We start from the raw sequence: 115,343 nt of genomic DNA on the forward strand, positions 1-115,343 counted from the left end.
CACGCGACCGCCCGGCGTGACGTCGCGGATCAGGCGCACAGTCGTGGGCGTACGCGCCAGTTCATAGGCGCGGGCATCCGGTTCGCTGGGCGCTTCCAGTGTCACCACATGCTCGGCTTTACCGCTGCGGATAAAGGCGCTGACGCATTTCCAGTTACGCGCATCGACGCGCATGCAGAACGGGATTTCGCGCTGTGCGAGCGCCGCCACCATCGCGTTGCCGATATAGCCGCGATCGAGCAGCAGCAGGTCGGTATGCGGTTGCAGTACATCGAGGGCTTCGAACAGCATCTGCCGCTCGCCGCCGTCGGCGGGATGAAGTGCAGCGTGCAGGGTCAGTTCGGAACCCGGCAGGAACAGCGCAAACGCGTAGTGATCGGCGCGCAGTTCATGGCCGCGACGCGTGCCCACACGCAGGCGGCTACCGTCAGCGGCGACCAGCCTCAGGCCGTGCCAGCGCATCGAATCGATATGGGGTTGGGCCAGCGAGATCAGGCGGGCGCGGGCCAGTTCGAACAGTTCGGCAGACACTCCCCGTCGCGCCTTGCTGAAGGCCTGTGCGCTGACAGCGCGGGTGCGCCCGCCGCTGCTTCCCAGTGCGCCGAATAGCGCGTCAAGTTCGGCCTGCACACTGGCGCACATGCCGGACATCATCAGCGCGGCCATGCGCGGCAAGGTCAGTGTGCGATTGCGGGTAAAGGCAGTGGGAGAACGACGCACGCGATCGGCGAGCGCCGGATCGAGCAGGAAATCGGAGAACTCAGCCAGAAGCCGCGAGGACGCTGGTATTTGAGTTCATATCGTTGATTTATCAGTGAGTTATGCGATGAAGTTTACAGGGGCAATGCCTCGTTTACAAGCTCTTTGAGGCTTAAGTTGAGAGCATTGCCCCGCACAGGGGCAACGCCAATAGACCACTAACAAATCAAGCAAAGGCCAAAAAACCAACCCCAAAACCAAAACCAAACCCGCCGACCAGGCAAAAAAACCTCAATCGGGCAATTCCGCCGCCCCCATCCTCCGAGCAATGACCCTCGCGCGTTGCGCCAAATACCCAGACCCGCGATGCTCATCAAAATACCTGGGCTGCGGCAGCATCACCGCCAACCGCGCCGACTGCCCCGCGCTCAACTTACTAGCGGACGTCTTGTAGTAATAGCGCGCCGCCGCCTCAGCCCCATAAACCCCATTCCCCCATTCAACCGAGTTGAGATAGATCTCAAAGATGCGCTCCTTGTCCATCAGGCTCTCGAGCATCCACGTAATGATCAACTCCTGTCCCTTGCGGATATAACTCTTCTCCCGAGACAAAAACAGATTCCGCGCCAATTGCTGCGTGATAGTCGACCCGCCGCGAACGATCTTGCCCTTGGCCTTATTCCGCTCCCAAGCCTGCAAGATGGCGTCCGTTTCATAGCCGTTGTTGCTGGCGAAATTCGCGTCCTCCGAAGCGATGATCGCGCGCTTCAGATTGCGCGAAATCTGGTCGTACGGCACCCACGTACGCTGCATCGAAAGATCCGGCCGTTCCCGCGACAACCGCCACGCGTCCGAGCGCATGAAAGCCGTCGAGCGCGGATTAACGTAATTCCACACCGCGATCTGCGCGAAGTAAAACGCCTGCGTCACGAACCACGCAATCGCCAGCACGGCGCCCAGATAAAACATCCATCGCACCGGACCTGGCCGGCTCGCGCGCCGCGTTGCTGTCATCGGGGTCTCAGTCCTGGAGTCGGTGAATGCCGCGAGATGAAGCGCGCTCTACGCGTGCGACGGCGCCGTCAACAGCGCACGCAATTCGGCCAGCACCGGCGCGCCGTCGGGCCGCACGCCGCGCCATACGTAAAACGATTCGGCAGCCTGCTCGACCAGCATGCCGAGACCGTCGGCGCCGCGCGCGCCAAGTTTGCGCGCGTGTTCGATGAACACCGTCGGATGCGCGCCGTACATCATGTCGTAGGCGAGCGTGCCGCTGCCGAACGCGCGGTCGTCGCACTCGGGCAACGACGCCTCCAGACTGCCCGCCGTCGCGTTGACGATCACGTCATACGCGCCGGCTTCGATCGCCCGCGCGCTGCCGCCGCTCAAACGGCACGCGGCGTCGCGCGCGGCTTGCGCGAACTGATCGACGAGCGCCTCGGCCTTCTCCGCCGTGCGATTGACGATGGTCAGCGTGTGCGGCGCGCGCTCCAGCATCGGCAGCACCACGCCGCGCGCGGCGCCGCCCGCGCCCAGCAACAGGATGCGCGCGCCCTTCAACGGCACGCCGAGATTCACCTCGATGTCGCGAACCAGTCCAAAACCGTCCGTGTTGTCGCCGTAAATACCGCTCGAATCGACGCGCAAGGTGTTCACCGCGCCCGCCGCCGCCGCGCGCGGCGACAACACATCGGCGAACGCATGCGCGTCGAGCTTGAACGGCACGGTCACGTTCAGGCCGCGTCCGCCTGCGTCGATAAACGCGCGCACATGCGGCACGAAGGCATCCACCGGCGCGAGCAAATGGCTGTATTCGATCAGCTCGCCGGTCTGCGCGGCAAACCGGCCATGAATGAACGGCGATTTGCTGTGAGCGACCGGATTGCCGATCACCGCATAACGGTCGCGCGACGGGTTGGCGTTCATCGTCCCGGCTCCGTCACGTGCTGCTGGTCGGCTGACGCGTCGCTTGCGCCATCGCCGTTCCCGGCGTCGCCCTGCGCGGCCGCGTCGCCGTCGAGGTTGGCTTCGGCTTGCGCCTCGGCTTCGCCTTCGGCGCTTGCATCGGCGGCGTCGATGATTTCGTCCTCGCCGTCATCCGCTTCCTCGACCTCGCCACCGCTCGTCACGGTCGGCGCGTCGAGCACATGCAGCAGACGCACGGACGCTTCGACGGTCAGTTCGTCGAGCGACATCACTTCCATCAGCAAGCGCGTGCCGCGTGCGTGCACGCCGAGGCCCGGCACGTGCAGCAGCAGCGGAATTTCCTCGAGGCGCACCAGATCGCCCTTCACCACCGACGCCACTACCTGCTTCCTGTTCTCCTGCTTCAGCCAGCGCAGGCACCAGAAGTACTCCATGCGGCGCTGGTGATCGGCGTACGCGGTGTAGGTGTCGTCGAAACCTTGCACGACCGCGAACAGATCGGCGTCTTTCGGCTTGAACGGCGCGGCCAGCTTCGCGGTCACGCCATGCTGCACGCAGGCGATCAGTTGCCACTGATTCACCAGGTCGACGTAGCGGCGCAGCGGCGAGGTGCTCCACGCGTATTGCGTGACGCCGAGGCCCTCGTGCGGCGCGGCCGAGGTCTGCATGCGGGTGCGCTTGGGGCCGGTCGGCGCGCCGAATGCGCGCTGCGTGCGATAGATGCCGGGCACGCCGTGATCGTGCAAAAACGCGCCCCATGACGAGTTGGCGAGAATCGCCAGTTCCGCGACGATCGTGTCGAGCGGCGAACCGCGCCGGCGCGGCGTGATCGTGATGTGCTCGCCTTCCACGTAGAAGTTGAAGTCGGTATTGCGCTGCACTTCGCGGCGCAGGCCGTAACCGGCGCGCGCGGTCTGTCGTTTCTCGAACAGCGCCTGCGCGAACGGCCACAGCACGGCGATGTCTTCCTTGTGCGGATAGTCGCCGGTGCCGGCGGCAAGCGCCTCTTCGGTGACGAGTTCGTCGAGCGTGTTGTGACGCAAGTTGTTCTTCACGAACACGCGCTCGGCGCGCGTTTCGCTCGCGACGATTTCCTGCGTCTCGCGATTGACGATCACATACAGCGAAAGCGCCGGCCGCAAGCCGCCTTCGGCGAGCGTAAACGCTTCGACGACGCTGTCGGGCAGCATCGTGATCTTGTCGCCCGGCATGTAGACGGTGGACAAGCGCGTGCGCGCGATCGCATCGACCTCGTCGCCGCGCTGAATGCCGAGCGCCGGCGCGGCGATGTGCACGCCGATCCGCACGCGGCCGTCCGCCAGATGCTCGACGGAGAATGCGTCGTCGATTTCCGTGGTGGTGATGTCGTCGATCGAGAACGCCTCGACGTCGGCTTCCGGCAAATCCTCCGGCAACGCGCCGACCTGGACCGGCGGGAAACCGGTGCCGTGCGGGAAAAACTCCGATAGAAATTTGGCCTCGTGCAGCGCGCGCGCCGACGCAATGCCGCCGCATTCGAGCATCAGGCGCGCCTGCGAAATACCGCGCGCCGCCGCGGCGCCCTCGAGCGCCTTGTATTCGATCGTGTTCTTGTCGGGCCGCGTAAGCAACGCGAGCGCCTTGCTGCCGGTGAACGCTTCGGGCAGACGGCCGGCCTTCAGTTCTTCCTCGTAGCCCGCCTGCACGAGCGCCTGCTGACGCTTGCGCTCAAGGCCGGCGAGCGCCATTTTCAGTTGCTCCTCGGGCGCGCGCTGATACATGCCGCGGCCCTTGCGGCGGAAGTACACGGGCGCGCCGTGCATGCGCAGCACCAGCGCCGCGCGCTCGATCGGGCCGAAGCTTTCGCCGAAATACTCCGCGCCGAGCGCGGCGAACGGGAATTCGTCGTCAGGCGCGCATTCCCACAGGAAATCCAGATCGATGTCCTGCGCGGCGGCGTCGGCCTGCTGCATCAGTTCGGCCGCGCTCGGCTTGTCGAATTCGATCAACACGTCTTTCGCGCGCACCTTGGCGCGCCGGCCGCCCGGCAACTCGACCTGAAACGCATCGCCCTGGCGCGACAGCACGCTGCCCGCCTTGAAACTGCCCGATTCCTCGAAGAAAACGTTCACTCAATACTCTCGTTCTGACTTGCATCTGCCGGCGCATCCGATCTGATTTCAGCGATCGGTCGACTGCGTGCGCGGCGCGGCAACGTGTTCGTGGTAGTGGATCCGCGGCGCGATACGCGCGCGCCGGCGGGTTGAATCCGATATTCGGCGGCCCGATCGCCGGATCGCCGGATTTGCGTGACTTCAGGCGGCTTCGCGCGGCGCCGGCGGCTCGACGTCTTCGGCGTCGCAAAAGGCCAGCACGTCGTCGACATATTGCGCAAACTCGCTGATCGCGTGGTCGCTTCCTTCGATCAGCGTAGTGCGTGCGCCGGGATAGTGCGCGAGCATTTCGCGGTAATCGAGCACCTCGTCGCCGGTGGCGGCCAGCAAATAATAGCGTTCGGGCCGCGTGATCGACGCCACGCCGAGCGCGCGCAACTCATCCAGATGATGCGGCTCGACAACGATGCTGCCGCCGCCGTGCCACAACGGCTGCTCGCCGAGATAGGCGCTCAGATCGCGCTGCGGCACGACCGCGGGGTTCAGCAAGACGGCGGGCCAGCCGTGCTTCTCCGCGAGATACGTGGCGAAATAGCCGCCGAGCGAACTGCCGATCAGCGTGACATGGTCGGGTTTCGCGGCAGCCACCAGCGATTCGGCGAGCGCGACCGTCTCGAGCGGCGAGACCGGCAGCATGGGGCAGCACCATTCGTCGCCGCGGCCCAGTTCGACGAGGCGCGCCGCCAGCACGCGCGCCTTGAACGAATTGGGCGACGAGCGGAAACCGTGCAGATAAAGGATCACGAAGCGCCTCGCGCTGAAAGTGCGTCGAGCAGCTTCTGATGCACGCCGCCGAAGCCGCCGTTGCTCATCACCAGAATCTGGTCGCCGGGGCGCGCCGCGCGGACCACCGCTTTCACCAGCGCGTCGAGATCGTCGAAGGCCTGCGCCTTGCCGCCGAGCGGCGCGAGCGCTTCGCCGAGGTTCCAGCCGAGCGCGTCGCGGCCGGACGGCGCGCCGTAGCCGAATACGAGGTCGGCGTCGGCAAGACTGGCCGGCAACTGCGCTTTCATCACGCCGAGCTTCATGGTGTTCGAGCGCGGCTCCAGCACCGCGAGAATCCGCGTGTTGTCGCGGCCGACGCGGGCGCGCAGACCGGCCACCGTGGTGTCGATCGCGGTGGGGTGATGCGCGAAGTCGTCGTAGACGGTCACGCCGTCGACGCTGCCGCGCACTTCCATGCGGCGCTTCACATTCCGAAAACTCGCCAGCGATTTCGCGGCTTGCGCCGGCGGCACGCCGACATGGCGCGCGGCGGCGATCGCGGCCAGCGCGTTCATGCGGTTGTGCTCGCCCTGCACCTGCCACTCGACCACGCCGACGCGCTCGCCGTTGTGATACACGGCGAAACGCTCGTCGACGGGCACGCCGTCTTCCGCAGGCAGGGTTTCCCAGCCGCCCTGCACGCCGAAACGCTCCACCTCGCTCCAGCAACCGCGGGTCAGCACCCGTTCGAGCGCGTCCTCGCGACCGTTCGTCACGACGCGGCCGATGCCCGGCACCGTGCGGATCAGGTGGTGGAACTGCGTTTCGATCGCCGCCAGATCCGGGAAGATGTCGGCATGATCGAATTCGAGGTTGTTCAGGATCGCGGTTTTCGGCCGGTAGTGAACAAACTTCGAGCGTTTGTCGAAGAACGCGGTGTCGTACTCGTCGGCTTCGATCACGAAGAAGCTCGAATCGGTCAAGCGCGCCGACACGCCGAAGTTGAGCGGCACGCCGCCGATCAGGAAACCGGGATTGAGGCCCGCGTCTTCGAGCAGCCAGGTCAGCATCGAGCTGGTGGTGGTCTTGCCATGCGTGCCGGCCACCGCCAGCACCCACTTGCCGTTCAGCACGTGCTCGCCGAGCCACTGCGGACCGGACACGTACGGCAGGCCGCGGTCGAGGATCGCTTCCATCAGCGGGTTGCCGCGCGAGACCACATTGCCGATCACGAACAGATCGGCGTTCAGGCCGTTCAATTGTTCCGCGTCGTAACCTTCGATCAGCCGAATGCCTTGCGCCTCGAGCTGCGTGCTCATGGGCGGATAGACGCCGGCGTCGCAGCCCGTCACGGTGTGACCCGCGCCGCGCGCGAGAACCGCGAGACCGCCCATGAACGTGCCGCAGATGCCGAGGATGTGGATGTGCATAAGCCTGTCGTGCCGCGCGGGCGTTTTTGCGAGGGATGGGATGCAGCGAAGCGGCCGGAACGACCGTCCGCAAAGGACGGTATTGTAACCGACCGCTTCCCTCCGCCCCACGGGCGCGCGCCCGCGCCGCCCGTCCAAAGGCCGGCGGCGGCTAGCCGGAAAGGCCTGTAATCAATCTCTAGTATGATTCAGAGATGGTCCGCAAATCACACTTCGATCCGCAGCGCGTGCGCGAGGAAATCGCCATCGCGGCTGCCCGGCTGATCGCCGAAGACGGTCTCGACTACGCCACGGCCAAGCGTAAGGCGGCGCGCCAAGTGGTCGGAGAGAGCCGTGTTGCCGGCGAATGGCTGCCGGATAACGACCAGATCGAGGAAGAAATCCGCGAATACCAGGCGCTCTTCCAGGGCGACAGCCAGCCGGCCCTACTGAGGCGGCTGCGCCATATCGCGGTGGACTGGATGGAGCGGCTTGCGCCGTTCAACCCTTATCTGACTGGCGCCGTACTCGGCGGCACGGCCGGCGAGCACTCGGATATCCACCTTCAGGTGTTCTGCGACAACCCGAAGGAAGTCGCGATCTACTTTTTGAACGCCAACATTCAGTACGACGTCTCGGAAACGCGGCATTTCGCCGGACGCGGCTACGTCGAAACATTGAGCTTCATGTGGCGCCCACCCGATGAAGGGCGCGACGCGGAGCCGGTCGGCATCCACGTCGCCTTATACGAAACCGACGATCTGCGCGGCGCCGTGCGCGCCGACGCGCGTGGCCGCACCGCCCGCGCCAATCTGCAAGCGGTCCAGACACTGCTCCAGAGCAGCGACATCCCTTCCTGACCCAAGACAGACGCAACATGAACATAAGACGTATCGTGGCCGGCGCGCTAGTCGCTATCGTGGCGGCCGGAGGCGGTGTGCTCGCCAATCATTGGCTGAACGGCAACGATGCCCAACTTTCGCAGTCTGCGCAGTCGAAACCCGGCGAGAGCGCCGTCACCCAGTTATGGAGCGCGCCCGTGACCGACGCGACGGGCAAGCCGCAATCGCTGGCCTTGTTCAAAGGGCAGCCGATCGTCGTCAACTTCTGGGCTTCCTGGTGCGGACCCTGCGTCGAGGAAATGCCGGCTCTTTCGCAGCTTCAGCGCGAATATGCGAAGAAAGGGATCCGCTTCGTCGGACTTGGCGTGGATTCGGAGAAGAACGTCCAGGCGTTCTTGCAGAAGGTCCAGGTCGCCTACCCCGTCTATGTGACGGGGTTCGGCGGCGCCGATCTCGCCCGCGCGTTCGGCAACACGGCGGGAGGCCTGCCCTTCACCGTCGTCATCGACGCGCAGGGCAACGTGCGGTCGTCAAAATTAGGACAAATCGACCCGCAGGCGCTGAAACAGACGCTTGACGCCCTCTAAAACTTACATTCCTTTAACACTCGGATAATCGCTGAAGGCACTCGTTTCGCCGAAAATCCCGCATTTTTGGCGGAAGTTGGCAGGCCCGCGCGATGATACGGCCGCTTGGCGACCGTGGCGTATATCGGCGAAACTAGACAAGTTTCTCTAATCAGCGCTAAAGTGCGCCCAATTCCACGGAAAAAGAAGCGACCATGACGCGACTGTTGGTACTGCACGGACCGAACCTCAACCTTCTCGGCACCCGGGAACCCGAGGTCTATGGTCGCGTGACCCTGCCGCAGATCGATCAGGCGCTGGCGGACCGCGCAGCGGACGCCGGCGTCGAACTGGCCTCATTCCAGAGCAATCACGAAGGCGCGCTGGTCGACCGCATCCAATCCGCCCGGACTGAACACACCGATTTCATCCTGATCAATCCCGCCGCGTACACGCATACGAGCGTGGCCATTCGGGACGCACTGGCGGGGGTCGGCATCCCGTTCGTCGAGATTCACCTGTCGAACGTGCATCGCCGAGAACCGTTCCGGCATCACTCGTATTTCTCCGACCAGGCTGAGGGCGTGATTTGCGGCCTCGGCTGGAAGGGATATCTATACGGGCTCGAATTCGCGCTCGACCGGCTCGCCGCCGGTTCATCGCGCGGCTGATTTCCAAACACATCTAATTTGCGCCGGCCGCACACGCGCCCGGCACTTCACGTATTAAAAGGGGCTCCTGATGGATCTACGTAAACTAAAAACTCTGATCGACCTCGTCTCGGAGTCCGGTATCTCCGAACTCGAAGTGACCGAGGGCGAAGGCAAGGTGCGCATCGTCAAGAATGCGCCGCCGGTTTACGTGCAGCCGTCCGCCTCGTACGCACCGCAATACGCACAGCCCGCGCCGCCCGCCGGCGAAGCGCCCGCCGCGACGGCTCCGGCCATTCCCGCAGCGGCCGCGCCGCAAGGCCACGTGGTGACCTCGCCGATGGTCGGCACGTTCTACCGCGCGCCGTCGCCGGGCGCCGATCCGTTCGTCCAGGTGGGCGACACGGTCAAGGAAGGCCAGACGATCTGCATCATCGAAGCGATGAAGCTGCTCAACGAAATCGAGTCGGACGCGTCCGGCGTGGTCAAGGAAATCCTCGTCGAAAACGGCCAGGCGGTCGAATACGGCCAACCGCTGTTCGTGGTCGGCTGACGCGGCACGCACTGCGCTCGCCGCCCGCGCGCCCGCTGTTCGAGGCGCGCGACCGATCCTCTGAGGCAGCCTGTGTCGTGAACGACCGGGCGCCCATTGATGAGTCGAAAACCCGCTATGTTTGAAAAAATCCTCATTGCCAACCGTGGCGAGATCGCGCTTCGTATCCAGCGCGCCTGCCGCGAACTCGGCGTCAAGACGGTCGTCGTCTATTCGGAAGCCGACAAGGAAGCCAAGTACGTGAAGCTCGCCGACGAGGCGGTCTGTATCGGCCCGGCGCCTTCGAATCTCAGCTACCTGAACATGCCGGCGCTGATCAGCGCAGCCGAAGTCACCGACGCCGAAGCGATTCACCCCGGCTACGGCTTCCTGTCGGAGAACGCCGACTTCGCCGAGCGTGTCGAGCAGTCCGGTTTCACCTTCATCGGCCCGCGCCCGGAAACCATCCGCATGATGGGCGACAAGGTCACGGCGAAGCAAACCATGATCAAGACCGGCGTGCCCTGCGTGCCGGGTTCTGAAGGCGCGTTGCCGGAAGATCCGAAAGAGATCGTGAAAATTGCCCGCCAGGTCGGCTATCCGGTCATCATCAAGGCCGCCGGCGGCGGCGGTGGCCGCGGCATGCGCGTGGTCCACACGGAAGCGGCGCTCGTCAACGCGGTCAACATGACGCGCGAGGAAGCCGGCCGTGCGTTCGGCAACCCGCAGGTCTACATGGAGAAATTCCTGGAGAACCCGCGGCACATCGAAATCCAGGTGTTGTCGGATTCGTTCAAGAACGCCGTATGGCTAGGCGAGCGCGATTGCTCGATGCAGCGCCGTCACCAGAAGGTGATCGAGGAAGCGCCGGCGCCGGGCATCGCGCGGCGCCTGATCGACCGCATCGGCGATCGTTGCGCGGACGCCTGCAAGAAGATGGGCTATCTTGGCGCGGGTACGTTCGAGTTCCTGTACGAAAACGGCGAGTTCTACTTCATCGAAATGAACACGCGGGTGCAGGTCGAGCATCCGGTGACCGAACTGATCACCGGCGTGGACATCGTGCAGGAACAGATCCGTATCGCGGCGGGCGAAAAACTCGCGTTCCGTCAGCGCGACATCGTGTTCAAGGGTCACGCGATCGAATGCCGGATCAACGCGGAAGATCCGTTCAAGTTCATTCCGTCGCCGGGACGTTTGACGTCGTGGCACATGCCGGGCGGTCCCGGCATCCGCGTCGATTCGCATGCGTACAACGGCTATTTCGTGCCGCCGAACTATGATTCGATGATCGGCAAGCTGATCGCTTACGGCGCGACGCGCGAGCAGGCGATCAAGCGGATGCGCATCGCGTTGTCGGAAATGGTGGTGGAAGGCATTCAGACCAACATCCCCCTGCACCGCGAGTTGATGCTGGATGCGAAGTTCGTCGAGGGCGGCACCAGCATCCATTACCTCGAAAACCGCCTGGCCGCGAAGCTGCAAGCCGCGCCGGAAGAAGCATAAGCCATGAGCTACCGGGAACTGATCGCCGAGCTGCCACGCGAGCACGCGGAGGAATTCTCCGACGCGCTGCTCGAGTTGGGCGCGCTGTCCGTATCGGTCGAGGACGCGGACGCCGACACGCCCGACGAACAGCCGCTGTTCGGCGAACCCGGTCTCACGCCGGATCGCTCGGCATGGCAGCGTTCGCGCGTGATCGCGCTGCTCGCGCCGGAACACGAGCCGGCGGTGCTGCTCACCGCCGCGGCGAACCAGTTGGGTTTGTCCCCGGCGCCGGCGTTCACCGTGCGCGAGGTCGAGGAACAGGATTGGGTGCGGCTCACACAGTCGCAATTCGATCCGATTCCGATCGGCCAACGTATCTGGGTCGTGCCGTCGTGGCACGACGCGCCGGACCCCGAAGCACTCGTGCTGGAACTCGATCCGGGCCTCGCGTTCGGCACGGGCAGCCATCCCACCACGCGTCTGTGCATGGAGTGGCTGGAGCAGTCGGTCGAGCCGGGGCAGTCCGTGCTCGACTACGGCTGCGGCTCGGGCATCCTCGCGATTCTCGCGAAGAAGTGCGGCGCCGATCCGGTGTACGGCATCGACATCGATCCGCAAGCGGTCGAGTCGGCCCGTCACAACAGCGAACGCAACCGCGCGGACGTCACCTACGGCCTGCCTGACGAATGTCCCACCGGCGAGTTCGATATCGTGGTCGCCAATATCCTGTCGAATCCGCTCAAGCTGATGGCCTCGATGCTCTCGTCGAAGGTCAAGCCGGGTGGCCGGATCGCGCTGTCGGGCATCCTCGCGCGGCAAGCGGACGAAGTGGCGCAGGTCTACGCGCGATGGATCGACATCGGCGTATGGCGCGAGCACGAAGGCTGGGTATGCCTAACGGGAACGCGCCGCGAAAGCCTTTAGAATAAGGGGTATTGTCCAACCAACGGCCTCCCCGGCTTATCGGCCCAATATGCTCCTGGCAACGCGCTGTCCCTTCTGCGAAACCGTTTTCCGCCTGCAACCGGCGCAGCTCGCGCTGCGTCGCGGCCTCGTGCGTTGCGGCAATTGCAATGAAGTCTTCGACGCGTCCAGCAGTCTGTTCGACATCACCGAAGGCGGGGACTTTTCCTCTGCCAAGCCGGTCGCCGCCGCCGCGGCGATCGAGGCGCTCTCCGGCGTGCGCCCCGAGCGGCTCGATTTCCGCGCGAGCAACTGGGACCCTCACGCGCCCTTTCTGGACGCCAAGGTCAACAACGGCCTGCCGTATGACGGGGGCAACGTGCCGCGTATGGCGGCTCTCGCCGGCGCGGCCGCGCCGCATCGTCACGTCACGGATGAACCGGAATTTCCGGCCGGCGCTTTCACCGCGCCGACGGCCGCCGACGACGAACCTATCCTCGCCGACGCGCCACTCGACCCCTTCGCGTACCCGGCCGAGCCGCCGGCGGCAGATGCGCCGCGCGTCTGGCACAAGACCGAGCGCGCGCCTGAACCTCCCGTCGAAGAACCGCTTGCCGGAGAGCCGGCTTTCTTTCGCGGCATCCCCGACAACGAGCCGCGTTTCGGCGCGAGCGGTGCCGGCGCGGCCGGCTTCGGTGCCGCCGACCCCGGAGCGGCGAGCGGCTTCGGCACAGCCGGTACAGCGCCGAGGGGGCCCGCCGCTGCTGCCAGCGGCGAACCGTTCTCCGTCCATCCGGTGAACGACGGCGTCGATCCGTTCCCCGTGGTGCGTGAAACGCGTCCCGCCGAACCGCGCCGTGTCGGCTGGATCATCGTCGGGTCGGTGCTGGCGGTGCTGTTGATCGTCGCGCTCCTCGCGCAACTCGCCTGGTGGCAGCGCGAAACCGTGCAGGTCTATTTCCCGAGTTCGCAAGCGCTCTACGTGAAGGCCTGCGCGCAACTCGGCTGCCAGGTGACGCCGCCGCACGACATCGACGGCTTGCAGGTCGAGCCGTCCGATCTTCGGCAGATCGACGGTCCGCACAAGCTCGAACTGAAGATGCCGCTGCGCAACCGCTTCAATGTCGCGTTGGCCTACCCGGCCATCGAACTCACGCTGCTCGACGATCAGAACAACGTGGCCATGCGCCGCGTACTGTGGCCGCAAGATTACGTCGCGCCCGGCACGCCGATCGCGGCCGGTCTGCCCGCGCACACCACGCAAACCATGATCGTGCGCCTCGACACGGGCAATGCGGTCGCTTCCAATTTCCGCGTACAGATTTTTTATCCGTAACGCATCCTCGCGCGCCCGGCTTCGACCGGGCGCGTTCACCGTCATTCCTGACGACTTTTCGGAGCACGACAACATGAGTCAAGTTACGCTGGGCGGCAACCCGATCGAAGTGGCCGGTACCTTTCCGTCGGTGGGCCAGAACGCCCCCGCCTTCTCGCTGGTCGGCAAGGATCTGAAGCCTGTGTCGCTCGCCGATTTCGCCGGCAAGCGCAAGGTGCTGAACATCGTGCCGAGCCTCGACACGCCGACCTGCGCCACCTCCACCCGCAAGTTCAACGAAGCGGCCGCCAAGCTGAGCAACACGGCGGTGATCGTGGTGTCGGGCGACCTGCCGTTCGCCGCATCGCGCTTCTGCACGACGGAAGGCATCGAGAACGTCGTCACGGCCTCCACGTTCCGCGGCCATGAGTTCGCGCAAGCCTATGGCGTCGACGTGACGAGCGGCCCGCTCGCGGGTCTGACGGCGCGCGCCGTGGTGGTGATCGACGAGAACGACAAGGTCGTGCACGCCGAATTGGTCGGCGAGATCAAGAACGAGCCGAACTACGATGCAGCACTCGCCGCGCTGAAGTAAAAACCTTCGCGCACGCACTCCGGCGCCGCGCTTCATGCGCGGCGCTGTCACATCGTCGCGCCTTTCTCTTCGTTGATTTTTACAGGAACGCTCGCCTTGGCTACGCTGATTTGCGGCTCGCTCGCCTACGACAACATCATGACCTTCGAGGGCCGTTTCCGGGAGCACATCCTGCCGGAGCAGGTCCACATCCTGAACGTGAGTTTTCTCGTGCCGACGATGCGCCGCGAGTTCGGCGGCTGCGCGGGCAACATCGCCTACTCGCTGAATCTGCTGGGCGGCGACGCGCGCATCATGGGCACGCTCGGCTCGGTGGATGGGCAACTCTACATGGACCGTTTCACGCAACTCGGCCTGTCGACGGAACACGTGCTGATGGTGCCCGACACCTATTCGGCGCAGGCGATGATCACCACCGACCTGGAAAACAATCAGATCACCGCGTTCCATCCCGGCGCGATGATGCAGTCGCATCTGAATCGCGCCGGCGAAGCGCCGGGCATCACGCTCGCCATCGTCGCGCCCGATGGCTACGACGGCATGGTCCAGCACTCGGAGCATCTGGCCGCGGCTGGCGTGCCGTTCATCTTCGATCCGGGCCAAGGTTTGCCGCTGTTCGACGGCCCGTCGCTGCGGCGCATGATTGAACTTGCTACTTATGTAGCTGTCAACGATTACGAAGCCAAACTGGTGAGCAACAAGACGAGCTGGTCGATCGAAGAAATGGCCGGCAAGGTCGAGGCGCTGATCGTCACGCTCGGCGAACACGGTGCGCAGATTCATCACGCCGGCGGCGTCGAAGAGATTCCGGCGGTCAAGGCACGGCAAGTGCTCGATCCCACAGGGTGCGGAGACGCATTCCGCGGCGGGTTGCTGTACGGCATCGAGAACAAGCTTGGCTGGGCCACCACCGGCCGTCTCGCGAGCCTGATGGGCGCGCTGAAGATCGAACACCAGGGCCCGCAAAACTACGCGCCCACTCGGGCGGAGATCAACGAACGGTTCGAGCAGGCGTTCGGATACGGCCTGCGGTAATACCGAGAGCTATTGGAGTTAGGGAATGAAAACAATGAGTCGCCTGGTGGTGGTCGCCTTGATCGCCGGTTCACTGGCCATGTCGGGGTGCGCATACAACAGCAGTTCCGCCGACGTCTACACCGCGTCGCAAGCGCAGCGTGAGGAAACGGTTCGCATGGGCACGGTCGACAGCGTCCGCGCGGTGAAGATCAGCTCGAACAACGGCCAGCCGAGCGGCTTGGGCGCGATCGGCGGCGGTGCCTTGGGCGCGGTGGCCGGCAGCGCGCTCGGCGGCGGCCGCGGCTCGATCGTGACGGGCATCATCGGCGGGCTGGCCGGTGCGGTGGCGGGCAATTCGGTCGAGAACGGCGTTGCCGTGCGCGACGGTCTCGAGATCACCGTGCGGCTCGACAACGGCGACATGCGCGCGATCACGCAAAGCGCCACCGGCGAAATCTTCCGCGCCGGCGACCGCGTGCGACTCCTCTCCAGCGGCGGCGTCACGCGCGTCACGCACTAGTTTCCCCTCTCGCGCGGCAGCGCTTTACGCGCCGCCGCGGCGACCTCACACGCATGCCCTCCCCTGTGCATGCGTTTTTTTTCGCCTGTCGATTGCATGCGGCATGAGATCCGCGAGCGAATCCTGGCATTGCTCGCACGCGGCGCAAAAAAAATCCCGTCGCCGGAAACCCGGCAACGGGACCCTGACCGAGTAGCGCTCGATCACACTGCGTTAAGCGCTACTCGATCATCGGACACATCATGCGACGTGTCGAAGTGCTTCTGCTCCTACCGCTTACGGACGGCTGCCCGTCGGGAACGGCCATGCCGCTGCCGGGTTCAGCGCGGTCTTCACCGTCGCCGCCGGTGCGCTCGAGACAGTAGTCGCAGCGGGTGCAGGCGCAGCCTTCTTGGCGACAGCCTTCTTCGCAGGCGCAGCCTTCTTGGCAGGAGCAGCGGCCTTCTTCGCGGCAGCCTTCTTGGCAGGCGCAGCCTTTTTAGCAGGCGCGGCCTTCTTGGCAGCAGCCTTCTTGGCGGGCGCAGCCTTCTTGGCAGCAGCCTTCTTAGCCGGTGCGGCCTTCTTTGCCGCAGCCTTCTTCGCCGGCGCCTTCTTTGCCGCAACCTTCTTTGCTGCAACCTTCTTCACAGCGGCCTTCTTCGCCGGCGCTGCCTTCTTGGCCGGCGCCTTCTTCGCTGCAACCTTCTTCACAGCGGCTTTCTTGGCGGCAACCTTCTTGGCCGGAGCAGCTTTCTTCGCTGCAACCTTCTTAGCCGGTGCCTTCTTCGCTGCAACCTTCTTCACAGCGACTTTCTTCGCCGCTACTTTCTTTGCCGGTGCGGCCTTCTTAGCCGGAGCAGCTTTCTTTGCTGCGACCTTCTTCGCTGCGGGCTTCTTAGCTGCGGCTTTTTTTGCAGTTGCCATCATTTTCTCCTTCAGGTTTTCAGATGAGAGTCAGTTCAAACTACACCCTTCGTCAAAACCCGCTTCCCGCGGACGCTTCTCAAGGCGCGCGCTACGAAGCGGGCTATTCATCGGCGTACGCAGGTGCTGCGCGCTTACGCTAATGAATGCGGTAAGGCGCGCCGTGCCCTTGGGCACCGCGCGCCAAATCTGGTCGGCACTGGATTCCAGCGCCGGCAATTGCTTGATCGAGCCGCCGGCGATCACGCCAACGGCTTTTTCCGGGGGGAAGTTTGCCCATCCCACTGAAGGGTTCGCAAAGTGCCGGTCATGTTCGTGGGCCGCGAAGGCACGCGGCGCACTGGGCACGCTTTGCATCAGGCGATTAAGCTCCTAAACATAAGTGCCGCGGCCTTGGGCCCACGGCATCCCCATCGATGAATACATCTGCGGCTCGAACCCGGATCACTCCCAGGTCAGCGCGCCGCCTGTTTGATATTCGATCACTCGCGTCTCGAAGAAGTTGCGTTCCTTCTTCAGGTCGATCATCTCGCTCATCCACGGGAACGGGTTTTCCTCGTTCGGGTACAGCGGATCGAGACCGATCTGCTGGCAACGACGGTTGCAGATGAAGCGCAGATAGCTCTTGAACATCGACGCATTGAGGCCGAGCACCCCGCGCGGCATCGTGTCTTCCGCGTAACGATATTCAAGTTCGACCGCTTGCTGGAAGATCTCGCGGATTTCCGCGCGGAACGCAGCCGTCCAGAGTTGCGGGTTTTCGAGTTTGATCTGGTTGATCAGGTCGATGCCGAAGTTGCAGTGCATCGACTCGTCGCGCAGGATGTATTGGTACTGTTCCGCCGCGCCGGTCATCTTGTTCTGGCGGCCGAGCGCCAGGATTTGCGTAAAGCCGACGTAGAAGAACAGACCTTCCATCACACAGGCGAACACGATCAGCGAGCGCAGCAGCGTCTGGTCCGCTTCGAGCGTGCCGGTCTTGAAGGCCGGGTCGGTCAGCGTGTGGATGAACGGAATCAGGAATTCGTCTTTCGCGCGGATCGAGGCAACCTCGTGATACGCGTTGAAGATTTCGCCCTCGTCGAGGCCCAGCGATTCGACGATGTACTGGTAAGCGTGCGTGTGGATCGCCTCTTCGAACGCCTGGCGCAGCAGGAACTGGCGGCATTCGGGCGCCGTGATGTGGCGGTAGGTGCCCAGCACGATGTTGTTGGCGGCGAGGGAATCCGCCGTCACGAAGAAGCCCAGGTTGCGCTTGACGATGCGGCGCTCGTCTTCGGTCAGCCCGTTCGGGTCTTTCCAGAGGGCGATGTCGCGCGACATGTTCACTTCTTGCGGCATCCAGTGGTTGGCGCAACCAGCCAGATACTTTTCCCAGGCCCACTTGTATTTGAACGGCACCAACTGATTGACGTCGGTCTGGCCGTTGATGATGCGCTTGTCGGCGACATTGACCCGCGCTTCGGAAGCGGCAGCCGTTCCGGCGGCGCGAGGAGCGGAAGCAACGGGAGCGACAGCGATGTCGTTCGCGAAGATGTCTTGAGCCGAGGGAGCGTGAGGAGCGGAACGCGTTCCGACTTGCGAACCGACAGCCGATCCCGCAGCGTTGCGCAACACGTTCTGTTGCGTAGCGCTCGAGGGAGTTACGGCAGTGATCTCGTCATCCCAGTTGAGCATAAATGTCACCATCAATTTAGAACGGTTTGTACCATCTTTTCACGAGCGATAAAAGCCTTCGCCGATGAAAAATCCTGTTTTCGATTCGCGTTGCTACGTTCATACAACACTTTGTTCGACACTGTGTGTGCGTCGCCTCATGTGAAGCGTGTTGAACGTGTGTCGTCGAGGTGCTTCGCGAGCTCGAAGAGCAACGTATCGAAGCCTCGTTTCGCTGCTCTATCTATCTGTATCGCGGAGTGTGCGTGGAGCATGTTGCGTTGCCGACTGCTGCCTCGCTCGCGGCTTCTGCATTTACCCGCGTTTGCCATTTCGTCAGTGGCGGCGAGGTGAAGTTCAATGCAAGGTCGAGCGATGCATCTGGCCGGCTGCGTTGCCTTGGCCTCATCGATCGAAGCGTTTGCCGAGCGCACTGTGCCGCGCGCTTCGTTGGTGCCGCCGACTGCCGACTGCTGATCTACCGCTTCACGGCCTCAGTCGCTTGCCGTGCTTCGCTGCTTTCGATGAACGACGCAGCTTCGATCTCAACCACCGCGCCGCTCATCTCATTCGCTTCTGCTTCACTTCCACCAGGTTCGCTGCTCGCTGCATGCGGGTCTGCATGCGGGTCATTACCTACACCCGTCAGCAAACAACGATCCTGCTATCCGCTTCGTGCTCGCCGGGTTGTTACTGGCAAGCCTCGCACTCGTCGAAGCCGGGGTCGCCCGGACGCATCATGCACACCGGACCATCCGCTTCCGGCGCGGCTTCAACCGCGACTGCCGGCACTGCGGGCGCGGCCGCTGCCGCCGCCTGGATGCCGCCGCCAGCAACGCCGCCGCTCACGCCGAAGCCACCCGCCGCGCCGCCGCCGATACCGCCCGTGCCTTCACCGCCACCCGAGGACACCGCGTTCAGCGCGCCGTGCGCCACCGTCGATTTTTCGACGTGCGTCGCCGCCATCGTGCGGAGGTAGTAGGTGGTCTTGAGACCGCGCACCCAGGCGAGCTTGTAGATCTCGTCGAGCTTCTTACCCGACGCGCCACCCATGTAGATGTTCAGCGACTGCGCCTGGTCGATCCACTTCTGACGACGCGAGGCCGCTTCGACCAGCCACACCGGATCGAGCTCGAACGCGGTCGCGTAGATCGCGCGCAGGTCGGCCGGGATACGGTCGATGCGCGAGAGCGTGCCGTCGAAATACTTCAGGTCGGCGACCATCACTTCGTCCCACAGGCCGCGTGCCTTCAGGTCGCGCACCAGGTAGTCGTTGACCACCGTGAATTCGCCTGACAGATTCGACTTCACGTACAGGTTCTGGAAAGTCGGCTCGATGCAAGCCGACACGCCGATGATGTTCGAGATCGTCGCCGTCGGGGCGATCGCGACGCAGTTCGAATTGCGCATGCCGTAGTTGGCGATGCGCTGGCGCAGTTCGGTCCAGTCCATCGACTCGCTCGAGTCGACTTCGACGTAGCCGCCGCGCGCTTCGGCCAACAGCTTGAGCGAGTCTTGCGGGAGGATGCCGCGATCCCACAGCGAGCCGCGGTAGCTGGAGTAACGGCCGCGCTCCTGCGCCAGTTCGGTCGACGCGTAGTAAGCGTAGTAGCAGACCGCTTCCATCGAGGTGTCGGCGAACTTGACCGCCTCGTCCGACGCGTACGGCGTGCGCAGCAGGTGCAGGCAGTCCTGGAAGCCCATGATGCCCAGGCCGACCGGGCGGTGCTTCAGGTTCGAGTTACGCGCCTTGGCGACCGCGTAGTAATTGATGTCGATCACGTTGTCGAGCATGCGCATCGCCACGCTGACGGTGCGCTTGAGCTTGTCGTGGTCGAGCGCGAGCGTGCCGTCGGCTTGCTCCTTCAGGTGAGCGACGAGGTTCACCGAGCCCAGGTTGCAGACGGCGATTTCGGCGTCGCTGGTGTTGAGCGTGATTTCCGTGCACAGGTTCGACGAGTGGACCACGCCGACGTGCTGTTGCGGCGAGCGCACATTGCACGGATCCTTGAACGTGATCCACGGGTGGCCGGTCTCGAACAGCATGCCCAGCATCTTGCGCCACAGTTGCGCCGCCGGCAGCTTCTTGAACAGCTTGATCTCGCCGCGTGCGACCTTGTCTTCGTAAGCCGTGTAAGCCGTTTCGAATTCGGCGCCGAACTTGTCGTGCAGGTCCGGACAGGTGGACGGCGAGAACAGCGTCCAGTCGCCGCCTTCCATCACGCGCTTCATGAACAGGTCGGGAATCCAGTTCGCCGTGTTCATGTCGTGGGTGCGGCGGCGGTCGTCGCCGGTGTTCTTGCGCAGCTCGAGGAATTCCTCGATGTCCAGGTGCCACGTTTCCAGGTACGCGCACACCGCGCCCTTGCGCTTGCCGCCCTGGTTCACGGCCACCGCCGTGTCGTTGACCACCTTCAGGAAGGGAACCACGCCTTGCGACTTGCCGTTGGTGCCCTTGATGTGCGAGCCGAGCGCACGCACGCGCGTCCAGTCGTTGCCGAGGCCGCCGGCGAACTTCGAGAGCAGCGCGTTTTCCTTCAGCGCTTCGTAGATGCCGTCGAGGTCATCGTCCACCGTGGTGAGATAGCACGACGACAGTTGCGAGCGGCGGGTGCCCGAGTTGAACAAGGTCGGCGTGGACGACATGAAGTCGAAGCTCGACAGCACGTTGTAAAACTCGATCGCGCGCGCTTCGCGGTCGATCTCGTTCAGCGACAGCCCCATCGCGACACGCATAAAGAATGCCTGGGGCATTTCGATCCGCACGCCGTCGTGATGCAGGAAGTAGCGGTCGTACAGCGTCTGCAGACCGAGGTAGCCGAATTGCAGGTCGCGGTTGTTGTCGAGCGCGGCGCCGAGGCGCTTCAGATCGAACTGCAGCAGCTTGTCGTCGAGCAACTCGGCTTGCACGCCGCGCTTGATGAACTGCGGGAAGTACTCGGCGTAGCGCTCGCCCATTTCGGCTTGCGTGACTTCTTCCTCGAGGATCTCGCGGCGGATGGTGTGCAGCAGGATGCGAGCGGTGACCTGGCTGTAAGCCGGGTCTTTTTCGATCATCGTGCGCGCGGCCAGGATCGCCGAGTCGTACACCTGGCTCATCGGCACGCCGTCGTACAGATTCTTGACCGTCTCCGCGACGATCGGCTCGGCGCTCACGGCGTCGCCCAGATTCGCGCAAGCCGATTCGATGATGCCGCGCAGCGCAGCCATGTCGAGCGGATGCGTCACGCCGTTATCGGTGACGTTCAGACCCGGCGCGCCGCCGGCCACCTGTTCGTCATGACCGCGCGCCTGGGTGCGCTTCTCGCGATACAGCACGTAAGCACGCGCGACGTTGTGTTCGCCGCCGCGCATCAGCGCGAGTTCGACCTGATCCTGGATGTCCTCGATATGGAAGGTGCCGCCGTTCGGGCGGCTGCGCAGCAAGGCGCGCACGACGTTCTGCGTGAGCTGCTCGACCAGTTCGCGCACACGCGCCGACGCGGCGCCTTGACCACCGTTGACAGCCAGAAATGCCTTCGTCACGGCGATGGCGATTTTCGACGGCTCGAACGACACCACGCTGCCATTGCGGCGGATCACCTTGTAGTCGGCGTAGGTCGCTTGCGGCGCGAGCCCCTGGGCGCCTTGTGCCTGGCCGAATGCCTGGCCAGTCGGTGAACCCTCGTACCGGGTCGTCACGTTGTCGGTGGTTTGCATGTGCAAAGCTCCTGGTCCTGGAAATGTTGCGGCGAATGCCGCGGATTAAAACGAACGCTGCGCCGCCGCGTGCGCAAGCGATGGGGTGCAGGAAAAAGGCCGGCTGAGCCGGGTGGCGGGATGCGACAGCGATGAAGCCTGGTTCGAATTCGTAACGGTCTTCATCATGTGTGTCGCGATCACTTGCCACGCCCCTTTCCTGAGTGCTTCTGGATGCCGCCGGTGGTCTCTTCCGGCCGCGCCGCAGGAATTTTTATCGCTGCCTGGAATGCTTGCGGCGCCATGCTCGAAGAGCGGGGCGCCGCTGACTTATGCACCAGTTGTGCACCCGTTGTGCACTCGGTTATTCACATGGTTATGCACAAGAAAGCACAAGATATAGTGCAAAACCGAATTTCTGGCACCAAGTATAGTGGAGTTTCGGGACAGGTCAAATCGATTTATTTGCTCTCGAAGGGTTGACTTTCGCCTCGTCCGGCGCAAAGCCGTCTCCCCGGAGAACAAGGCGGCGCCTTGCTCTCGTCGCATCACGCGGTATCGCGCGAAGGGCCGTTACGGCGTTTTGGAAAACTTGAGATAGGGGAAATACTGAGCGGGAAGCGAAGTGTCGCGTTGCAGACGCCGCCAGTCGAAATGAGGACCTGGATCCGTCTTGCGGCCGGGGGCGATATCCGAGTGACCGGCAAGCGCCTCGATCGGATAGCGCGCCTTGAGCGCCTTCACAAGGGCGCCGAGCGTGCGGTATTGCGCCGCTTCGAAAGCAGTGGTGTCGCTGCCCTCGAGCTCGATGCCGATCGAGAAATCATTGCAACGCTCGCGGCCGAAAAAATTCGACGGCCCCGCGTGCCATGCACGCTCATTGCAAGAAACGTATTGCTCCAGCACCCCGTCGCGATGAATCACGAAATGCGCCGACACTCGCACGCCGCGCAGGTGCGTGTCGTAGTACGGATGGGCATCGCAGTCGAGCGTGTTCTGGAACAGTTCGGCGATCGCCGTCCCGCCGAACTCATTGGGCGGCAGGCTGATGTTGTGGACGACGATCAGCGTCGGCAACGCGCCTTCGGGCCGCGCTTCGAAATTCGGCGAGGGGCGTTTGCGTGCGGCGGCGACCCAACCGTCGGCGTCGACGGTGAACCCGACGCTCATCGAGCGTCGCGGCCCGTGGGTCGCGCGCCGTGGCGCCGCGCATGGGCGGCGCTGCAGAACGGCTGCCCCGCCACCACCACGGAATCGCTCTTCGGCGCATGCACGCCGCACTCGACACAGCGGATCATCGGCTCGGCGAGTTGGGGCTGAGCTTGCGCTTGCGCGGAGCCGGCCGAGCGCGCGCCGCCATGCGGACCCTTGGCGCCCGCGGCGCCGTTCGCGCCCGCGCGTTGCGATGTCTGCGCGTCATGACGGCGCAGCGCCTTCACCAGCCACTGGCCGACGATGAACAACATGATCAGCAGAAATATTTGTCGCATGGCACACGCTCACACTACGGCTCGGTGCAACAGCACCTCGAAAACAAAACGGCTGCCGACGTACGCCAGCAGCAGCGCGACGAACGAAGCCAGCACCCAGCGCAATGCCGCACGGCCGCGCCAGCCGGATACCTTGCGCGCGGTCAGCAGCGCGCCGAACATCACCCAGGAAAGAATCGCGAACACGGTTTTATGATCGAGGCTCAACGCGCGGTCGACCAGTTGCTCACTGAACACGATGCCCGAAATCAGCGTGAGTGTGAGCAGCACGAAGCCGGCGCCGATCAGGCGGAACAGCAGTTTTTCCAGCGTGAGCAGCGGCGGCAAGGTATCGAGCCAGCTCGACAACCAGCCGTTGCCGGCCGCGGCCCCATGCCGTTGCGATACGCCGCCGCGCATGGCGTGCAAACGCCGCTCCACCAGCAGCATCAGAATCGCGTGCAGCGCCGCGATCACGAACAATCCGTACGCGATGTTCGCGATCAGAAAGTGCAGCTTGAACATGGGCGCCGCGGAATACGGCAGCACGCGCACGCCGTTGAACGCCAGCGGCAACAACGACGCCACGCAGGCGAGCGGCAACACCAGCAGGCGCAAGCCGTCGAGCGGAAAGAAGAAACTCTCGATCCAGTAGATGCCGGCGCCGAGCCAGAACATCGCCGAAAGCGCGAACGCGAAACCGAACACCATCGCGTTCTGGGGAAAGATGGTGGTATGCAGCAACACGCCGTGCGCGAGCAGCGCGAGGAAAAGCAGCGCACGGCCCGGCGTGCTCATGCCCGAAGCGGCCGACACGCCCGCGGCAGCCGGCGCGCGTGGCACGGGCGGCACGCTCTCGAGCATGGGGCGCACGGCGGCGTGCCGGTGCGAGCGCCAGCCGGCCACGGCAAGGCCGCCGTAGAGAAGCGCAGTGAGGGCATACAGTACAATATCCATATTCGAAGTTTACACTAGGCCCCTACTCCGCGACGTCTTCCACTTCGCGCGCTGCGCGGGCCGCACTGCTCATCGCTCCCCATGCTCGACAATCTGACACAACGGATGGCGCGCGTCGTCAAGACGCTGCGCGGCGAAGCCCGGCTCACCGAGGCGAACACCCAGGAAATGCTGCGCGAAGTGCGCCTCGCGCTTCTCGAGGCGGACGTCGCGCTACCCGTCGTGCGCGAATTCATCGCCAAGGTGAAGGAGAAGGCGCTCGGCGAGGAAGTCATCAGCAGTCTGTCGCCGGGCCAGGCGCTCGTCGGCGTCGTGCAGCGCGAACTCACCGCGATCATCGGCGGCGACTATGAAGGCAAGGCGGTCGAACTGAACCTCGCCGTCACGCCGCCGGCCGTCATTTTGATGGCGGGTTTGCAAGGCGCCGGCAAGACGACCACGGTCGGCAAGCTCGCCAAACTGCTGCGCGAAAAGTACAAAAAGAAGGTGCTGACGGTTTCGTGCGACGTCTACCGTCCCGCTGCTATCGCGCAGTTGAAGACGGTGACCGAGCAGGTCGGTGCGGACTTCTTCCCGTCCGAACCGGATCAGAAACCGGTCGATATCGCGCGCGCCGCAGTGGACTGGGCCAAGCGCCACTATCACGACGTGCTGCTGGTCGACACGGCCGGCCGTCTCGGTATCGACGAAGCGATGATGCAGGAAATCACCGCGCTGCACAGCACGCTGAAACCCGCGGAAACACTGTTCGTGGTCGACGCGATGCTGGGTCAGGATGCGGTGAACACCGCCAAGGCCTTCAGCGATGCGCTGCCGCTCACCGGCGTCGTGCTCACCAAGCTCGACGGCGACTCGCGCGGCGGCGCGGCGCTCTCGGTGCGTCACGTCACGGGCAAGCCGATCAAGTTCGTCGGCGTCGCGGAGAAGCTCGACGGCCTCGAAATCTTCTACCCGGACCGCATGGCAAACCGGATTCTCGGCATGGGCGACATTCTCGCCCTCGTCGAGGAAGCGCAACGCGGCGTGGACGTGCAGGCCGCGCAAAAGCTCGCGGACAAGGTCAAGAAAGGCGGCGACTTCGACCTCAACGACTTCCGCGCGCAGCTCACGCAAATGAAGGGCATGGGCGGCCTGTCGTCGCTGATGGACAAACTGCCCGCGCAGTTCCAGCAAGCCGCCGCCGGCGCCGACATGAGCCAGGCCGAAAAGCAGATGCGCCGCATGGAAGGCATCATCAATTCCATGACGCCGCTGGAGCGCGCCAAACCCGATCTGATCAAGGCCACCCGCAAGCGCCGCATTGCCGCCGGCGCGGGCGTGCAGGTGCAGGAAGTCAACCGCATGCTGAACCAGTACGACCAGATGCGCACGATGATGAAGAAACTGAAGGGCGGCAACATGCAGAAGATGATGCGCGGCATGAAGGGCATGTTGCCCGGCATGCGCTAAGCTTTAGCAAGACGGCGGGCGCGCATGGCTCGGCGCATGAACAAGGGCACGCGCGGCCGACTCCGGTCCTTGCGGGTTTATTCCGTACCGCACGCCGCCGTCGCCCAAGGGGACATCCTTCGGGGCGTTCTCACCCACACTATGTATACAGTTACCGCCTGTCAGACGTCATGAACCGCGAAGAAGCTCTCCACATTTTCAGCCACTCCGAAGAAATCGTTTCGGCCGACGACGTCAACGCGTCGATCAGCGGCATGGCGGCCGCCATCCGCGACGAGATGAGCGAGGACTTTCCGCTCGTGCTGTCGGTGATGGGCGGCGCGGCGGTGTTCACCGGCATGCTGCTGCCGCACCTCGATTTCCCGCTCGAGTTCGACTACATCCACCTCACCCGCTACCGCAATACCACCAAAGGCGGCAGCGAGATGCAGTGGCGCGTGGCGCCGGCCGAGTCGGTGAAGGATCGCGTGGTGCTGGTGCTCGACGACATCCTCGACGAAGGCGAGACGATGGCCGCGATCCGCGACCGCATCCTCGAGATGGGCGCGAAGCGCTTCCTGAGCGCGGTGCTGTGCGAGAAGATCATTCCGAAGGCGAAGCCGCTGCGCCCGGATTACTGCGGTTTCGAAGTGCCGGACCGCTATGTGTTCGGCTGCGGGATGGACGCGAGAGGTTACTGGCGCAACCTGCCGACGATTCGAGCGCTGACCGACGGGGCTTGAGCCGTTGAACCGCCTTTGAGCGCGGGTGCGAAGCGATGTGAAAAAGCGGCCGACTGGCCGCTTTTTCTTTGCCGTGATTGGCCGAAGCGCCGTTCCGCTGCGTGCGGCCAATCTCCGCGCCGGGCCCGACTCATAAGTGATTCACGAAAGACCGGATGCCGCCGAGCATCATCTCGACCGAGATCGCCACCAGCACCAGGCCCATCAGGCGTTCGAAAGCCATCATTGCGCGCTCCCCAAGCCATGCCTCGATGCGCTCGGAGAGCATCAGCACGATCGCGCAGACGATCATCGTGACAGTCAGCGCACCGATCCACTCGAGCATCTTGCCGGGCGCCTGCGACGTCAGCAGCATCACGGTCGCCAGCGCCGAGGGGCCCGCCAGCGCCGGAATGGCAAGCGGCACGATCAACGGCTCGCCGCCGCGCACGTCGCCACCGAATGGGCCGTCCGGATGCGGAAACACCATTCTCAGCGCGATCAGGAACAACACGATGCCGCCGCCGATGCGCAGCGACTGGTCGGTCAGACTCATCATGCGCAGGAAGCGATCGCCGAGCACCATGAACACCAGCAGGATCGCGAAGGCGATCGCCACTTCACGGAGAACGACGATCGCGCGCCGCCTGGGCGCCACACCGCGCAGGCAACTGATGAAGATCGGAATGTTGCCGAGTGGATCGGTAATCAGGATGAGCAGGACGGTGGCGGACAGGAAGGTGTACTCCACTGTCCGCTCCGCTTAGCGCGCCAGGGCCGCGCGGACCTTCGCGATCACCGTTTGCGCGGCATCTTCGAGCGGCAACAGCGTCGCTTCGGCGTCGCGGCGGCCCTGGTATTCGAGCTTGCCGTCCTTCAGGCCACGGTCGCCGATCACCAGACGATGCGGCACGCCGATCAATTCCCAGTCGGCGAACATCACGCCGGGCCGCTCGCCGCGATCGTCGAGGATTACGTCGATGCTCGCTTCGACCAGCGTTGCATACAGCTTGTCGGCCTGCTCGCGCACGGCTTCGCTGCGGTCGTAGCCCATCGGGCACAGCACGACTTCGAACGGCGCGATCGATTCCGGCCAGATGATGCCCTTGTCGTCGAAATTCTGCTCGATCGCGGCGCCCAGGATACGCGTGATGCCGATACCGTAGCAGCCCATTTCCATCGGCTGCGGCTTGCCGGTTTCGTCGAGGCAGTTCGCGTTCATCGCTTCCGAATACTTCGTGCCGAGCTGGAACACGTGGCCGACTTCGATGCCGCGGCAAATGTCGAGCACGCCCTTGCCGTCCGGCGACGGGTCGCCCCTCTTGACGTTGCGAATGTCGGCGACGACCGGTTCCGGCAGATCGCGGCCCCAGTTCACGCCGGTGATGTGGTAGTCCACCTCGTTCGCGCCGACCACGAAGTCGCTCATGTTCGCCACGGTGCGATCCGCGACGACCTTGACCGGCTTCTTCGGATTGATCGGACCGAGGTAACCCGGCGGCGTGCCGAAGGTCGCGATGATCTCGGCTTCGGTCGCCATGCGGAACTCGGACAGACCCGGCAGGTTGCCCACCTTGATCTCGTTCAGATCGTGATCGCCGCGCAGCATCAGCAACCAGATGGTCGGCTCGGCGCCTTCGTTTTCGGTAGCGAGGACGATCGACTTGATCGTGCGTTCGAGCGGAATGTCCAGCAGTTCGGCGACGGCTTCGCACTTGGCTTTGCCCGGCGTCGCGGTCTTTTTCATCGCCTCGGCGGGCGCCGCGCGTTCGGCGTAGAGCGGCAATGCTTCGGCCGCTTCGACGTTCGCGGCGAACTCGGAGGTCGGGCAATAGGCGATCGCGTCTTCGCCGGTTTCCGCGATCACGTGGAATTCATGCGAGCCGCTGCCGCCGATCGAACCGTTGTCCGCCGCCACCGCGCGGAAATCCAGACCGAGACGCGTGAAGATGCGCACGTACGCGTCGTACATCTTGCGATACGTCTCACGCAGACCTGCCGCGTCCTTGTCGAACGAGTACGCGTCTTTCATGATGAATTCGCGGCCTCGCATCACGCCGAAACGCGGACGGATTTCGTCGCGGAACTTCGTTTGGATCTGATAGAAATTCACCGGCAACTGGCGATAGCTCTTGATCTGATTGCGCGCGATGTCGGTGATCACTTCCTCGTGCGTCGGTCCGAGCACGAAATCGGATTGCTTGCGGTCCTTGAAGCGCAGCAGCTCGGGGCCGTACTTTTCCCAGCGGCCCGATTCCTGCCAGAGTTCGGCCGGCTGCACCGAAGGCATCAGCAATTCGATCGCGTCCGCCCGGTTCATTTCTTCGCGCACGATGGCTTCCACCTTGCGGATCGAACGCAGGCCGACCGGCAGGTAGTTATAGATGCCGCCGGCGACGCGGCGGATCATGCCGGCGCGCACCATGAGCTTGTGGCTGACGATTTCGGCGTCGGCAGGCGCTTCTTTCAGGGTGCCGATAAAGAAACGGGAAGCTTTCATTCAGATTATCCAAAAGCGGCGGCTCCGGAGGGACCGCCCGAAAGGTGAAAACGGTGGGAAATCGACACTGATCCGGCGCCTGGCCGGTACGGATTCGCCCGCTATCGGCACGCACTGGCCGATCCCGGCGCAGAAGCCGCCGCGCAAAGCCTTTACACGTGGGATAAGGCGCGGAAAGACTGACAGGCTACCGCAAACAGGCCCTTTTGCGGCGAATCGTTCCATTCTGGTGCGAATCGGTGCGGCGGGACCGTTATCTGTTTATAATCAAAGCAATTTTAAAGGATTCGAAGGTGGTTGTATGCTGGATCGTGAAGGCTTTCGCCCGAACGTCGGCATCATCCTCTTGAACGCGCACAACGAGGTGTTTTGGGGCAAACGGCTCCGTGAACATTCCTGGCAGTTTCCGCAAGGGGGCATCAAGTACGGAGAGACCCCCGTGCAAGCGATGTATCGGGAGTTACACGAAGAAACCGGGCTGCTTCCTGAGCACGTCAAGGTGATCGGTCGCACACGCGACTGGTTGCGTTACGAGGTGCCTGACAAGTTCATCAAGCGCGAAGTACGCGGTCATTACCGCGGCCAGAAGCAAATCTGGTTTTTGCTCAGAATGGTTGGACGCGATTGCGATATCTGCTTGCGCGCCACCGACCACCCTGAGTTCGATGCGTGGCGCTGGAACGAGTACTGGGTGCCGCTCGACTGTGTGATCGAGTTCAAGCGGGATGTGTATCAGTTGGCGCTGACGGAGCTATCCCGTTTCATGCGCCGGGCTGCGCCGCGTGCGGAAAAACCTGGCGGGCACCACGGACCGCGTTATCCCCGGATAGCGTCGTCAATGGAAAGTCCGCCGGATTCCACGGTGATGACGGTGACCACTGTCAGCATCGAAACATCGATTCGCACGGCGGCCGAGTCCGATTGCGGTTCGGGCGCCAGATCGGCGGACGAGGTTGGCGCTGCTCCCGAACGCGAAGACGAATCGGCTCATGAAACCGCCGGCTCGCTGTTCCGCCCGGGCGTGCGCAATTAACAACGCAGTGCGGCTGTCCATGCCGTCTCTCTCTGGCGCGGCTCCTCGAGTCGCGCCAGTGTTTCGAGGAAACCATATTGAAAGCACTTGCTCTCGTCGTGGCGTGCGTCGCCACCGGCGCCCTGCTGGCTGGCTGTTCGAGCGCCGGCAAACCCACCAACAAGGACGACAGCGCATTTACCTACCTGCTGGACCGACAAGGCACCTGGGTTGAGAACAAGGTGGACACCTTGCCGCCGCTACCGCAAGAATCGAATCTGCTGCCCTTCGAAGTCTCCGGCAATACGCCGCTGCACTTTTCGATCGACCGGAATTCGCTCAGCGTCGGCTCCGACGGTGTGGTGCGCTATACCGTGGTTGTGACGAGCCCAGCCGGCGCGCGCAACGTGAACTACGAAGGGATTCGCTGCGATACGTATGAATGGCGCCTGTATGCGGGCCTGAACGCGGATCACGACGGTTGGGACCGGACGGTGGCGAACGATTTCACCCGTATCGAGAATGGCGCGCTGAACGCGTATCACGCCGCGTTGTACCAGGATTATCTGTGCGCGAACAAGATACCCACGGGTAACGCGAAGCAGATTGTCGAGAATATTCGCTATAAGCGCACCGCGGCTTCCATGGTTCGCTAAAGCGCTGTTCGCGAGCGTACTTCGGGTCTGTAGGCGTCGGCGGATGTGAAAAAGCCGTTCCAGCTTTCGCTGGAACGGCTTTTTTTCTGTCTCGTTGCACTTGGCAGTGAATCAGACCAACACCAGGTTGTCGCGATGAATCAGCTCCGGCTCCAGCATATAGCCGAGCACCGATTCGATTTCACCGCTCGGACGCCGTTGAATCAACTTGGTTTCCGCGCTGCTGTAATTCGTCAGTCCACGCGCCACTTCGCGCCCTGCGGCGCTCAGACAAGCGATTACTTCACCGCGCGCAAACGCGCCTTGCACGCCGACGATGCCGATCGGCAGCAAGCTCTTGCCGCCTTCGGTGAGCTTCTCGACTGCGCCGTCGTCGATCACCACATGGCCGCGCACCTGCAGATGATCGGCCATCCACTGTTTGCGCGCCGCCATGCGCGCCGTGCGCGCGATCAACTGCGTGCCGATCGCCTCGCCCGAGGCCAGTCGCGACAACACGTCCGCCTCGCGCCCACTAGCGATCACCGTGTTCGCGCCGCTGTGAGCCGCGCGCTTGGCGGCAAGAATCTTGGTCAGCATGCCGCCGCGCCCCAGGCTCGAACCCGCACCGCCCGCCATCGCTTCGAGGTCCGGGGCACCGGCGTCGGCCTGCTGGACAAGCGTGGCATTCGGGTCCTTGCGAGGGTCGGCGGTGAAAAGCCCTTGTTGATCGGTGAGGATGACAAGCGCATCGCCTTCGATCAGGTTGGCGACCAGCGCGCCGAGGGTGTCGTTGTCGCCGAACTTGATTTCGTCGGTGACGACCGTGTCGTTCTCGTTGATGATCGGCACCACGCCCAGACGCAGCAGCGTGAGCAGCGTGGAGCGCGCGTTCAGATAGCGCTCGCGATCGGCCAGATCGGCGTGGGTCAACAGAATTTGCGCGGTCTGGATCGAATGCTCGGCAAAACGGCTTTCATACACCTGCGCAAGGCCCATTTGCCCGACGGCCGCAGCCGCCTGCAATTCGTCGATTTCGCGTGGCCTCTTAGTCCAGCCGAGCCGCTGCATGCCTTCGGCAATGGCGCCCGAACTCACGAGCACCACTTCCTTGCCTTGCGCTCGCAGCGCCGCAATCTGCGCGGCCCAGCGGCCGATCGCAGCATGATCGAGGCCGCGGCCGTCGTTGGTGACGAGGCTCGAACCGACTTTCACTACCAATCGCCGTGAGTCTGCGATGACGGAACGCATTGTGCGCGGTCTCCAAGATGACGCTTGATGCATGCCGGCAGCCCGCGAGGGCGCCGACGCTCGCGCTTGTTATTCCTGCGGATCGGCGCTGGATCCGTCCGCGGCGGCCGGTGCTTGCGGTTTCTCGCGAAAGCGCACGTCGGCGGCGAGATCTTCGGCTTCGGCCGCGCGTTGCGCGTCCGAATGTGCGGCGATGTAATCGAACACCGCATAGCAGAGGTTCTCGCAACCCTGGCCGGTCAGCGCCGAGATTTCGAATACCGGGCCGTCCCAGCCAAAGCCCTCGATGAAGGCCGAAACACGCGCTTCGCGCTCGTCTTCCGGCACCATGTCGAGCTTATTGAGCACCAGCCAGCGCGGCTTTTCATACAGCAACTCGTCGTACTTGCGCAGTTCGTTGACGATCGCCTTGGCTTCCGCCACAGGATCGACCGCGTCGTCGAACGGTGCGAGGTCGACGATGTGCAGCAAGAGTCCTGTGCGCTGCAAGTGACGCAGGAACTGGTGACCGAGGCCGGCGCCTTCGGCCGCGCCCTCGATCAAGCCGGGAATATCGGCGATCACGAAACTGCGGCTCGGCCCCACACGCACCACGCCGAGATTCGGCGCGAGCGTCGTGAACGGATAGTCGGCAATTTTCGGTCGTGCGTTCGACACCGACGAGATGAAGGTCGACTTGCCCGCATTCGGCATGCCGAGCAAACCGACGTCCGCCAGCACCTTCAGTTCGAGGCGCACCATGCGGCGCTCGCCAGGCTTGCCGTCGGTTTTCTGACGCGGCGCGCGGTTCGTGCTGGACTTGAAATGCAGGTTGCCGAGACCGCCCGCGCCGCCTTGCGCGATCTGCACGGTCTGGTTGTGCTCGGTCAGATCGGCGATCAACTCGCCGGTCTCCATGTCGGTGATGGTGGTGCCCACCGGCATGCGCAGCGTGATATCGTCGCCGCCCTTGCCGTAGCAGTCCGCGCCGCGGCCGTTTTCGCCGTTGCGCGCCATGTGTTTTTTCGCGTAGCGGTAGTCGATCAGCGTGTTGATGTTGCGGTCCGCGATCGCGATCACGCTGCCGCCCCGGCCGCCGTCGCCGCCATCCGGGCCGCCGAACGGAACGAATTTCTCGCGGCGCATCGACGCGCTGCCATCCCCTCCGTCGCCGGCGATGACTTCAATCCTCGCTTCGTCAATGAACTTCATGCGTAACTCCGTCCCGTGGTGTACTGCTCAATGGTGCTGCCAGATTTGATGCTGCCGCATGCTTCTATTTTGCCGCGCTCGCCGCGCGATGATCAATCGGCCGAACGACATAGGCATGCCGGCATGAAGGATTCATTCCCGCCCATGCCTGCGGCGGAAAACACCGCAAATAAAAAAAGCCCCGCTAACTTCGCGGGGCCTTTTCCGGTCCTGAAGCCCGTGCCTGGGTAAAACTCAGACTGCTGCCGGGACGACGTTGACCATGTGCTTCTTCGCTGCGCCTTTGGTCGAAAACGTGACGTGGCCGTCTGTCAGCGCGAACAAGGTGTGATCCTTGCCGATACCAACGTTTTCGCCCGGGTGCATGCGCGTGCCACGTTGACGCACGATGATGCCGCCCGCGTTGATGGCTTGACCGCCGTACACCTTCACGCCGAGACGCTTCGACTCGGAGTCGCGGCCGTTTCGTGACGATCCGCCTGCCTTTTTGTGTGCCATTTGATTTGCTCCTTAACCGGTGCGCTTACGCGTTGATCGCGTCGATGCGCAGTTCGGTATAGTTCTGGCGGTGGCCGCCATGCTTCTGGTAGTGCTTCCGGCGACGCATCTTGAAGATGGTCACTTTTGCGTGACGACCTTGCGACACGACGGTAGCCTTGACGGAAGCCCCACTGACCAGCGGCGTACCGAACTTAATCGATTCGCCTTCGCCCACTGCGAGAACCTGGTCGAGCGTGATTTCAGCGTCAATGTCTGCCGGTATCTGTTCTACTTTAAGTTTTTCGCCGACGGCAACTTTATACTGCTTGCCACCGGTTTTTATGACCGCGTACATTGAGAACCTCACTCTGTGTTCATTTTTCCCACGCACCGCGCGCGGAAACCCGTGATTATACATAGAGTTAGCTGCTCGGTCAAAACTCGTTGAGAGCCGCCATGCGCACCGTCCGGCGCCTTGCCCGCCCAGCGTAGCCGCGCCGCCCGCCGTGGCGCAGATCGCCCCCGCGCCGTAGCCTGCGGCCCGGAACTGCCGCGATTCGCCTTATAATTCGCGGCACTACCCAATTCAGCCATCATGTCGTCGACCGCCACCCCCTCCCCCAACGCCGCCAGCCTGCTCGCCCCGATCGCCGAAGACATGGAGCAGGTCAATCGCGTCATCCGGCACCGCCTCGCGTCCGACGTGATGCTGATCAACCAGATCTCCGAATACATCATCAGCGCCGGCGGCAAGCGGCTGCGGCCCGCGCTGCTGCTGCTGGTGGCGGGCGCACTGGGCGAGACCACAGGGCACCGGCACGTACTGGCGGCGGTCGTCGAGTTCATCCACACGGCGACGCTGCTGCACGACGACGTAGTCGACGAATCGGACTTGCGGCGCGGCCGTCAGACCGCCAATGCGCTGTTCGGCAACGCCGCGAGCGTGCTGGTGGGCGACTTTCTGTACTCGCGCTCGTTCCAGATGATGGTCGGCGTGGGCAAGATGCGCGTAATGGAAATCCTGTCGGAGGCGACCAACATCATCTCCGAAGGGGAAGTGCTGCAACTGCTCAACATGCACGACGCCGACGTAGACCAGTCGCGCTACATGCAAGTGATCCGCTACAAGACCGCCAAACTGTTCGAAGCCGCCGCCCAACTGGGCGCGGTGCTGGCCGGCGCGGACGCGAAAACGGAAGCCGCCGCGGCGGAGTTCGGCCGGCGCATCGGCACGGCGTTCCAGATCATGGACGACTGGCTCGACTACACGGGCACGGCGCAATCCATGGGCAAGAATGCCGGCGACGATCTGCGCGAAGGCAAACCCACGCTGCCGCTAATCTATCTGATCGAGCGCGGCACGCCTGAGCAGTCGGCGCTCGCACGTGAAGCGATCGAGCAAGGCGGCACCGATCGCTTCGACACGATTTTCGAGGCGATCACGCGTTCGGGCGCGCTGGACCACACGCTCGAATGCGCGAAACAGGAAGCACAGGCCGCAGCCGCAGCAATTTCGTCGTTCCCTGATTCCATTTACAAAGAAAGCCTGCTAGAATTATGTTCTTACTCGACGGCGAGACAGTCTTGAATGAGACTGAAACGCCGGGTTTGTCTGAATTGAGTCCGCAGTACCAAATTCGGGGTGTAGCTTAGCCTGGTAGAGCGCTACGTTCGGGACGTAGAGGCCGGAGGTTCGAATCCTCTCACCCCGACCAGATTTTCCTTGTTAATTCAAGGTTCGAAAAACCGCCCAGCTTGCTCGGCGGTTTTTTTGTTTGCGTCTCGCTTTTCGCTTCCCATGCGTGAGCTGCGCCGATGTGCCGATCGTCCCGGGCCATCCGAACGGGCGGCTCGCATAATCCCCTCTGCTATATTCACTCCATCCTGTCCCTATCCGTCACTACGCGTGGAACAACTTCCCTTATGGGCGCAGATCGGCGCCGTCTTTCTGCTGCTCATCTGCTCCAGCTTCTTTTCGATCTCTGAAACGGCGATGATGGCGCTCAACCGCCATCGCCTGAAACATCTTGCCAATCAGAACGCGTTCGGCGCGAAGACCACGCAAGGCCTGCTCGGGCACACCGATCAATTGCTGAGCGTGATCCTGATCGGCAACAATCTGTTCAACACGATCATCCCGGTGCTCACCACGTCGATTGCACTGCACACGTTCGGCCGCAACAACGTGGTGCTGTCGATCGCGACCGGCATCGTCGCGTTCCTGATCATCGTGTTCGCGGAAATCACACCGAAAATCGTCGGCGCCACGTTTCCCGAAAAAATCGCGTTGCCGGCCAGTCTGCTAATCGCGCCGATGATGCGCGTCGCCAAGCCGCTCCTGTGGTTCGTCAATCTGTTCGCGAACGGCATCTTGCGCGTGCTGCACATCAATACGAAAGACGTGCGCGACCAACGCCTGTCCACCGAGGAACTGCGCACCATCGTGCTCGAATCCGGCAGCTTCATGCCGACCAAGCACCGCAGCATTCTGCTGAACCTGTTCGACCTCGAGAATATTTCCGTGGACGACGTGATGATCCCGCGCCGCCGCATCGAATCGCTCGATTTCGACGCGCCGTTCGAACAGATCCTGCATCAACTGGAAACCTGCTACCACAACAAGCTGATCGTCTATCAAGGCGACATCGACCGCGTGCTCGGCGTGCTGCATGTTCGCAAGACGCTCGCCGCCCTGCACAACCAGGAACTGGAGCGTGAGACGCTGCGCGAGCTGCTGGCCGAGCCGTATTTCGTGCCGACCGGTACGCCAGTGTTCCAGCAACTGCAATACTTTCAGGAGAGCCGTCACCGCACGGCGCTGGTGGTCAACGAATACGGCGAACTGCAAGGACTCGTGACGCCGGAAGACATCATCGAAGAGCTGATCGGTGAGTTCACCACGTCGATTCCGCGTAGCGCCAGTTCGCGCGGCGGCTGGAACGAAAATGGCGAATGCATCGTGGCGGGCAGTATGCCGCTGCGCGAACTGAACCGCTGGCTGCATCTCACGCTGCCCACCGACGGACCCAAAACGCTCAATGGACTGATCCTCGAAATCCTCGAGGACATTCCCGATGGCGACGTCTGCGTGCAGATTGGCGAACTCAAACTCGAGGTATTGCGCAGCGACGATCAGGCGATCCGCACCGTCAAGCTGTTCAAACCGCCGGTACGCGCCAAAACCGGCAAAGCGTCGCGCGGCTGACCCGGCGCACGCCAGCATCGCACACGAGCGCAGCGCGCGCCATTAGCCGAATGGCTGAATGGCGACGGCCGCCGCCATACCGGATGATGAAGCCGTCACGTTCCACAGGCGGCTCATCACCGAATCTCATGCAAGCTTCTTTTCAACCCGCAGCGGCATCGTTGCGCCCCGTCGCGTTCAATAGCGAAAGCGCCGCCAAGGCGAAGCCCAAGGCATTCACGCCCGACGCCAGCGCCAATCTCACCGATCCGGACAACGCCCCCGCCGTGCGGCTGTTGACCGACACGCTGCAGGAAGCCACCCGCCGCAACGCGTCGGACCTGCACATCGAGCCGGCCGAACACGGCTGGCGCATGCGTCTGCGAATCGACGGCGTGCTGCATGCAATACCACAGCCGCCCGCGCATCTGCGCGACGCCTTCATCACGCGCGTGAAGGTGCTGGCGCGCATGGACATCGCCGAGCGCCGGGTGCCGCAAGACGGCCGACTACGCATCGCCACGTCGCCGGGACGGGTCGAGGACTATCGCGTCAACTCGCTGCCGACCCTGTTCGGGGAAAAGCTGGTGTTGCGTCGGCTCGACGCGCTGCCCGCCGATCTTTCCCTCGACTCGCTCGGCCTCGATCCGCGGCAACGTGAAACCGTCGATGCCGCGATTCGCGCGCCGCATGGCCTCGTGCTCGTCACCGGGCCCACCGGCAGCGGCAAAACGCTGTCGCTGTATTGCTTCCTGAATCTGCTCAACGGCGAGGCACGCAATCTCTGTTCAGTGGAAGACCCGGCGGAGATTCAATTGGCCGGCATCAATCAGGTCAGCGTGCGCGAAAAAGCCGGGCTGACTTTCGCGGTGGCGTTGCGCGCGTTTCTTCGGCAGGACCCGGACGTGATCATGGTCGGCGAGATCCGCGACGAGGAAACGGCCGACGTCGCGGTAAAAGCCGCGCAGACCGGCCATCTCGTCCTGTCCACCTTGCATACGAACGACGCGCCCGCCGCCATCGCGCGCCTGATCGACATCGGCGTCGAGCCGTACAACCTGGCAGCGGCGCTGCGGCTGGTGACCGCGCAGCGGCTGGTGCGGCGACTCTGCGCTGCTTGCCGCGCGCCCGCGCCGCAATCGGCAGCGGCGCTTCGGGCAGCCGGCTTCACCGACGACCAACTCGACGGCTGGGAACCCTACGCCGCCACGGGATGCGCGGGATGCCACGGTATCGGCTACCGCGGCCGTGTCGGCGTGCATCAGGTGATGCCCGTCTCCGATGCGATGCGTGAAATGATCGTGGCGAGCGCGGGCACGCATGAACTCGCTCGGCTCGCGCAAACCGAGCAGGTGGCCACCTTGCGCGACGCGGCGCTGGCCCGTGTACGCGACGGCACCACGAGTCTCGCCGAAGCGCTCGCGGCCACCGAGGTTGCATGAGCGCCGTCACGCCCCGTCCGCCGCTAGCGGCCGACGTGCGCTTCAAATGGCGCGGCGTCGACGGCAACGGTGCAAGGAAAAACGGCGCGCTCATCGCGCCGGACGCCGGTTCCGCGCGCGCGATGCTCAAGCGCGACAACCTGTTCGTCGTCGAACTCACGGCGCAGGGGCCGGCGCCGCGCGCGAAAGCCCGCGCCGCGGACGTCACGCTCTTCACCCGGCAGCTCGCCAGCCTGCTGCGCGCCGGTCTGCCGCTCGCGTCCGCGCTGGAGCTGCTGGCGCAAGCGCAGACTTCGCGGCGGCAAGGCATGCCGCGCATCATCGGCGCACTGGCGCGCGACATCACCGGCGGCTTGCGTTTCTCGGCGGCATTGCAGCGGCATCCGGCGCAATTCAATGCGCTGTACTGTCAGCTCGTCGAAGTGGGCGAAGCAGCGGGCGCGCTCGCCGCCGTCCTCGCCCGCATCGCCGATGACCGGGAACGCGCCGCCGCGCAACGCGCGAAGGTGCGCGCCGCCCTGACCTATCCGCTTGCGATTCTGTTGCTGGCGTTGGCGATTACCGCGGCGTTGCTGATATGGGTCGTGCCGACCTTCAAGCAGATCTTCGACGGCTTCGGCGCCAAACTGCCCGCGCCGACGCAGTTCGTGCTGGCGCTATCGGCCGGCGCGGCGCGCTGGAGCATACCGGTGATCGCCATGCTCTTCGCGGCAAGCTCGGCTATGACCTTTCTGCTACGAACCTCTGAAGCGGCGCGCCTGCGCTTCGCGCGCTCGTCGCTGAAAATACCGGTCGCCGGTCCGTTGCTCGGCACGTTGTGCGCGGCGCGCTGGAGCCGCGCGCTCGGCACCTTGCTGTCGGCCGGCACGCCGCTCGCCGACGCGTTCGATTCCCTGACGCACGCCACCGGCAACGCGTTCTTCGACCGCGCCACCGTCGAGATCGCCGCGCGGCTGCGGCGCGGCGAACGGCTCGCAGCGGCAATGCGCGCGGCGCATTGCTTTCCGCCGGAGATCGTGCAGCCGGTTGCGGTTGCCGAGGAATCCGGCGCCCTCGACACCATGCTGCTCGACGTGGCCGCGCTCGCCGATCGTCAGGTAGACGAAAAGATCGGCACACTGGCAAGCCTGTGCGAGCCGCTTGTGATCATCGTGCTGGGTGCGCTGGTCGGCGGCCTCGTGATCGCGATGTATCTTCCCATTATTCAACTCGGCAACGTGGTGTAGCATCGCAGCCGAATCCCCCCCTTTACCTATGCAGGCGACTCTTCCACTCGTGCCAGAAACCTCTTCCAGCCTGCTTTCGAGTCTACTGCCCGGTCATGTCGCAACGGGTCTCGGCCTCGCGTTCGGCAGCTTGCCGGCCGGCGTTCAGTTCACGTTCGCGATCGTGTTCGGCCTCGTGATCGGCAGCTTCCTGAACGTCGTCGTGCATCGGGTGCCGATCATGCTCGAACGCGCATGGCGCGAGGAAATCAGCGAGGCCACCGATAAGCCGGTGGAACAAGACGGCCTGCCGGCGCGCTACAACCTGTGGGTGCCGCGCAGCGCGTGCCCACACTGCGGTCATGTCCTCAGCGCATGGGAGAACCTGCCGGTGCTGAGCTACGTGCTGCTGCGCGGGCGCTGCTCGGCATGCAAGGCGCGCGTGAGCCTGCGCTATCCGGCCATCGAAATCGCCAGCGCCGCGCTCGCGGCAGGCGCGCTCGCGCTGTTCGGCCCGACCGGCACGGCGCTCGCCGCGTTCGGACTCTGCGCGGCGCTGCTCGCGATGAGCGCGATCGACATCGACACGCATCTACTGCCTGACTCGATGACGCTGCCGCTCTTGTGGGCGGGTCTCATCGTCAACTTCAACGGCATGTTCGCGAGCCTCCATGACGCGGTGCTCGGCGCGATTTTCGGCTACCTGGTGCTGTGGGCCGTGCATTGGTTATTCCGGCTGGTGCGCGGCGTCGAAGGCATGGGTTATGGCGATTTCAAACTGCTGGCGGCGCTCGGTGCGTGGCTCGGCTGGGCCGCGCTGCTGCAGATCGTGCTGATCGCCGCGCTGACCGGCGCGGTGGTCGGTCTCGCGGCCACATGGCGCGGCCGCATGCGCTTCGCGGAACCATTGCCGTTTGGGCCTTTTCTCGCGGCCGGCGGCGCTGTTACGCTGTTCGTCGGCACACCGCTTTTCATGGTTCTGGGAGGCTGAAGCATGTTCGTTGTGGGACTGACCGGCGGCATCGGCAGCGGCAAATCCACCGTGGCCGATCTATTCGCCGCGCATGGCGTACCGCTTGTCGACACGGATCGGATCGCGCACCGCATCACCGCGCCGCATGGCATGGCGATGCCGCAAATCGCCGCCGAGTTCGGCAATGTGTTCGTCGCGGCGGACGGCTCGCTCGACCGCGCCCGCATGCGCGCCCTGGTGTTCAGCGACGAAGGCGCGCGCAAGCGGCTCGAAGCCATCACGCATCCGTTGATTCGCGCGGAAACCGAACGGGAGCAGCGGGACGCACAGGGACCGTACGTCATCGTAGTCGTGCCGCTGCTCGTGGAGTCCGGCAACTGGAAAACGCGCGTGAACCGCGTTTTGACTGTGGATTGCAGCGTCGACACGCAAATCTCGCGCGTGATGCTTCGCAATGGTTTCAGCCGCGAACAGGTGCTGGCGATCATCGGCCGCCAGGCGACGCGCGAAGCGCGCCTCGCCGCAGCCGACGACGTGATCGACAACGACAACGTGCCGTTCGATGCACTCAAGGCGCAAGTCGACGCTCAGCATTGCGTGTACCTGTCGCTCGCGGGCGCGTGAGCGGCACGCGCCCACATCTCCGCTCCTGCGTTGAACTTTGCCGCGTCACGCGAGCCGAAGCACGCAGAAAACTGCCCGAAACACGTGAAGGAAGTTGCGAAAACGTGCCAAGAAAGTGCGTGATTGCTAGGGTAGTCCCACGGCATTAGAATGTCCTGCATTCCCGTCACCGACCACGCCCGAGGCGAGCCCGCTTGATCCTTTACGAGTATCCCTTCAACGAGCGAATCCGGACGCTATTGCGCCTCGAAGATCTGTTCGAGCGCTTCACGTTCTTTCTGACGCAGGAAGACGCCAGGGAACATCACGTTGCACTGACAACGCTGTTCGAAATCTCAGAGGTAGCGGGTCGCGCGGATCTGAAGTCGGATCTGATGAAGGAACTCGAGCGTCAACGGCAAACGCTCGCGCCGTTTCGGGGCAATCCGGGAATCGAGCAGAACGCGCTCGAAGCGGTGCTCGGCGAAATCGAGCAAACCTTGTCGGGCCTTTCGCAAATGCAAGGGAAAACCGGCCAGCATCTTGCAGACAACGAGTGGCTCGCCAGCATCCGCAGCCGAGCGATCATCCCTGGCGGCACGTGCAAGTTCGATCTGCCTTCGTACTACGCCTGGCAGCAAACTCATCCCGATCAGCGCCGGCAAGACATTGCCAAATGGGTGACGCCCTTGCTGCCGCTGCGCGATGCCGCCACGATCGTCTTGCGTCTCGCGCGCGAATCCGGCCAGGCGTCCAAGGTCATGGCGATGCAGGGCAGCTATCAGCAAATGCTGTCCGGCCGTTCGTATCAATTGATGCAGGTACGCGTGGCACCTGAATTGCGTGTGATCCCAGAAGCAAGCGCCAACAAGTACATGCTGTGGGTGCGTTTCACCGTGCAGGACGGCGATCTGCGTCCGCGCGCCGTCGATATCGACGTGCCGTTCCAGCTCACCTTGTGCAGCCTGTAACGTTCGCCCCGTAAAACCGGATCGCGGGGTCGCGCCTTTAAAGCGGCGGGAAGCACCCTATATTCGACCTATATTCCATTCGCGATTGACTGCCTGACCGTATGCCCACTGTCGTCAAATGCCCTACTTGCGGAAAGGATGTCCGCTGGACCCCTGAAAACCGCTTTCGCCCGTTCTGCTCCGATCGTTGCAAGCAGATCGACCTCGGCGCCTGGGCCGCCGAGAAGTACAAGATCGGCGCCTCGGACCAGGACGCGCAGTCCGACGAGTCGCCGGGCGGGGACTACAACCCGCACTGAATGCAGCGCCGCGCGCACTGTTCCACGCACGCGGACGCTGCGTCGCACAGCGCTCGCGACCTCACGTCGTTCCGCTAGTTTTTCTCAGCCGCGAGCCATTCCAACACGGGAATCGTCGCCGGCAACAGAGGCGAGACATCCGCGGGCAGTGCCTGCCAGACAAACGCCTGACCCTCGCGCCCGTGCGGCTCGCCGGCCCAGTCCGTCACCTTGCAGAAGAACAGCCGCACATACGCATGCGGGTAATCGTGTTCGAGCGTATGCCAAAGGTGGCTTGCCTTGACGTCGATGCCCAACTCTTCGTGCAGTTCGCGAGCCAGCGCCGCTTCGACCGACTCGCCCGCCTCCAGCTTGCCGCCCGGAAACTCCCAATAACCCTCGTACGGCTTGCCGGCCGGACGCTGCGCCAGCAGATACCGGCCGTCGGGCTGAATCAGCACGCCGACGGCGACTTCCGTCACCGGACGGCCCGCGGCGTTGTTCCGCGCGCCGCTCATGCCTCGTTCTTCCGGCCGGACCAGTCGCGCGCGAATTGCCATGCAACGCGCCCCGAGCGCGACCCGCGTTCGAGCGCCCACACCAGCGCATCGCCGCGCGCCGCCTCGACTTCCGCGTCGTCGCAACCGAAATGGCGCAGCCAGTGGCCGATGATCGACAGGTAGTCGTCCTGCTTGAACGGATAGAAGCTGACCCACAGCCCGAAGCGCTCGGACAGCGAGATCTTTTCCTCGACCAGTTCGCCGGGATGGATTTCGCCGTCGGACGTGTGCTTGTACGTCTCGTTGTCGCTCATGTACTCGGGCAGCAAATGACGGCGGTTCGAGGTCGCGTAGATCAGCACGTTGTCCGATTGCGCGGCGATCGAGCCGTCCAGCGCGACCTTCAGCGCCTTATAGCCCGACTCGCCGTCCTCGAACGAGAGATCGTCGCAGAACACCACGAAGCGCTCCGGCCGCTGCGCGATCAGCTCGACGATATCGCCGAGATCGTGCAAGTCGTCCTTGTCCACTTCGATCAGACGCAAACCGTCTTTCGCATACGCGTTCAGGCAGGCCTTGATCAGCGACGACTTGCCCGTGCCGCGCGCGCCCGTCAGCAGCACGTTGTTGGCCGGCTGCTTGTGCACGAATTGACGCGTGTTCTGCTCGATCAAGCCTTTCTGGCGATCGATGTTTTGCAGGTCCTCGAGCGTGATGGTCGAAATCGCCGGCACCGGCTGCAAGTAGCCGCGCCCCTGGCGCTTGCGCCAGCGAAAAGCGACCGCCGACGACCAGTCGATCTGCGGTGCGGCGGGCGGAAGCATTGCTTCGAGGCGAACGAGCACGGCTTCGGCTCGGGTCAGAAACTGTTCGAGTTTGTCCATGGCTGTGAGTGAGCGGCCGTCAGCCGCGTGATGAACCTGGTTACGAACGATAGTCGGCGTTGATGCTCACGTAGTCGTGCGACAGATCGCAAGTCCAGATCGTGGCTTGCGCGTTGCCGCGGCCGAGCACGACGCGAATGCCGATCTCGCTCTTTTTCATGACGCGCTGGCCGTCTTCCTCGCGGTAGGCCGGATTGCGGCCGCCGGCAGTCGCGACCAGCACGTCGTCCAGATACAGATCGATCTTGCCGACGTCGAGATCGTCCACGCCGGCATAGCCGATGGCCGCGAGAATGCGGCCGAGATTTGGATCCGATGCGTAAAAAGCCGTTTTCACGAGCGGCGAATGGCCGATCGCGTACGCGATCTGGCGGCATTCGCCGACGCTCGAACCGCCTTCGACATGCACCGTCATGAATTTGGTCGCGCCTTCGCCGTCGCGCACGATCAGTTGCGCAAGCGTTTGTGCGACTTCGGTCACCGCGTCGCGCAGCGCTGCGTAGGCGGGCGAATCGGTGGAGGTGATCGCCGGCAGGCTCGATTTGCCCGACGCGATCAGGATGAAGGAATCGTTGGTCGACGTATCGCCGTCGATCGTGATGCAGTTGAACGAGCGGTCCGCCACGTGCTTGACCAGCGCGTCGAGCACCGGCTGCGCAACCGCGGCGTCGAACGCGAGGAAGCCGAGCATGGTCGCCATGTTCGGCTTGATCATGCCGGCGCCCTTGCTGATGCCGGTTAGCGTGACCGTGTGGCCTTCGATCGTGACCTGGCGCGACGTGGCCTTCGGCAGCGTGTCCGTGGTCATGATCGCCTGCGCCGCGTCATACCAGTTCGCTTCCTTGCGGTTCGCCAGCGCGGCCGGCAGGCCCGCCTTCAAACGATCGACCGGCAGCGGCTCCAGAATCACGCCCGTCGAAAACGGCAGCACCTGTTCCGGCGCGATGTCGGCCAAACGCGCGAGTTCGGCACAGGTTTCGCGCGCATGCGCGAGACCCGGTTCGCCCGTACCCGCATTGGCGTTGCCGGTGTTGATCACCAGCGCGCGAATCGGCTTGCCGCCCGCACGCACGCGCTCCAGATTTTCGCGGCACACCGTGACCGGCGCGGCGCAAAAACGGTTCCGCGTAAACACGCCGCCTACTGTCGCGCCTTCGTCGACGGAAATGACGAGCACGTCCTTGCGGTTCGGCTTGCGGATATTCGCCTCCGCCCAGCCGAGCGTGACGCCGGCGACGGGATGGAGTTGAGCGGGATCGATCGAGGGGAAATTGACAGCCATGGTCGCGACCTGTCGAAGAAAATGCCGGCGGACGCCGGCATCGAGGGATCGGAAACTGATGGCTCGGGTGTGTTGCCGAACCACCGCGAAATCAACAGCAAGCAGCGTACAAAACGACGCGGCGCGCTCGGAAGCGCGCTGCCTTCGGCATTACGCGATCTTGCCGTGGCACTGCTTGTACTTCTTGCCGCTGCCGCACGGGCACGGGTCGTTGCGGCCGACCTTCGGCACCTCGTCTGCGCTGACACGCGAGCCCGCCGCGTGCGACGACGAGCCGTGGCTCATCGCCTCGCCGATCATGGCGGCGGTGGCCGCCTCGGCGGCAACGGGCGCCGCGGCGGCGGCCTCGGCGAATTCGGCGTGACGGAACTCGACGTTTTCGAGGTGGCTGCCCTGCTCCTCGAACTGCTCGGCCGCCTGTTCCAGTTGCTCCGGCGACTGGATCTGCACGTTCATCACCACGCGGGTGACTTCGAGTTTGACGGCGTCGAGCATGGCGGCGAACAGTTCGAACGCCTCGCGCTTGTATTCCTGCTTCGGATTCTTCTGCGCATAGCCGCGCAGGTGAATGCCCTGGCGCAGATGATCGAGCGCGGCCAGATGTTCGCGCCAACTGCGATCCAGCGTTTGCAACATGATGGAGCGTTCGAACGCGCTGAACGATTCGCGGCCGACCAGTTCGACCTTCGCTTCGTACGCTTCGTCCGCGGCGCCTTCGACCGCTTCGAGAATCTCGTCCACGCTGATCGAGTTCGACTCGTTGATCATTTCCTGGATCGCGAGGTCGAGTTGCCATTCGTTGCGCAGCACTTCCTCCAGTTCAGGCACGTCCCACTGCTCCTCGATGCTGCCGGCCGGCACGAACTGATGAACGATGTCGGCGATCACGCCATGGCGCATGGCGCCGATGGTTTCCGTGATGTCGTTCGCTTCGAGCAATTCATTGCGTTGCTGGTAGATCACCTTGCGCTGATCGTTCGACACGTCGTCGTATTCGAGCAATTGCTTGCGAATGTCGAAGTTGCGCGCTTCCACCTTGCGTTGCGCCGATTCGATCGAGCGCGACACGATGCCCGCCTCGATCGCTTCACCTTCCGGCATCTTCAGGCGATCCATGATCGCGCGCACGCGGTCGCCCGCGAAAATGCGCAGCAGCGGATCTTCCAGCGACAGATAGAAGCGCGACGAACCGGGGTCGCCCTGACGGCCCGCACGGCCGCGCAACTGATTGTCGATCCGGCGCGACTCGTGACGCTCGGTGCCGATGATGTGCAGACCGCCCGCGGCCTTCACCTGATCGTGCAGCGCCTGCCATTCGTCGTGCAGCTTCTGGATGCGGCGCTGCTTTTCGTCGGCCGGAATCGTTTCGTCCTGTTCGATGAACGACGCCTGCTTTTCCGCGTTGCCGCCGAGCACGATGTCGGTGCCGCGGCCGGCCATGTTGGTGGCGATCGTGATGCGCTTCGGACGGCCCGCTTCGGCGACGATCTCCGCTTCACGCGCGTGCTGCTTCGCGTTCAGCACCTCGTGCGACAAGCCGGCCTGCTTCAACAGATGCGACAGCAGTTCCGAGTTTTCGATCGACGTCGTGCCGACCAGCACCGGCTGCCCGCGCTCATAGCAATCGCGGATGTCGCGGATCACCGCGTCGTAGCGTTCCTTCGCGGTCTTGTAGATCTGATCCTGCTTGTCGATCCGCTTGGGCGGACGGTTGGTCGGGATCACGACCGTCTCGAGCCCGTAGATCTCGTTGAATTCGTACGCTTCGGTATCGGCCGTGCCGGTCATGCCGGCCAGCTTCGCGTACATGCGGAAGTAGTTCTGGAACGTAATCGACGCGAGCGTCTGGTTCTCGCTCTGGATCTTGACGTGTTCCTTCGCCTCGACGGCCTGGTGCAAGCCGTCCGACCAGCGGCGGCCCGACATCAGACGGCCGGTGAATTCGTCGACGATGACCACCTCGCCGTTCTGCACCACGTAGTGCTGATCCTTGAAGAACAGCGTGTGCGCGCGCAGCGCCGCGTACACGTGGTGCATCAGCGTGATGTTCTGCGGCGCATACAGGCTTTCGCCCTCGCCGATCAAGCCCCACTCGGCGAGCAGACGCTCCGCCTTTTCGTGGCCCGATTCCGTCAGGAACACCTGACGGCCTTTCTCGTCCAGCGTGTAGTCGCCCGGCTTCTCGACGCCGGTGCCGTCCGCCTTCTCTTCGCCGATCTGGCGTTCGAGCAGCGGCGGCAGCGCGTTCATGCGCACGTAGAGTTCGGTGTGATCCTCGGCCTGGCCGGAGATGATCAGCGGCGTGCGGGCTTCGTCGATCAGGATCGAGTCGACCTCGTCGACCACCGCGAAATTGAGGGCTCGCTGCACGCGTGCGTCGGTCTCGTAGACCATGTTGTCGCGCAGGTAGTCGAAGCCGAATTCGTTGTTGGTGCCGTAGGTAATGTCGGCGGCGTAGGCCTGTTGCTTGGCCGCGTGATCCATCTGCGACAGATTGATGCCGACCGACATGCCGAGGAAGTTGTACAGCCGCGCCATCCATTCGGCATCGCGCTGCGCGAGATAGTCGTTGACCGTGACGACGTGCACGCCGCGGCCCGACAGCGCGTTCAGGTAGACCGGCAGCGTGGCGACGAGCGTCTTGCCTTCGCCGGTGCGCATTTCGCCGATCTTGCCGTAGTGCAAGACCATGCCGCCGATCAGTTGCACGTCGAAGTGGCGCATTTTCAGCGTCCGCTTGCTCGCCTCGCGACACACCGCGAAGGCTTCCGGCAGGAGCTTGTCGAGCGATTCGCCGCTCGCGACGCGCTGGCGGAATTCACCCGTTTTGGCGCGCAGTTGATCGTCCGCCAATTGCTCGATCTGCGGCTCGAGCGCATTGATCGCCGCGACGGTCTTTTGGTATTGCTTGACTAACCGCTGATTGCGGCTGCCAAAAATCTTCTGTAGAAAGCCGGTGGTCATCGGATCGGTGTCTGCGTCGCGGCTTCGGCTGGTTCGCGGCGTGCGGTTCATGCACGTGCGCTCCCGGGTCGGAAGGGCCTCGGCGGCTTAGTCCAAGAGTGAATTCGAATCGCGCATTTTAGCACGCGCCCCCGCCCGCGCCTGTGTCAGCGGTGCGACGGCGGCAAGGCGTCCGAAGCCCGTCGCAGCGAGCTCCGGCGGCGCCGTTCGAGGCGGACCGCGACGTGTCTCGCGCGGTACAATCGCGGCGTGAACGCGCATGGGGCGCGAACACGCCGTCACGATCGAACATGAGCCGTTCTCCGTCCTTTTCAAGGCCGCCGCCCAAGCAGTTCAACGCGCGCCGCCCGCAGCCCGTCGCCGAGGTGCTCAAGCGCACCGACGCGTTCGCGGCCCTGCGCGCGGGCGTCGAGCAGATCGCCGCGCTGGAGAAGGATTTGCGGGAACTGCTGCCCGACTATCTGGCAACCAGCGTGGAGCCCAGCTTCATCAAGGAAGGCGTGCTGGCGCTGTTTGCCGCGCACAACGCTTTGGCGGCGCGTTTGCGGCACATCGAGCCGCGCTTGCTATCCGATTTGCAGCAGCGCGGCTGGCCGGTGAATGCGCTGCGAATCCGCGTGCGGCCGCAGCCTGTCAAGGAACCGCCGCCGGCCAAGCAGGCGCGCATGACGCCGGTCGGCGCCGACGCGCTGCACGCGTTGAGCGAATCGCTCGCGCCGTCGCCGCTACAGGAAGCGCTGGCGAAAATGGCGGCACGGCATCGGAGAAATCGCTGAGCAAAAAAAAGCGGCCCGTTTGGGCCGCTTGTTTATCATCCGTTCGCTTCGAGGTTTTCAACCGCAGAGCTTATGCAAAAGCCGTCTGCGTCTCGTAGGCGAAGCCGCGCGGCGCTTTTTGCTGGTCGTCGAAGGTGACGATTTCGTACGCATCTTCATGCGCCAGCAGTTCGCGCAGCAGCGCATTGTTCAGGCCGTGACCCGACTTGTACGCGTTGTACGAAGCCAGCAGCGGATGACCGATCACATACAGGTCGCCGATCGCGTCGAGCATCTTGTGCTTCACGAATTCGTCGTCGTAACGCAGGCCGTCGTTGTTCAGAATGCGGTATTCGTCGAGCACGATCGCGTTGTCCATGCTGCCGCCGCGCGCCAGGCCGAGTTCGCGCATCATTTCGACTTCATGCGCGAAACCGAAAGTACGGGCGCGGGCGATTTCCCGCACGTATGACGTATTGGCGAAATCCACTTCCAGCGCCTGACCGGTTTTATCCACAGCCGGATGACGAAAATCGATTGTGAATTTGAGCTTGAAACCGAAATACGGATCGAGACGCGCGAATTTATCGCCGTCGCGAATTTCGACTGGCTTGGTGACCTTGATAAATTTCTTCGCCGCGTTCTGTTCTTCAATACCGGCCGATTGAATCAGAAACACGAAAGAACCCGCGCTGCCGTCCATGATCGGGATTTCCTCGGCGGTGACGTCGACGTAAAGATTGTCGATGCCGAGACCGGCGCAGGCGGACATCAAATGCTCGACCGTCGACACGCGCGCGCCGTCTTTCTGCAGCACCGAAGCGAGGCGCGTATCGCCAATCGACATTGCCGATGCGGGAATATCCACCGGCGTGGGCAAATCCACGCGCGAAAACACGATGCCGGTATCCGGCGCCGCCGGACGGAGCGTCAAGTCGACTTTACGGCCGGAATGCAGGCCGATGCCGACTGTCTTGACGATCGATTTGATAGTGCGCTGCTTCAACATGGTGATCTTCTATTCGATTGAAAATCCCAATCGGGACTTTTTGTTCCATAGCACGAATTATACTCCATTACCCTAAGGAGCGTCGTCGCATGGAACGTATCAATCTGTTTCGCTCCATTACCCGCTGGGCGGCTGCCAGGGAAAGCGTGACGGGCCGATGTCCGGAACGGAGGCGTTTCCGGTCATCGGCCCGCGTAACGGCATGTCACAAAAGCGTCTTATCCGTCGTTGCCCTTGCACAACACGCTCGCGGCGTACCGCTGTGTGACCGGGGGCGAAGGATTCGACGTCGAGTGACTAGCTCAACGTAGCCAGAATACTCCCTGCATCGCTGACTTCGAATTTGCCGGCAGCCTCGACGTTCAACGTCTTGACCACGCCGTCGTCGACCACCATTGCGTAGCGCTGGGAACGGATTCCCATGCCGCGCGCCGACAAATCCTGCTCCAAACCGAGTGCCCGCGTGAAAGCCGCGCTGCCGTCCGCCATCATGCGCACCTTGCCCGAGGCGTGCTGATCGCGTCCCCACGCGCCCATTACGAACGCGTCGTTGACGGACACGCACCAGATCTCGTCGACGCCAAGCGCGCGAAACTGCTCGGCATGCTCGACATAACCCGGTACATGTTTGGCCGAACAGGTCGGCGTGAACGCGCCCGGCAATCCGAAGATCACCACGCGCTTGCCCGCCGTCTGCTCGCGCACGTCGAAGCTGTTAGGCCCGATCGTGCAGCCCGCCCGCTCGTCTTCGACGAATTCGAAGAGTGTCGCGTCGGGCAGCTTGTCACCTGCCTGAATCATGCTCAGTCCTTTGCATCGATGCGGAGCATGCTCGCACGTCGTCGTGTCGCAGTGATTTCAGCGTCAGCCCAATCACAGGCTGCGCCGTCCGGCGACAGTCGCCCCATCCGCTTCGCGAATCCGAAGAGGGCACTTGTCCTTGCCGCGAATCCGACGATACGCGGCCTGATCGCCGTTCACCCGCCACGCTCGTGCAGTCGTCCGCCAACGCTTTTAAAACAGAGCGGCGACGAAAGCCTGCTCGTGCGCTCAGTCCGCCTGCTTGCGCAGGAACGCCGGAATGTCGTACGTGTCGACGCCCTTTTCCTGCAACGCCTGCACATGCGACGCCGCCGTATCGCGCGACGTGCGCCATACAGCCGGCGTATCCAGCGCGCCGTAATCGGCGGTGCTCGCGTGCGACGGCGTATAGCCGGCGTGGTGCGCGTTGACCGGCTGGTTGTCGGTGCCGGTGCGCAGCAGCGTCATCGGTGCCGATTGCTGCTTCTTCGCCGCGCGACCCAAGCCCGTTGCCACGACCGTCACGCGCAGCGCGTCGCCCATTGCATCGTCGTACACCGCGCCGAAGATCACCGTGGCGTCTTCCGCCGCATAGCTCTTGATGGTGTTCATCACTTCGCGCGTTTCCGACAGACGCAGCGAACGGCTCGACGTGATGTTCACCAGCACGCCACGCGCGCCCGACAGATCCACGCCTTCCAGCAGCGGGCTGGCGACAGCCTGCTCGGCGGCCAGACGCGCGCGATCGACACCGGCGACCGTCGCCGTGCCCATCATCGCCTTGCCCTGCTCGCCCATCACCGTCTTCACGTCCTCGAAGTCGACGTTCACCAGACCGTCGACGTTGATGATTTCCGCGATGCCGGCAACCGCGTTGTTCAGAACGTCGTCTGCGCACTGGAAGCACTTGTCCATCTCGGCGTCATCGCCCATCACCTCGAACAGCTTGTCGTTCAGAACGACGATCAGCGAGTCGACGTGATCCTCCAGTTGCTGCGAACCGGCTTCCGCGACGCGCATCCGCTTGCCGCCTTCGAATTCGAACGGCTTGCTGACCACGCCGACGGTCAAGATGCCCATTTCCTTGGCGATCTGCGCGACCACCGGCGCCGCGCCCGTGCCCGTGCCGCCGCCCATGCCGGCGGTGATGAACACCATGTGCGCGCCGCGCAGCGAATCCGCGATGCGTTCACGCGCTTCTTCCGCTGCCGCGCGGCCCATTTCCGGCTTGGCGCCAGCGCCAAGCCCCGTATTGCCGAGCTGGATCACCGCGGTGGCGCGCGAGCGCGACAGCGCCTGCGCATCCGTGTTCATCACGATGAAGTCGACGCCTTGCACGCCTTTGTTGATCATGTGCTGAACGGCATTGCCGCCAGCGCCACCGACTCCGATCACCTTGATGATGGTGCCGTTCGTTTCGGTTTCCAGCATCTGGAATTCCATGTTGCCTCCGTCAAGATAAAAAATTGCAGCCACTCGGCCGTTATTCGGCAGGAGATCGGGCAACCCCCTGTCGCGCGCCGGCCGCCGGCACCAGCGCGTATTTTTTAAAGCCCGTTCTTTAAAGCCAATTCGTTAGAAGTTGCCGAGGAACCAGTCCTTCATTCGCGTGAACACCTGCCCCATCGACCCCGACTGCACCGCGACCTTGCGGCCGCGCATGCGTTGCGAGCGTCCTTCGACGAGCAGGCCCATCGCCGTCGAATAACGCGGGTTGCGCACCACGTCGGCGAGACCGCCCGCGTATTCCGGCACGCCGATGCGCACCGGCTTCAGGAAAATGTCCTCGCCCAGTTCGACCATGCCGAGCATCATCGACGCGCCGCCGGTCAGCACCACGCCGGAGCTCAGCAGTTCCTCGTAACCCGACTCGCGCACCACCTGCTGCACGAGCGAAAATAGTTCCTCGACACGCGGCTCGACCACCGCCGCCAGCGCCTGGCGCGACAGCGTGCGCGGACCGCGCTCGCCGAGACCCGGCACTTCGATCATTTCGTCGGGATCGGCCAGCGCCTGCTTGGCGATGCCGTAATCCACCTTGATGTCTTCCGCGTCCGGCGTCGGCGTGCGCAAGGCCATCGCGATATCGCTCGTGATCTGGTCGCCGGCGATCGGAATCACCGCCGTATGGCGGATCGCGCCTTCGCTGAAAATCGCGATATCCGTCGTGCCGCCGCCGATATCGACCAGCACCACGCCGAGCTCCTTTTCGTCCTCGGTCAGCACCGCCAGCGACGACGCCAGCGGCTGCAAGATCAGATCGTTCACTTCGAGCCCGCAACGGCGCACGCACTTGACGATGTTCTGCGCCGCGCTCACCGCGCCGGTGACGATATGCACCTTCACTTCGAGACGAATGCCGCTCATGCCGATCGGCTCGCGCACATCTTCCTGGCCGTCGATGATGAATTCCTGCGTGAGGATGTGCAGCACCTGCTGATCGGTCGGGATGTTGATCGCCTTCGCCGTCTCGATCACGCGCGCCACATCCGTCTGCGTGACTTCCTTTTCCTTGATCGCCACCATGCCGCTCGAATTGAAGCTGCGGATATGGCTGCCGGCGATGCCGGTGAATACGTTCGTGATCTTGCAGTCGGCCATCAACTCCGCTTCTTCGAGCGCACGTTGAATGGACTGCACGGTGGCCTCAATGTTCACCACCACGCCCTTTTTGAGCCCCTTCGATTCGCTCTGGCCGAGACCGATCACCTCGTAGTGACCCTCGCCCTTCAACTCGGCGACGATGGCCACCACCTTCGACGTCCCGATGTCGAGGGCGACCAGCAGATCTTTATAGTCTTTACTCATAGCGTGCTCATTGCGTGTGATGTCCGTTTACTTCTTGCCCTTGTCGGGTTCGCTGATGAAGCGCATGCCAGCGGCACGAATCGCGAAACCGTTCGGATAGCGCAAGTCCGCATACTCAATGTCCTTCCCCCAACGTTGCGTCACCGCGTTCCAGGCCGCGGTCAGGCGCTTGCTGCGATCGAGCAGCGTGTCCTGATTGCGTTCGCGTCCAAGTTCCACCTGCATGCCGTTCGACAGCTTCACCGTCCACGCGTAGCGCGGCGACAGCGTCACTTCCTCGGGCGTCGCGCCTAACGGCGCAAACCATTTCTGGAAGTCGTGATACCGCGCGACGACTTCCTTCGCTGTTCCGTCCGGGCCGTCGAATGCAGGCAGCTCCTCTTCGAGTTCGCCCTGGTTCGCGGTGAACAGTTCGCCGTCCACGCTCACCAGTTGATCGCTGCCCCACGTCCCCAGCGGTTTGTACTCTTCGAGCGTGACAGCCAGCGCATTCGGCCAGACGCGCCGCACGCTCGCGTGACGCACCCACGGCATCTGCTCGAACGCCTGACGCGCGACGTCGAGATCGACCGTGAAAAAGTTGCCCTTCAGACGCCCGACCACACCGGCGCGCACCGTCGGCGAATTGATGTGCTCGGTATCGCCGTCGATCTGAATCTCGTGCAGCGCGAAGTTCGGGCGCTGGATCAGCCAGTAACCGCCTGCCGCCAGCAGCACGAGCACCAGCAACGCATGCAATGCGTTGGCGGCGAGATTGAGCTGGCGAACGTTGTTCCACATGGTGTTGCTTTCGAGTTGCCCCGTTTAGTCCTTCTCAGTCCTTCAAGGTCAGCGCCAACACGCCGACGACCAGTTCCTGATAGCTGATGCCCACCGCGCGCGCCGCTTTCGGCGGCAGCGAGTGATCGGTCATGCCGGGCGCCGTGTTCACTTCCAGGAAGTACGGGTTGCCGTCGGCGTCGAGCATGAAATCGGCGCGGCCCCAATCGGTGCAGCCGAGCACGTCGAACGCGCGGCGCGCCAGCACTTTCAGACGCGCTTCCTCATCCGCCGTCAGGCCGCACGGAATCAGGTATTGCGTGTCGTTGGCGATGTACTTCGCGTGATAGTCGTAGAATTCGCCGGCCGGCACGATGCGGATCACCGGCAGGTCGAGATCGCCGGCGATGCACGCGGTGTACTCGCCGCCGCCCTCGATGCTCTTTTCGACCACCACGATCCTGTCGTACTTGACCGCTTCGATCAGCGCCGCCGGCAATGCGTCGGCGCTCTTCACCTTGATCACCGCGACGCTCGACCCTTCGCTCGCCGGCTTCACGAAGAGCGGCAAGCCGAGCTTCGCGACGATCTCGTGGGAGCGCGCTTCGTAGTCGTCGCCGCGCAGCACGGCTTCGAACGGCGGCGTCGGAATGCCCAGTTGCTGCCACACGAGCTTGGTGCGGAACTTGTCGAGACCGAGCGCCGAGCCGAGCACGCCGCTTCCCGTGTAGCGGATGCCGTAAAAATCGAGTGCGCCCTGGATCTGGCCGTTCTCGCCGTAGCCGCCGTGCAGCGCGTTGAACGCGCGCACGAAGCCTTCATCCTTCAACGCGGCGAGCGGACGCTCGGCCGGATCGAACGGATGCGCGTCGATACCGGCGTCGCGCAGACCTTGCAGCACGAGGCGGCCGGAATTGAGCGACACCTCGCGCTCGGCGGAATCGCCACCGAGCAGCACTGCCACCTTGCCGAATTGTTTAGGGTCGATACTGCTCATCTCACACCTTCGTTTCCTGCGCGAGACGACCCGGCACACCGCCGATCGAACCCGCGCCCATCGTGATCACCACATCGCCGTCGCGCACCAATGCAGCGAGCGCGTCCGGCACTTCATCCACCGTATCGACGAACACCGGCTCGACCTTGCCCGCCACCCGCAGCGCCCGCGCCAACGCGCGGCCGTCCGCGGCGACGATCGGCGCTTCGCCGGCCGCATAGACTTCGGTGAGCACCAACGCGTCGACGGTCGACAGCACCTTCACGAAGTCCTCGAAGCAATCGCGCGTGCGCGTGAAGCGGTGCGGCTGAAACGCCAGCACCAGACGCCGGCCGGGGAACGCACCGCGCGCCGCCGCCACCGTGGCCGCCATTTCAACCGGGTGATGCCCGTAGTCGTCGACCAGCGTGTACGCGCCGGTTTTACCGTCGGCCACGATCGGCACCTCGCCGTAGCGCTGGAAGCGCCGGCCCACGCCGTTGAAATCCGCCAGCGCTCGCTGGATATCGGCATCTTTCACTTCGAGTTCAGTCGCAATCGCAATCGCGGCCAACGCGTTCTGCACGTTATGCTCGCCCGGCAGGTTCAACACGATGTCGAGCGGCGGCGCGTCTTCGCGCATCGCGGTGAAATGCATCTTGCCGCCGCGCGCTTCGACGTTGACCGCGCGCACTTGCGCATCGGGCGCCAGGCCGTAGCGGATGATCGGCTTCGACACGAACGGCAGGATTTCCTTCACGCTCGGATCGTCGACGCACAGCACGGCAATGCCGTAGAACGGCAGACGATGCGTGAACTCGATGAACGCCTGCTTGAGCCGCGCGAAGTCGTGGCCGTAGGTGTCCATGTGATCCGCGTCGATGTTCGTGATGACCTCGATCACCGGGAACAGGTTCAGGAACGACGCGTCCGATTCGTCCGCCTCGGCGACGATGAAGTCGCCCGTGCCCAGCCGCGCATTCGCGCCCGCGCTGATCAGCCGTCCGCCGATCACGAAGGTCGGATCGAGCCCGCCCGCGGCCAGCACGCTCGCCACCAGCGACGTGGTAGTGGTCTTGCCGTGCGTGCCGGCAATCGCGATGCCCTGCTTCAGGCGCATCAACTCCGCGAGCATCACCGCGCGCGGCACGATCGGAATACGGCGATGGCGCGCGGCCAGCACTTCGGGGTTGTCGCTGCGCACCGCCGTGGAGACGACCACCGCGTTCGCGTCCTCGATGTTCTCCGCCGCGTGGCCGATCGCGATGCGCGCGCCGAGCGCCGCCAGCCGATCTGTCACGGCGTTCTTCGACAGATCCGAGCCGCTCACCTGATAGCCGAGATTGAGCAGCACCTCCGCGATGCCGCTCATGCCGACACCGCCGATGCCGACAAAATGAATGTGTTTGACGATGTGTTTCATTGCTTTCCTTCTGGGCTCGCGCCCGAAATCGAACCCGCCACGGTCGCGCAAATCTGCGCGACCTGTTCCGTGGCGTCGGGTTTCGCGAGCGAGCGCGAACGCTCCGCCATTTCCGCGAGGGTCTCGCGCGTCTGGCTGCGCAACCATTCGGCGAGCGTTTCCGCCGACAGGTCGCGTTGCTGCACGACAAGCGCCGCGCCGTTGTCGGCGAGGAACGCTGCATTGGTTGTCTGGTGATCGTCCACCGCATACGGAAACGGCACGAAAAACGCCGCCACGCCGACCGCTGAAATCTCCGCGACCGTCATCGCGCCCGCGCGGCAAATCACGAGGTCCGCGTTCGCGTAGGCGCTCGTCATGTCGTCGATGAAGGCGACGAGTTCGACGCCGGCTTGCTCGCCGTCGGCGGTTTGCAATCCCGCTTCCGCGTAGTTCTCGCGCAGCGCGTCGATATGCTTCGCGCCCGCCTGATGCACGATGCGCGGACGTTCGTTCGGCGCCAGCAGCGCGACCGCGCGCGGCACCACTTCGTTCAACGCGGCCGCGCCGAGACTGCCGCCCACCACGAGCACATTCAACGGGCCCTTGCGTTGCGCGTAGCGTGCTTTGGGTGCGATTGCGCGTGCAAGTTCCGCGCGAATCGGGTTGCCGGTCCATTCGCCGTGCGGCAGCGTATTCGGGAACGCGACCAGCACACGTTTCGCGAGCTTCGCGAGCACTTTGTTCGCGAGGCCCGCGATCGAATTCTGTTCATGCAAGACCAGCGGACGGCCGCTCAATACTGTCATCAAGCCGGCCGGGAACGTGATGTACCCGCCCATGCCGAGCACGACATCCGGCTTCACGCGACGCAGCACGCTCAGGCTTTGCGCGCAGGCGCGCAGCAGATTCACGGGCAGCATCAGCTTGGTTTTGAGGCCCTTGCCGCGCAGGCCGCCAAAGCGCACGTATTCCAACGCGATGCCGTGCTTCGGCACCAGCGTCGCTTCCATGCCGGCAGGGTTGCCGAGCCAGACGACCTTCCAGCCCCACGTCTGCATCAGATGAGCGACCGCGAGACCAGGGAACACGTGTCCCCCGGTGCCGCCGGCCATCACCATCAGCGTGCGTTGCGGCAGGGAGGTCATACTTTTCCTCCGCGCATGAGAACCCGGTTCTCGTAATCCACCCGCATCAACACGGCAACCGCCACGCAGTTCAGCACGATGCCCGAACCGCCGTAGCTCACGAGCGGCAGCGTGAGCCCCTTGGTCGGCAGCAAGCCGAGGTTCACGCCCATGTTGATGAACGTCTGCGCGCCGAACCAGATGCCGACGCCCTTCGCCACCAGGCCCGCGAACGTGCGGTCGAGCGCGAGCGCCTGACGGCCGATCTCGAACGAGCGGCGCACGATCCAGTAGAACATCAGGATCACCATCAGCACGCCGATAAAGCCGAGCTCCTCGCCGATCACCGCGAGGATGAAGTCGGTATGCGCTTCCGGCAGATAGTTGAGCTTCTCGACGCTGCCGCCCAGGCCCACGCCGAACCACTCGCCGCGCCCGAACGCGATCAGCGAGTGCGTCAATTGATAAGCCTTGCCTTGCGCGTAGCGGTCGTCCCACGGATCGAGGTACGCGAAGATCCGCTCGCGACGCCACGGCGACGCCCACACCAGCAAGCTGAACGTGCCAACCGCGGTGGCCACGAGGCCGCCGAACAGCTTGCCGTTCACGCCGCCGAGAAACAGCACGCCCATCGCGATCGCCGCGATCACCATGAACGCGCCCATATCCGGTTCGAGCAGCAGCAACGCGCCGACGAGCCCGACCGCCACCGCCATCGGCAAGAAGCCCTTGGCGAAGCTGTGCATGTATTCCTGCTTGCGCACCGTGTAGTTCGCCGCGTAAATCGTCACCGCGAGCTTCATGATTTCCGACGGCTGCATGTTCGTGATGCCGAGCGGAATCCAGCGGCGCGCGCCGTTCACGCCCTTGCCGACGTGCGGAATCAGCACGATCACGAGCGCAAGCAACGCGAGCAGGAAGAGTTTGGGCGCGTACTTGTCCCACGTCGAAATCGGAATGCGGAACGACACGATGCCGATCACCGAGCCCATCACCACGAAAATGATCTGGCGCACGAGGAACGCATAGTCGCGATACGACGCGTATTTCGGCGAATCGGGCATCGCGATCGACGCCGAATACACCATCACGACGCCAAGACCCAGCAGCGCGACGACCACCCACAGCAGCGAGTGGTCGTAGTCGAGCATGCGCGAGCGCAGCGGACGCACGCCGTTGACAGCGCTCGCGAGGCCGCTGCCGTCCGCGCGGCCGGCTGCGCGAGCCGCGCCGCCCACGGCGCCGGCGCTTTCGCGCGAGCCGCCAGTGCGCGAGCCGAATCGTTCGGACCAGCTCATATCATCGTCCCCCGTTCGGCAGCGATGTCTTCCACGGTGCCGCGGAACACCGCGGCGCGGTGCGCGTAACTCTTGAACATGTCGAAGCTCGCGCACGCCGGCGACAGCAGCACGGCGTCGCCGGGCTGCGCCAGCGCGGTGGCCGCGCGCGTCGCTTCCTCGAGCGTGGCCTGATCGGTCAGCGCGATGCCGGTGTGTTCCAGCGCGGCGCGGATCAGCGGCGCATCGCGGCCGATCAGCATCACGGCGCGGCACCAGCGCGTCACCGGCTCGGCGAGCGGTTCGAAATCCTGGCCCTTGCCGTCGCCGCCGGCGATCAGCACGACGCGCTGCGCGAGGCCGTCGAGCGCGGCGACCGTCGCGCCGACGTTGGTGCCCTTGCTGTCGTCGACGTAATCGATGCCGTCGATCGACGCGATCAGTTCCACGCGATGCGGCTCGCCGCGATATTCACGCAGACCGTGCAACAGCGGCGCGCCGGGCAAGCCGATCGCGCGCGCGAGCGCATAGGCGGCGAGCGCGTTCGCGGCATTGTGCAGGCCGCGGATGCGCAAGGCGTCCGCGGGCATGAGGCGCTTGAGCGCGATGTTCGGCGGCGCGACCACTTCGTTCTTGCGGCGACGCTTCGGCGCGGCGGACTCGTCGCTCGCGTCGAGATCGTGCGCCTGAACCAGCCACACCATGCCGTTATCGCGCAGCAAGCCGTAATCGCCGTCGTTCTTCGGCTCGGTGACGCCGAAGGTGATGATCGCCGCGTCGCTCTCTTCGGAGGGCGCGAGCGCCATGACGCGCGAGTCGTCGCGGTTCAGCACGCGCACGGTCTGTGTACCGAAGATGCGGCCCTTCGCGGCGGCGTAGGCATCGAGGCCGCCGTGCCAGTCCAGGTGGTCTTGCGTGATGTTCAGCACCACCGCCGCGTCAGGGCTGAACGTGTGCGCGGTTTCAAGCTGGAAGCTCGATAGTTCCAGTACCCACACGTCGGGCAGCGCGGTGTTGTCGATCGCCTCGGTGAGCTTGTCGAGCAGAGCCGGGCTGATGTTGCCGGCGACCGCGACCTTCTTGCCGGCGCGTTCGCACAACAGGCCCGTGAGGCTCGTGGTCGTGGTCTTGCCGTTGGTGCCGGTGATCGCGACGACCTTCGGCGCGTAGCCGCTTTCGCCGAGCGTCCGCAGCGCCTGCGAGAAGAATTCGAGTTCGCCCCACACCGGAATGTCCTGCTCGCGCGCCGCCGTGATCAACGGCAGCAGGTCGGCCGCGAGCGGCGACAAGCCGGGGCTGATCGCCACGAGTTCGACGCCTTCGAGCAACACGGGAGAAAACGGCCCGCCGACGAATGCGGCGTCGACGGCATGCGCTTCGAGGGCGGACAGGTTCGGCGGCACCTCGCGCGTATCGGCCACACGCAGCCGACAGCCGTGCCGCGCGCACCAGCGCGCCATCGCGAGACCGGATTCACCCAGTCCCAGCACGAGCACCATCGGCTTTTGCCGATCCCGAAACTTCTCGCCGAACATCGCCTGCTTCCCCTAATACCTGCTGCTTAACGCAGTTTGAGCGTGGACAAACCGAACAGACACAACATGAGCGTGATGATCCAGAAACGCACCACCACTTGCGTTTCCTTCCACCCCGACAGCTCGAAATGGTGATGCAGCGGCGCCATCTTGAAGAGACGCCGGCCTTCGCCGAAACGGCGCTTGGTGAATTTGAACCACGCAACCTGCAGCATCACGGAGAGCGTCTCCGCGACGAAAATGCCGCCCATGATGAAGAGCACGATTTCCTGGCGCACGATCACCGCCACCGTGCCGAGCGCGCCGCCGAGCGCGAGCGCGCCGACGTCGCCCATGAACATCTGGGCGGGGTGCGTGTTGAACCAGAGGAACGCGAGCCCCGCCCCGCCCATCGCCGAGCAGAAGATCAGCAGTTCGCCCGCGCCGGGGATATGCGGAAACAGCAGGTATTTCGAGAAGACCGAGCTGCCCATCACGTAGGCGAACACGCCGAGCGACGCGCCGACCAGCACGACGGGCATGATCACGAGACCATCGAGACCGTCGGTGAGATTCACCGCGTTGCTGGAGCCGACGATCACCAGATACGTCAGCACGATGAAGCCCCACACGCCGAGCGGATAGCTGATCGACTTGACGAACGGCAGCATCAGGTCGGCGCGCGCGGGCAAGCCCATCGACAAGCCGCTTCGCACCCATGCCATGAACAGGTCGAACACGCGCACGTTGTTCGCTTCCGACACGCTGAACGCGAGATACACGGCCGCGAACAGACCGATCACCGATTGCCAGAAATACTTCTCGCGCGACGACATGCCGCGCGGATCCTTGTAGACCACCTTGCGGTAATCGTCGACCCAACCAATCACGCCGAAGCCGAACGTGACGAGCATCACGATCCAGATGAAGCGGTTGGTCAGATCGGCCCACAGCAGCGTGGCCACGGCGATGCCGAGCAGGATCAGCACGCCGCCCATGGTCGGCGTGCCGGATTTGACGAGGTGCGTTTGCGGACCGTCCTTGCGGACGGCCTGGCCGACCTTCATCGCGGTCAGCTTGCGGATCACCGCCGGGCCGCAGACGAGCCCGATCAGCAGCGCGGTGATGGTTGCCGCCACCGCACGGAAAGTCAGATAACTGAACACGCGCAAGAAGCTTGCGTCATTCTGCAGCCATTGCGCCAGCGCCAGTAGCATGCTTCGGTCCTTCTATTTCAGTGTGCGGCGGGCGCATTGCCCGCCGGGTTGGGTTGTGGACTCGTTACGGCGTCCACCACGCGCTCCATTTGCATGAAGCGCGAGCCTTTCACGAGAAACGTTGCGGCAGCGCCGAAACCGGCCTGCTGCAATTGCGCGACCAGCGTGCCGATATCGGCGACGTGATGCGCGTCGGCGCCATACGCGGCGCAGGCGTCGCGCGAGGCGTCGCCCATTGCGTACAGCGCGTCGATGCCGCGTTCCCTGGCGTACGCACCGATTTCGCGGTGAAACGCCGGACCGTTGTCGCCGACTTCGCCCATGTCGCCCATCACCAGCACCCGCGGCGCGGCACACGAGGCGAGTACGTCGATCGCGGCGCGCATCGAATCGGGGTTCGCGTTGTAGGTGTCGTCGATCACGGTGGCGCCGGCGAGCGCGCCGAGCGCGGCACGCTTCACCTGCAAGCGGCCCTTCACCGCGCCGAACGCTTCGAGACCGCGCTTGATCGCGTCGAGCGACACGCCCGCGGCCAAGGCGGCGGCCGTCGCGGCCAGTGCGTTGTGCGCGTTGTGGTTGCCGAGCACTTGCAGCGTGACTTCGACGTGGCCTTGCGGCGTGTCGATGCTCAGCACGTTGCCCACGAAGCTGCCTTTCACGGCCGCTTCGGTGACATGCTCGGCGTCGTTCAAAGCGAAGTCGACGATGCGGTTGCCGGTTGCCGCGACGCGCCAGATGCTCGCGTAGGCGTCATTGGCCGGAAACACCGCGACGCCGTCCGGGGCGAGCGCGTGAATCACGCTCGCATGTTCGAGCGCGACCGCTTCGACGGTCGCCATGAATTCCTGGTGCTCGCGCTGCGCGTTGTTCACCACCGCCACCGTGGGCTCGGCGATCTTCGCGAGCAGCGAGGTTTCGCCCGGATGGTTCATGCCGAGCTCGACCACCGCCAGTTGATGCGCGGCGTGCAGGCGGAACAGCGTGAGCGGCAAACCGATGTCGTTGTTGAAATTGCCGGCGGTCGCAAGGCGGGCATCCGCGCCCACCGCGGCGGCGAAGATCGACGCGATCATTTCCTTGACCGTGGTCTTGCCGTTGCTGCCCGTCACCGCGACGAGCGGCATGCCGAACCGGCGGCGCCAGCCGCGCGCGAGCGCGCCGAGCGCCACGCGCGTATCGGCCACGCGCAAGGCGGGCACACGCCAGTCGTCGGGTGTATGCGCGACCAGGACCGCCGTGACGTTGCGCGACGCGACTTCCGCAAGGAAGTCGTGCGCGTCGAAACGCTCGCCCTTGATCGCGACGAACAGATCGCCCGGACCGGCGCTGCGGCTGTCGGTCGACACGCGTTCGAACGCGACGCTGTCGTCGCCGATCACGGTGGCGCCGGGAATCAGCGCGGCGGCTTCACGCAGCGAGAACATCGTCATTCGCCACCTCCGCGTGCATGCGTCGCCCGCGCGGCGAGTGCGAGACGAGCGTGATCCTGATCGGAGAAAGCGCGCTTCTTGCCCATGATTTCCTGGGTTGCCTCGTGCCCCTTGCCGGCCAGCACGATGACGTCTTCGCGCGCGGCGCCGCGGATCGCTTGCAGAATCGCGCTCGCGCGGTCCTCGATGCGGCGCGCTTTGGACGCGTCTTTCATTCCCGCGACGATCTGCTCGATGATCGATTGCGGATCTTCGCCGCGCGGGTTGTCGCTCGTCACCACCACGCCGTCGGCGGTTTTCTCGGCAATCGAGCCCATCAGCGGACGCTTGGTGGCGTCGCGGTCGCCGCCGCAGCCGAACATGCAGATCAGTTGACCGCCGCGAGCTGCCGCCATCGGGCGCAGTGCTTCGAGGGTTTTTTCCAGCGCGTCGGGCGTGTGCGCATAGTCGATCACGACGAGCGGTTCGTCGTTCTGCAAGCGGCCGCCGAGGCGCTGCATGCGGCCGTTCACCGGCTGGAGCTTCGCCAGTTCGGCAAGCGCGGCGTCGAACGGCACGTCCGCAGCGAGCAACGCGCCCAACACGCCAAGCAGATTCGCAACGTTGAATCCGCCGAGCGTTTGCACTTCGGCTTCGGCGTTGCCCCAGTCGGACGTAGCCAGATGAAACGCGGTGCCCGTGGCGGTGGCGCGAACCTTCGATGCAAGGAGCCAGGCATCGGCTTGCGGCGCGTCTTGTTGGGACGTGCCGGTTTCATCGAGCCCGTAGGCGATCGTGCGCGCGTGCCCTTGCGTGCTTGCCAGCAGGCGCCGGCCAGCGGGGTCGTCGCGGTTGATCACCGCCGCGCGCAGTTCGGGCCACGCGAAAAGACGCGCCTTGGCCGCTTCGTAGGCTTCGAAGGTGCCGTGGTAGTCGAGATGGTCTTGCGTGAGATTCGTGAACACGGCGATGTCGAACGCCGTGCCGTTCACGCGCCCCTGATGCAATGCATGCGACGACACTTCCATCGCGACCGCCTGCGCGCCCACGTCGCGCAATCGCGCGAGGCTGCGTTGCAGTTGCGGCGCGTCGGGCGTGGTGAAACCGGTGTGCACGAGCTGACCCGGCAACCCGGTGCCAAGCGTGCCGATGATCGCGCAGCGCGTGCCGAGCGCGGTCAACGCCGCCGAGATCCACTGGCTGCAGGAAGTCTTGCCGTTCGTACCGGTGATGCCGATCGCGAGCATCGTGTCGCTCGGATCGCCATACCAAACGCTCGCGATCGAGCCGGCGAGTTCGTTCAGCGCCGGCACGGCCAGTGTCGTGGCCGGATCGACGGTGCCGCCGTAGCCCTCGGGCTGAACCAGCACCGCGGCCGCGCCGCGTTTGAGCGCGCCGTCGATGAACGGGCGGTTGTCCGCGCCGTCGACCGCATAGGCGAAAAACGCATCGCCTGCCGCGAGCGAGCGTGTGTCCGCGTGCAGATGCGCGCCTGGCTGCACGCGCGCGCGCAGCCAGGCCAAGGCGTCGGCGATCTGCCGGTGCGCCGGATGTCTGTTACGGAGCACGCTCATCGCACGACTCCGGGATGGCTTTTCGCGCTGGCGGAGATCGTCATCTTCTTCGCGCCGGCGTTAGTGGAGAGCTTCCTGGCCGTTGCGGCCGTGGCCGGCGTGTTCGGCGCGGCGGGCGCCGCGTCGTCCGACACCACCATCTGCTTGACGGGCATGTCGGGCGGCACGTTCAGCGAGCGCAGCGTATCGCCGACGATGCCGGAGAACACCGGTCCCGAGACCTGGCCGCCGAAGTGGCTGCCCGCCGTGGGTTCGTCGACCGACACGGCCACCACGATGCGCGGATTCGGCATCGGCGCCATGCCGACGAACGACGCGCGGTACTTCGAGTGGTCGTAGCCGTGCGGGCCGTGCTTGTAGGCGGTGCCGCTCTTGCCGCCGACGCGATAACCCGGCACGGCGGCGTCCGGCGAGGTGCCGCCCGGCGCCGTCACCGTTTCGAGCATCGCGCGCACCTGGCGAGCAGTGGTCGGCGAGAAGATTTGCGGGCCCGCAGCCGGCTGGTCGCCCGGTGCGCGGAAAATCGACACCGGCATGATCTCGCCGTCGTGCGCGATCGCGGTGTATGCGCGGCCCAACTGGAACAGCGACACGGACAGGCCGTAGCCGTAAGACATGGTCGCCTGTTCGATGCGGCGCCAGTTCTTCCACGAACGCAGACGGCCAGCCGCCGCGCCGGGGAAGCCGACCTTCGGCGCCTGGCCGAGACCGATGCTGGTGTACATATTCCACATCTCTTCGGGCTTGAGCTGCATGGCGATCTTCGTTGCGCCGATGTTGCTCGATTTCTGGATCACGCCGCCCACGGTCAGCACGCCGAAGGCGCTGTCGTCGGTAATCGGCGCACCGTCGAGCACGAAGCGGCCCGAACCCGTATCCACCAGTGTAGTCGGCGTCACGCGGTGCAGATCCAGCGCGAGCGACACGGTGAACGGCTTCATGATCGAGCCGGGCTCGAAGGTGTCGGTCAGGATGCGGTTGCGCAACTGATCGCCGGTGAGGTGTGAACGGTCGTTCGGGTTGTACGTGGGGTAATTGACGAGCGCCAGCACTTCGCCGGTGCGTACGTCGATCACCATCGCGGCGCCGGCCTTCGCCTTGAATTTCTGCACGGCCGCTTTCAGGTTCGTGTACGCGATGTACTGGATCTTGCTGTCGATCGACAGATCCACGTCCTTGCCGTTATGGGGCACGACCTGCTCGTCCACGTCCTCGATGATGTGGCCGATGCGGTCCTTGATCACGCGGCGGCTGCCCGACACGCCGGCGAGCAGCTTCTGGTCGCCGAGTTCGACGCCTTCCTGACCTTCGTCTTCCACATTGGTGAAGCCGATCAGGTGCGCCGTGATCTCGCCTTCCGGATAGAAACGCTTGTACTCGTCGCGCGCGTAAATGCCGGGAATCCCGAGCGCGGCGACCTTCGCGGCGACGTCGACCGGCACCTGGCGCTTCACGTAGACGAACGTCTTGTCTTCCGACAGCTTGGTGCGCAACTCCTTGCTCGTCATGTCGAGCAGCTTGCCGAGCGCGGTGAGCTTGTCGGCGCCGAGATCGTCCGGCACGGATTCGGGAATCGCCCAGATGGCGCGCACCGGCAGACTCGTGGCGAGCACGAGACCGTTGCGGTCGAGAATCTTGCCGCGCGTGGCCGGCAGTTCGAGGCGGCGCTGATAGCGGATTTCGCCCTGCTTCTGATAGAACGCGTTGCCCGGCCCCTGGATCCAGAACGCGCGCCCGGCCAGCGCGACAAACGCCATGAACAGCAGGAACACGACGAGCTTGGAGCGCCACATCGGCAGACGCACCGAGAGGATCGGGTTCGCCGAGAAAGCCACGCTTTTGCGAGCCGACGATTTTTTCATCGCACGCCTCCGCGGGCGGTCGCGGACGCCGCCGACGCCGGACCGGAAGTCGGGATGGGCGCGTCTTCGGCCTTGGCGGCGTGCGGGTCGAGCGTCAGATATTGCGTGCGGCCGGTGCTGACCGCCTGCATTTTCAGCGAGGCCGTGGCGAGCTGCTCGATACGCGACGTTTTCGACAGCGCGCTCTGCTGATATTGAAGCTGCGAATAATCCTGCTGCAGTTGACGCTCCTGCGATTGCGCGCGCTGCAACTGAATGAAGATCTGACGCTGCTGATTGGTGGCGTTGACGACCGACAAGGCGCAGCCCATCACGATCATCAGCAGGAAGATATTGAGGCGATTCATGGTGCGATCCGCTCCGCCACCCGCATCACGGCAGAACGGGCCCGCGGATTCGCGGCGACTTCAGCGTCGCTCGCGAACACGCGGCCGATGATTTTGAGCGGAGGGCTCGGCAGATCGACGGCGCGAATCGGCAGGCGGCGATCCACCGCCGGCGTACTGGCGTGCGCCTGCATGAATCGCTTGACGATCCGGTCCTCGAGCGAATGAAAGCTGATGACCACCAGCCGCCCCCCTTGCTCCAACAGCGACAACGCTGCTTCTAAAACGACTTGCAGCTCCGCAAGCTCTTGATTGATGTGAATCCGTATAGCCTGAAAGGTGCGGGTTGCCGGATCCTTGCCCTTCTCACGGGTTTTGACGACGTTAGCCACGATTTGGGCAAGCTCGCCCGTGCTGACGAGAGGCCCAAGACGGTCGGACTCTGCCCGGCGAGCAACAAGCGCCTTTGCAATCTGAAAAGCAAACCGTTCTTCCCCATAATCTCGTATCACCTCCGTCAATTCCTGCACCGTGGCCCGCGCCAGCCAGTCAGCGGCAGACTCGCCGCGCGTCGGGTCCATGCGCATGTCGAGCGGGCCGTCGGCGCGAAAGCTGAAGCCCCGCTCCGGGTCGTCGACTTGCGGCGACGACACGCCCAGATCCAGTAAAACACCCGACACCCGCCCTACTCCGCGCTCCGCGATTGCGCTGCGCAGTGAAGCAAAACTCTCGTGCACGATCTCAAAGCGCGGATCCTCGATCTGCTGCGCGGTGGCGATGGCGAGCGGGTCTTTGTCGAACGCGATCAGACGCCCGGCTTCCCCCAACCTCTCCAGCACCAGCCGGCTATGACCGCCGCGCCCGAAGGTGCCGTCCACATACACGCCGTCCGCGCGCGTGACCAGCGCATTGACCGCTTCTTCCAGCAGCACCGTGCGATGCTGCAATTCGTTTCCCATCGCAGGTGCCATATATGTATGCCGCGATCAGAACGTGAAATTCTTTAACGCTTCGGGCATGCCCTCGGCGATCGCCGCCTGTTCCTTCGCGGCGTAGGTTTGTGCGTCCCACAGCTCGAAGTGCCGGCCCATGCCGAGCAGCGTTACTTCCTTTTCCAGCGAGCCGGCCATGCGCAATTCCGGCGACACGAGCACGCGGCCCGCGCCGTCCATATCGACGTCCATTGCATTGCCGAGAAAAATGCGGCGCCACCAAGTCGCGTTCATGGGCAGATTGCCGACCTTCTCGCGGAAGATCTCCCATTCAGGGCGCGGAAAGAGCAACAGGCAGCCATCCGGGTGCTTGGTGATCGTCACCCGGCCCTCTGCCTGTGTCTGCAGCGCATCCCGATAGCGAGAAGGGATCGACATCCGCCCTTTCGCATCGAGTGTCAGCGCCGACGCCCCTTGGAACACTTCGCTCTCCCGTCTTGCGGCGCTTTTTGCGCCGGCTGCCCGTTTCGTGAAAATCTACCCCAAACCACCCGTGAGATCACACAAAAATACACTTTCTCACACTGTCTCCCACTTTAGAGGAACGCTAAACAGGGGTCAAGGGAGAAACACGCTTTTCGGACGAATTTTGTTTGTTAGAACAAGGACTTAGCGCCACTCCTTCATGTCAGACATAAAACGGAAAACCGTTATAAATGAATGAGCTAGTGCAACTTGTGAAGGTGATACGTGAAAAGCGCGGGGGAAAGGCGCGCGACGTAAGAGATCGTCAAGCGAAGCGGGGAGGTGTTGGCGGGCGTTCGGAGGAGTTTCAGGGACGACGGGTGACGGGCCGTCCCACTTTCGGGCGATGCCTGGGGCAACCCGCTCGGGCTTTATATGTAATAGGCGGTGCGCGTCATGACTTTCGATACCGCGCGCATCATGGCGCGCGCCGGGAACGGCAACTCGACGCCGCCCGCATCCATGGCGGCCTTACCGTGCCGTACTTCGTCCGCGCGCATCTGCTCGACGATCGCGCGCGACTCGCGGTCGGCCGCGGGCAGCTTGTCCAGATGGCTATCGAGGTGTTGCTCCACCTGGCGCTCGGTTTCGGCCATGAAGCCGAGACTCACCCGGTCGCCGAGGCGCCCCGCCGCGAGTCCAATCGCCAGCGCGCCGGTGTACCAAAGGGGGTTCAACAGGCTGGGGCGCGAGTCGAGCGCCTCGAGGCGTTTGGCGGTCCACGCGAGATGATCCTCCTCCTCGATTGCAGCGTGATTGAACACGGCGCGCAACGACGGAGACCGGGTAGCCAGTTTCTGCGCCTGGTAAAGCGCTTGGGCACATACCTCGCCAACATGGTTCACGCGCATTAAACCGGCCGAGTGCGCGCGTTCCGCCGGTGACAATTCGATCGGCTCCGCCACCGATTCTTGCGGAACCGGCAACGGACGACTCATCCGCGATACACCGGTCATTGAGCGTAAACCCCGATCAAACTCGCTAATCAACTCGTCCAGAAACATTAAGCGCTCCCTGATTCGACAACCGCTTGCCGCTCCGACAGGCCCGCGCGACAAGCATTTGCGGGATCAAACCGGTTCTGCGGAAACCTCCAATTCGCATGAATCGGGCGGCCAGTTTCGAATTTTAGACCATGTTGCGTAAACGAAACAGGAGCGTTCCCGGCTATCTCCTTTTTCTTTGTGCCATGTATGCCTTTTGTTACATTACGTGCAACTTCTCGCGAAGTTGGACAAGCAAGGCCTCAACGCTACATAAATATTCGCCTTGTACAAAAGATTCGTAATTCTTGGAGATCATTCGATGAAAAAGTCGCTTCTCGCTCTTGCAGCACTGGGCGCATTCGCAGGCGTCGCTCATGCTCAGAGCAGCGTGACCCTGTACGGTATCATTGACGAAGGCTTCAACATCAACACCAATTCGGGTGGCAAGCACCTGTACAACCTGTCCAGCGGCGTCATGCAAGGCTCGCGTTTCGGCCTGCGCGGTGCGGAAGATCTGGGCGGCGGTCTGAAGGCGATCTTCGTGTTGGAAAACGGCTTTGACGTGAACAACGGCAAGCTGGGTCAAGGCGGTCTGATGTTCGGCCGTCAAGCTTATGTGGGTCTGTCGAGCCAGTTCGGCACGGTCACGCTGGGTCGTCAGTACGACTCCGTCGTCGACTACGTCGGTCCGCTGGAAGCGGGCGACCAGTGGGGCGGCTACATCGCTGCTCACCCGGGCGACATCGACAACTTCAACAACGCATACCGCACGAACAACACGGTCAAGTTCACGAGCGCCGACTACGCCGGCCTCAAGTTCGGCGGCACGTACAGCTTCGGCGGTATTGCTGGCGACGTCACGAAGAACCAGATCTGGTCGTTGGGCGCGGGCTACAACAACGGTCCCCTCGTTCTCGGCGTTGGTTACTTGAACGCACGTACGCCGGCAGCTTCGGGCGGCCTGTTCAACAACGGCGGCCAGTCGCCGCTGCCGGCTGCTAGCGCAGCTGTGTCGTCGCCGGTTTATGGCGCGTACACGTCGGCGAACACGTACCAGGTAATTGGTGCCGGTGGCGCGTACACGTTCGGCGCCGCAACGGTCGGCCTGACGTACTCGAACATCCGCTTCTCGAACCTGGGCGTGGCGTTCGCGCAGCCGGCGGTCCGCGGCCAATCGGTTACGTTTAACAACGCGGAAATCAACTTCAAGTATCAGTTGACCCCGGCATTGCTGGTCGGCGCTGCATACGACTACACGCGCGGCGCGACCATCGAAGGCGCATCGCGTGCGCAGTACCACCAAGGCTCGCTCGGCGTGGATTACTTCCTCTCCAAGCGCACCGACGTGTACGTGATTGGTGTGTACCAACACGCCTCGGGTGACGTGCTGAATGCAGCAGGCACCGGCACGGTCGCTGCAACGGCTGGCATCAACGGCCTGTCGGGTTCGTCGAACCAGAACCAACTCGCGGCTCGCGTTGGTATCCGCCACAAGTTCTAATAAGTCGTAAAAAAGCAGTTTGCCTCAAGGCGCCTTCGGGCGCCTTTTTTTGTGACCGTCGCCGCTGCACTGGCTTTGCCGGCCTTGTGGCGACAGCGCGAAAAAAGCCCGGCCGACTTTCGTCGTGCCGGGCTTTTTCGTTTTCGCCCTACCGTGCGTGAGTTGCGGCGCAGCTTCGCGCTGCGGCCCAAGCGTATGCGGGTCCGGCCTACGCCCGGCCGTCGCGCAATTCCCGGCGCAGAATCTTGCCCACGTTGCTCTTCGGCAGTTCCGCGCGAAATTCGACGATCTTCGGCCGCTTATAGCCGGTCAATTGCTGCTTGCAGTAGGCGAAGACATCGGCGTCGGTGAGCGCAGGATCTTTCTTCACGACGAACAGCTTCACCGCTTCGCCGGAATGCTGGTCCGGCACGCCGACCGCGGCGACTTCGAATACGCCCGGCAGCTTGGCGACCACGTCCTCGACTTCATTCGGATAGACGTTGAAACCGGACACCAGGATCATGTCCTTCTTACGATCGACGATCTTGACGAAGCCGCCCTCGTTCATGACGCCGACGTCGCCGGATTTGAAGAAGCCGTCCTGGGTCATCACCTTGGCGGTTTCGTCCGGCCGGTTCCAATAACCCGCCATGACCTGCGGCCCGCGGATGCAGATTTCGCCCGGCTGGCCGAGCGGAACTTCGTTGTTTTCGTCGTCGCGGATCGAGATTTCCGTCGACGGCAGCGGCAGACCGATCGTCCCACTGTATTCAGTGACGGTCACCGGATTGCAGGTGACGCAGGGCGACGTCTCCGACAAACCATAGCCTTCGATGATCGGTGTATGCGTATGCTCGTACCAGCGTTTGGCGACCGCTTCCTGGACCGCCATACCGCCTCCATTCGCCGCAATCAGCTTCGAAAAATCGAGCTTATGAAAATCCGGACTATTCAGAAGCGCGTTGTACAGCGTGTTGACGGCGGGAATCGTCGTGATCGGATAGCCTTCCAGCGCCTTGATCATGCCGGGAATGTCGCGCGGGTTCGGAATCAGCACGCCGAGGCCGCCGGTGCGAATCGTCAACAGGCCGCACACCGTCAGCGCGAACACGTGATAGAGCGGCAACGCGACAACAGTGATGAACTGGTCGATGTCCGCACGGTTCGCGCGAACCGGATCGAGCCAGACTTCCGACTGCAGCACGTTGGCGATCAGATTGCGATGCAGAAGCGTCGCGCCCTTGGCCACGCCGGTGGTGCCGCCTGTGTACTGCAGAAACGCGACGTCGTCGGGACGTTGCTGGACTGGCTTGAAGCTTTGGCGGGCGCCTTGCGCGACTGCGGTGTTGAATTTGACGTGGCCCGGCAGGCTCCAGGCCGGCACCATCTTCTTCACGCGGCGCACGACGAAGTTGACCAGCGCGCCCTTGATACCCATCAGGTCACCCATCGCCGCCACGACGATATGCTTGATCGACGTGTTGCGAACGATTGCCTGCACGGTGACCGCGAAGTTTTCGAGCAGGACGATCGCTTCCGCTCCGCTGTCCTTCAATTGATGTTCGAGTTCACGCGGGGTGTAAAGCGGGTTCACGTTGACAACCACGTAACCCGCGCGAAGGATCGCGGCAATCGCCACCGGGTATTGCAGCACGTTCGGCATCATGATTGCGATGCGCGCGCCGCGAGCAAGACCCTTGGACTGGAACCATGCGGCGAGTTTATGCGAGAGCGCGTCGAGTTCGCCGTAGCTGATCTCCTGCCCCATGCAGACGAATGCCGGTTTGGCGCGATGATCGCGGAAGGCTTCTTCAAGCAATTCCGAGACTGACGAATAGCGGCTCGGATCGATCTCTGCGGGTACGCCGGGCGGATAGGATTTCAGCCAGATTTTGTTCATGCAGCGTCTCCTTCTTTATTTTCGAATGGTCGTGCTAAAAACGCATCGTAGCATGGGCACCTCGGTACTATTCGCGAAAAGCGGCATAGTAGACGGCAGCCTCGAACCAGTTCAGGACGAGGCTCGCGCAATCATTTGAATGTATTTCAGGCCCGCTCGACTTCGACGAGACAGTCGTAAAAGGTTGCCGACCCACCCAGATCGGTGAGCGCCTGACTGGTCACCTGGTTGGCGTTCCGACCGTCCGGCGCGAGTTTCTTCCACCAGATCGACAGGCCGACGACGAGCCCTTCGCGCGCCTTGTCGGTGACACGGGCGCGCGCTTGCATCGAGCCGCGGTCGTTGAAAATGCGTACCTGATCACCATCGACGATTTTTCGCTGTCGAGCGTCAACCGGATGAATATCCAGGTGCGGCACGCCTTCCGTCGAGCGCAAACTTTCAATGTTCACGAAGGTGCTGTTCAGAAAATTGCGGGCGGGCGGTGAGATCATCGCAAGCGGATAGCGGGCGGCCAGTTCGGGCGCCCCGTCGGCCGATTCGTAGGGCGGCAAGTAATCCGGAAGCGGGTCGAGCCCTTGCTGCGCGAGGCGCTCACTGTAGAACTCGCATTTGCCGGACGGCGTGCGAAAGCCGCCTTCGGCGAACGGCGCGTCGGGCAAGTTCAGCTTCGCCCAACCGGTCTGCTTCAGCGTATTCCAGTCGACGCCTTCGAGCGTTTTGTCTTGCCAACGGAATGCAGCTTGCGCGACCGTTTCGTCGCTTTCATACAGCGCCGGCTCCTCGATGCCCATGCGACGCGCGAGGTCACGGAAAATCTCGGTGTTCGGCCGAGCATCGCCAACCGCAGCGATCGCCGGCAAATTGACCATCACGTGGGTATGCCCATACGACTTGTGCACGTCGAGGTGTTCGAGCTGCGTCGTGGCGGGCAGCAGTAAATCGGCGTAGTCGGCGGTGTCGGTCTGGAAATGCTCCAGCACGATCGTGAACAGGTCCTCGCGCGCAAAGCCCGCCGCGACTCGCTCCGAGTCGGGAGCAACGGCAACTGGATTCGAGTTGTAGACGATCAGTGCCTCGACTTTAGGCCCGAACGCGGCGCCGCCCGGGTGCAGCAAGGCGTCGCCGATCGCATTCATATTGATGACGCGAGACGGCTTGGTCGGCCAACCCGGCATCAGGTCCGGGCGCTGCAACGCGTGCGAGTCGACAGGCGCCCATCCGGACGACGACAGCAGCGCACCACCCGCTCGTTCCCGCCATGCGCCTGTCAACGAAGGCAGGCTGGCGATGGCGCGCACGGCGTTGCCGCCGCCGCGGACCCTTTGCAAGCCGTAGTTCATTCGGATCGCGGACTTCCTCGTGCTGCCGTAAAGGCGCGCGAGGTCGACGACCACTTGTTCGTCGATGCCGCAAATGTCGGCAACTCGTGCCGGGGAATAGCTGAGCGCGCGAACCTTCAGTTCGGCAAAACCTAGCGTATGGGCCGCGATGTACGCGTGGTCGAGCCGGTTTTCCGTGATCAGCACGTTCATCATGCCGAGCGCCAAGGCGGCGTCGGTGCCGGGTTTCAGCGCGATGTGCTGGTGACATTTCTCCGCCGTCAGCGAGCGATACGGATCTATCGCGATCAGGCGCGCGCCGCGGCGTTTGGCTTCCTGGGCACGCGTCCAGAAATGCAGGTTCGAAGCGATCGGATTGGAGCCCCAAATCAGAATAACCTCGCTCTCGGAGAAGAACTCGGTGAGCATGCCGAGGCTCGCGCCATAGGTGTATTTCAAGCCTGCGGCGCCGGCTGCCGCGCAGATGGTGCGGTCCAGCTGCGATGCGCCCAGCTTGTGGAAAAATCGCTGCGCGATGCTATCGCCCTGAACGAGGCCCATCGTGCCGGCATAGCTGTACGGCAGGATTGCTTCCGGTGCGCGGCTCGCGATTTCGGAGAGACGCGCGGCGGCCAATTCCAACGCTTCGTCCCAACTGATCGGCTCAAAGCGACCCTCGCCTTTTCGGCCGACGCGCTTCATTGGGGTCGTTAGCCGATTCGGATGGTGCACCCGCTCCGCATAGCGGCTGACTTTGGTACACAGCGCGCCTTGAGTCGGCGGATGCTCCGGGTCGCCGACGACTTTGATCGCCCGCCCACCCTCGACGGTCACGCGCATCGCGCAGGTATCGGGGCAATCGTGTGGACACACGGCGCGAGCGAATTCGGTCGGAGCATTCATCGGGCGACCCGTCCAACGTAATGGTGAATGGAGGCAATCTCGAATTTTAGCGTCCATTGCGGTTTAGCCTCGCGATGCCTCCAAAAATGCCTTCGGCGTAGAATCGGTTATCACCGTGCCCGGGCCACATGGCCCCGAGCGATTCCACGCAAGCCCAAGCACAGGCGCAACATCACTTCCATCATGAAACTAATCCCCGAAATTCAAGCCGCTCATGGAGAAATCCAAACCCTTCGACGAACGATTCATGCTCATCCGGAACTGCGCTATGAAGAGACAGCAACAGCAGACCTGGTTGCGAGGAATCTTGAGTCCTGGGGCATCGAAACTCACCGTGGCTTAGGCAAAACAGGCGTAGTCGGCGTACTGAAGCGCGGCAACAGTGCGCGCTCGATTGGACTGCGCGCAGACATGGACGCTTTGCCCATTCAGGAACTGAATGCCTTCGATCATCGCTCGCAACACGATGGAAAAATGCATGCATGCGGCCACGATGGGCATACTGCGATGCTCCTCGGCGCAGCGCGGCATCTGGCAAGTCACGGCGAGTTCGACGGCACGATCGTGTTCATTTTCCAGCCAGCCGAAGAGGGCGGCGCTGGCGCCCAAGCAATGATCGACGATGGCCTGTTCGTTAAATTCCCGGTAGACGCGGTGTTCGGCATCCATAACTGGCCAGGCATGCCGGCGGGCCACTTTGGTGTGACCGAGGGCCCCATCATGGCGTCGAGTAACGAATTTCGAATTGAAATCAAGGGCGTAGGATCCCATGCGGCGCTACCGCACAACGGACACGACCCGGTGTTTACTGCGGTGCAGATTGCGAGTGGCCTGCAGAGCATCATTACGCGGAACAAGAAGCCAATTGACACCGCGGTGTTGTCGATTACCCAGGTTCACGCCGGGGATGCCGTCAACGTTGTCCCGAATGTTGCGTGGATCGCCGGAACGGTACGCACTTTTACCACCGAAACACTGGATCTGATTGAAGCGCGTATGCGCAAAATCGCGGAAAGCACTGCGGAAGCCTATGATTGTTCCGTCGAAATCCAGTTTCACCGAAACTATCCGCCGACAATCAACAGCGGCGAAGCGACGCGTTTTGCGGCAGCGGTCATGAAAGAGGTTGTGGGGCCAGAAAATGTCGACGATGCCGTCGAACCGACGATGGGCGCCGAGGACTTTTCCTTCATGTTGCTGGCGAAACCGGGCTGTTACGCATTTCTGGGCAACGGCGAGGGTGGCCACCGGGATTCGGGGCATGGTGCTGGCCCTTGCATGCTGCACAACGCGAGCTATGACTTCAACGACGAGCTATTGCCAATCGGTTCAACGTACTGGGTGCGATTGGCGCAACGGTTTCTTGCGCAAGAAAAATGAGGTAATTATGCGGGCGTGAGGCAGTTTCTTGTCGCCGCCTCCTCGCTCTTGCGAAGGCGTGAGGCGGTGAGCGGGGCTTTGTGTGGACCTTTCTGGTTTTGCACCGCTTTTGCAGGACATGGCGATTTTTCGGGGCCGTAAACGCACAAACCCCACCGGTGTGGGGTGGGGTCTGTGTTTCTGCATGGGAGCCTGACGATTACCTACTTTCACACGGGCAATCCGCACTATCATCGGCGTGGAGTCGTTTCACGGTCCTGTTCGGGATGGGAAGGGGTGGTACCGACTCGCTATGGTCATCAGGCATGACTTGTTGTCAGGTTGACGCGGGGGTCAACACGACCAATCTGGAAGAAGTAGTGTCTGGTGCATCGCACCAGGGGCAATGGGGTGGTGAGTGTATCGGGCACAACGCGGATCTCAACCGTGCGGGGCGACGCGGGGAGGCGCCACCGGAAACACACTGGTTATAGGATCAAGCCTTACGGGCAATTAGTATCAGTTAGCTCAACGCATTACTGCGCTTACACACCTGACCTATCAACGTCCTGGTCTTGAACGACCCTTCAAGGGGCTCGAAGCCCCGGGGATATCTCATCTTAAGGCGAGTTTCCCGCTTAGATGCTTTCAGCGGTTATCTCTTCCGAACATAGCTACCCGGCGATGCCACTGGCGTGACAACCGGTACACCAGAGGTTCGTCCACTCCGGTCCTCTCGTACTAGGAGCAGCCCCCTTCAAATATCCAGCGCCCACGGCAGATAGGGACCAAACTGTCTCACGACGTTTTAAACCCAGCTCACGTACCTCTTTAAATGGCGAACAGCCATACCCTTGGGACCGGCTACAGCCCCAGGATGAGATGAGCCGACATCGAGGTGCCAAACACCGCCGTCGATATGAACTCTTGGGCGGTATCAGCCTGTTATCCCCAGAGTACCTTTTATCCGTTGAGCGATGGCCCTTCCATACAGAACCACCGGATCACTATGACCTGCTTTCGCACCTGCTCGACTTGTCGGTCTCGCAGTCAAGCACGCTTATGCCATTGCACTATCAGCACGATTTCCGACCGTACCTAGCGTACCTTCGTACTCCTCCGTTACACTTTGGGAGGAGACCGCCCCAGTCAAACTGCCTACCATGCACTGTCCCCGGTCCGGATTCACGGACCAGGGTTAGAACCTCAAACAGATCAGGGTGGTATTTCAAGGATGGCTCCACGCAAACTGGCGTTCACGCTTCAAAGCCTCCCACCTATCCTACACAGACCGGTTCAAAGTCCAATGCAAAGCTACAGTAAAGGTTCATGGGGTCTTTCCGTCTAGCCGCGGGGAGATTGCATCATCACAAACACTTCAACTTCGCTGAGTCTCGGGAGGAGACAGTGTGGCCATCGTTACGCCATTCGTGCAGGTCGGAACTTACCCGACAAGGAATTTCGCTACCTTAGGACCGTTATAGTTACGGCCGCCGTTTACCGGGACTTCAATCAGGAGCTTGCACCCCATCATTTAATCTTCCGGCACCGGGCAGGCGTCACACCCTATACGTCCACTTTCGTGTTTGCAGAGTGCTGTGTTTTTATTAAACAGTCGCAGCCACCAGTTTATTGCAACCCCTTCACCCTTTGCGCGCAGGCGCATCAAGCTACAGGGGCGTACCTTATCCCGAAGTTACGGTACCAATTTGCCGAGTTCCTTCTCCCGAGTTCTCTCAAGCGCCTTAGAATACTCATCTCGCCCACCTGTGTCGGTTTGCGGTACGGTCTTGTTGAACTGAAGCTTAGAGGCTTTTCCTGGAACCACTTCCGATTGCTTCGTCACCGAAGTGACTGGCCTCACACCCTTGAATTACGCGCCCGGATTTGCCAAAGCGCCTTCTCCAATGCAAGGACCGGGACTTCCAACACCCGGACAACCTTCCGCGATCCGTCCCCCCATCGCATTCAACAATGGTGCAGGAATATTAACCTGCTTCCCATCAGCTACGCATTTCTGCCTCGCCTTAGGGGCCGACTCACCCTACGCCGATGAACGTTGCGTAGGAAACCTTGGGCTTACGGCGAGGGGGCCTTTCACCCCCTTTATCGCTACTCATGTCAGCATTCGCACTTCCGATACCTCCAGCACACTTTCCAGTGCACCTTCGCAGGCTTACGGAACGCTCTCCTACCATGCATATAAATATGCATCCGCAGCTTCGGTATATTGCTTAGCCCCGTTACATCTTCCGCGCAGGACGACTCGATCAGTGAGCTATTACGCTTTCTTTAAAGGATGGCTGCTTCTAAGCCAACCTCCTGACTGTTTTAGCCTTCCCACTTCGTTTCCCACTTAGCAATATTTGGGGACCTTAGCTGGCGGTCTGGGTTGTTTCCCTCTTGACACCGGACGTTAGCACCCGATGTCTGTCTCCCGTGATTGCACTCTTCGGTATTCGGAGTTTGCTATGGCGTAGTAATCCGCAATGGACCCCACAACCATGACAGTGCTCTACCCCCGAAGGTGATACACGAGGCACTACCTAAATAGTTTTCGGAGAGAACCAGCTATTTCCAGGTTTGTTTAGCCTTTCACCCCTATCCACAGCTCATCCCCTAACTTTTCAACGTTAGTGGGTTCGGACCTCCAGTACGTGTTACCGCACCTTCATCCTGGCCATGGATAGATCACCTGGTTTCGGGTCTACACCCAGCGACTGAATCGCCCTGTTCGGACTCGCTTTCGCTACGCCTGCCCTAATCGGTTAAGCTTGCCACTGAATGTAAGTCGCTGACCCATTATACAAAAGGTACGCCGTCACCCCTTGCGAGGCTCCGACTGTTTGTATGCATGCGGTTTCAGGATCTGTTTCACTCCCCTCCCGGGGTTCTTTTCGCCTTTCCCTCACGGTACTGGTTCACTATCGGTCGATCACGAGTATTTAGCCTTGGAGGATGGTCCCCCCATCTTCAGACAGGATTTCACGTGTCCCGCCCTACTTGTCGTACACCTAGTTCTTCCTCGCTGTTTTCGTCTACAGGGCTATCACCTGCTATGGCCGCACTTTCCAGAGCGTTCGACTAACAATGAAGATAAAGAGTACAGGCTGCTCCCATTTCGCTCGCCACTACTCTGGGAATCTCGGTTGATTTCTTTTCCTGCGGTTACTTAGATGTTTCAGTTCACCGCGTTCGCTTCACGTAGCCTATGTATTCAGCTACGGATACTCCATAAGGAGTGGGTTTCCCCATTCGGATATCGGTGGATCAAAGCTCGTTTGCCAGCTCCCCACCGCTTTTCGCAGGCTACCGCGTCCTTCATCGCCTGTGATCGCCAAGGCATCCACCACATGCACTTGTTCGCTTGACCCTATAACGAGTGTGTCTCCCGGTCCTTGCGGATCCGTTGAGCTCGCTACAGGTTGAGTATTCGTGTTGCGCCGTATTCCAGGGCAATCTTCCGATTCCCCTTTCATACATTGATACAATCACAACCCTGATTCACCTACTCGGACACCCATCTCGAGGTACCCTTTCGTGAATCTCTTTACTACTTCTTCCTGATTGTTAAAGAACGACAGCCGATATCGCAGTTGCCATAACCGCGTATCACTCTGACTGGCTCAATCGCCAATGCAAAACGCTCTGTGCCGTACACAGAACACTGCGCATTGAGGATTGGTGGAGGATGACGGGATCGAACCGACGACCCCCTGCTTGCAAAGCAGGTGCTCTCCCAGCTGAGCTAATCCCCCGGGATCATGCAGATGCGCCAGAGGGGTTGCATTCAGCACACCAGACAAGACAATGGTGGGTCTGGATGGGTTCGAACCATCGACCCCCGCCTTATCAAGACGGTGCTCTAACCAGCTGAGCTACAGACCCCTGAGTCTGCCTGATTTCACAGCCGATAAGCGTGAGCGCTCAACACTTGGACGCGTTAGCTCGAGAAAGGAGGTGATCCAGCCGCACCTTCCGATACGGCTACCTTGTTACGACTTCACCCCAGTCATGAATCCTACCGTGGTGACCGTCCTCCTTGCGGTTAGACTAGCCACTTCTGGTAAAACCCACTCCCATGGTGTGACGGGCGGTGTGTACAAGACCCGGGAACGTATTCACCGCGGCATGCTGATCCGCGATTACTAGCGATTCCAGCTTCACGCACTCGAGTTGCAGAGTGCGATCCGGACTACGATCGGTTTTCTGGGATTGGCTCCACCTCGCGGCTTGGCGACCCTCTGTTCCGACCATTGTATGACGTGTGAAGCCCTACCCATAAGGGCCATGAGGACTTGACGTCATCCCCACCTTCCTCCGGTTTGTCACCGGCAGTCTCCCTGGAGTGCTCTTGCGTAGCAACTAGGGACAAGGGTTGCGCTCGTTGCGGGACTTAACCCAACATCTCACGACACGAGCTGACGACAGCCATGCAGCACCTGTGTTACGGCTCCCTTTCGGGCACTCCCACCTCTCAGCAGGATTCCGTACATGTCAAGGGTAGGTAAGGTTTTTCGCGTTGCATCGAATTAATCCACATCATCCACCGCTTGTGCGGGTCCCCGTCAATTCCTTTGAGTTTTAATCTTGCGACCGTACTCCCCAGGCGGTCAACTTCACGCGTTAGCTACGTTACCAAGCCAATGAAGGCCCGACAACTAGTTGACATCGTTTAGGGCGTGGACTACCAGGGTATCTAATCCTGTTTGCTCCCCACGCTTTCGTGCATGAGCGTCAGTATTGGCCCAGGGGGCTGCCTTCGCCATCGGTATTCCTCCACATCTCTACGCATTTCACTGCTACACGTGGAATTCTACCCCCCTCTGCCATACTCTAGCCCGCCAGTCACAAATGCAGTTCCCAGGTTAAGCCCGGGGATTTCACATCTGTCTTAGCGGACCGCCTGCGCACGCTTTACGCCCAGTAATTCCGATTAACGCTTGCACCCTACGTATTACCGCGGCTGCTGGCACGTAGTTAGCCGGTGCTTATTCTTCCGGTACCGTCATCCCCCCGCCGTATTAGGGCAGAGGTTTTCTTTCCGGACAAAAGTGCTTTACAACCCGAAGGCCTTCTTCACACACGCGGCATTGCTGGATCAGGCTTGCGCCCATTGTCCAAAATTCCCCACTGCTGCCTCCCGTAGGAGTCTGGGCCGTGTCTCAGTCCCAGTGTGGCTGGTCGTCCTCTCAGACCAGCTACAGATCGTCGCCTTGGTAGGCCTTTACCCCACCAACTAGCTAATCTGCCATCGGCCGCCCCTGTAGCGCGAGGTCCCGAAGGAGCCCCCGCTTTCCTCCGCAGAGCGTATGCGGTATTAATCCGGCTTTCGCCGGGCTATCCCCCACTACAGGACACGTTCCGATGTATTACTCACCCGTTCGCCACTCGCCACCAGGGTTGCCCCCGTGCTGCCGTTCGACTTGCATGTGTAAGGCATGCCGCCAGCGTTCAATCTGAGCCAGGATCAAACTCTTCAGTTCAATGCCTGTTACTGTTTTTCGGTTGTTTTACCAACCGGTCGCTCACTCAACGTACTGACGAATGATCATCCTGTCTTTCAACAGGAAAACCTTCCTTTCATTACTGTGTGAGACTTGATACTTTCGCTTCCGGCAGACCCCGAAGAATCCACCGCGCGCCGCGCATCAAGCGCCCACACTTATCGGCTGTTAGTTTTTAAAGATCGCTTACGCATTCACCACCGTCACGACGCCCACTTCAACCACCCGGCACCGCTTCGTTCTGCGTCGCTGCATCTGCAGCAGAGAAACGAGATTATGGAGAACTTCCGTCACGCCGTCAACAGGTTTTTCCAACTTTCTAACCCGTCCGACCTGCCGCAAACCCCCGCCATTGCTGGCTCTCCCGCTTCCCGCGCCCCGCTGTCCGGGGCACGAAAGAGCGAGATTCTAGCGACCCCGAACGGGCCTTGCAAGCGTTATTTTGACAAACGTATTAACGATGTTTGAAAACCGGTTTGCGCTTCTCCACGAAAGCGGCCATCCCTTCTTTCTGGTCTTCCGTCGCGAAGAGCGAATGGAATAGGCGGCGCTCAAAATGCACGCCTTCCGCAAGCGTCGTTTCATATGCGCGGTTGACCGACTCCTTCACCATCATCACTGCCGGCAGCGGAAATTCAGCGATGGTCGCAGCTGCGGCGATGGACTCCTCGACCAGAGATGCGGCAGGAATGACGCGCGAAACGAGTCCGGCACGCTCGGCTTCCGCGGCATCCATAAAACGCGCGGTCAGGCAGAGGTCCATTGCCTTCGCCTTTGAGACGGCGCGCGGTAGCCGCTGGGTGCCGCCGGCACCCGGCATGATGCCGAGCTTGATTTCCGGTTGACCGAACTTTGCTGAATCGGCGGCAAAAATGATGTCGCACATCATCGCCAATTCGCAGCCACCGCCGAGGGCGAAGCCTGCCACCGCTGCAATGATCGGCTTGCGGATGGAGCGCACCGCTTCCCAGTTGCGCGTGATGTAGTCGCCTTTATAGACGTCCATATACGTATAGGTCGACATCATGCCGATGTCGGCGCCCGCCGCGAACGCCTTCTCGCTGCCGGTAATCACGATCGCACCGATGGCGTCATCATCATCGAACTCGCGCAGTGCCTTTCCCAACTCGTCCATCAGCGCATCGTTCAAGGCGTTCAGCGCCTTCGGACGATTCAACGTGACCAAACCGACCCGCCCTCGCGTCTCAACCAGAATATTTTCGTAAGCCATGCCCGCCTCCTAATCGATTAGTTCACGCGCGAAAACGCTTCGCGCCGTCGTTCCAGTAATGCTACCATTCACAAACCAACCGGTCGGTCAATTATTCGACAGGGTTTTCTCAACGCACAGCCAAAGCCCTCTGCCATGACACACCCCCTATTCGCGAAGCACGAAGACACGTTGCAAAAGGCCCTCACCGCCATCGAGACGCGTGGCTACTGGAGTCCGTTCGTCGAGATGCCCAGTCCGAAAGTGTACGGGGAAACAGCTAATGCGGACGGCGAAGCCGCCTTCAAAGCACATCTGAACAAAGTCTTCGAGCTGGACCAACCGTCCACCGGAGAAACCGTCGGCGCGGAGGTCTCGCCGTTCGGGTTTCCGCTCGGCGTGCGCTATCCGAAGGCGGATCCCGACGCACTCATTGCCGCAGCCGCCGAGGCGCAGCGCGACTGGCGTGGAGCCGGTCCGCAGGCATGGGTCGGCGTATGCCTGGAAATTCTGGCGCGCGTGAATCGCTCCAGCTTTGAAATCGGCTATAGCGTGATGCACACAACCGGCCAGGCATTCATGATGTCCTTTCAGGCCGGCGGCCCGCACGCACAAGACCGAGCGCTCGAGGCGGTCGTGTATGCGTGGGACCAACTACGCAGTATTCCGGCCGACGCCCACTGGGAAAAACCGCAAGGCAAGAACCCGCCGCTCTCCATGCACAAGCGTTACACCGTCGTACCGCGCGGCACGGGCCTCGTACTCGGCTGCTGCACGTTCCCGACATGGAACGGCTATCCGGGCCTTTTCGCCGATCTCGCCACCGGCAACACGGTCATCGTCAAGCCGCACCCCGGCGCGATCCTGCCTCTCGCGCTGACTGTACGAATCGCGCGTGACGTGTTGCGCGAAGCCGGTTTCGATCCGAACGTCGTCACGTTGCTGGCCACCGAGCCGAACGACGGTGCGCTCGTCCAGGATCTGGCCGTGCGTCCGGAAATCAAGCTCATCGACTTCACGGGTAGCACGCAGAACGGCACGTGGCTCGAGCGCCATGCGCACCAGGCGCAGGTCTATACCGAGAAAGCCGGCGTCAACCAGATCGTGATCGATTCGGTCGACGACATCAAAGCCGTTGCCCGCAACATCTCCTTCTCACTCGCGCTGTATTCGGGCCAGATGTGCACGGCGCCGCAAAACATCTATGTGCCGCGCGGCGGCATTCGCGCCGCTCATGGCACGCTGAGCTTCGACGAGGTCGCGCAGGCCATTGCCGGCGCGGTGCAAAAACTGGTGGCCGACCCGGCCCGCGCAGTCGACCTGCTTGGGGCGATTCAAAACGACGGCGTCATCCGGCGCATCGAGGAAGCGGACCAGCTCGGCCGCGTTCTGGTCGAAAGCCAAGCGCTCGAACATCCGACTTTTGCCGGCGCGCGCGTGCGTACCCCGCTCGTGCTGCAACTGGATGCCGCCCATGATCACGCCAGCTTCACGAAGGAATGGTTCGGCCCGATTTCGTTCGTGATCGCCACGGATTCGACCGCACAATCTCTCGACCTGGCCGGCGCAATCGCCGCCGAGCACGGCGCGCTGACACTGTCGGTCTATAGCACCGACGAAGCCGTGCTCGAAGCTGCTCACGAGGCATCGATCCGCGGCGGCGTCGCACTGTCGATCAATCTGACGGGCGGCGTATTCGTCAACCAGTCGGCGGCCTTTTCCGACTTCCACGGCACCGGCGCAAACCCGGCGGCCAATGCCGCGCTGACCGACGCCGCCTTCGTCGCCAACCGCTTCCGCGTGGTTCAAAGCCGCGTTCATGTTGAACCCAAAGCAGCGCCTGCGGTAGCTGGCTGAACGACATAAGACGGAAGCACAGCGTTTGTCTTATGCCGTTTGGCCGAATGGACCGCGCTGTACGCCCCAACTAACATGAGACATCGAATCGGCATCTCGCGCCGATTCCTTTCGGCAGGAACCCATATGAACGACGCTTTCATTTGCGACGCGATTCGCACCCCAATCGGCCGCTACGGCGGCGCCCTGAAGGATGTCCGCGCCGACGACCTCGGCGCGGTGCCGATCAAGGCGCTGATCGAGCGCAATCCGGGCGTCGACTGGCGAATGCTCGACGACGTGATCTACGGTTGCGCCAATCAGGCCGGCGAAGACAACCGCAACGTCGCGCGCATGTCTGCGTTGCTGGCCGGTTTGCCCACGGAGGCGCCCGGCGCAACCATCAATCGCCTGTGCGGCTCGGGCATGGATGCGGTCGGCACCGCCGCTCGCGCGATCAAGGCGGGCGAGGCGCGTCTGATGATCGCCGGCGGCGTCGAAAGCATGACGCGCGCGCCGTTCGTCATGGGCAAGGCCGGCAGCGCGTTTTCGCGGCAAGCCGGGATCCACGACACCACCATCGGCTGGCGCTTCATCAATCCGCTGATGAAACGCCAGTACGGCGTGGACTCGATGCCTGAAACCGCGGAAAACGTCGCTGTCGAATTCGGTATCAGCCGCGCGGACCAGGACGCGTTTGCCCTGGCAAGTCAACAAAAGGCGGCCCGCGCGCAGCGCGACGGCACGTTGGCCCAGGAAATCGTCGGCGTTGAAATTGCACAGAAGAAAGGCGATCCCGTGCGCGTGACGCTCGACGAACATCCACGGGAAACTTCGCTCGAAAGCCTGGGCAAGCTCAAGGGCGTGGTTCGTCCGGACGGTAGCGTGACCGCCGGCAATGCGTCAGGCGTAAACGACGGCGCATGCGCACTGCTGCTCGCGAACCAGCAAGCTGCCGATCAATACGGCCTGCATCGCCGCGCCCGCGTGGTGGGCATGGCAACGGCGGGCGTGGAGCCGCGCGTCATGGGCATCGGGCCGGCGCCGGCTACGCAAAAGCTCATCAGGCAACTCGGCATGACGCTCGACCAGTTCGACGTGATCGAACTCAATGAGGCCTTCGCATCACAGGGCCTAGCCGTTCTTCGCACGCTCGGTCTGCGCGATGACGATCCGCGCGTCAATCCGAACGGCGGAGCGATTGCGCTTGGCCACCCGCTTGGCGCATCGGGCGCGCGTCTGATCACGACCGCGCTGTATCAACTCGAACGAAGCAATGGCCGCTTTGCACTTTGCACGATGTGTATCGGCGTGGGCCAAGGCATTGCGTTGGTGATCGAGCGGCTCTGACGGCGGCACCGCAGCGCCCATCGATCAAAGACACTTTGAGAGGAGACACCCAATGTCGTATGAAGCGATCCGCGTGCACATCGACGCATCCAATCATGTTGCGACCATCACGCTAAACCGCCCGGACAAGCTCAATAGCTTCACGCGCGCAATGCATCAGGAACTGAGCGCGGCACTCGACGAGGTCGAAGCCTCCGGCGCGCGCGCCCTCGTCCTGACCGGCGCGGGACGCGGCTTCTGCGCGGGCCAGGACCTGGCGGACCTCGACTTCACGCCCGGCGCGATGACCGATCTGGGGGCACTGATCGATGAATATTTCAATCCGCTGATTCGCCGCCTGCAAGCGCTGCCGCTGCCAGTGATCGCGGCAGTCAACGGCACGGCTGCCGGCGCCGGCGCCAACCTCGCGCTGGCTTGCGACCTTGTGCTCGCGGCCCGGTCCGCAAGCTTCATTCAGGCTTTCGTGAAGATCGGCCTCGTGCCGGACTCCGGCGGCACCTGGTTTCTGCCGCGACGTGTCGGCATGGCGCGCGCCTTGGGGCTCGCCATCACCGGCGACAAACTGGGGGCGGAGAAAGCCGAAAGTTGGGGCTTGATCTGGCAAGCCGTCGACGACGCGGAGCTCGCCTCCAGCGCGGCGCAACTCGCCGCAACACTCGCACAGCAACCAACGCGCGCGATGGCCGCGATCAAACAGGCGATGCGCGCCGGCGCGACGCAAACGCTCGATCAGCAACTCGATCTGGAACGCGATCTGCAACGCCAACTCGGGGCGTCCCACGATTACGCGGAAGGCGTGCAAGCCTTCGTCGAAAAACGCGCGCCGCGTTTCGAGGGCCGCTGACATGTCCACGCAACCAAACCGTCCCGAGCAGATGACGCCGGACGAGCTCGCCCGCGCAACCGCCGCCGCCATGTACGAGAACGACGCATGCAGCCGGGCGCTCGGCCTCGAGATCGTCGAGGTGCGCCAAGGCTATGCGCGTCTGCGCATGGTCGTGCGCGACGATTTTCTGAACGGCCATCAGATTTGCCACGGTGGCCTGATTTTCACGCTCGCCGATTCGGCGTTCGCGTTCGCCTGCAACACGTACAACATCAACACGGTCGCATCCGGCTGCTCGATCGAGTTTTTGCGGCCGGTTGAAGGCGGCGACGTGCTGATAGCGGAGGCCATCGAGCAAACGCTGAGCGGCCGAACCGGCATCTACGATATTCGCGTCACGAACCGCGCGGAGGAAACCGTCGCAATGTTCCGCGGTAAGTCCGCGCAAATAAAAGGCAAGCTGATTCCCACGGGCGATTAATCGGCCGAGGGCGCGGCAATCAGGAGGCAACCGTACGCCAACCACCCGGCCGCCCCGCAGCAAATCCACAAGAGATTGCGCGGCACCGCGCCGGCTCATTGGCACCACGTCCATAAATAGCAGACAGTCCCCGGTTTTTTGCGCGAGCGCGCCGCACACCAGACTCAAGCATTGAGGCAGCAAGGAGACATTCGATGACTACCGCCCTTCCGCTCGATCCGATCGAGACCGCCAGCCGCGACGAACTTGCCGCGCTTCAACTCGAACGGCTCAAATGGTCGCTGAACCATGCGTATGAAAATTCGCCGGTGTATCAGCGCAAATTCGATGAAGCCGGCGTTCATCCAAGCGACGTGAAAACGCTTGCGGACCTGGCCCGCTTTCCCTTCACCACGAAGAAGGATCTGCGCGACAACTACCCGTTCGGCATGTTCGCGGTGCCGCAGGAACAGATCTCACGAATCCACGCGTCGTCCGGTACGACCGGCAAGCCGACCGTGGTCGGCTACACGGCGCGCGATATCGATACGTGGGCGAATCTCGTCGCGCGTTCGATCCGCGCCGCCGGCGCGAAGCGCGGCGACAAGGTTCACGTGAGCTACGGCTACGGCCTCTTCACGGGCGGCCTCGGCGCGCACTACGGCGCGGAGCGCGCAGGGCTCACCGTCATCCCGTTCGGCGGCGGTCAGACCGAAAAGCAGGTGCAGCTGATTCAGGATTTTCGGCCCGACATCATCATGGTCACGCCGAGCTACATGCTTTCGATTGCCGACGAGCTCGAGCGGCAAGGCATCGATCCGGCGACTTGCTCGCTGCGTCTCGGCATCTTCGGCGCGGAACCGTGGACCAACGACATGCGCCATGCGATCGAAAAGCGCATGGGCATCGACGCTGTCGATATCTACGGCTTATCCGAAGTGATGGGGCCCGGCGTGGCGTCGGAGTGTGTGGAAACGAAAGACGGCCCGACCATCTGGGAAGACCATTTCTATCCCGAGATCATCGACCCTGAAACCGGCCAGGTGTTGCCGGACGGCGAACTCGGCGAACTGGTGTTCACGTCGTTGACCAAGGAAGCGCTGCCGATCATTCGCTACCGGACTCGCGATCTTACGCGCCTCCTGCCGGGCAGCGCCCGCACCATGCGTCGAATGGAAAAAATCACCGGGCGCTCGGACGACATGATGATCGTGCGCGGCGTGAACGTGTTCCCGACACAGATCGAGGAATTGCTGCTCAAGCAGCACGCTCTCGCGCCGCACTACCAGATCGTGCTCACCAAGGAAGGTCCGCTCGACGTGCTGACGTTAAACGTGGAGCCCTGCCCGGAAACGGCGCCTGACACCGTCGCGTTGAACACGGCAAGGCAGGCGCTGGCGTACGACATCAAGGCGCTGATCGGCGTAAGCGCCGTGGTGAATGTGCTGGCGGTGAACGGGATCGAGCGCTCGGTGGGAAAGGCTCGCCGGGTAGTGGACAAGCGTAAGTCGGGGCTTTAGGCCAGGCGGCCGGCGCCGCACCCGATTGCGGCGCCGGGACTGCAACGTTAGCCAACGTTAGGCACTTCAATGCCCACGCGACACGCGGCGGCCTTGCCTCTGGGGAAAACCGCCGCGCTCGCCACCGTTAGCTCATCACGAATTCGGCAGCAACAACCACATCCGGCCGCCCTGCTTCATCTTGCCGGCCAAATCGCCGGCGTCGTCGCCCAGCCCCCAGAAGTAATCGGCGCGCACGCCGCCCCTGATCGCGGAACCCGTGTCTTGCGCGAAGACGAGGCGATTCATCGGCGAGTTCGTCAGCGGACGCGTGGTCTGCAAGAACACCGGCGTACCGAGCGGAATGGACGCCGGATCGACCGCGATCGACCGCTCCGGCGTCAGCGGCACACCGAGCGCGCCGATCGGACCGTCCGCGCCGCCGCCAGGCACGCTCTCGCCGGACGGCATCTCCCGGAAAAACACGAAGCGCGGATTGGTATCGAGCAGCGCATCGACCCGCGCCGGATTCGCGCGCGCCCATGCCTTGATTCCCTGCATGGTGGCCTGCGAAGGCGTGAGTTCGCCACGATCCAGCAGCCACCGCCCGATCGACTTGTACGGCTGATTGTTGGTGCCGCCAAAGCCGACCCGCATCACGCTGCCGTCTTCCATCACGATGCGCCCCGAGCCCTGCACTTGCAGGAAAAACGCTTCGATCGGGTCGTCGACCCACACCAGTTCGTTGCCGTTGAGCACGCCGGAGCGCTCGAGTTGCGCACGCGCCGGCAGCGGCGCGCCCGCACGATAACCGGACGGCCAGCGATACAGCGCCGTTTGATACACGCCGTGCCGCGTACGCGAACCGCGCAGCAACGGCTCGTAGTAACCGGTCACGAGACCGTCGAGCGTGCCGTCGTTATTCGCTAGCTGGAATGGCGTGAAATAGGCTTCAAAAAACGCCCGCGCACTGGTGACGTCGAGGTCGTCGATTTGCGACGCCGCGGCACAAGCACGAGCCCAGTTCGATTGACGCGCCAGCCTCACGCAGTTTTGCCGCAAAGCGGCCGTCGCGCCGATCAGCGAATCATCCTGCCATCCCGGCACTTGCTGCCAGGCCACCGCCGTGAGCCGCGCCGGGGCAATCTGCCCGGGTATGATCGCGGCGCCCGTGGGCGGCGAGACCGAAGGCCGTACCGCGCCGCCGCCGCCGCAGGACGCCAGCATCACCGCAACCGAAAGCGCCCCGAGCCACGCTCCGGCCGTGCGGACAAAACGCATACAATGTTCGTTCTTGATGGAAACCGCCATGTCTGATCTGTTCGACGAATACCCAATGCTCATCTTCGCGCTGGAATCGCTTCTCGCGCTCTTCCTGCTCGTCTTTATCGTTGTGTGGACGTCGTCAGGCAAGAAGAAAGCCGCACGCGCCAACGATAACCAACAGTCCAAGCAGCAAAAAACGCGGTAAAGCTGGGCGCTCAACCGCGCAATGGACTGTTTAAAGACCGCGGGCCACGCCCCCGGTTCAATGCAACGTGCGCGGCATGCGCAAGATGAACTCCGGCACCGGCGCATCGAAACGCTCACCGTCTTCCGCCACGCAAAAATACTCGCCGCGCATCGTGCCGACCGGCGTGGCGATAACCGCCCAACTCGTATATTCGAAGTGCTCGCCCGGTTTGAGCAGCGGCTGATGGCCGACCACGCCCAGGCCCTTCACTTCCTGCACGTTATTGTCGCTGTCGGTAATCACCCAATGACGCGCAATCAACTGCGCGGGCACCTGGCCGCTGTTACGGATAGTCAGCGTGTATGCGAACGCATACTGGCGGCGCTCCGGGTCCGACTCTTCGGGCAGATATTGCACCCGCGCCGAGACGCTGAATTCGTACTGGCTCATCGTGATTCCGATCTGGTGAAACAGGTGTGAAAAATCGCGGAAAGCCCTAGCGCCAATGGTTTGCGGGCGCATCGGCGAAGCGGCGCTTGATGGATTGGCATTCTGCTTCATGCGCGGCACGCCCGCAACCGGACAAATCCTCTGGCCAAGGGCGACTCAGGCGTTTTGTCACCTGGTGTATCACCCACGCGGTTCGAACCGCAGCCGGCCTTGAACCGCCCGTCAGCCATGCGCGAACCATACGCGCGCCACGCGCAAGCCGCCTGCAAGCCGGTTCAGAACCGCACAAAACGGTAAAATAGCGCTTTCCCGCTTGCCTCCGCCCCCCGCCATGACGCAATTCCGCATCGCACCCAGCATTCTGTCCGCCGACTTCGCGCGCCTCGGCGAGGAAGTGCGCAACGTCGTCGCCGCCGGCGCCGACTGGATTCACTTCGACGTGATGGATAACCACTACGTGCCGAACCTGACCATCGGTCCGCTCGTCTGCGAGGCGATCCGCCCGCACGTGGACGTGCCGATCGACGTGCATCTGATGGTGCGCCCGGTCGACCGGATCGTGCCGGACTTCGCGAAAGCCGGCGCGAACCTGATCAGCTTTCATCCGGAAGGCTCCGATCACATAGACCGCACGCTTTCGCTGATTCGCGACCACGGCTGCAAGGCCGGCCTGGTGTTCAACCCCGCCACGTCGCTGAATTATCTGGACCATGTGATGGACAAGCTCGATCTCGTGCTGATCATGTCGGTGAATCCGGGCTTTGGCGGTCAATCGTTCATTCCCGAGGCGCTCAACAAGCTGCGTGAAGCACGCAAGCGGATCGACGCCTATAAGGAAAAGACCGGCCGCGAGATCCATCTGGAAGTGGACGGCGGCGTGAAGGTCGACAACATCGCCGAAATCGCGGCAGCCGGCGCCGACACGTTCGTGGCCGGTTCGGCCATCTTCGGCGCGCCGGATCACAAGGTCGTGATCGACAAGATGCGCGCCGCGCTTGCCGGCATCGAGCACTGAAACCCGGCGCCATGACCGCTCCGCTCACTGCTCCGTTTAGTGCTCCGTTTCCCGCCCCGGCGTTCACCGGCCCGCGCCTGCAAGCCGCGATCATCGACCTCGACGGCACGATGATCGACACCGCGGACGATTTCACCGCCGGCCTGAACGGCATGCTCGCGCAACTCGACGCACTCGAAACCTCGCGCGAGGAAGTGGTCGGTTATGTCGGCAAGGGTTCGGAGCATCTGATCCGCAGCGTGCTCGCGCCGCGTTTCGAAACGGCCCACGCACAGGATCGCTTCGACGAGGCGCTCGCGCTCTATCAGGCGGAGTACGCGAAGATCAACGGCCTGCATACGCGCTTGTATCCCGACGTCGAAGCCGGCCTGATCGCCATGCGCGACGCCGGCCTCAAACTCGCCTGCGTGACCAACAAGCCGCACCGGTTCGCGGTCGACTTGCTGCGGCAGTACGGGCTCAGCCAGTATTTCAGCGTCGTGCTGGGCGGCGACAGCTTGCCGAAAAAGAAGCCGGACCCGCTACCCATGCTCACGGCCGCGGCGCAACTCGGCGTCGAACCGCAAGCCACGGTCGCGATCGGCGACTCCGAAAACGATGCGCTCGCGGGCCGCGCGGCGGGCATGGCAACGCTTACCGTGCCATACGGCTACAACCACGGCCAAGCTATACAAACAATAAAATCCGATGGTATAGTTGCCTCGCTGCTGGAGGCCGCCAAGGCAATCGCAGCGCACCAATCCACGACTTGAAAAGTCCCTCATCCTCATGTTTCTGAATAAAAAACGGAGTCTGATTAGCATCGACCGGGGAGCCTGGCCCTGGCGTCGCTGGTCGCGCTAACCTCCTCTGAGGTACGCTGAAGTTCGTCTTCGGCAACCGTTTTTTACTTCGCTGCGCTCACGCGTTTTTTTCCATCGTCTTGTTTCGCTGCACCGGTTGATTCAGCCCGCGTGTACCCGCAAAGTACATCTGTGCGCTGACATTCGCTGCACGCGTCGATGGGAAACTCGCGCCGGTCGGTATCATCGTATCGAAACGTCGAACGAACGGCTGGCCGGCCGCGCAATGCCCCGCTTTGTCCGACGCACGCTGCCGCCGGACCTACGAACAGGATCGGAACATGACCGAACTCGAATTCCAGTCCCTCGCCAACGAGGGCTTCAACCGCATTCCGCTGATCGCCGAGGCGCTCGCCGACCTCGAAACGCCGCTTTCGCTGTACCTGAAGCTCGCGCAGAGCGAGCGCAACGGCGCCAACTCGTTTCTGCTGGAATCGGTGGTGGGCGGCGAGCGCTTCGGCCGCTATTCGTTCATCGGATTGCCGGCGCGCACGCTACTGCGCACCCGCAACGGCGTGTCGGAAGTGGTGCGCGACGGCAAGGTGGTCGAAACGCACGAGGGCGATCCGCTCGAATTCATCCAGCAATTCCAGGGGCGCTTCAAGGTGGCGCAGCGCCCGGGGCTGCCGCGTTTCGCGGGCGGCCTCGCGGGTTACTTCGGCTATGACGCGGTGCGCTACATCGAGAAGAAGCTTGCGCATACCGCGCCGAAAGACGATCTGAACCTGCCCGACATCCAGTTGCTGCTCACCGAGGAAGTCGCGGTGATCGACAACCTCGCGGGCAAGCTGTACCTCGTGGTCTACGCCGACCCGACGCAGCCCGAGGCATACACGAAGGCCAGGCAGCGTCTGCGTGAATTGCGCCAGCGTCTGCGCACGACCGTGCAGCCGCCGGTCACGTCGGCGAGCGTGCGCACCGACACCTACCGCGAATTCGCGAAAGACGACTATCTGACCGCCGTGCGCAAGGCGAAGGAATACATCGCCGCGGGCGAGTTGATGCAGGTGCAGGTCGGCCAACGTCTGACCAAACCGTACCGCGACAATCCGCTCTCGCTGTATCGCGCGCTGCGCTCGCTGAATCCGTCGCCGTATATGTACTTCTACAACTTCGGCGACTTCCATGTGGTCGGCGCGTCGCCGGAAATCCTGGTGCGCCAGGAAAAGCGCGGCGAGGACCGCATCGTCACGATCCGGCCGCTCGCCGGCACGCGTCCGCGCGGCAACACGCCGGAACGCGACGCCGAGCTCGCCACCGAACTCCTGAACGATCCGAAGGAAATCGCCGAGCACGTCATGCTGATCGACCTCGCGCGCAACGACGTGGGCCGCATCGCGCAGATCGGCTCGGTGGTCGTCACCGACAAGATGGTGATCGAAAAGTACTCGCACGTGCAGCACATCGTAAGCTCGGTGGAAGGCAAGCTGAAACCCGGCACCACCAATTTCGACGTGCTGCGCGCCACCTTCCCGGCCGGCACGCTGTCGGGTGCGCCGAAGGTCCGCGCGATGGAACTGATCGACGAACTCGAACCCGTGAAGCGCGGCCTGTACGGCGGTGCGGTCGGCTACCTGTCGTTCACCGGCGAGATGGATCTGGCCATCACGATCCGCACCGGCGTGATCGCCAACGGCAATCTGTATGTTCAGGCGGCGGCGGGCGTGGTCGCGGATTCCGTGCCCGAGTCCGAATGGCAAGAGACCGAGAACAAGGCGCGCGCCGTGCTGCGCGCCGCCGAGCAGGTGCAAGACGGCCTCGACAGCGACTTCTGACCGGAGACAGACCATGCTGCTCATGATCGACAACTACGACTCGTTCACCTACAACCTGGTGCAGTACTTCGGCGAACTCGGCGAGGACGTGCGCACCTACCGCAACGACGAAATCACGCTGGACGAAATCGCGAGGCTCAACCCCGAGCGCATCTGCCTGTCGCCGGGTCCGAGCAATCCGCAACACGCCGGCATCACGCTCGACGTGCTGCGCGAATTCGCCGGCAAGACGCCGATTCTCGGCGTGTGCCTCGGCCATCAGGCGATCGGCGAGGCGTTCGGCGGCCGCGTGGTGCGCGCGCAGACCATCATGCACGGCAAGGTGAGCACGATCGAAACCGACTGCAAGGGCGTGTTCGCCGATCTGCCCAGGCACTTCGCCGTCACGCGCTATCACTCGCTCGCGATCGAACTCGAGTCGCTGCCCGAGTGCCTGGAAGTGTCCGCATGGACCGAGGACGGCGAGATCATGGGCGTGCGCCACAAGCAACTCGCGGTCGAAGGCGTGCAGTTCCACCCGGAAGCGATCCTGTCCGAACACGGCCACGCCTTGCTCGAAAACTTCGTGAAACAGTCGAAGTCCGCCGTCACCCACCGCACCGCTTGATGAAGAGAGACGACATCATGTCGATTACGCCCCAGGAAGCGCTGCAACGGACCATCGAGCACCGCGAGATTTTCCACGACGAAATGCTGCATCTGATGCGGCTCATCATGCGCGGCGAACTCTCGCCCGTGATGTCGGCGGCGATCATCACCGGCTTGCGCGTCAAAAAAGAGACCATCGGCGAAATCACCGCCGCCGCCACGGTGATGCGTGAATTTGCCCGGCACGTCGAGGTGCAGGACAACTCGAATTTCGTCGATATCGTCGGCACCGGCGGCGACGGCTCGCACACCTTCAACATTTCCACGGCGACCATGTTCGTCTCCGCCGCGGCGGGCGCCAGGGTTGCGAAGCACGGCAATCGCGGCGTGTCGAGCAAGTCGGGCAGCGCGGACGTGCTCGAGGCGCTCGGCGTGAATATCGACCTGCAGCCGGAACAGGTGGCGGCGTCGATCGCGGAAACCGGCATGGGCTTCATGTTCGCGCCGAACCATCATCCGGCCATGAAGAACATCGCGCCGGTGCGCCGCGAACTCGGCGTGCGGACCATCTTCAACATCCTCGGGCCGCTCACTAATCCGGCCGGCGCGCCGAATCAGCTCATGGGCGTATTTCATGGCGACCTCGTCGGCATTCAGGTGCGCGTGATGCAGCGCCTCGGCGCGAAGCATGTGCTGGTGGTGTACGGCATGGACGGCATGGACGAAGTCTCGCTCGGCGCGGCGACGCAAGTCGGCGAGTTGCGCGACGGCCAGATCCACGAGTACGAGATTCATCCCGAGGACTTCGGCATGCAGATGGTGTCGAACCGCACGCTGAAAGTGGCCGACGCCGCCGAATCCAAGGTGATGCTGCTCGAGGCGCTCGACAACAAGCCCGGCGTCGCGCGCGAAATCGTCACGCTGAACGCGGGCACGGCGCTCTATTCGGCGAACGTGGCCGCGTCGATCGCGGACGGCATTCAGCTCGCACGCGAAGCGATCGCCAGCGGCAAGGCGCGCGCGAAGGTCGACGAACTGATCCGCTTCACCCAGCAATTCAAGCAGTCATTTTCGTAGCGAGATACTCATGAGCGACATCCTCGACCGCATCATCGCGGTCAAACGCGAAGAAGTGCGCGCGGCCGAACAGAGCGCGCCGCTCGAAGAACTGCGCCTCGAAGCGTCGGCGCGCGATATCCGCGATTTCGTCGGCGCATTGCGCGCGAAGCACACGGCGGGGCTCGCCGCGGTGATCGCCGAAGTGAAGAAGGCCAGCCCGTCGAAGGGCGTGCTGCGCGAGCACTTCGTGCCGGCCGAGATCGCGCGTTCGTATGAGAAGCACGGCGCGGCCTGCCTGTCCGTGCTCACGGACGTGCAGTTCTTCAAGGGCAGCGTCGCGTATCTGCAGGAAGCGCGCGCCGCGTGCGGCCTGCCGGTGCTGCGCAAGGACTTCATCGTCGATCCGTACCAGATCGTCGAAGCCCGCGCGATGGGCGCCGACGCGATCCTGCTGATCGCCGCCGCGCTCGATACCTCGCAGATGCAGGACCTCGAAGCGCTCGCGCATTCGCTGGGCCTCGCGGTGCTGGTCGAGGTGCACGACAGCCGCGAACTGATGGAAGCGCTCACGCTGAAAACGCCGCTGATCGGCATCAACAACCGCAATCTGCGCACCTTCGAAACGTCGATCGAGACGACCATCGGCATGCTCGAATCGATTCCCGACGACCGCATCGTGGTCACCGAATCGGGCATCCTGTCGCGCGTCGATGTCGACCGGTTGCGGGCGATGGACGTGCATACGTTCCTCGTCGGCGAGGCGTTCATGCGTGCGGAAGAACCGGGCGTGGAACTGGCCCGGATGTTTTTCTAGGCGCGGCGTCGGGACACGGCAGAGGTAGCGGAGCACGTCATGGGCATGGAACGCGAAATCAAGCTGGCGCTGCCGGCGAGTCAGGTGAAAGCGGCGACGCAGTGGTTCGTCGAGCGCACCGGTGAAGCGGGCCGCGCGGTCAAGCTGTCGAATATTTACTTCGACACGCCTCGGCTGACGCTCGCCAGTTCGAAAAGCGCGCTGCGTCTGCGGCATACGCCGGACGGCTGGTTGCAAACGTTCAAGACGGTGGGTCTCGCAAAGGGTGGTTTGCACAGCCGGCACGAATGGGAAATGCCCGTGGCAGGCGAAAAGCTGGAGATCGACGCCTTGCTGCACGAGTGCGACGAGCCGGCCGCCGGGCAAGCGCTGCGCCGGGCTGCGCCGGAACTGATCGAACTGTTCCGCACGAATTTCACGCGCACGCTGTGGCATGTCGAGATCGACGGATCGAAAGTCGAGGCCGCGATCGACCAGGGCGACGTTCTGGCTCAGGTGAACGGCGAACTCCGCCGCGCGCCGATCTCCGAAATCGAGCTCGAACTGAAATCCGGCGATGAAGCCGCACTGCACGCGCTGGCGGCGGAACTCGGCAAGCAGGTCGCCGGCCTCGCTCCCGACGACATCAGCAAGGCCCAACGCGGTTATCAATTGCGAGCGAGCTGACTCCGCGGCACAAACCCGCACGGCAAACGCACCTTGAGCCCCAACGCGTTTGCTGCGACACTTCCCCGCCATGACCTCCGCATCCCGCACCCGCTCCACGCCGTCGCAGGCTTCGCTGTTCGGCGACGCTCCGGCCACGCCGGCCAACGCAACCGCTCAGCCGCACGCACAGCCAACGACCACGCTCGAAGCCCAATTCGACGCCCTGCCTCCCGCATGGCGCGCGCACCTCAAACCGTTCATCGAAAGCGACGCCTATGCGCCGCTATGCCGTTTCGTCGACGGTGAGCGCGCCGCCGGCAAAACCGTCTATCCCACCGACGTGTTCCGCGCATTGCGCCTCACCAGCCCGGACGACGTGAAAGTCGTCATCCTCGGCCAGGACCCCTACCACGGCGAAGACCGCGGCACCCCGCAAGCTCACGGACTCGCGTTTTCGGTGCCGCCCGCCGTGCGTCCGCCGCCCTCGCTGCGCAACATCTTCAAGGAAATCGCCGCGAGTCTCGGCTACGAGCCGCCGCGTCACGGCTGCCTCGACGCATGGGCCAGGCAAGGCGTGCTGTTGCTGAACACGGTGCTGACCGTCGAGCGCAATGCCGCCGCGAGTCACGCGAAACGCGGCTGGGAAAAATGCACGGATACGCTGATTCACGAACTGGCGATGCGCCACGACGGCCTCGTGTTCATGCTGTGGGGCGCGCATGCGCAGGCCAAGCGCGCGTTGCTCGGCGGCAAGTCGCATTACGTGCTGGAAGCGCCGCATCCGTCGCCGCTGTCGGCGCATCGGGGCTTTCTCGGCTGCGGGCATTTCGCGGCGGCCAACGAGTATCTGGCGAAGCACGGCCGCCAACCGATCGACTGGCGCTTGCCCGACGAAGCGCAGACGCTGGCTTAAGCGCTCACGAATGCCACTCGCGCCGGCGACACGGGCCAACGCCTCGAAGGCATAAAAAACGCCACGGAATTCGCATTCCGTGGCGTTTCTTCATTCGTCGCCGCTGCGCTCACACGCTGCGGTCACATACAGCGGTTACATGCAGCGGCGCAACCCTCGCAGCTTACGCGGCAGCGATCGCTTCGCGCGCGGCGGCCAGCGCGGCGCCGGCTGCGTCCGGGCCCATGTTCAGGCCTTCGGCGTAGATGAAGTTGACGTCGGTCATGCCGATGAAGGCGAGGAAGGTCTTGAGATACGGCGTCTGGCTGTCGCCCGGCGTGCCCAGATACTTGCCGCCGCGCGCCGACACGATGTAGACCTTCTTACCCTTCACGAGACCTTCAGGACCGTTCGCCGTGTACTGGAACGTGACGCCGGCGCGTGCGATGAAGTCGAAATACGTCTTGAGCTGCGACGAGATGCCGAAGTTGTACATCGGCGCACCGATCACGACGATGTCGGCGGCTTGCAGTTCGGCGATCAGCGCGTCGCTGCGCGCGGCGATCGCGGCTTGCTCCGGCGTGCGCTGGTCGGCGGGCGTGAAGAACGCGCCGAGCACGGCGTCGTCCAGATGCGGCAGCGGTTCGGCTTGCAGGTTACGGACGACGACTTGCGCGCCCGGATTCGATTGTTGCAGCTTGGCGGTGAGTTCGTTGACGAGGAGCGTCGAGTTCGCGCCTTGCGAGCGGGCTGCCGAGTTGATTTGCAGGATCGTGGTCATGGTTGACTCCAGTGGGGGCGCGCAGTGTTGCGCGAGTGGAGTCATTGTGTTTTTTTACCGACCCGGGAAAAAGCCATTGAAAGGCGACGGATTGTTGCACTGGTAGAACAATCCGCCACCCTCAGCCGCCGATTGACGGCACTACGGATTACGATCAGCTTGCCAGCCAGCGCTCGCGGGCCTTGCGCGCGGCAGGCCGCCTGTCGCTGATCGTGAGCTTGTAGCGCGTCGCCTCAGGCCCGTCCAGCTTGACTTGCGCGGCGCGCAGTTCGTCGCGGCGAAAGGCATGGATTTCCACCTTTGCGCCGGGCAGATAGCGCGACAGCAGCGCGTCGAGATTCGAGCCGGTGACGCGCAGGCCGTCGAGCGCGATCAGCACGTCGCCGGCCGAGAGGCCCGCTTTCTGCGCGGCGCTGCCGTCGTGAACCGCCGTCAGCGTGCAATCCGCCCCGCCGCGCACTCGCGCACCGAGCGACGGTTTGCCGTTCTTGTCGAGATCGGGCGCGAGCGTCACGCCGAACGGTTCGAAAAGCGCGTCGAGCGGCAGATCGCGCGTGCCGTGCACGGCTTCGGCGAACAGTTCGCCCAATTGCGCGCCGGTCGCTTCGGCGAAAATCGCCTCGATCTCGCTTTCCTCGACGCCCACCGGTTTGCCGCGATAAAAGTCACGGCCGAAACGCTGCCACAGCAGACGCATCACGTCGTCGAGCGATTTGCGGTTGCCGGTTTGCGCGCGGATCGTCAGATCGAACGCGAGCGCGACGAGCGAGCCCTTGGTGTAGTAGCTGACGATCGCGTTCGGCGCGTTTTCGTCCTGCCGATAGTATTTGACCCACGCGTCGAACGAGCTTTCGGCGACGGTCTGCTTCAGGCGGCCACTGCCGCGCTGCACGCCGCCGATCACCTTGCCGATCATGCCGAGGTAGTCGTCCGGCGAAATCAGGCCGCTGCGCACGAGAATCAGATCGTCGTAGTACGAGGTGAAGCCCTCGAACAGCCACAGCAGCGACGTATAGTTTTCCGCGTTCAGATCGTACGGCGCGAACACGGCTGGCTTGATCCGCTTCACATTCCACGTGTGGAAGTATTCGTGGCTGCACAGACCGAGGTAGGTCCGGTAGCCTTCAGTGAGCGCCTCGCGGCCTTGCACCGGCAGATCGCCGCGATCGCAGATCAACGCGGTCGAAGCGCGATGTTCGAGTCCACCGTAACCATCGGCGACGGCCTGCGTCATGAAGACGTAGCGGTCGACCGGCGCTTTCTTCGACTTCGGCTCGAACAACGCAATCTGCGCTTCGCAGATGCGCTTGAGGTCGGCGGAGAGCCGCGCCATGTCCAGCCCGACCACGCGCCCGGCGATCACGATGTCGTGCGGCACGCCATGCGCCTTGAAGGTGGCAAGCTCGAACTCGCCGAGCGTAACCGGATGATCGATCAAATCATCGTAGTTCTGCGCGCGATACTCGCCAAAGCCGTAACGTTTCGTGCCGCGCGCTTCCGGCAGCGCGGTGGCGACACGCCAGTTTCGATACACGGCGCCTGCCGGCTTCTGGATGTCGACCACGCACGGCGCGTCCTCGTGGCCGAGCGGCGAGAGAAACACGCTCGTGCCGTTGAAGAAACCCGTCGTATCGTCGAGATGCGCCGCGCGCACCGACAGATCCCACGCATACACCTCGTAACGCAGCGTCAGCGCGCCTTTGACCGGCGCGGCCCGCCACGTGTGCTTGTCGGTCTTTTCGACACGCACCTTGCGGCCCGCCTCATTGACGGCGCGCAGCGTGACGATGTTGCGCGCGAACTCGCGCACCATGTAGCTGCCCGGAATCCACACCGGCAGCATGAAACGCTGGCCAGCCGGATCGGGATCCGCGACGGTGACGGTGACTTCGAACAAATGGGCGGCGGGTTGGCTGGGAACGATGCTGTAGCGGATCGGCTTCATCGGGGATCGGAAGATTCGAGGCGGGATGTTCGGGGCTTGATGTGAAAGGAGGCGCACTCCGCGCCTCCTTGCTTCGATGTGCTGCCTTGCTCGGTTTCGGCGCTCAATGCACCGCGGACAATTCCTTATTCAGGCGGTCTGCCGGCACGGCGCCGGGCAAACGGCGGCCGTCGGCGAGGAACACCGTGGGCGTGCCTTCGACGTTCATCGCGCGGCCGAGCGCCAGGTTCTTGTCGATCGCCGCGGTGTCGCAGGTGCCGGCGGCGGTGGGCGCCTGATGGTCCTGCATCCACGATTCCCATGCTTTCGCGCGGTCGGTCGAGCACCAGATCGACTTCGACTTGGCGGTCGAATCCGGCGACAGCACCGGGTACAAAAAGGTGTAGACGGTGACGTTGTCGACCGATTTGAGCGTGGTTTCGAACTGCTTGCAGTACGGGCAGTTCGGATCGGAGAACACGGCGATCTTGCGCGCGCCGTTGCCCTTCACGACCTTCACCGCGTTCGCGAACGGCAGGCTCGCGAAATCGATGCGGTTGGTTTCCGACAGACGCGCTTCGGTCAGATTCTTGCGGCTCTTTGCATCGACGATATCGCCGAGCATCAGGTAATCGCCGTTCGCGTCGCTATAAATGATCTGCGTGCCGAGGTTCACTTCGTAGAGGCCGGCGATCGGCGATTTCGTCACGCTCTTGATCGTGACGTCGGCGAGACGCGTTTGCAGCGTGGCTTTGAGCTTGTCGGTGGTCTGGTCGGCCTGCGCCGAGCAACCGATCGTGACAGCGGCAATGGCGAGCGCGGCGGCCACCATGCGAAAGGGGTTTTTCATGCTGAATTCCTGAATTCTATCGCGCGTAGTGCGCGTTGTGCGACATGCGCGTTTGCTACGTCTTCATTTGCGACGTGCGCGTTGTGCGACGGTTCCGGTCTGACCGCAACGGCGTCCGTCCGTGCATGATACCCGTCTCGCCGCGCCGGCCATGCGAGGTAGCGCGCGTTACCCGAGCGCGGCCGACACCAGCCAGCGCTTGATGAACGGCTGGGCGCCGACGAAGGCCATGCCCGTATTGCGCAGCACCTTGGCGAACGGGCCGGGAACGGAAAAGAGCTTTTGCAGGCCGTCGGTGGCGATCATCAGCGCGCGGATGTCCTCGCGGCGGGCGCGCTCGTAGCGGCGCAGCAGCACCATGTCGCCGAGATGGCGAAACGACTCCTTGCCGGCGACGGTTTCGGCGAGCGCCGCGACGTCGCGCAGACCGAGATTCATGCCCTGTCCCGCCAAAGGATGAATCAGATGCGCGGCGTCGCCGACCAGCGCGACGTGCGGCGCCACCAGCCGGTCGACGGTTTGCAGCGCGAGCGGGAAGCCCTTCGCGGGCGTCACGCATTCGAGCGCGCCGAACTGGCCGCCCGTTACGCGTTCCACTTCGGCGGCGAGCTGCGCCGGATCGAGCGCGACGAGTTGCTCCGCGTGCTCGGTGCGCGCCGACCAGACCAGCGACACGTGGCCGTCCGGCATCGGCAGCAGCGCGATGATCTCGCCGTCCCGGAACCATTGGTAGGCGGTTTCGCCGTGCGGCTTGTCGGCCTTGAAATTCGCGACCACGCCGGTCTGTTTGTAATCGCGCCGGTTCATCTTCGAACCGATCTGTGCGCGCACCCACGAATGCGCGCCGTCCGCGCCGACCACCAGATCGGCTTCGAGCACGTTGCCGTTGGCGAGGCCGACGCTCGCGCCGTCGGCGGTAAAGTCCAGCGCCTGCGCGCGCGTGTCGATCCAGGTGAGATTCGGCTGGAAGCGCAGCGCCGCATCCAGCGCGCGCTCGATCACCGACGACTCCACGATCCACGCCAGTTGCGGCACCGAGGCCTGAAACGCGGAGAAATGCAGTTCGGCGTGCGCGTCGCCGTAGACCCGCATGTCGTACACCGGCCCGAGCCGCGACGGGTCGAGCGCCTGCCAGATCCGCAAGCGCTCCAGCAAAGCCTGCGAACTCGACGACAACGCATAGACCCGCGAGTCGAAAGCGGCACCGGCGGGCAACGCCGCGCAGGGTTGCGCGAGCAGCGCCACGCGCAGCCCGCCTTGCGTCAGCGCGAGCGCCGCGGTCTTGCCGACGAGCCCGCCGCCGATCACGGCGGCATCAAAGGTCTGGTGGTGTGCGTTCATGCGCGCATTATAGCCGTGGGGGTTGCGGGGGACGGATCGGCCGCGCGGCTTACCCGAGGCAGATCAAGAAGCCGATCCGAACGGGTTACAATTACGCCTTCCGTGACAAAACTCGCCCAGAATCGCCGAGGCAACGCCCGGTCTGGTGTCCTGTCCCGCTCCGCTGCGTTTCCTCCGCCACGCCAAACGCGAAGGCTTTTCGAATCCTGCACACAGCGTCGAGCGCATCACGCAATTTACTGAATCACTGAAGGATTTCCATGAGCCTCAAATGCGGCATCGTCGGCTTGCCCAACGTCGGCAAGTCCACCCTGTTCAATGCGCTGACCAAGGCGGGCATCGCCGCCGAAAACTATCCGTTCTGCACGATCGAACCGAACGTCGGCATTGTCGAAGTGCCGGACGCGCGCCTGAAGGCACTCGCCGAAATAGTCAAGCCGGAGCGCATCCTGCCGGCGGTGGTGGAATTCGTCGACATCGCCGGTCTCGTGGCCGGTGCGAGCAAGGGCGAGGGTCTCGGCAACCAGTTTCTCGCGAACATCCGCGAAACCGACGCGATCACGCACGTGGTGCGCTGCTTCGAAGACGAGAACGTGATTCACGTCGCGAACAAGATCGACCCGCTGTCGGATATCGAGGTGATCAACACCGAACTGGCGCTGGCCGACCTCGCAACCGTCGAAAAGGCGCTCGCGCGCTATTCGAAGGCCGCCAAGTCGGGCAACGACAAGGAAGCGGCCAGGAACGCCGCCGTGCTCGAAAAGGTCCGCGCGCAACTCGACCAGGCCAAGCCGGTCCGCGCGCTCGACCTCTCGGACGAAGAAAAGGCGACGCTCAAGCCGTTCTGCCTGATCACCGCCAAGCCGACCATGTACGTCGCCAACGTGAAGGAAGACGGCTTCCATAACAACCCGCACCTCGACGCGGTCACGAAATTCGCGGCGACGGAAAACGCGCCGGTGGTGGCGGTGTGCGCGGCGATCGAAGCGGAAATCGCCGACCTCGAGGAAGCGGACATGGAAGTGTTCCTCGCCGACATGGGCATGGAAGAGCCGGGCCTGAACCGCGTGATCCGCGCGGGCTTCAAGCTGCTCGGCCTGCAAACCTACTTCACGGCCGGCGTGAAGGAAGTGCGCGCTTGGACGATTCATGTGGGCGATACCGCGCCGCAGGCCGCGGGCGCGATTCACACCGACTTCGAGCGCGGCTTCATTCGCGCGCAGACCATCGCCTTTAACGACTTCATCACCTATAAGGGTGAGCAAGGCGCGAAGGAAGCGGGCAAGATGCGCGCTGAAGGCAAGGAATACGTCGTGCACGACGGCGACGTGATGAATTTTCTGTTCAACGTTTGAGGTTTGGTTTCAACGCGCGGCGGACGTCGTATTGGCGCCGTCGCCGTTCGAGGCAGCCCCCGGAAGTGCCTGCTCAGCCCGCTCCAAGCGGGCTTTTTCTTTGGTCGCTCTTCACCGCGCCGGGGCACCGGCACCGCGGCGGCATCGCGACACCGTCCCTTTCCGATTCATCGCGGCCGATGTTAAATTGCGGCATTCGGCGCCATCGAAGCAACGAGCCGCTCGTCGACCACCGACGCCGAACTGTCATCGAACACAAATAGAATCGCGCGGTTTCATCCGCGCCCCGTTCCCAGCAAGCATGTTGCAGGGACCAGACTAAGCGCTAAAGCGCTAACGCTGGTCGACCAAGGAGACAAATCGATGAGTTGCAAGCCGCTGTTCCGTTCGCTTTCCGTGGCCGCCGTGCTGAGCCTCGGCGTCAGCCAGGCCGCCCATGCCGCCACCGAAATCCAGTTCTGGCACGCCATGGAAGCCGCGCTGGGCGAACGCCTGAACGACATCGCCAACGCGTTCAACGCATCGCAAAGCGACTACAAGATCGTGCCGGTATTCAAAGGCACCTACGACCAGACGCTCGCCGCCGGCATCGCCGGTTATCGCAGCGGCAATGCGCCGGCCATTCTGCAGGTCTACGAAGTCGGCACCGCGACCATGATGCAGGCGAAGAAAGCCGTGATCCCTGTCTCGGACGTGTTCAGGCAAGCCGGCGTGCCGCTCGATGAAAAAGCCTTCGTGCCGACCATCGCGAGTTATTACAGCGACGCCAAGACCGGTCACTTGATCTCGATGCCCTTCAACAGTTCCACGCCGGTGCTGTACTACAACAAGGACGCCTTCAAGAAAGCCGGGCTCGATCCGAATCAGCCGCCGAAAACCTGGGCCGAGTTGCAAGTGGACGCGCAGAAGTTGAAGGCCTCTGGCATGGCGTGCGGATACTCGTCGGGCTGGCAAAGCTGGATTCAGCTTGAAAACTACAGCGCCTGGCACGGCGCGCCGTTCGCGTCGAAGAACAATGGTTTCGATGGCGCCGACGCGCAGCTCGAATTCAACAAGCCGGTGCAGGTCGCGCACATCCAGTTCCTGCAGAACATGCAGAAGGACGGCTCGTTCACCTACGTCGGCCGCAAGGACGAACCGATCTCGAAGTTCTATAGCGGCGACTGCGGGATCATCACGAACTCGTCCGGTTCGCTCGCCACCATCAAGAAGTACGCGAAGTTCAGCTTCGGCACCGGCATGATGCCGTACGACGCGAACGTGAAGGGCGCGCCGCAGAACGCGATCATCGGCGGGGCGAGCTTGTGGGTCCTGGCGGGCAAGGATCCGGCCGTGTACAAGGGCGTGGCCGCGTTCCTCGCGTATCTGTCGTCGGCGCCGGTCGCCGCGAAGTGGCACCAGGACACCGGCTATCTGCCGGTCACCACCGCCGCGTATCAATTGACGCAGCAGCAAGGCTTCTACGAGAAGAATCCAGGCAGCGACACCGCGATCAAACAGATGCTCAACAAGCCGCCGCTGCCGTACACGAAGGGCTTGCGTCTGGGCAACATGCCGCAGATCCGCACCGTCATCGACGAAGAACTCGAACAGGTGTGGGCACAGAAAAAGACGCCGCAAGAAGCGCTCGACTCCGCCGTCACGCGCGGCAACGAACTGCTGCGCCGCTTCGAAAAAGCCGGCAGCTAAGCACGGCGCCAGCCGGCAGGGTTTCGGCGTGCTTCGCGCCGGAACCCTGCCGGCAGCAAGTCGAACCCAGGACACCTTCGATGGAAAAGCGCTCCAGCTTCGGCACCAGCCTGCTGCCCTATCTGCTCGTCGCGCCGCAACTCGCGATCACGCTGCTGTTCTTTCTGTGGCCGGCCGGCGAGGCGCTGTGGCAATCCACGCAAAGCCAGGACGCGTTCGGCACGTCGAGCGAATTCGTCGGGCTCGCCAACTTCAAGCAGCTCTTCGCCGATCCGCTCTATCTGTCGTCGTTCAACACGACGCTGATTTTCTGCACGCTCGTCACGCTGTCCGGGCTTTTGATCTCGCTGTTGCTGGCCGTTTGCGCCGACCGCGTGACGCGCGCCGCCAAGACCTATCAGACGCTGCTGATCTGGCCGTATGCGGTCGCTCCCGCGATCGCCGCCGTACTTTGGTCGTTCCTGTTCAACCCGAGCATCGGCCTCGTCACCTATGCGCTGGCGAAGTACGGCATCGTCTGGAATCACGCGTTGAATGCGAGCCAGGCGATGTTTCTGGTGGTGCTCGCGTCGGTCTGGAAGCAGATCAGCTATAACTTTCTATTCTTCTATGCCGGCCTGCAGGCGATTCCGCGCTCGCTGATCGAAGCCGCCGCGATCGACGGCGCAGGACCCGTGCGGCGTTTCTTCGGCATCGCGCTGCCCTTGCTTTCGCCGACCAGTTTCTTCCTGCTGGTGATCAACATCACCTACGCGTTCTTCGACACCTTCCCCGTGATCGACGCGGCCACCGGCGGCGGCCCCGCGCAATCGACCCGCACGCTGATCTACAAGATTTTCGCCGAAGGCTTCCAGGGACTCGACATCGGCAGTTCAGGCGCGCAGTCGGTGATCCTGATGGTGATCGTCGTCGCGCTGACCGTCGTGCAGTTCCGTTTCATCGAACGCAGGGTTCAATACTCATGATCGAGAACCGCCGAGGTTTCGACCTCTTCTGTCATGCGGTGCTGATTTTCGGCGTCGTGCTGGTGGTGTTTCCCGTGTATGTCGCGTTCTGCGCCGCGACGATGAGCGAGCGCGAGATTTTCAGCGTGCCGCTCTCGCTCGTGCCGAGCTCCCATCTGCTCGAAAACGTCGCCACCGTCTGGGCCCGCGGCAGCGGCAATGCGGCGGCGCCGTTCGGCCGCATGCTGTTCAACAGCCTCGTGATGGCGCTGGTGATTTCGATCGGCAAGATCGCTGTCTCGATGATCTCCGCTTACGCGATCGTGTTCTTCCGCTTCCCGTTTCGCAATCTCGCGTTCTGGCTGATCTTCATCACGCTGATGCTGCCCGTCGAAGTGCGGATCTTCCCGACCGTGCAGGTCGTGTCGTCGATGCAGTTGAGCAACACGTACAGCGGCTTGACGTTGCCGCTGATCGCGTCGGCCACCGCCACCTTTCTGTTTCGCCAGTTCTTCATGACGCTGCCCGACGAGTTGATGGAAGCGGCGCGCATCGACGGCGCCGGGCCCATGCGCTTCTTCTGGGACGTGGTGTTGCCGCTATCGAAAACGAACATGGCGGCGCTCTTCGTGATCACCTTCATCTACGGCTGGAACCAGTACCTATGGCCGATCCTGATCACGAGCCAGCAGTCGCTCACGACGGCGGTGGTCGGCATCAAGAGCATGATCGCGTCCGGCGACACCGCGACCGAATGGCATCTTGTGATGGCCGCGACGCTGCTCGCGATGCTGCCGCCGCTCGCCGTCGTGCTGACGATGCAGCGCTGGTTCGTGCGCGGCCTGGTGGACTCGGAAAAGTGAGCCGCGGTAAGCCGCACCTCGCATGAACGAACGTCGGTCGCGCAATGAAAAACGCGAAAAACACCGCGCACGCCGCGGCAAGCAACGAAAGGCTAAAACAGCATGGCTGCACTGACTCTGCAAGGCGTTAAAAAAACCTACGACGGCAAACAGTTCGTGTTGCACGGCATCGACGTGGACGTCGCCGACGGCGAGTTCGTCGTGATGGTCGGCCCGTCCGGCTGCGGCAAGTCGACGTTGCTGCGGATGGTGGCGGGACTCGAACGCATTTCCGAGGGCGAGATTTCGATCGCCGGCAAAGTGGTCAACCGACTGGAGCCCAAGGATCGCAACATCGCGATGGTGTTCCAGAACTACGCGCTGTATCCGCATATGAGCGTGGCCGAGAACATGGGCTATGCGCTGAAGATCGCGGGCGTCGAGCGGGCGCAGATCACGCAGCGCGTGCAGGCCGCCGCGCAGATTCTCGAACTCGAAGCGCTGCTGCAACGCAAGCCGCGTGAGCTTTCCGGCGGACAACGGCAGCGCGTCGCGATGGGCCGCGCGATCGTGCGCGAGCCGGCGGTGTTTCTCTTCGACGAACCGCTGTCCAATCTCGACGCCCGCCTGCGCGTGCAGATGCGCCTCGAAATCCAGCGTCTGCATGCGCGGCTCGCCACCACCAGCCTTTACGTCACGCACGATCAGATCGAAGCGATGACCTTGGCCCAACGTGTGATCGTGATGAACAAGGGTCACGCCGAGCAGATCGGCGCGCCGACCGAAGTCTACGAACGGCCGGCGACGGTGTTCGTCGCGGGCTTCATCGGCTCGCCGGGCATGAATCTGCTGGAAGGCCGCGTGTCCGACGACGGCTCGGCGTTCGAAGTCGCCGGCAACGGTCCTAAGCTGCCGCTGACGGGCACGGCTGCAATCGGCGGCGAACTCGCCAACGGACGCGAATGGACGCTCGGCATTCGTCCCGAGCACATGACGCCGGGTCACGCGGATGCGCCGCATGCCACGCTCACCGTCGATTCCTGCGAGTTGCTCGGCGCGGATAACCTCGCGCACGGGCGCTGGGGCAAACACGACGTAACGGTGCGCTTGCCGCATGCGCATCGGCCCGCGGCAGGCGAGGCGCTGCAAGTGGCGCTGCCCGCGCGGCATCTGCATTTCTTCGATCCGTCGACGGGACGGCGGGTGAACTGAGCGAGCGCCAGAAGCACACGCAAAGAAGAACAATGCAAGGAGACCATGAAAAGCGTCACCGTTAGCCGTTTCCGTCCTTACGCCGCCATCGCGGTGGCCCTGCTGTTCAGCGCCTCGTCGGCGTTTGCCTACGTCGCTCCGGGCACCTCACCCGACGAATCCAACCTCAGCAATCACGACAGCTACACCAACCGCGACGGCAACACGGTTCACGCGCCGGCCCGCTCCCTGTCCGGCAAGGTGCCGCAAGGCGCCACCGCGCGCTGCCGCGACGGCACCTACAGCTTTAGCCGTCATCGCAGCGGCACGTGTTCACGGCACGGCGGCGTCGCGGACTGGCTTTGAGTTCCGCGCTTCGACGTTGCCGAAGGCGCGTAAACCGCGCTCAGCGCCAAGCTCACGGCAATCGACCCTGCCGCCCCGCCCTCACCGCGAAGTACAATGCCACCTGAACCACCCGCCCGCGCGCGGGGCGTCGCGCAGTTCGACGCCGCACGCCATGCCGCGCCGGCCGGCGCCGGGCACACTGCCCGGCCCTAACACCGATTACCCATCCACCCACGGCAGCCCGTCCTCGATGCGGCCGGCGTCGTCAACGTCTATTGCAAGCAAATGGCCCAATACGTCTTCACCATGAACCGGGTCGGCAAAATCGTGCCGCCCAAGCGTCAAATCCTGAAAGACATCTCGCTGTCGTTTTTCCCCGGCGCGAAAATCGGCTTGCTCGGTCTGAACGGCTCGGGCAAGTCGACGCTGATCCGCATCATGGCCGGTGTGGACAAGGACATCGAAGGCGAAGCCACGCCGATGCCGAACCTCAACATCGGCTATCTGCCGCAGGAGCCGCAGCTCGATCCGAACAAGACGGTGCGTGAAGCGGTGGAGGAAGGTCTCGGCGACGTGTTCAACGCGCAGAAGAAGCTCGACGAAATCTACGCGGCGTACGCCGAACCGGACGCCGACTTCGACGCGCTCGCCGCCGAACAGGCCAAGTACGAAGCGATTCTCGCGACCACCGACGGCGGCAGCGCGGACCAGCAGATCGAAATCGCCGCCGACGCGCTGCGCCTGCCGCCGTGGGACGCGAAGATCGAGCATCTGTCCGGCGGCGAAAAACGCCGCGTCGCGCTGTGCAAGCTGCTGCTCGAAAAGCCGGACATGCTGCTGCTCGACGAGCCGACCAACCACCTGGACGCGGAATCGGTCGATTGGCTCGAACAGTTCCTCACGCGCTTTCCGGGCACGGTCGTCGCCGTGACGCACGATCGCTACTTCCTCGACAACGCCGCCGAGTGGATTCTCGAACTCGACCGCGGCCACGGCATTCCGTGGAAGGGCAACTACAGCAGTTGGCTCGATCAGAAAGAAGAGCGCCTGAAGCAGGAAGAGTCGTCGGAATCGGCGCGTCAGAAGGCGATCAAGAAGGAACTGGAATGGGTGCGCCAGAACCCCAAGGGCCGTCAGGCGAAGTCGAAGGCGCGTATCGCCCGCTTCGAGGAACTGAACAGCCAGGACTACCAGAAGCGCAATGAAACGCAGGAAATCTTCATTCCGGTCGGCGACCGCCTCGGCAATGAAGTGATCGAGTTCAAGAACGTCAGCAAATCGTATGGCGATCGTCTGCTGCTCGATGACGTCAGCTTCAAGATTCCGGCCGGCGCGATCGTCGGCATCATCGGGCCGAACGGCGCCGGCAAGTCGACGCTGTTCCGCATGCTCACCGGCCGCGAACAGCCGGATTCGGGCGAGATCGTGCAAGGCCCGACGGTCAAGCTCGCCTACGTGGACCAAAGCCGCGACGCGCTCGACGGCTCGAAGACCGTGTTCGAGGAAATCTCCGGCGGCGCGGACGTGCTGACGGTCGGCAAGTACGAAACGCCGTCGCGCGCGTACATTGGCCGCTTCAACTTCAAGGGCGGCGACCAGCAGAAGATCGTCGGCAATCTGTCGGGCGGCGAGCGCGGCCGGCTGCATCTGGCGAAGACGCTGATCGCGGGCGGCAACGTGCTGCTGCTGGACGAACCGTCGAACGACCTCGACGTGGAAACGCTGCGCGCGCTCGAAGATGCGTTGCTGGAATTCGCCGGCTCGGTGCTGGTGATCTCGCACGATCGCTGGTTCCTCGACCGCATCGCCACGCACATCCTCGCGTTCGAAGGCGATTCGCAAGTCACCTTCTTCGACGGCAATTACCAGGAATACGAAGCGGACAAGCGCGCGCGCCTTGGTGAAGAAGCTGCACGTCCGAAGCGTCTGCGTTACAAGCCGATCGCACGCTAAGTCCTGACGCCGCGGCCCGCTCGCCGGTTGGCGGGTGGGCCGTTTTTTCGAGCGCGGCCGGCGTGTGGCCCGCTGTTGCGCTCACCGCTGCACGCCGGCATTCGTCGGCGTTTTTTGTCAGGCGGCGGGGCACGCGCGTTGCTCGCCACGGCGTGATCTCAGGTTCAGGCGGAATGCCGCCGTTGCGTCAGTCGGAGCATGCGCGAACCGTTACGATCACAGCCGCACTGCACGACGCGGTGACGAGGAGGCAAGCATGGCGATGTCCAAGAGCAAGCGCTGGCTCGTTTCGATGAGCGGTGTGCTGCTGGTGCTGATCGTCGCCGTGGTCGGCGCGCTGCAATTCGCGCAGCGCGAAGTCAAGGAACGTGTGATCGCGGCGCTCGGTCCGCTTGGCAGCGCGGAAAGCATCCGCGTCGGTCTGACCTCCGTTCATCTCAGTCACGTTCTGCTCAAGGCGCCGCCCGGCTGGCCCGCCGGCGATCCGCTCCGAGCCGACGAAATCATCCTCACGCCCGATATCCGCGACCTGATCGCGCGGCGCATGCATATCCGCAGCGTGGTGGTGCGCGGCTTCGACATGGCGGTGTTGCGCAGCAAGGACGGCACGATCCGCTTGCTGCCGAATCTGCGCCAGTCGCTCAACGCCGACGGCAAGGACGACGTCGGCCGCAGCGCCGCGCCGGCATCGCGTGAAAAACTGGTCGATCACATTCGCTTCGAGCAGGGCAACTTCCATTTCCACGACATGACGGTCGGCCCGCCCGCTTTCAAAGTGACGGTCAGCAACGCCAATGCCACCGTCGATCACCTGCATCTGCCGGCGCTCAGCGAACCGACCAGCGTCGACGTCACCGGGTCGATCAAAGGCCCGGCGCATACCGGCACGGTGTCGTTCGGCGGCTGGATCAAGGTCGCGAACAAGGACTCGCAAACCGTCAGCAAACTGCATGGCGTCGATGTGGTGATGCTCGATCCGTACCTGCTGAAAAAGGCCGGCGCGAAGGCGCAAGTGACGGGCGGCACGATCGATCTCACCGTCGAATCGACGGTGCGCAATGACCAGTTGCACGCGCCCGGCACGATGACGGTCCACGGTCTGCAACTCGCCGAGAGCGGCAATCCGCTCGACACCTTCATGTCGATTCCCACGAAAGCGGCGGTCGCGGCGCTCAAGGCGCGCAACGACGACATCACGCTGCATTTCGTGCTCGACGGAAATCTGCGCGACCCGAAGTTCTCGGTGCAGGAAAGTCTGATGACGCGCATTGCCGCCGGGTTTGCCAAAGCGTTGGGCGTAAGCGTCGAGGGCGTCGCGAAAGGCGCGGGGGAAACGGTGAAAGGGTTGGGTAACGCGTTGAAGAATCTGCTGGGGCAGTAGTGGAAGCCGGCGCAAAGCTTATAGAGGCGAGAGCGCAAACGCGTTGCGTCGCCGCTTCGCCTGAACAACACCGCTGCTTAAACCGGCAGCCCCAACTCGCGCAGCTTCGCTTCGGTTTGCGCGGCGCTGATGTGATGCACGCCGTGCCAACCGAGCGCGATTGCCGCTTCCGCATTCTTCTGGTTGTCGTCGATGAAGACGAGTTCGCCGGGCTCGATGCCCGGCATTTGTAGCTCGATCCGCTCACGCATTGCCGCGAAGATCGCTGGATCGGGCTTCACGAGCCCCACCCGCCCCGACACGATGATGTCGCGAAACCGCCGCAGCGCAGGGTAATGCTCCCACGCATACGGAAACGTCTCCGCCGACCAGTTCGTCAGCCCGAACAGCGGCACGTCGGCGGCTTCGAGTTTTTCCATGATCGCGACGCCTTCTTCCAGCACGCCGGCGACCATCTCGTGCCAGCGCTCGTAGAACGCGCGGATCAGCGGTTCGTGATCGGGAAACCTGGCGATCAATTCGTTCGTGGCCTCGACGATCGGCTGGCCGCCATCCTGACGGATCACCCAGTCCATCGAACAAACGTGGGTGAGAAACCAGCGGCGCTCAGCTTCGTCAGGAATCAGCTGACGATAAAGATACTCGGGGCTCCAGTCGATCAGCACGCCGCCGAAATCGAACACGACTGCCTTGATTGCCATGCACTCTCCGTAAGCCACGCAATTGCGGCGATCAGATGGGTTGCGTGCGCAGTTCCAGCCATGCGCGGACGTCGCCCGACACGTGCGGCCACAAACGCGTGCGCACCATCTCGTGGTACGCGTTGAGCCACGCGCGTTCGTCCTCGCGCAGCAGCGCCAGATCGAGGCAACGCGTGTCGATCGGGCACAGCGTGAGCGTCTCGAACTTGAGGAAGTCGCCGAACTCCGTTTGTTCCGCGGGCACGTTCAGCACGAGGTTTTCGATCCGTACGCCCCACTTGCCCGGACGGTAGATGCCCGGCTCGACCGACGTGATCATGCCCTCTTCCATCGCGGTCCACGGTTCGGCCGGCGCATAGTGCGAAATCACCTGCGGGCCTTCATGCACGTTGAGGAAGTAACCCACGCCGTGACCGGTGCCGTGACCGTAGTCGGCGCCGGCTTCCCAGATCGGCGCGCGGGCGATCGCGTCGAGCATCGGCGAGCGGATGCCGCGCGGGAATTTCGCGCGCGACAAAGCCATCGTGCCTTTCAGCACGATCGTGAAATCGCGCCGCTGTGCCGCGCTGAGGGTGCCGATCGGCACGACGCGCGTGATGTCGGTGGTGCCGCTCAGATATTGCGCGCCGGAATCGATCAACAACAGCCCGTTGCCCTCGATCACCGAATGCGATTCCTCGGTGGCGCGATAGTGCGGCATCGCGCCGTTCGCGTTGAAGCCCGCGATCGTCGCGAAGCTCAGCGAGACGAAGCCGGGACGGCGCGCGCGGGCCGCCGTGAGGCGTTCGTCGATGGTCAGTTCAGTAATGGTTTCGCGGCCCAACGCGCCTTCGAACCATGTGAAAAACTCGGCGAGCGCCGCGCCGTCCTGCTCCATCGTCTCGCGCACGTGGGCGGCTTCGGCCTCGGTCTTGCGCGACTTGAAAAAGGTGGAAGGGTTGACCGCCTCGACCACCGTTACCGTTGACGGCACCGACTGGAGCGAACCGTAGGTGATGCGGCGCGGATCGATCAGCAGCGTGCTGCCGGCGGGCAGCGCGGCCAGCGCGTTTGCGGCCTTGGCATACGGTTCGACGCTGATACCGTCGCGCGCCAGCGCGTCGGCCAACGCCTGCGGCACCTTGCCGTCGGCGACGAAGAGCGACGCGTGGTCGACGCCGATCAGCGCATGCGCCACGAACACCGGGTTGTAGCTCACGTCGGCGCCGCGCAGGTTGAGCAGCCACGCGAGGTCGTCGAGCGTGGAGACGAAATGCCATTGCGCGCCCTTTTCCGCCATCGCGCGGCGAATCTGCGCGAGCTTTTCCGAACGCGCGACGCTCGCATGCGGCGCGGCGTGCTCGAACACGGCGTCGGCCGGCAGCGACGGACGCTGCGGCCAGATTGCGTCGAACAGATCGACGTCGGTACGCAGCTTCACGCCGTGCGCGGTGAGCGCCTGGGTCAGGGCGCGCGCCGCCGCCACGCCGAGCACCGCGCCGTCCACGCCGACCGTGGCGCCCGCCGCCACGTTCTGCGCGAGCCACTCGAAATGCGGGGCGGTCTGCTGGCCGCCGGTCATCTTCATCAACTGGACACCGGTGCCGGCCAGTTGCGCATTGGCCTGCTCCCAATAGCGGCTGTCGGTCCAGACGCCCGCGAAATCGGCGGTCACGATCAGCGTACCGGCCGAGCCGGTGAAACCCGACAGCCACTCCCGGCCCTGCCAACGGCCCGGTAAGTATTCAGACAAATGCGGATCAGCGGACGGCACCAGGTAGGCGGCGACGCCTTCGCGCGCCATGACGTTGCGAAGTGTGGCAAGCCGTTCGGGGATGGGGGAGGTTTCGGGGAGTCGGGCATTCATCAGAGTCACCTGCAAATATTCATCGACGGGACAGCAAGCCGACCGTCACGGCAACGGCGATCAACGCGATGCCGGTACACACCGGCCATTCGAGCAGATCGCCGTCATGGAAGAGACCAGTCACGTTGCCGGCCATGCGCGCGATAGCGGCGCCGAGCAGTCCGGTCAGGAGCGCCACCCACCATCGGGTTCGGCTCGAACGGCGCAGCGGATGCAGCCACCAGCCCGCAAGGCCGATCGCCGACCCCAGAACCACAAT

General features: G+C 63.2%; 100 protein-coding genes, 3 tRNA genes and 3 rRNA genes (2 of these 106 cut by a window edge). 48 read left to right on the forward strand and 58 right to left on the reverse strand.

The genetic code is table 11. The features are described 5' to 3' along the window. The 6 genes from CUJ90_RS15620 to mpl all read right to left on the reverse strand — a co-directional run. A protein-coding gene (locus CUJ90_RS15620; protein WP_244219930.1) for an IS4 family transposase crosses the window boundary here: on the reverse strand, positions 1-720 show its 5' portion. The gene continues 450 nt to the left of window position 1, outside the view; 720 of the gene's 1,170 nt are visible here — the first part of the coding sequence; its start codon is at positions 718-720; the stop codon falls past the left edge of the window. A 270-nt stretch (positions 721-990) separates the two neighbouring features. Continuing rightward, positions 991-1,713: a monofunctional biosynthetic peptidoglycan transglycosylase gene (gene mtgA / locus CUJ90_RS15625; RefSeq protein WP_083086511.1), complete on the reverse strand. Its 723-nt coding sequence runs from the start codon at positions 1,711-1,713 to the stop codon at positions 991-993. Positions 1,714-1,761: 48 nt separating this feature from the next. Then, on the reverse strand, positions 1,762-2,625 hold the full coding sequence (aroE, locus tag CUJ90_RS15630) for a shikimate dehydrogenase (protein ID WP_083086509.1): 864 nt from the start codon (positions 2,623-2,625) through the stop codon (positions 1,762-1,764). Then, the gene (locus tag CUJ90_RS15635; RefSeq protein ID WP_083086508.1) at positions 2,622-4,736 is read right to left on the reverse strand and encodes a ribonuclease catalytic domain-containing protein; all 2,115 of its coding nucleotides are present in this window, start codon (positions 4,734-4,736) and stop codon (positions 2,622-2,624) included. Before CUJ90_RS15635 ends, aroE begins: the two co-directional genes overlap by 4 nt. A gap of 183 nt (positions 4,737-4,919) precedes the next feature. Continuing rightward, a complete protein-coding gene (locus CUJ90_RS15640) occupies positions 4,920-5,522 on the reverse strand; it encodes a YqiA/YcfP family alpha/beta fold hydrolase (RefSeq protein WP_073431237.1) in 603 nt (200 codons plus the stop codon). Then, entirely contained in the window at positions 5,519-6,913 is a 1,395-nt protein-coding gene (gene mpl, locus CUJ90_RS15645; RefSeq protein WP_083086506.1) for a UDP-N-acetylmuramate:L-alanyl-gamma-D-glutamyl-meso-diaminopimelate ligase, read from the reverse strand. Before mpl ends, CUJ90_RS15640 begins: the two co-directional genes overlap by 4 nt. Positions 6,914-7,107: 194 nt before the next feature. Between mpl and CUJ90_RS15650 the strand changes: the two genes are divergently transcribed. The 10 genes from CUJ90_RS15650 to CUJ90_RS15695 all read left to right on the forward strand — a co-directional run bounded on the left by CUJ90_RS15650 (position 7,108) and on the right by CUJ90_RS15695 (position 15,320). Next, positions 7,108-7,752 (forward strand): UDP-N-acetylmuramate--alanine ligase, encoded by a 645-nt coding sequence (locus CUJ90_RS15650; protein WP_083086505.1) that lies wholly within the window; start codon positions 7,108-7,110, stop codon positions 7,750-7,752. A gap of 17 nt (positions 7,753-7,769) precedes the next feature. Further along, positions 7,770-8,321: a TlpA family protein disulfide reductase gene (locus CUJ90_RS15655; protein ID WP_083086503.1), complete on the forward strand. Its 552-nt coding sequence runs from the start codon at positions 7,770-7,772 to the stop codon at positions 8,319-8,321. Positions 8,322-8,515: 194 nt separating this feature from the next. Continuing rightward, positions 8,516-8,971 carry a type II 3-dehydroquinate dehydratase gene (gene aroQ / locus CUJ90_RS15660; RefSeq protein WP_073431241.1) on the forward strand — a complete coding sequence of 152 codons (456 nt, stop codon included), beginning with the start codon at positions 8,516-8,518 and terminating at the stop codon, positions 8,969-8,971. A 70-nt stretch (positions 8,972-9,041) separates the two neighbouring features. Beyond that, positions 9,042-9,503, forward strand: coding sequence for an acetyl-CoA carboxylase biotin carboxyl carrier protein (gene accB, locus CUJ90_RS15665; RefSeq protein WP_083086501.1), 462 nt, complete (start codon positions 9,042-9,044; stop codon positions 9,501-9,503). Between the two features lie 117 nt (positions 9,504-9,620). Then, complete coding sequence (gene accC, locus CUJ90_RS15670; protein ID WP_020071265.1) at positions 9,621-10,988, forward strand: acetyl-CoA carboxylase biotin carboxylase subunit; 1,368 nt, start codon at positions 9,621-9,623, stop codon at positions 10,986-10,988. Between the two features lie 3 nt (positions 10,989-10,991). Continuing rightward, entirely contained in the window at positions 10,992-11,894 is a 903-nt protein-coding gene (gene prmA / locus CUJ90_RS15675) for a 50S ribosomal protein L11 methyltransferase (RefSeq protein WP_083086500.1), read from the forward strand. A gap of 49 nt (positions 11,895-11,943) precedes the next feature. Continuing rightward, on the forward strand, positions 11,944-13,209 hold the full coding sequence (locus CUJ90_RS15680) for a zinc-ribbon and DUF3426 domain-containing protein (protein ID WP_083086498.1): 1,266 nt from the start codon (positions 11,944-11,946) through the stop codon (positions 13,207-13,209). 73 nt (positions 13,210-13,282) lie between these two features. After that, positions 13,283-13,783, forward strand: a complete 501-nt coding sequence (tpx, locus tag CUJ90_RS15685; RefSeq protein WP_073431245.1) for a thiol peroxidase — start codon at positions 13,283-13,285, stop codon at positions 13,781-13,783. 96 nt (positions 13,784-13,879) lie between these two features. Next, a complete protein-coding gene (locus tag CUJ90_RS15690; RefSeq protein WP_083086496.1) occupies positions 13,880-14,818 on the forward strand; it encodes a carbohydrate kinase family protein in 939 nt (312 codons plus the stop codon). Positions 14,819-14,843: 25 nt separating this feature from the next. Then, positions 14,844-15,320 carry an outer membrane lipoprotein gene (locus CUJ90_RS15695; protein WP_073431247.1) on the forward strand — a complete coding sequence of 159 codons (477 nt, stop codon included), beginning with the start codon at positions 14,844-14,846 and terminating at the stop codon, positions 15,318-15,320. Between the two features lie 276 nt (positions 15,321-15,596). Here CUJ90_RS15695 and CUJ90_RS15700 read toward each other — a convergent pair whose 3' ends face one another. From CUJ90_RS15700 to CUJ90_RS15730, 7 genes are all read right to left on the reverse strand, one after another. Then, the gene (locus CUJ90_RS15700; RefSeq protein WP_073431248.1) at positions 15,597-16,223 is read right to left on the reverse strand and encodes a histone H1-like DNA-binding protein; all 627 of its coding nucleotides are present in this window, start codon (positions 16,221-16,223) and stop codon (positions 15,597-15,599) included. 30 nt (positions 16,224-16,253) lie between these two features. Further along, complete coding sequence (locus CUJ90_RS15705) at positions 16,254-16,580, reverse strand: hypothetical protein (RefSeq protein ID WP_073431249.1); 327 nt, start codon at positions 16,578-16,580, stop codon at positions 16,254-16,256. 87 nt (positions 16,581-16,667) lie between these two features. Continuing rightward, positions 16,668-17,900, reverse strand: a complete 1,233-nt coding sequence (locus tag CUJ90_RS15710) for a ribonucleotide-diphosphate reductase subunit beta (RefSeq protein WP_073431250.1) — start codon at positions 17,898-17,900, stop codon at positions 16,668-16,670. A gap of 669 nt (positions 17,901-18,569) precedes the next feature. Then, positions 18,570-21,578, reverse strand: a complete 3,009-nt coding sequence (locus CUJ90_RS15715; protein WP_083086494.1) for a ribonucleoside-diphosphate reductase subunit alpha — start codon at positions 21,576-21,578, stop codon at positions 18,570-18,572. A gap of 552 nt (positions 21,579-22,130) precedes the next feature. Next, on the reverse strand, positions 22,131-22,727 hold the full coding sequence (gene ampD / locus CUJ90_RS15720) for a 1,6-anhydro-N-acetylmuramyl-L-alanine amidase AmpD (RefSeq protein ID WP_083086492.1): 597 nt from the start codon (positions 22,725-22,727) through the stop codon (positions 22,131-22,133). Continuing rightward, positions 22,724-23,047: a PP0621 family protein gene (locus CUJ90_RS15725; RefSeq protein ID WP_083086490.1), complete on the reverse strand. Its 324-nt coding sequence runs from the start codon at positions 23,045-23,047 to the stop codon at positions 22,724-22,726. Before CUJ90_RS15725 ends, ampD begins: the two co-directional genes overlap by 4 nt. Before the next feature lie 9 nt (positions 23,048-23,056). Next, positions 23,057-23,983 (reverse strand): cytochrome C assembly family protein, encoded by a 927-nt coding sequence (locus CUJ90_RS15730; RefSeq protein ID WP_073431254.1) that lies wholly within the window; start codon positions 23,981-23,983, stop codon positions 23,057-23,059. Between the two features lie 81 nt (positions 23,984-24,064). Here CUJ90_RS15730 and ffh point away from each other — a divergent pair, with 81 nt between their 5' ends. Together ffh and CUJ90_RS15740 are read left to right on the forward strand one after the other, a co-directional pair. Further along, positions 24,065-25,432 carry a signal recognition particle protein gene (gene ffh, locus CUJ90_RS15735; protein ID WP_073431255.1) on the forward strand — a complete coding sequence of 456 codons (1,368 nt, stop codon included), beginning with the start codon at positions 24,065-24,067 and terminating at the stop codon, positions 25,430-25,432. A gap of 170 nt (positions 25,433-25,602) precedes the next feature. Next, complete coding sequence (locus CUJ90_RS15740) at positions 25,603-26,154, forward strand: hypoxanthine-guanine phosphoribosyltransferase (RefSeq protein ID WP_073431256.1); 552 nt, start codon at positions 25,603-25,605, stop codon at positions 26,152-26,154. Between the two features lie 130 nt (positions 26,155-26,284). Here CUJ90_RS15740 and CUJ90_RS15745 read toward each other — a convergent pair whose 3' ends face one another. Then, positions 26,285-26,884, reverse strand: coding sequence for a MarC family protein (locus CUJ90_RS15745; protein ID WP_073431257.1), 600 nt, complete (start codon positions 26,882-26,884; stop codon positions 26,285-26,287). Positions 26,885-26,896: 12 nt separating this feature from the next. Beyond that, positions 26,897-28,633: a proline--tRNA ligase gene (locus CUJ90_RS15750; protein WP_114163166.1), complete on the reverse strand. Its 1,737-nt coding sequence runs from the start codon at positions 28,631-28,633 to the stop codon at positions 26,897-26,899. A 301-nt stretch (positions 28,634-28,934) separates the two neighbouring features. Between CUJ90_RS15750 and CUJ90_RS15755 the strand changes: the two genes are divergently transcribed. After that, positions 28,935-29,666: an RNA pyrophosphohydrolase gene (locus CUJ90_RS15755; RefSeq protein WP_083086487.1), complete on the forward strand. Its 732-nt coding sequence runs from the start codon at positions 28,935-28,937 to the stop codon at positions 29,664-29,666. Between the two features lie 77 nt (positions 29,667-29,743). Next, positions 29,744-30,301, forward strand: a complete 558-nt coding sequence (locus CUJ90_RS15760) for a CNP1-like family protein (RefSeq protein WP_073431260.1) — start codon at positions 29,744-29,746, stop codon at positions 30,299-30,301. A gap of 111 nt (positions 30,302-30,412) precedes the next feature. On the opposite strand, the gene proB is transcribed toward CUJ90_RS15760, so the two are convergent. The 4 genes from proB to rplU all read right to left on the reverse strand — a co-directional run bounded on the left by proB (position 30,413) and on the right by rplU (position 33,557). Continuing rightward, positions 30,413-31,531 carry a glutamate 5-kinase gene (gene proB / locus CUJ90_RS15765; protein ID WP_083086485.1) on the reverse strand — a complete coding sequence of 373 codons (1,119 nt, stop codon included), beginning with the start codon at positions 31,529-31,531 and terminating at the stop codon, positions 30,413-30,415. A gap of 69 nt (positions 31,532-31,600) precedes the next feature. Continuing rightward, positions 31,601-32,722 carry an Obg family GTPase CgtA gene (cgtA, locus tag CUJ90_RS15770; RefSeq protein ID WP_083086483.1) on the reverse strand — a complete coding sequence of 374 codons (1,122 nt, stop codon included), beginning with the start codon at positions 32,720-32,722 and terminating at the stop codon, positions 31,601-31,603. A gap of 234 nt (positions 32,723-32,956) precedes the next feature. Next, on the reverse strand, positions 32,957-33,220 hold the full coding sequence (gene rpmA, locus CUJ90_RS15775) for a 50S ribosomal protein L27 (protein WP_073431263.1): 264 nt from the start codon (positions 33,218-33,220) through the stop codon (positions 32,957-32,959). A 25-nt stretch (positions 33,221-33,245) separates the two neighbouring features. Further along, positions 33,246-33,557, reverse strand: coding sequence for a 50S ribosomal protein L21 (gene rplU / locus CUJ90_RS15780; RefSeq protein WP_007180329.1), 312 nt, complete (start codon positions 33,555-33,557; stop codon positions 33,246-33,248). 240 nt (positions 33,558-33,797) lie between these two features. Between rplU and CUJ90_RS15785 the strand changes: the two genes are divergently transcribed. The 9 genes from CUJ90_RS15785 to yacG all read left to right on the forward strand — a co-directional run bounded on the left by CUJ90_RS15785 (position 33,798) and on the right by yacG (position 41,879). After that, positions 33,798-34,790, forward strand: coding sequence for a polyprenyl synthetase family protein (locus CUJ90_RS15785; RefSeq protein ID WP_073431264.1), 993 nt, complete (start codon positions 33,798-33,800; stop codon positions 34,788-34,790). Between the two features lie 50 nt (positions 34,791-34,840). Beyond that, a tRNA-Pro gene (locus CUJ90_RS15790) sits at positions 34,841-34,917 on the forward strand. Between the two features lie 191 nt (positions 34,918-35,108). Then, the gene (locus CUJ90_RS15795) at positions 35,109-36,407 is read left to right on the forward strand and encodes an HlyC/CorC family transporter (RefSeq protein ID WP_073431265.1); all 1,299 of its coding nucleotides are present in this window, start codon (positions 35,109-35,111) and stop codon (positions 36,405-36,407) included. A gap of 128 nt (positions 36,408-36,535) precedes the next feature. Further along, entirely contained in the window at positions 36,536-37,828 is a 1,293-nt protein-coding gene (locus tag CUJ90_RS15800; protein ID WP_083086481.1) for a GspE/PulE family protein, read from the forward strand. Then, the gene (locus CUJ90_RS15805) at positions 37,825-39,054 is read left to right on the forward strand and encodes a type II secretion system F family protein (RefSeq protein ID WP_083086479.1); all 1,230 of its coding nucleotides are present in this window, start codon (positions 37,825-37,827) and stop codon (positions 39,052-39,054) included. Before CUJ90_RS15800 ends, CUJ90_RS15805 begins: the two co-directional genes overlap by 4 nt. Before the next feature lie 28 nt (positions 39,055-39,082). Beyond that, positions 39,083-40,024 (forward strand): prepilin peptidase, encoded by a 942-nt coding sequence (locus CUJ90_RS15810; protein WP_073431268.1) that lies wholly within the window; start codon positions 39,083-39,085, stop codon positions 40,022-40,024. Positions 40,025-40,027: 3 nt separating this feature from the next. Then, the gene (gene coaE / locus CUJ90_RS15815) at positions 40,028-40,630 is read left to right on the forward strand and encodes a dephospho-CoA kinase (RefSeq protein ID WP_083086477.1); all 603 of its coding nucleotides are present in this window, start codon (positions 40,028-40,030) and stop codon (positions 40,628-40,630) included. 194 nt (positions 40,631-40,824) lie between these two features. Then, entirely contained in the window at positions 40,825-41,580 is a 756-nt protein-coding gene (gene zapD / locus CUJ90_RS15820) for a cell division protein ZapD (protein WP_073431270.1), read from the forward strand. A gap of 101 nt (positions 41,581-41,681) precedes the next feature. Then, entirely contained in the window at positions 41,682-41,879 is a 198-nt protein-coding gene (gene yacG, locus CUJ90_RS15825) for a DNA gyrase inhibitor YacG (RefSeq protein WP_073431271.1), read from the forward strand. 74 nt (positions 41,880-41,953) lie between these two features. Here the strand turns inward: yacG and CUJ90_RS15830 are convergent, their stop codons facing one another. From CUJ90_RS15830 to secA, 4 genes are all read right to left on the reverse strand, one after another. Next, positions 41,954-42,376: an NUDIX domain-containing protein gene (locus CUJ90_RS15830; protein ID WP_073431272.1), complete on the reverse strand. Its 423-nt coding sequence runs from the start codon at positions 42,374-42,376 to the stop codon at positions 41,954-41,956. After that, on the reverse strand, positions 42,373-43,242 hold the full coding sequence (locus CUJ90_RS15835) for an ATP-binding protein (protein WP_114163167.1): 870 nt from the start codon (positions 43,240-43,242) through the stop codon (positions 42,373-42,375). Before CUJ90_RS15835 ends, CUJ90_RS15830 begins: the two co-directional genes overlap by 4 nt. Before the next feature lie 40 nt (positions 43,243-43,282). Then, a complete protein-coding gene (gene argJ / locus CUJ90_RS15840) occupies positions 43,283-44,524 on the reverse strand; it encodes a bifunctional glutamate N-acetyltransferase/amino-acid acetyltransferase ArgJ (protein WP_073431274.1) in 1,242 nt (413 codons plus the stop codon). 150 nt (positions 44,525-44,674) lie between these two features. Beyond that, the gene (gene secA, locus CUJ90_RS15845) at positions 44,675-47,488 is read right to left on the reverse strand and encodes a preprotein translocase subunit SecA (protein ID WP_073431297.1); all 2,814 of its coding nucleotides are present in this window, start codon (positions 47,486-47,488) and stop codon (positions 44,675-44,677) included. A 290-nt stretch (positions 47,489-47,778) separates the two neighbouring features. Here secA and CUJ90_RS15850 point away from each other — a divergent pair, with 290 nt between their 5' ends. Then, on the forward strand, positions 47,779-48,264 hold the full coding sequence (locus tag CUJ90_RS15850; protein ID WP_073431275.1) for a DciA family protein: 486 nt from the start codon (positions 47,779-47,781) through the stop codon (positions 48,262-48,264). A gap of 70 nt (positions 48,265-48,334) precedes the next feature. Here CUJ90_RS15850 and lpxC read toward each other — a convergent pair whose 3' ends face one another. The 18 genes from lpxC to coq7 form a co-directional block, all read right to left on the reverse strand. After that, positions 48,335-49,252 carry a UDP-3-O-acyl-N-acetylglucosamine deacetylase gene (lpxC, locus tag CUJ90_RS15855; protein ID WP_073431276.1) on the reverse strand — a complete coding sequence of 306 codons (918 nt, stop codon included), beginning with the start codon at positions 49,250-49,252 and terminating at the stop codon, positions 48,335-48,337. Positions 49,253-49,549: 297 nt separating this feature from the next. Next, positions 49,550-50,053, reverse strand: coding sequence for a peroxiredoxin (locus CUJ90_RS15860; RefSeq protein WP_114163168.1), 504 nt, complete (start codon positions 50,051-50,053; stop codon positions 49,550-49,552). A gap of 249 nt (positions 50,054-50,302) precedes the next feature. Then, entirely contained in the window at positions 50,303-51,496 is a 1,194-nt protein-coding gene (gene ftsZ, locus CUJ90_RS15865; RefSeq protein ID WP_073431278.1) for a cell division protein FtsZ, read from the reverse strand. Between the two features lie 132 nt (positions 51,497-51,628). Further along, positions 51,629-52,861, reverse strand: a complete 1,233-nt coding sequence (gene ftsA, locus CUJ90_RS15870; RefSeq protein WP_007180311.1) for a cell division protein FtsA — start codon at positions 52,859-52,861, stop codon at positions 51,629-51,631. Between the two features lie 27 nt (positions 52,862-52,888). Beyond that, positions 52,889-53,641, reverse strand: coding sequence for a cell division protein FtsQ/DivIB (locus tag CUJ90_RS15875; protein WP_073431279.1), 753 nt, complete (start codon positions 53,639-53,641; stop codon positions 52,889-52,891). 34 nt (positions 53,642-53,675) lie between these two features. Further along, complete coding sequence (locus tag CUJ90_RS15880; RefSeq protein ID WP_083086471.1) at positions 53,676-54,617, reverse strand: D-alanine--D-alanine ligase; 942 nt, start codon at positions 54,615-54,617, stop codon at positions 53,676-53,678. A gap of 1 nt (position 54,618) precedes the next feature. Then, the gene (murC, locus tag CUJ90_RS15885) at positions 54,619-56,019 is read right to left on the reverse strand and encodes a UDP-N-acetylmuramate--L-alanine ligase (protein ID WP_083086469.1); all 1,401 of its coding nucleotides are present in this window, start codon (positions 56,017-56,019) and stop codon (positions 54,619-54,621) included. Further along, complete coding sequence (gene murG / locus CUJ90_RS15890; protein ID WP_083086467.1) at positions 56,016-57,146, reverse strand: undecaprenyldiphospho-muramoylpentapeptide beta-N-acetylglucosaminyltransferase; 1,131 nt, start codon at positions 57,144-57,146, stop codon at positions 56,016-56,018. Before murG ends, murC begins: the two co-directional genes overlap by 4 nt. Next, complete coding sequence (ftsW, locus tag CUJ90_RS15895; protein ID WP_073431283.1) at positions 57,143-58,423, reverse strand: putative lipid II flippase FtsW; 1,281 nt, start codon at positions 58,421-58,423, stop codon at positions 57,143-57,145. The genes murG and ftsW overlap by 4 nt, the downstream gene beginning before the upstream one ends. After that, entirely contained in the window at positions 58,420-59,937 is a 1,518-nt protein-coding gene (gene murD / locus CUJ90_RS15900) for a UDP-N-acetylmuramoyl-L-alanine--D-glutamate ligase (protein WP_083086464.1), read from the reverse strand. Before murD ends, ftsW begins: the two co-directional genes overlap by 4 nt. Before the next feature lie 26 nt (positions 59,938-59,963). Further along, positions 59,964-61,133: a phospho-N-acetylmuramoyl-pentapeptide-transferase gene (mraY, locus tag CUJ90_RS15905; protein ID WP_073431285.1), complete on the reverse strand. Its 1,170-nt coding sequence runs from the start codon at positions 61,131-61,133 to the stop codon at positions 59,964-59,966. A gap of 17 nt (positions 61,134-61,150) precedes the next feature. Beyond that, positions 61,151-62,563 (reverse strand): UDP-N-acetylmuramoyl-tripeptide--D-alanyl-D-alanine ligase, encoded by a 1,413-nt coding sequence (locus tag CUJ90_RS15910; RefSeq protein WP_083086458.1) that lies wholly within the window; start codon positions 62,561-62,563, stop codon positions 61,151-61,153. Beyond that, positions 62,560-64,116 (reverse strand): UDP-N-acetylmuramoyl-L-alanyl-D-glutamate--2,6-diaminopimelate ligase, encoded by a 1,557-nt coding sequence (locus CUJ90_RS15915; RefSeq protein WP_114163169.1) that lies wholly within the window; start codon positions 64,114-64,116, stop codon positions 62,560-62,562. The genes CUJ90_RS15910 and CUJ90_RS15915 overlap by 4 nt, the downstream gene beginning before the upstream one ends. Beyond that, positions 64,113-65,978 carry a peptidoglycan D,D-transpeptidase FtsI family protein gene (locus CUJ90_RS15920; RefSeq protein WP_114163170.1) on the reverse strand — a complete coding sequence of 622 codons (1,866 nt, stop codon included), beginning with the start codon at positions 65,976-65,978 and terminating at the stop codon, positions 64,113-64,115. The genes CUJ90_RS15915 and CUJ90_RS15920 overlap by 4 nt, the downstream gene beginning before the upstream one ends. Continuing rightward, complete coding sequence (ftsL, locus tag CUJ90_RS15925) at positions 65,975-66,325, reverse strand: cell division protein FtsL (RefSeq protein ID WP_083086452.1); 351 nt, start codon at positions 66,323-66,325, stop codon at positions 65,975-65,977. The genes CUJ90_RS15920 and ftsL overlap by 4 nt, the downstream gene beginning before the upstream one ends. Beyond that, on the reverse strand, positions 66,322-67,263 hold the full coding sequence (gene rsmH, locus CUJ90_RS15930; RefSeq protein WP_114163171.1) for a 16S rRNA (cytosine(1402)-N(4))-methyltransferase RsmH: 942 nt from the start codon (positions 67,261-67,263) through the stop codon (positions 66,322-66,324). The genes ftsL and rsmH overlap by 4 nt, the downstream gene beginning before the upstream one ends. Positions 67,264-67,290: 27 nt before the next feature. Further along, a complete protein-coding gene (gene mraZ, locus CUJ90_RS15935; RefSeq protein ID WP_073431291.1) occupies positions 67,291-67,719 on the reverse strand; it encodes a division/cell wall cluster transcriptional repressor MraZ in 429 nt (142 codons plus the stop codon). A 413-nt stretch (positions 67,720-68,132) separates the two neighbouring features. Then, the gene (gene coq7, locus CUJ90_RS15940; protein WP_114163172.1) at positions 68,133-68,765 is read right to left on the reverse strand and encodes a 2-polyprenyl-3-methyl-6-methoxy-1,4-benzoquinone monooxygenase; all 633 of its coding nucleotides are present in this window, start codon (positions 68,763-68,765) and stop codon (positions 68,133-68,135) included. Positions 68,766-69,066: 301 nt separating this feature from the next. Between coq7 and CUJ90_RS15945 the strand changes: the two genes are divergently transcribed. Continuing rightward, entirely contained in the window at positions 69,067-70,248 is a 1,182-nt protein-coding gene (locus CUJ90_RS15945) for a porin (protein WP_073431293.1), read from the forward strand. A 208-nt stretch (positions 70,249-70,456) separates the two neighbouring features. Here the strand turns inward: CUJ90_RS15945 and CUJ90_RS15950 are convergent, their stop codons facing one another. Together CUJ90_RS15950 and CUJ90_RS15955 are read right to left on the reverse strand one after the other, a co-directional pair. Continuing rightward, positions 70,457-72,130 (reverse strand): long-chain fatty acid--CoA ligase, encoded by a 1,674-nt coding sequence (locus CUJ90_RS15950; protein ID WP_114163173.1) that lies wholly within the window; start codon positions 72,128-72,130, stop codon positions 70,457-70,459. 146 nt (positions 72,131-72,276) lie between these two features. Continuing rightward, on the reverse strand, positions 72,277-74,355 hold the full coding sequence (locus tag CUJ90_RS15955; protein ID WP_114163174.1) for a molybdopterin-containing oxidoreductase family protein: 2,079 nt from the start codon (positions 74,353-74,355) through the stop codon (positions 72,277-72,279). A gap of 183 nt (positions 74,356-74,538) precedes the next feature. On the opposite strand from CUJ90_RS15955, the gene CUJ90_RS15960 reads away from it, so the two are divergent. Further along, a complete protein-coding gene (locus tag CUJ90_RS15960; RefSeq protein WP_114163175.1) occupies positions 74,539-75,735 on the forward strand; it encodes a M20 aminoacylase family protein in 1,197 nt (398 codons plus the stop codon). Between the two features lie 190 nt (positions 75,736-75,925). Here CUJ90_RS15960 and rrf read toward each other — a convergent pair. From rrf to CUJ90_RS15990, 6 genes are all read right to left on the reverse strand, one after another. Beyond that, positions 75,926-76,039: ribosomal RNA gene (gene rrf, locus CUJ90_RS15965) — 5S ribosomal RNA — on the reverse strand. A gap of 167 nt (positions 76,040-76,206) precedes the next feature. Then, positions 76,207-79,087 (reverse strand): 23S ribosomal RNA (locus CUJ90_RS15970). A gap of 309 nt (positions 79,088-79,396) precedes the next feature. Continuing rightward, positions 79,397-79,472 (reverse strand) — tRNA-Ala (locus CUJ90_RS15975). Positions 79,473-79,525: 53 nt separating this feature from the next. Then, positions 79,526-79,602, reverse strand: a tRNA-Ile gene (locus CUJ90_RS15980). A gap of 65 nt (positions 79,603-79,667) precedes the next feature. Then, positions 79,668-81,200 (reverse strand): 16S ribosomal RNA (locus CUJ90_RS15985). Together the 16S, 23S and 5S rRNA genes with 2 tRNA genes alongside form the textbook arrangement of a ribosomal RNA operon. Before the next feature lie 475 nt (positions 81,201-81,675). Then, positions 81,676-82,452, reverse strand: a complete 777-nt coding sequence (locus CUJ90_RS15990) for an enoyl-CoA hydratase (protein ID WP_114163176.1) — start codon at positions 82,450-82,452, stop codon at positions 81,676-81,678. A 135-nt stretch (positions 82,453-82,587) separates the two neighbouring features. Between CUJ90_RS15990 and paaN the strand changes: the two genes are divergently transcribed. From paaN to paaK, 5 genes are all read left to right on the forward strand, one after another. Then, on the forward strand, positions 82,588-84,288 hold the full coding sequence (gene paaN, locus CUJ90_RS15995; RefSeq protein WP_114163177.1) for a phenylacetic acid degradation protein PaaN: 1,701 nt from the start codon (positions 82,588-82,590) through the stop codon (positions 84,286-84,288). A 126-nt stretch (positions 84,289-84,414) separates the two neighbouring features. Beyond that, the gene (pcaF, locus tag CUJ90_RS16000; protein ID WP_114163178.1) at positions 84,415-85,617 is read left to right on the forward strand and encodes a 3-oxoadipyl-CoA thiolase; all 1,203 of its coding nucleotides are present in this window, start codon (positions 84,415-84,417) and stop codon (positions 85,615-85,617) included. Between the two features lie 52 nt (positions 85,618-85,669). Continuing rightward, positions 85,670-86,461, forward strand: a complete 792-nt coding sequence (gene paaG / locus CUJ90_RS16005; protein ID WP_114163179.1) for a 2-(1,2-epoxy-1,2-dihydrophenyl)acetyl-CoA isomerase PaaG — start codon at positions 85,670-85,672, stop codon at positions 86,459-86,461. A gap of 1 nt (position 86,462) precedes the next feature. After that, positions 86,463-86,924: a hydroxyphenylacetyl-CoA thioesterase PaaI gene (gene paaI / locus CUJ90_RS16010; RefSeq protein ID WP_083086437.1), complete on the forward strand. Its 462-nt coding sequence runs from the start codon at positions 86,463-86,465 to the stop codon at positions 86,922-86,924. Positions 86,925-87,118: 194 nt separating this feature from the next. Then, positions 87,119-88,423: a phenylacetate--CoA ligase PaaK gene (gene paaK, locus CUJ90_RS16015; protein ID WP_114163180.1), complete on the forward strand. Its 1,305-nt coding sequence runs from the start codon at positions 87,119-87,121 to the stop codon at positions 88,421-88,423. Positions 88,424-88,558: 135 nt separating this feature from the next. Here the strand turns inward: paaK and mltA are convergent, their stop codons facing one another. Next, positions 88,559-89,683, reverse strand: a complete 1,125-nt coding sequence (mltA, locus tag CUJ90_RS16020; protein ID WP_083086519.1) for a murein transglycosylase A — start codon at positions 89,681-89,683, stop codon at positions 88,559-88,561. Positions 89,684-89,711: 28 nt separating this feature from the next. On the opposite strand from mltA, the gene CUJ90_RS32850 reads away from it, so the two are divergent. After that, positions 89,712-89,873 carry a hypothetical protein gene (locus CUJ90_RS32850; protein ID WP_167363300.1) on the forward strand — a complete coding sequence of 54 codons (162 nt, stop codon included), beginning with the start codon at positions 89,712-89,714 and terminating at the stop codon, positions 89,871-89,873. 57 nt (positions 89,874-89,930) lie between these two features. Here the strand turns inward: CUJ90_RS32850 and apaG are convergent, their stop codons facing one another. Next, positions 89,931-90,305 carry a Co2+/Mg2+ efflux protein ApaG gene (apaG, locus tag CUJ90_RS16025; protein ID WP_073431030.1) on the reverse strand — a complete coding sequence of 125 codons (375 nt, stop codon included), beginning with the start codon at positions 90,303-90,305 and terminating at the stop codon, positions 89,931-89,933. A gap of 331 nt (positions 90,306-90,636) precedes the next feature. Between apaG and rpe the strand changes: the two genes are divergently transcribed. From rpe to CUJ90_RS16065, 8 genes are all read left to right on the forward strand, one after another. Beyond that, a complete protein-coding gene (gene rpe / locus CUJ90_RS16030) occupies positions 90,637-91,320 on the forward strand; it encodes a ribulose-phosphate 3-epimerase (RefSeq protein ID WP_073431015.1) in 684 nt (227 codons plus the stop codon). Positions 91,321-91,331: 11 nt separating this feature from the next. Then, positions 91,332-92,072, forward strand: coding sequence for a phosphoglycolate phosphatase (locus tag CUJ90_RS16035; protein WP_114163181.1), 741 nt, complete (start codon positions 91,332-91,334; stop codon positions 92,070-92,072). A 371-nt stretch (positions 92,073-92,443) separates the two neighbouring features. Further along, positions 92,444-93,937, forward strand: coding sequence for an anthranilate synthase component I (gene trpE / locus CUJ90_RS16040; RefSeq protein ID WP_073431013.1), 1,494 nt, complete (start codon positions 92,444-92,446; stop codon positions 93,935-93,937). A gap of 13 nt (positions 93,938-93,950) precedes the next feature. Continuing rightward, positions 93,951-94,544 carry an aminodeoxychorismate/anthranilate synthase component II gene (locus CUJ90_RS16045; RefSeq protein ID WP_114163182.1) on the forward strand — a complete coding sequence of 198 codons (594 nt, stop codon included), beginning with the start codon at positions 93,951-93,953 and terminating at the stop codon, positions 94,542-94,544. A 17-nt stretch (positions 94,545-94,561) separates the two neighbouring features. Then, positions 94,562-95,602 (forward strand): anthranilate phosphoribosyltransferase, encoded by a 1,041-nt coding sequence (gene trpD / locus CUJ90_RS16050; protein ID WP_114163580.1) that lies wholly within the window; start codon positions 94,562-94,564, stop codon positions 95,600-95,602. 10 nt (positions 95,603-95,612) lie between these two features. Further along, positions 95,613-96,398 (forward strand): indole-3-glycerol phosphate synthase TrpC, encoded by a 786-nt coding sequence (gene trpC / locus CUJ90_RS16055; protein ID WP_083086433.1) that lies wholly within the window; start codon positions 95,613-95,615, stop codon positions 96,396-96,398. A gap of 39 nt (positions 96,399-96,437) precedes the next feature. Beyond that, positions 96,438-97,064 carry a CYTH domain-containing protein gene (locus tag CUJ90_RS16060; protein WP_114163183.1) on the forward strand — a complete coding sequence of 209 codons (627 nt, stop codon included), beginning with the start codon at positions 96,438-96,440 and terminating at the stop codon, positions 97,062-97,064. A gap of 70 nt (positions 97,065-97,134) precedes the next feature. Beyond that, positions 97,135-97,959, forward strand: coding sequence for a uracil-DNA glycosylase (locus CUJ90_RS16065; RefSeq protein WP_073431009.1), 825 nt, complete (start codon positions 97,135-97,137; stop codon positions 97,957-97,959). Between the two features lie 163 nt (positions 97,960-98,122). Here CUJ90_RS16065 and CUJ90_RS16070 read toward each other — a convergent pair whose 3' ends face one another. The 4 genes from CUJ90_RS16070 to CUJ90_RS16085 form a co-directional block, all read right to left on the reverse strand. Beyond that, complete coding sequence (locus CUJ90_RS16070) at positions 98,123-98,719, reverse strand: FMN-dependent NADH-azoreductase (protein ID WP_114163184.1); 597 nt, start codon at positions 98,717-98,719, stop codon at positions 98,123-98,125. A gap of 154 nt (positions 98,720-98,873) precedes the next feature. Beyond that, positions 98,874-100,664: a M61 family metallopeptidase gene (locus tag CUJ90_RS16075; protein WP_114163185.1), complete on the reverse strand. Its 1,791-nt coding sequence runs from the start codon at positions 100,662-100,664 to the stop codon at positions 98,874-98,876. 103 nt (positions 100,665-100,767) lie between these two features. Continuing rightward, entirely contained in the window at positions 100,768-101,493 is a 726-nt protein-coding gene (locus tag CUJ90_RS16080) for a DsbC family protein (RefSeq protein WP_083086431.1), read from the reverse strand. Positions 101,494-101,661: 168 nt separating this feature from the next. Further along, positions 101,662-102,834, reverse strand: a complete 1,173-nt coding sequence (locus tag CUJ90_RS16085) for a UbiH/UbiF family hydroxylase (protein WP_114163186.1) — start codon at positions 102,832-102,834, stop codon at positions 101,662-101,664. Positions 102,835-103,094: 260 nt separating this feature from the next. Between CUJ90_RS16085 and ychF the strand changes: the two genes are divergently transcribed. From ychF to CUJ90_RS16125, 8 genes are all read left to right on the forward strand, one after another. Then, positions 103,095-104,189, forward strand: a complete 1,095-nt coding sequence (ychF, locus tag CUJ90_RS16090) for a redox-regulated ATPase YchF (protein ID WP_073431004.1) — start codon at positions 103,095-103,097, stop codon at positions 104,187-104,189. A 363-nt stretch (positions 104,190-104,552) separates the two neighbouring features. Next, on the forward strand, positions 104,553-105,878 hold the full coding sequence (gene ugpB / locus CUJ90_RS16095) for a sn-glycerol-3-phosphate ABC transporter substrate-binding protein UgpB (RefSeq protein WP_114163187.1): 1,326 nt from the start codon (positions 104,553-104,555) through the stop codon (positions 105,876-105,878). 80 nt (positions 105,879-105,958) lie between these two features. Then, entirely contained in the window at positions 105,959-106,843 is an 885-nt protein-coding gene (gene ugpA / locus CUJ90_RS16100; protein WP_114163188.1) for a sn-glycerol-3-phosphate ABC transporter permease UgpA, read from the forward strand. Continuing rightward, positions 106,840-107,685 (forward strand): sn-glycerol-3-phosphate ABC transporter permease UgpE, encoded by an 846-nt coding sequence (ugpE, locus tag CUJ90_RS16105; protein ID WP_073431001.1) that lies wholly within the window; start codon positions 106,840-106,842, stop codon positions 107,683-107,685. Before ugpA ends, ugpE begins: the two co-directional genes overlap by 4 nt. 102 nt (positions 107,686-107,787) lie before the next feature. Further along, positions 107,788-108,876 carry a sn-glycerol-3-phosphate import ATP-binding protein UgpC gene (locus tag CUJ90_RS16110; RefSeq protein WP_073431000.1) on the forward strand — a complete coding sequence of 363 codons (1,089 nt, stop codon included), beginning with the start codon at positions 107,788-107,790 and terminating at the stop codon, positions 108,874-108,876. A gap of 45 nt (positions 108,877-108,921) precedes the next feature. Continuing rightward, a complete protein-coding gene (locus tag CUJ90_RS16115; RefSeq protein ID WP_114163189.1) occupies positions 108,922-109,221 on the forward strand; it encodes a DUF3761 domain-containing protein in 300 nt (99 codons plus the stop codon). A gap of 267 nt (positions 109,222-109,488) precedes the next feature. Beyond that, positions 109,489-111,156 carry an energy-dependent translational throttle protein EttA gene (gene ettA / locus CUJ90_RS16120; protein WP_073430998.1) on the forward strand — a complete coding sequence of 556 codons (1,668 nt, stop codon included), beginning with the start codon at positions 109,489-109,491 and terminating at the stop codon, positions 111,154-111,156. Positions 111,157-111,412: 256 nt separating this feature from the next. Further along, the gene (locus CUJ90_RS16125; RefSeq protein WP_114163190.1) at positions 111,413-112,537 is read left to right on the forward strand and encodes a DUF748 domain-containing protein; all 1,125 of its coding nucleotides are present in this window, start codon (positions 111,413-111,415) and stop codon (positions 112,535-112,537) included. A gap of 77 nt (positions 112,538-112,614) precedes the next feature. On the opposite strand, the gene CUJ90_RS16130 is transcribed toward CUJ90_RS16125, so the two are convergent. The 3 genes in view from CUJ90_RS16130 to CUJ90_RS16140 are tightly spaced (at most 31 nt apart) and all read right to left on the reverse strand, a layout consistent with a single transcriptional unit that may run on beyond the window. After that, positions 112,615-113,238, reverse strand: a complete 624-nt coding sequence (locus CUJ90_RS16130; RefSeq protein WP_073430996.1) for an HAD family hydrolase — start codon at positions 113,236-113,238, stop codon at positions 112,615-112,617. 31 nt (positions 113,239-113,269) lie between these two features. Beyond that, positions 113,270-115,084, reverse strand: coding sequence for an aminopeptidase P family protein (locus CUJ90_RS16135; protein ID WP_114163191.1), 1,815 nt, complete (start codon positions 115,082-115,084; stop codon positions 113,270-113,272). A 19-nt stretch (positions 115,085-115,103) separates the two neighbouring features. Then, positions 115,104-115,343, reverse strand: partial view of a hypothetical protein gene (locus CUJ90_RS16140; protein ID WP_073430994.1) — the 3' portion only. It continues 15 nt past the right edge of the window; only the last 240 of its 255 coding nucleotides appear in the window; its start codon lies beyond the right edge, outside the window — the gene reads right to left on this strand; its stop codon occupies positions 115,104-115,106.

This window comes from Paraburkholderia terricola, from assembly GCF_003330825.1.
In the GTDB taxonomy this organism is placed as follows: Bacteria; Pseudomonadota; Gammaproteobacteria; order Burkholderiales; family Burkholderiaceae; genus Paraburkholderia; species Paraburkholderia terricola.

Excerpts from the sequence above, each read along its gene's own strand:
- CUJ90_RS16075 (WP_114163185.1), bottom strand. The coding sequence starts at position 100,664 with ATGAAGCCGATCCGCTACAGCATCGTTCCCAGCCAACCCGCCGCCCAT.
- CUJ90_RS16060 (WP_114163183.1), top strand. The coding sequence starts at position 96,438 with ATGGGCATGGAACGCGAAATCAAGCTGGCGCTGCCGGCGAGTCAGGTG.
- CUJ90_RS16035 (WP_114163181.1), top strand. The coding sequence starts at position 91,332 with ATGACCGCTCCGCTCACTGCTCCGTTTAGTGCTCCGTTTCCCGCCCCG.
- murD (WP_083086464.1), bottom strand. The coding sequence starts at position 59,937 with ATGTTCGGCGAGAAGTTTCGGGATCGGCAAAAGCCGATGGTGCTCGTG.
- mtgA (WP_083086511.1), bottom strand. The coding sequence starts at position 1,713 with ATGACAGCAACGCGGCGCGCGAGCCGGCCAGGTCCGGTGCGATGGATG.
- paaG (WP_114163179.1), top strand. The coding sequence starts at position 85,670 with ATGTCGTATGAAGCGATCCGCGTGCACATCGACGCATCCAATCATGTT.
- CUJ90_RS32850 (WP_167363300.1), top strand. The coding sequence starts at position 89,712 with ATGTCTGATCTGTTCGACGAATACCCAATGCTCATCTTCGCGCTGGAA.
- CUJ90_RS16130 (WP_073430996.1), bottom strand. The coding sequence starts at position 113,238 with ATGGCAATCAAGGCAGTCGTGTTCGATTTCGGCGGCGTGCTGATCGAC.
- CUJ90_RS15805 (WP_083086479.1), top strand. The coding sequence starts at position 37,825 with ATGAGCGCCGTCACGCCCCGTCCGCCGCTAGCGGCCGACGTGCGCTTC.
- ffh (WP_073431255.1), top strand. The coding sequence starts at position 24,065 with ATGCTCGACAATCTGACACAACGGATGGCGCGCGTCGTCAAGACGCTG.
- proB (WP_083086485.1), bottom strand. The coding sequence starts at position 31,531 with ATGCGTTCCGTCATCGCAGACTCACGGCGATTGGTAGTGAAAGTCGGT.
- ettA (WP_073430998.1), top strand. The coding sequence starts at position 109,489 with ATGGCCCAATACGTCTTCACCATGAACCGGGTCGGCAAAATCGTGCCG.
- CUJ90_RS15700 (WP_073431248.1), bottom strand. The coding sequence starts at position 16,223 with ATGGCAACTGCAAAAAAAGCCGCAGCTAAGAAGCCCGCAGCGAAGAAG.
- CUJ90_RS15835 (WP_114163167.1), bottom strand. The coding sequence starts at position 43,242 with ATGGACAAACTCGAACAGTTTCTGACCCGAGCCGAAGCCGTGCTCGTT.
- trpC (WP_083086433.1), top strand. The coding sequence starts at position 95,613 with ATGAGCGACATCCTCGACCGCATCATCGCGGTCAAACGCGAAGAAGTG.
- CUJ90_RS15860 (WP_114163168.1), bottom strand. The coding sequence starts at position 50,053 with ATGATTCAGGCAGGTGACAAGCTGCCCGACGCGACACTCTTCGAATTC.
- CUJ90_RS15960 (WP_114163175.1), top strand. The coding sequence starts at position 74,539 with ATGAAACTAATCCCCGAAATTCAAGCCGCTCATGGAGAAATCCAAACC.
- apaG (WP_073431030.1), bottom strand. The coding sequence starts at position 90,305 with ATGAGCCAGTACGAATTCAGCGTCTCGGCGCGGGTGCAATATCTGCCC.
- trpD (WP_114163580.1), top strand. The coding sequence starts at position 94,562 with ATGTCGATTACGCCCCAGGAAGCGCTGCAACGGACCATCGAGCACCGC.
- CUJ90_RS16065 (WP_073431009.1), top strand. The coding sequence starts at position 97,135 with ATGACCTCCGCATCCCGCACCCGCTCCACGCCGTCGCAGGCTTCGCTG.
- ugpE (WP_073431001.1), top strand. The coding sequence starts at position 106,840 with ATGATCGAGAACCGCCGAGGTTTCGACCTCTTCTGTCATGCGGTGCTG.
- coaE (WP_083086477.1), top strand. The coding sequence starts at position 40,028 with ATGTTCGTTGTGGGACTGACCGGCGGCATCGGCAGCGGCAAATCCACC.
- coq7 (WP_114163172.1), bottom strand. The coding sequence starts at position 68,765 with ATGTTTCTGGACGAGTTGATTAGCGAGTTTGATCGGGGTTTACGCTCA.
- argJ (WP_073431274.1), bottom strand. The coding sequence starts at position 44,524 with ATGGCTGTCAATTTCCCCTCGATCGATCCCGCTCAACTCCATCCCGTC.
- CUJ90_RS15950 (WP_114163173.1), bottom strand. The coding sequence starts at position 72,130 with ATGAACAAAATCTGGCTGAAATCCTATCCGCCCGGCGTACCCGCAGAG.
- CUJ90_RS15880 (WP_083086471.1), bottom strand. The coding sequence starts at position 54,617 with ATGAGCAGTATCGACCCTAAACAATTCGGCAAGGTGGCAGTGCTGCTC.
- CUJ90_RS15920 (WP_114163170.1), bottom strand. The coding sequence starts at position 65,978 with ATGAAAAAATCGTCGGCTCGCAAAAGCGTGGCTTTCTCGGCGAACCCG.
- CUJ90_RS16080 (WP_083086431.1), bottom strand. The coding sequence starts at position 101,493 with ATGAAAAACCCCTTTCGCATGGTGGCCGCCGCGCTCGCCATTGCCGCT.
- aroE (WP_083086509.1), bottom strand. The coding sequence starts at position 2,625 with ATGAACGCCAACCCGTCGCGCGACCGTTATGCGGTGATCGGCAATCCG.
- CUJ90_RS15755 (WP_083086487.1), top strand. The coding sequence starts at position 28,935 with ATGCTGGATCGTGAAGGCTTTCGCCCGAACGTCGGCATCATCCTCTTG.
- CUJ90_RS16110 (WP_073431000.1), top strand. The coding sequence starts at position 107,788 with ATGGCTGCACTGACTCTGCAAGGCGTTAAAAAAACCTACGACGGCAAA.
- CUJ90_RS15910 (WP_083086458.1), bottom strand. The coding sequence starts at position 62,563 with ATGACGATGTTCTCGCTGCGTGAAGCCGCCGCGCTGATTCCCGGCGCC.
- rpe (WP_073431015.1), top strand. The coding sequence starts at position 90,637 with ATGACGCAATTCCGCATCGCACCCAGCATTCTGTCCGCCGACTTCGCG.
- ugpA (WP_114163188.1), top strand. The coding sequence starts at position 105,959 with ATGGAAAAGCGCTCCAGCTTCGGCACCAGCCTGCTGCCCTATCTGCTC.
- paaI (WP_083086437.1), top strand. The coding sequence starts at position 86,463 with ATGTCCACGCAACCAAACCGTCCCGAGCAGATGACGCCGGACGAGCTC.
- ychF (WP_073431004.1), top strand. The coding sequence starts at position 103,095 with ATGAGCCTCAAATGCGGCATCGTCGGCTTGCCCAACGTCGGCAAGTCC.
- CUJ90_RS15680 (WP_083086498.1), top strand. The coding sequence starts at position 11,944 with ATGCTCCTGGCAACGCGCTGTCCCTTCTGCGAAACCGTTTTCCGCCTG.
- murG (WP_083086467.1), bottom strand. The coding sequence starts at position 57,146 with ATGACCTCCCTGCCGCAACGCACGCTGATGGTGATGGCCGGCGGCACC.
- ftsZ (WP_073431278.1), bottom strand. The coding sequence starts at position 51,496 with ATGGAATTCCAGATGCTGGAAACCGAAACGAACGGCACCATCATCAAG.
- CUJ90_RS16085 (WP_114163186.1), bottom strand. The coding sequence starts at position 102,834 with ATGAACGCACACCACCAGACCTTTGATGCCGCCGTGATCGGCGGCGGG.
- murC (WP_083086469.1), bottom strand. The coding sequence starts at position 56,019 with ATGAAACACATCGTCAAACACATTCATTTTGTCGGCATCGGCGGTGTC.
- CUJ90_RS15730 (WP_073431254.1), bottom strand. The coding sequence starts at position 23,983 with ATGGATATTGTACTGTATGCCCTCACTGCGCTTCTCTACGGCGGCCTT.
- CUJ90_RS15655 (WP_083086503.1), top strand. The coding sequence starts at position 7,770 with ATGAACATAAGACGTATCGTGGCCGGCGCGCTAGTCGCTATCGTGGCG.
- mpl (WP_083086506.1), bottom strand. The coding sequence starts at position 6,913 with ATGCACATCCACATCCTCGGCATCTGCGGCACGTTCATGGGCGGTCTC.
- CUJ90_RS15750 (WP_114163166.1), bottom strand. The coding sequence starts at position 28,633 with ATGAAAGCTTCCCGTTTCTTTATCGGCACCCTGAAAGAAGCGCCTGCC.
- lpxC (WP_073431276.1), bottom strand. The coding sequence starts at position 49,252 with ATGTTGAAGCAGCGCACTATCAAATCGATCGTCAAGACAGTCGGCATC.
- mltA (WP_083086519.1), bottom strand. The coding sequence starts at position 89,683 with ATGCGTTTTGTCCGCACGGCCGGAGCGTGGCTCGGGGCGCTTTCGGTT.
- CUJ90_RS16135 (WP_114163191.1), bottom strand. The coding sequence starts at position 115,084 with ATGAATGCCCGACTCCCCGAAACCTCCCCCATCCCCGAACGGCTTGCC.
- ampD (WP_083086492.1), bottom strand. The coding sequence starts at position 22,727 with ATGAGCGTCGGGTTCACCGTCGACGCCGACGGTTGGGTCGCCGCCGCA.
- accB (WP_083086501.1), top strand. The coding sequence starts at position 9,042 with ATGGATCTACGTAAACTAAAAACTCTGATCGACCTCGTCTCGGAGTCC.
- yacG (WP_073431271.1), top strand. The coding sequence starts at position 41,682 with ATGCCCACTGTCGTCAAATGCCCTACTTGCGGAAAGGATGTCCGCTGG.
- CUJ90_RS15715 (WP_083086494.1), bottom strand. The coding sequence starts at position 21,578 with ATGCAAACCACCGACAACGTGACGACCCGGTACGAGGGTTCACCGACT.
- secA (WP_073431297.1), bottom strand. The coding sequence starts at position 47,488 with ATGACCACCGGCTTTCTACAGAAGATTTTTGGCAGCCGCAATCAGCGG.
- CUJ90_RS15650 (WP_083086505.1), top strand. The coding sequence starts at position 7,108 with ATGGTCCGCAAATCACACTTCGATCCGCAGCGCGTGCGCGAGGAAATC.
- ugpB (WP_114163187.1), top strand. The coding sequence starts at position 104,553 with ATGAGTTGCAAGCCGCTGTTCCGTTCGCTTTCCGTGGCCGCCGTGCTG.
- cgtA (WP_083086483.1), bottom strand. The coding sequence starts at position 32,722 with ATGAAGTTCATTGACGAAGCGAGGATTGAAGTCATCGCCGGCGACGGA.
- pcaF (WP_114163178.1), top strand. The coding sequence starts at position 84,415 with ATGAACGACGCTTTCATTTGCGACGCGATTCGCACCCCAATCGGCCGC.
- CUJ90_RS15785 (WP_073431264.1), top strand. The coding sequence starts at position 33,798 with ATGTCGTCGACCGCCACCCCCTCCCCCAACGCCGCCAGCCTGCTCGCC.
- CUJ90_RS16115 (WP_114163189.1), top strand. The coding sequence starts at position 108,922 with ATGAAAAGCGTCACCGTTAGCCGTTTCCGTCCTTACGCCGCCATCGCG.
- ftsL (WP_083086452.1), bottom strand. The coding sequence starts at position 66,325 with ATGAATCGCCTCAATATCTTCCTGCTGATGATCGTGATGGGCTGCGCC.
- tpx (WP_073431245.1), top strand. The coding sequence starts at position 13,283 with ATGAGTCAAGTTACGCTGGGCGGCAACCCGATCGAAGTGGCCGGTACC.
- CUJ90_RS15850 (WP_073431275.1), top strand. The coding sequence starts at position 47,779 with ATGAGCCGTTCTCCGTCCTTTTCAAGGCCGCCGCCCAAGCAGTTCAAC.
- CUJ90_RS15945 (WP_073431293.1), top strand. The coding sequence starts at position 69,067 with ATGAAAAAGTCGCTTCTCGCTCTTGCAGCACTGGGCGCATTCGCAGGC.
- paaN (WP_114163177.1), top strand. The coding sequence starts at position 82,588 with ATGACACACCCCCTATTCGCGAAGCACGAAGACACGTTGCAAAAGGCC.
- rplU (WP_007180329.1), bottom strand. The coding sequence starts at position 33,557 with ATGTACGCGGTCATAAAAACCGGTGGCAAGCAGTATAAAGTTGCCGTC.
- CUJ90_RS15725 (WP_083086490.1), bottom strand. The coding sequence starts at position 23,047 with ATGCGACAAATATTTCTGCTGATCATGTTGTTCATCGTCGGCCAGTGG.
- ftsW (WP_073431283.1), bottom strand. The coding sequence starts at position 58,423 with ATGAGCTGGTCCGAACGATTCGGCTCGCGCACTGGCGGCTCGCGCGAA.
- CUJ90_RS16045 (WP_114163182.1), top strand. The coding sequence starts at position 93,951 with ATGCTGCTCATGATCGACAACTACGACTCGTTCACCTACAACCTGGTG.
- CUJ90_RS15990 (WP_114163176.1), bottom strand. The coding sequence starts at position 82,452 with ATGGCTTACGAAAATATTCTGGTTGAGACGCGAGGGCGGGTCGGTTTG.
- CUJ90_RS15830 (WP_073431272.1), bottom strand. The coding sequence starts at position 42,376 with ATGAGCGGCGCGCGGAACAACGCCGCGGGCCGTCCGGTGACGGAAGTC.
- accC (WP_020071265.1), top strand. The coding sequence starts at position 9,621 with ATGTTTGAAAAAATCCTCATTGCCAACCGTGGCGAGATCGCGCTTCGT.
- CUJ90_RS15810 (WP_073431268.1), top strand. The coding sequence starts at position 39,083 with ATGCAGGCGACTCTTCCACTCGTGCCAGAAACCTCTTCCAGCCTGCTT.
- rsmH (WP_114163171.1), bottom strand. The coding sequence starts at position 67,263 with ATGGGAAACGAATTGCAGCATCGCACGGTGCTGCTGGAAGAAGCGGTC.
- rpmA (WP_073431263.1), bottom strand. The coding sequence starts at position 33,220 with ATGGCACACAAAAAGGCAGGCGGATCGTCACGAAACGGCCGCGACTCC.
- paaK (WP_114163180.1), top strand. The coding sequence starts at position 87,119 with ATGACTACCGCCCTTCCGCTCGATCCGATCGAGACCGCCAGCCGCGAC.
- CUJ90_RS15740 (WP_073431256.1), top strand. The coding sequence starts at position 25,603 with ATGAACCGCGAAGAAGCTCTCCACATTTTCAGCCACTCCGAAGAAATC.
- prmA (WP_083086500.1), top strand. The coding sequence starts at position 10,992 with ATGAGCTACCGGGAACTGATCGCCGAGCTGCCACGCGAGCACGCGGAG.
- CUJ90_RS15955 (WP_114163174.1), bottom strand. The coding sequence starts at position 74,355 with ATGAATGCTCCGACCGAATTCGCTCGCGCCGTGTGTCCACACGATTGC.
- aroQ (WP_073431241.1), top strand. The coding sequence starts at position 8,516 with ATGACGCGACTGTTGGTACTGCACGGACCGAACCTCAACCTTCTCGGC.
- CUJ90_RS16070 (WP_114163184.1), bottom strand. The coding sequence starts at position 98,719 with ATGACCACGATCCTGCAAATCAACTCGGCAGCCCGCTCGCAAGGCGCG.
- CUJ90_RS15695 (WP_073431247.1), top strand. The coding sequence starts at position 14,844 with ATGAAAACAATGAGTCGCCTGGTGGTGGTCGCCTTGATCGCCGGTTCA.
- CUJ90_RS15710 (WP_073431250.1), bottom strand. The coding sequence starts at position 17,900 with ATGCTCAACTGGGATGACGAGATCACTGCCGTAACTCCCTCGAGCGCT.
- trpE (WP_073431013.1), top strand. The coding sequence starts at position 92,444 with ATGACCGAACTCGAATTCCAGTCCCTCGCCAACGAGGGCTTCAACCGC.
- CUJ90_RS15705 (WP_073431249.1), bottom strand. The coding sequence starts at position 16,580 with ATGCAAAGCGTGCCCAGTGCGCCGCGTGCCTTCGCGGCCCACGAACAT.
- CUJ90_RS15800 (WP_083086481.1), top strand. The coding sequence starts at position 36,536 with ATGCAAGCTTCTTTTCAACCCGCAGCGGCATCGTTGCGCCCCGTCGCG.
- CUJ90_RS15915 (WP_114163169.1), bottom strand. The coding sequence starts at position 64,116 with ATGAGCGTGCTCCGTAACAGACATCCGGCGCACCGGCAGATCGCCGAC.
- ftsA (WP_007180311.1), bottom strand. The coding sequence starts at position 52,861 with ATGAGTAAAGACTATAAAGATCTGCTGGTCGCCCTCGACATCGGGACG.
- CUJ90_RS15875 (WP_073431279.1), bottom strand. The coding sequence starts at position 53,641 with ATGTGGAACAACGTTCGCCAGCTCAATCTCGCCGCCAACGCATTGCAT.
- CUJ90_RS16125 (WP_114163190.1), top strand. The coding sequence starts at position 111,413 with ATGGCGATGTCCAAGAGCAAGCGCTGGCTCGTTTCGATGAGCGGTGTG.
- mraY (WP_073431285.1), bottom strand. The coding sequence starts at position 61,133 with ATGCTACTGGCGCTGGCGCAATGGCTGCAGAATGACGCAAGCTTCTTG.